Here is a 115,343-nt window from a genome sequence, read left to right as displayed (position 1 = left end):
ATACACCTACAAGGCCGCCAAGCGGATCGTCGATGAAAACTTGGCGGACCATATCGATATGAACTTCGGCTGCCCCGTCCCCAAGGTCACACGCCGTGGCGGTGGCGCAGCGCTTCCGTACAAGCGGGAGTTGTATCGCAACATCGTGGCAGCCGCCGTGAAGGCAACCGAAGGCACGGATATTCCGGTGAGCGTGAAGTTCCGCATCGGCATCGATGAAGACCACTTCACGCACTTGGATGCTGCACGCATCGCTGCCGAGGAAGGTGCCGCCGCCGTAACCTTGCATGCGCGGACCGCTGCACAGCGTTATTCGGGACACGCGCGCTGGGAGGAGATTGCGGCCGTCGTGAAGCATCTTGAGGGAACCGGCGTCAAGGTGTTTGGCAACGGTGACATCTTTGCTGCAGCGGACGCGACGGCGATGCTCGAGCAGACTGGCTGCGACGCCGTGGAAATCGGGCGTGGATGTTTGGGTCGGCCGTGGCTCTTTGCGGAAATTTCCGCCGAACTGTCCGACCGGGATCCGTTGCCGCCAATGACGCTGGGCAAGGTATGCGACATCATGGAACGCCACCTGGAACTGCTCATCGAACAGCACGGTGAACACCACGGCAGCCGTGACATGCGCAAACACATGGCGTGGTACCTGCGCGGTTTCCCCACCGGCGGGGAGACGCGCGCGTCGCTGGCACGCATCGAGTCCATGTCCGATCTCCAGCAGGTCTTGGAACCCTTCCGTAATTCCACAGCAACAGCCGACGACTCCGACGGCGCCCGCGGCCGCCAAGGCTCCCCCGCTGCGGTCAAGCTTCCCGACGGCTGGCTGGACGACCCATTCGACGCCACGGTCCCGGAAGGTGCCGATATCGAAAATAACGGTGGCTAAAACCACCTGCGCTACGTCAACACAGGTTGGCGCGCGGTTTTTGGGTCCAACACCTATAGTGGTCTACATGCGTACGGCTTATCGTGAACATTTAGATGCATTCGCACATGACCTTATTGTTCTGTGTGACCTCGACAAAGAGGTCCTAGAAAAGGCCACGCGTGCGCTCATCCACTGTTCACTCGAAGCCGCCGAGGACGCCTTGTCCATGGAAGATAAGACGCTGGAGATTGTGCAGCGCTGCGAAGCGCGCGCCGTGGAACTCCTCGCCCTCGAGGCCCCCGTTGCATCCGATCTGCGCCAGGTTGTTTCCTCCATTTATATCGTGGAGGATTTGCGTCGCATGGCAGCACTTGCCCGCAACATTGCATCTACGGCACGGCAACGCCATCCGCACCGCGCAATCCCGGATGACCTCGTGGGCTACTTCGAAGAAATGTCGCACCTCGGATCGGAGATGGTCATGGAAGTTCGTGACCTGCTCATCGACCCCGACCCCGACGCGGCAGCACGGCTCAGCGACGAAGACGACGCCGTCGATGACATCCACGACCACCTCAAACTGCTGCTCACTGCGCGCCCATGGTCTCATTCCACGCGGGAGGCGTACGACGTCGCCATGTGCGGCCGCTTCTTCGAGCGCTACGCTGACCACTGTGTGAACGTCGCAACGCGGATCATTTACCTGACCACAGGCAAGACTCGCGCCGAATACTTGGACAAGCGCAAGCGCGAGCGTGACGACGCCGAACTCTCCGAACGCCTCGCGCACTTGGAACGCCAGATCTCTGGGCGCAACGCCTAACCGGTAGCTGTCGGGGGTCTGTATTAAGCTTTCTGCTCGTGTCTGACAATCCTTTTCGTCTACGAAGCAGTATCGCTACCGCAACCATCGCCGCCTGCGCACTGGTTGCGGCTACCCCAGCTCACGCTATCCCCACGGATCCCGCGGCTTTAAGTTCGCAGTACCTGCCGGCAAATCCCCCGGACGATTTCTACACTGCGCCCGCCGAACTTGGGGCTCCGGGAAGCGTGCTCAAATCGCGCGGTGAGCGGCTCGTTGGCGATGGCACCCCGTTGGCGCTGGGCAGTCGTAGCACAATCATGTATACGTCCACCACCATGCACGGCCAGCCCGTGGCCGTCACCGGCACAATCATCGAACCACACGCGCGCTGGCAAGGCCCTGGCGCGCAACCGACCGTGGTGTTTGCTCCAGGGACCCGGGGCCAAGGAGATGTGTGCGCGCCGTCGAGAAGCACTGATTTTATCGGCCAAGTCCAAGCCTCTAGCGGCAGTGTGAACATCAACTACGAAGCTCCCGCGCAGCTCGAGGCACTGCGCAGCGGGATTCGGGTGGTGGTCACGGACTACATCGGGCTGGGGACCGCCGGACATCACACCTACGTGAACCATACAGAGGAAGGGCGCGCGGTTCTCGATGCTGCGCGCGCCGCCCTGAAGTTTGCGGGAGCGCCGGCGGATGCACCGGTGGGCCTGTACGGATATTCACAGGGCGGTGGAGCGGCGGCGTCTGCGGCTGAGCAGGCCGGGAACTATGCACCGGAACTGAATATCAAGGGCACGTACGCGGGTGCTCCGCCAGCGGACTTGCTCACCGTGATGGAGGCGGTGGATCGTTCGGCGATTGTCGGCGTGCTGGGCATGGCGCTCAACGGGTACATGGAGCGTTCCCCCGAGGTTCGCGCAGCCGTGTATCCCCAGCTCAACGACCGCGGCCGGGCCTTCCTGGCGGGCGTGTCCGAGGCGTGTATCCCGGATGCTGCCGTGAAATGGGGGTTCTGGGATACGCGGTGGCTGACTACGTCGGGTAAGTCTTTCGCCGAGGTGGTCCGTGATGTCCCCGCGGCGCACCGCATGTTGGAAGACCAGAAATTGGGTAAGGCCGCGCCGAACGCGCCGATTATGATCCACAATGCCACCCACGACGACCTCATCCCCTACCACCAGGCCCGGCAGCTAGCGCGCGATTATGCAGCCCGCGGGGCCACGGTCTACTTCACGTCCAACGAGGTTCCCACCCTCGCAGAGCGCACCGGCTTGAACCACGTGGAGGCCTTCTTTAGTGGTCACGTGCCGTCGATGGATTACCTCATCGCCCGCTTCTACGACCAGCCCGCGCCGCAGGGCGGGTATTAAAGAGTTGCTTATCGACGCCCCTCCGGCCGGCTTCACGGAAATGGGCAGCCCCTCGCACCTTCGGTGGTGCGAGGGGCTTTTCTGCCGCGGCTGCGGCTATCCGAAGCGGCCTGCGATGTAGTCTTCGGTTTCCTTCTTGTCCGGGTTCTCGAAGATCTTGCGCGTCGGGCCTACCTCCACGAGCTGGCCAGGCTTGCCGGTCGCTTCGAGGGAGTAGAACGCCGTCTGGTCAGAGACACGCGCTGCCTGCTGCATGTTGTGGGTCACGATGACGATCGTGAACTTTTCCTTCAGTTCGTGGATGAGGTCCTCCACGGCCAGGGTGGAAATCGGGTCCAGTGCGGAACAGGGCTCATCCATGAGGAGGACCTCCGGTTCGACCGCGATGGCGCGCGCAATGCACAGGCGCTGCTGCTGGCCACCAGACAGGCCGCCGCCTGGTTTATCTAGGCGGTCTTTTACTTCCTCCCAGAGGTTTGCACCACGCAGGGACTTTTCGGCGACTTCCTTGAGCTTCTTCTTGTTCTTCTCACCCGAGAGCTTCAGGCCGGCAACAACGTTGTCTTCGATGGACATGGTTGGGAAGGGGTTTGCCTTCTGGAAGACCATGCCGATGGTGTTGCGTACGGCTACTGGGTCAACCTTCGGGCCGTAGATATCTTGGCCGTCGAGGAGAATCTCGCCTTCGACGCGGGCGCCCGGGGTGACCTCGTGCATGCGGTTCAGGCTGCGTAGCACGGTGGACTTGCCGCAGCCGGAGGGGCCGATGAACGCGGTGACCGACTGCGCCGGGACCTGCAGGTTGACGTCCTGGACGGCGTGGAAATCTCCGTAGAAGATGTTGACGTTTTTCAGTTCGAGCTTGCTCATTGTGAACTCCTAGTAAAAATTGTGGCGACCGTTAGCTCTTGACCGAGAACTTGGCGGAAATCCACCGTGCAGCAATATTGAGGACAGCGATGATGAGAACCAGCGTCAAGGCGGCGCCCCACATCTTGTCCAGGACGGCGTCGGCGGTGCCTGCCTTGTACATGTCCAGCATCATCAGTGGCAGCGAAGACTGTGGGCCATTGAACACGTCCCAGTTGATCGCCTGGGTCGAACCGACGAGGATGAGCACCGGCGCGGATTCGCCCATGACGCGGGCGATAGCCAACATGACACCGGTGACGATGCCGGACAGGGCCGTCGGCAGTACGATGCGCGCAATGGTCTTCCACTTGGGAACGCCCAGCGCGTAGGACGCCTCGCGGAGGTCCTGCGGCACGACGCGCAACATCTCCTCCGTGTTGCGGATAATCACAGGCACCATGAGGATCACCAGGGACAGGGACACGGCCATGCCGGAGCGGTCGAAGCCGAAGAGGACAATCCACACGGAGTAGATGAACAGGGCCGCAACAATCGATGGCACACCGGTGAGGATATCCACCATGAAGGTGGTGACCTTACCCAAACGCCCTTGACCTGCGTATTCCACCAGGTAGATCGCGGTGAATACGCCGATCGGGATAGAGATAAGCGAACAGATCAGGGTCTGCATGAGCGTGCCGACGATCGCGTGCAGCGCACCACCACCGGGCAGGGAGTACATGACGCCCAGCTGAGACTGCGTCCACCAGCTTGCGTTAGTAATCGGGCCGATACCGCGGGAGATAACCACCCACAGGACCCACACCAGCGGAACCATCGCCAACACCATGCAGGCATAAATGACGAAGGTTGCAATGCTGTTCTTCGTCTTGCGGGACTGCGAAATGTCGGTGAACGTTGCGCCCTGGGTTACGGGCTGGGGTGTGGGCGAGGAAACTACGTTGTTAGTCATTTTTGTCGTGCCACCTTATTTCTTGTTCACCAGGGAACGCGCGATTGCGTTCACGATGAAGGTCAGGAGGAACAGGACCAGGCCTGCTGCGATGTATGAGCCGGCAGAGATGTTGTTGTTAAACTCTGGGGCCGCATTGGCGATGGCCGTTGCGAAGGTGGTGCCGCCGTCGAAAAGCGATCCACGGAACTGGGCTGCTGGGGAAACCACCATGTACAAAGCCATCGTCTCACCGAGCGCGCGGCCCAGGCCGAGCATCGCGCCGGAGACGTAACCGGACATACCGAATGGCAGTACGGTCAGGCGGACCACTTCCCAGCGGGTCGCGCCCAACGCGAGCGCGGCTTCGATGTGGCCCTTCGGAGTCTGGACGAAGACTTCACGTGCGGTCGCGGCGATGACCGGAAGGATCATCACTGCCAGCACGATGCCACCGGTAAACATGTTGCGGCCCGTCGCAAACGACGGCGAGTTCTGGTAGTGGGTAAACAGGAAGAAGCCGCCCGCCCAGCTTTCCAGCCAGGTGTAAAAGTCGGTGAGCGCTGGGCCGAGTACCTGCCAGCCCCACAGGCCGTACACGATCGACGGCACCGCGGCAAGCATGTCCACCAGGTAGCCCAGTGGCTTCACTGCCTTCTTTGGCGCGTAGTTGGACAAGAAGATGGCAATACCCAGGGCCACTGGCATAGCCAGGAGCAGGGCAAGGATCGACATCATCATGGTCGCCGCGAACAGGTTCGGGATGCCGAACTGCATGGCGTCCAAGTTTTGCGTTTCCCAGGGCCCGGTGTAGGTCAGGAAGCCGAGGATTCCGCCCTCGTTACGGGACAGTGCCGGAATTGCACGCCAAATCAGGAAGGCGCCAATTGCAGCAATGAACACTGTCATCAGTGTTGCAGATGCCGTGGATAGAAATTCGAAGATGCGGTCACCTGGACGCTTCACTGTAGAGCCCTGCCCGCCCGCGTTACTCGTGGTAGTCGTGGGGGTTTGGGTAGCACTCACCGTGGAGCCAGAGGCCTGCGCGTTCGCGGTGTCGCGTTCTTGCGCAAGTTCATGCTGGGATGCCATGGATTGCTTTCCTTGCCTCGCAGAAATAGTACGTAGCTTTGCCCCCGGGTGGTACATCGCCGCTTTGCGACGATCCTTCCGGGGGCAATCCGCCAACTCTCAAGGAGTTCGCGGGTTCTTACTTAATGGCCTCGACGGCTGCCTTCAGGCGGTCAGCGTGGGTGCCGGTGACCGGGATGTAACCCAGCTGCGCCAGGTTGTCATCCTGGGAGTTCAGTGCAACGGTCAGGAAGTCCTTGACCAGGTTGGCGGTGTTCTCTCCATCGCTGGTTCCGGAGTAGTCGGAGCAGACGATCTCGTAGGTGGTCAGGACCAGTGGGTATGCGCCATCGGTGGTCATGGAGAACAGGGCGTCGGAATCGACGACCATGTTGTGGCCCTCTTCCTTGAAGGTGAGGTTGTCCAGTGCGACGCCAACGGACTCTGGGTTGAGTTCGACTGGGCCCGAGCCGAAGTCCAGGTTTGCAATGCCCAGGCCGGACTGCTGTGCGAAGCCGGACTCCACATAGGTGATTGCGCCGTCAATGTTGGAGGTTTCGGTTGCGACACCGTTGGAGCCGTTTGCGCCTGCACCAACGTTTTGTGGGAACTGCTGGCCAGTGGTCTCCCACAGCTCTGGGTGGGAAGCGTTGAGGAACTTCTGGAAGTTGTCGGAGGTACCGGACTCGTCAGAGCGGTAGACGACGGAGATGTCAGTATCTGGCAGGTCGACGCCTTCGTTAGCTGCAGCTATCTCTGGGTCGTTCCACTTGGTGATCTCACCCTTGAAGATCTTTGCAACGGTGTCGGTACCCAGGTTCAGGCCCTCGACGCCCTCAAGGTTGTAGGCGATGGCAACTGGGCCGATGACGAATGGCAGGTGCCATGCTTCGGAGCCGCCACAACGGTCTGCTGCTGGCTGTACCTGGTCTTCCTTCAGCGGAGAGTCGGAACCAGCGAACATGACCTGGCCGCCGATGAAGTTCTGGCGGCCAGAGCCGGAACCGGAAGCGTTGTAGGCCAGGTTCGCGCCGTCGACGGCTGCAGTGTACTGAGTGCCGAAGTAGTCCATGGCGTTCTGCTGGGACGATGCGCCCTCAGCGACAAGCTGGCCGGTTGCACCAGACAGGCCCTCGACAGCTGCGGTGTCGTTGGAGCCGGACGCACCTGTGGAGCCATTGCTAGAACCCTCTTCCTGGCAAGCAACCAGGCCGACGGATGCGATGGCGATTGCGCCGACCAGGCTTGCGGAGCGCTTAACGTTGAAAGTCACTATGAACCCTTCCTGAAGGTTTAACCCTTAAAAACATGTCCAGAGTCCACGGCCGTTTGATGCACACAACGGGAAAGTGTGCTCGCGTGAGACTCACAAGATGTGAAGCTATAGGCACAAAGGGAACCCGCAACCAATGAATGGTGAATTTAAAGTGAACTTGAGCGGATATTTAGGTCAATCATTGTGGGATTGCGCCCATGATTTCCGGTGACCCATCTTGAGTCCCGTCAAGCCCCCGAAGTGGTTATTAGGGTAGCCTGACCTTTGTTATATAATTGCCCGGATATTTTCCGCACTTTGGATGTAAAGGATAGAAAGCATGTCCACACTGCACGGAAACCGCAGGAAGGCACGTCTTCTTGCAGGAATTCTGGCCACCTCTTTGACCCTGCAGGTACTCCCCGCCCACACGGCTCTTGCCGCCGAAAGCGCTAACACCGCTGTAACCTCTGCTGCACAGGCAGCGCCCGCTGGTGCGAAGCAGGTCAACCCGGCAGAACCCGCACCGTTGGAATGGGGCTTCAGCAAGCGCGCGCAACTGGCGTGGGAAGCTACCGCACAGGGCGAAGGTGCCTCGATCGTTCCAGAAGACGAGTACGAGCCGAGCCTGGGCACCATCAAACTGACCAAAGCCGCAGGTTGGTTCGACCCTGCCACGAAGAGCGCACACGTGGCCTGGACTGGGTCAATCACCTACACCATCAACGAAGCGCAGACGATTAAGCTCTCGAACTTCACGCTCGACGTAGCCGCCGATGGCTCCGGATCTCTTTCCGCAGAAGCCTCTTCGACCGACCCATACTCGCCGTCTGACAATTCTGGCGATCCCCGCCGGGTGCCCGTCGCCACCTTCAAGAACGCAACCGTCACGGCCGACGGCAATTCAGCGACCATTTCCATCACCCCCGAATTCGAAGGCCGGGCTTACCAGGGCCGCGAAGATTCGTGGCCAGCGGAGTTCATTGATGTTGTGGTGAAGTCTGTCCGATCCTGGTTCTACACAGCTGAAACCCCGTGGGAATCCCAGAAGAAGCCGGACCCTATCACCGTGACGCTGGCCCTACAGGAAGCCCCCGCACCGGCACCCGCTCCTGCACCGGAGCCAGCCCCCTCGGCAGGTCTGCAGGTCAAAGACTTTACTATCGACGCCACCACCGGCCACCTCATCGTCGAATTCACGGACGGCACCACCAAGGACTTGGGCAAGGTCACGGGTGAAAACGGCCAACCCGGCGCGCAGGGGCCGCAGGGCCCACAAGGTACGCCTGGCGAGCCAGGCGCCGCAGGAGCACCGGGAACCCCAGGCCAGGCGGGCCCTGCTGGCCCAGTGGGGCCAGCAGGCAAAAATGGACAGGACGGAAAGGATGGCCAAGCTGGTCGTGGTATCAGCGAGGTGAAGGCAACCGAAAACGGCGAACTTCGTATCACGTTTACTGACGGAACCTCGACTGTTGTGAAGGTACCGGGGGCGCAACCCGCACCTAACGACCTTCAGCCGGGCACAATCGCAGCCATCGTGCTCGGCGTGATCGCCACCATCTTGGGTGCGTTCGCCTCGCTTCACACGGTGGCGGCAGCGTTCTTGCACCTGCCGGGCTAAGGCACCCGTACGCTGAAGGCGGGCTAGTTCTGGTAAACTAGCCCGCCTTCTTTTTTTGGGATTAGGGGTGTACGAACTTATTGAGGGCAGCCTTGAAGACCGGGGAGTTCAGACCGATTCCTAGAATCACGGCGGCCAATGTCGATATGACAGACAGTACCGCTACAGCCCAGGTGGGCATGGATTCCTCAGACGCGTGCGGTGCAGAAGGCTCACTAGGTTCTGGAGTCTGTGGGCTCTCCGGCTTCACAATGGTCAGCGTGGCTTCACGCTCGTAGCCGGTGAGGTACGCGCTGACGGTAAGGCCTCCGGGCACGGCATCAGCTGGAACGGTAAATGGCATTGTTGCTCGACCGGTGGCGTCAGCGGTGACGGTGCCGAGCTTTTTAGCTGCAGCCCGACGGCCTAGGGCAAAGGTCACATCCTCGCCGGGGAGAAGATCTTCGGCAACCAGTTCAATGCGCTCGCCGGGGTGTACGGTCGCAGGCAGGCTCAATCGGCCGCGGTCGGCGTAGACGGCCTTCGCGTGGACGGGTGCGTCAGGCATGGGGAACGTCAGTGCCCCGGTGGCCGGGTCGGTCACCGCGTCAGTAACGCCTGGTACGTCCCAGCGTTCCAACTTCTTGCCGGGCGCACTATCCGGGGTGACCGTAACCTGTGTACCCGGCTTGACGTACTCGCCCGCGTCCGTAGTGCCACCGGTGACCTCTAGTTTCCGGCTGACGGGTGCTTGGACGTCACCGACGATGAAGCGTTCCGATTCTACCGCGTGGGAGGAGACAACGCTGCCGTCGATAGTCCTGCTTGCGGTGACAGACGCGACGTAGACGCCGGCGTCGGAGTCTGTGAACGTGTAGGAACGCCGGTCGGATTGGGCGAGGTCAATCGTGCGGGGCCTGGTGCTCACGCAGTTTTCTACGCACTGCATGGCCACTCGCCAGGACGTGCCGGGGACGGTCTCGGGATAGTTCCAGGTCACGTCGACGTCGATAAGCCCTTTGGGAGTTTTCGTGGCATTCCCGGCTACTGCAGTCGCGTCCGGGACACCGCTCGTGGCCGTTTCGGGCACCTTGATTGTGATGCCGCGGTCGAAGTAGCGCTCGGTGAGCGCCAAGCCGTGGGCTGCCATGATGCCCAAGGTGTACGTCTTGCCGGGGCTTAAAGAATCGGCCTTGATGGTGAAGTCGATGTCGAACTTTCCGCCCTGGCGGTTGAGCTGTGCTGGGGTGATCCACTGCGCTTGGAGGGAATCGCCGTCGCCGGTCATCGTGTTGCACATGCCCAGGCGCCACACCGAGGTCGGTGCGAGGACCAGGTAGAAACCGTTCGTGGCGCCTGGTGTTGTGCCTGGGTTGTAGCCTTCGCCCCGGAGCTTGTAGTGCAGGTCTTGGCCGGGGTTAATCTCGGATGGGCCGAGGACCTCGAATTTTACGTCAAGGTCCTGCTTCTTCGGATTCTCTACCGCCGTGCAGCCCGGGGCTTCCGTGGCGGCGATCTGTGGCGTGTTCGCGGTCAGGGTGCTATCAGCAGCGTGCGCCACCGGAAGACCAGCGCCCACGAGCGCTAGGGTTGCGGTGGTGGCAAGTGTCACCCGCCATGCGCCAAGCTTTGTCATACCTAGGTGTTCTCCTTGTAGAGGGGCGGGCATCCTGAAGTCCCGCCGAAACTGATTTAGGTATGGCTAAGCTTATTCTATTGGAGGCTAGGGAGAAAACCCTGGGCCTTATTCCTTATCAGCATCCTTAGCTGCATCGGAAACCTCGTAGACCACGTGATTCTCCGCAACCTCGAAGCCCAAACGCTTATACGCCTTCACGGCAGGCTCGTTGTCATCCTCAACGTACAAAATAATCTTGCGCGCACCACGCTGGTACAGGTGATGCAGGCCGGCGCGGAGCAAAGGGTCGCCCAGCTGCTTGCCCCGGAAATCACTCGCCAAACCAATGACGTAGACCTCGCCGTACCCCGTGCCCTCAGTCACGTCGGTGGTGTGCCACTTCGTCCAGTGGAAGCCCGCTAGGTGGGGTGCGCCGTCGCTATCAAAATGCCACAGGAAGAGCACATCGGTCGCGCGGAACCACGGGGCATGCAGCGCGCGCTCGAGGCGCTCGTGATCCCAACCCCCCTGCTCCGGGTGCCAGTCAAACGCCTCATTATTAGCGCCCAACCATTGGTCCAGGACCCAGGCCACGTCCCAACGCTGCTCCGCCTGGGTTAAATCAGTAAGGAAGTAATTCTCTGGAAGTTCCGCGACCTCGGTGACGTCGGCCAGATCGGGGTCCTTAATCTCCATGACCAGCAGAGTGCGGCCAGCGCTGCGCCCCGTCGCGCGCGCCAACTCTTGAGCCTCCGGAAGGTCACCGTGTGCCCACACTGGAGTATCGCCAAGCTCTTTGAGAAGTGCACTGCCAGCGCCTTCCCGGCGGAACTGGGGGTCCACGACCAACTCTGCAGTTTGCGGCTTCCCCGCATCCACTGCCGCCACACCAATAATGCGGCCAGCCTGCTGGGCTACCAGGTGGGAATGCTTCAGGGTGGCGTCGTCAAGCCCTACCAGGAACTGCTCCGACAGTGGAGCCACTCCATCTTCTTCCTGAGCCCTGCGGGCGATCTCTAGGATCTCTTCAACGTGGTTCGGTTCTAATTGTGTACGCGTTATTTCCATAGGCCCACCCTAGCGACTACGCGGACCGCGTGCGACCGCTAGACTGAGCACTCGTGCAGGAAAGAAACCGTAAACCCCGTCGCGGTCTCATCGTGACCGCCGGCGTCATAGCCGGTGTTGTAGCCGTCGGCGCAATGACGGACACCGCATTTGCCGTCCGCGCGGAACGCAATCTTTCCCATACCGTCGCCGAATACGGCAACCTGGAAGTCAACCCCGCCGTGTACTTCGGCGGAACCCCCTTTACACAGGCCCTGATTACTGGCGAAGTACCGTTCATCTCCGTGGATTCACGCGACGTTGACCTGCCCGAATTCGGCCTGGTCAACGCCCGCACCGAAGCAGTCGAGGTGCAACTTACCCCCGAGCAGGTACTCGCTGGCGCTATCGAGGATGCTCCCGCCACCCTGATTACCCGGCGCGTGAGCTTCGACGGCGTGGCCCTGGGCGCGCAGCTCGGGATGACGGACCTAGACATCGCGCACCCGAAGAACATTTCCCCCTCGGGAGGCACCTCCGCGGAGGCACTGCTGACCGGCACCCCGGAGGGTTTCGCAGAACCCGTCTCCGTTCTGGTTGAGCTGCGTCTGGAAGGTTCCCTGTTCCGCATGACCCCGACCACGCTCATCGACGTCCCTACCGGCAAAGAAGACGCCGCCCGCACAGCTTTCACCTGGAAGATCGATACGCACAAACTTCCGCTGGGAGGCCGGGCCCTGCGCGTTTCGCTGCAAGGCGGTTCCATTTACTTTGAGGCGCAGGCCCGCAACGTTGTCATCAATACGCACAATCTCACGCCGGTGGAAACAACCCGGTCGTCAGAGTTCGATTCCTCCGAATACCGCGAAAACTCAGCGAACTAGGACACGCTGCCGACTGCTGGCCTGGCCGGCCGCACTTAATTAGTCAGTGTGCGGCTTTCCCGCAGCACCAAATCTCGCGTTGCCATCGCAATGGACTGTGGCGCCTGCGCAGAGAGTACCCACCGATCCTGCGGTGCCACCACAGTCAGCGCGTCGGGTTTGTAGCCCAACCGCACTTGGCTCATCGTGCCGATAAATTCGCCGTCTACCTGGAACGACTCGGGTTTATCGCACGTCAGGGTGACGGATGCGAGGTCATCAAGTTCCACCGTGCGCCTGTGAATGAAGCGCTCGAACCAGCGGTTGCGTCCCACACCAATAAGGTGCAACAGCCCGGCCACACCCCCGACGCCACGCAGGCTACTCAGCCCGAAAGCGCTCAGCCCCTTGTCAAAGGAATTACCCGGGTTCGTCACCACCGGCAGCGGCCCGAGGAACGTCCACGGATTCGTGTTCGACACAAACAACAGCGGCAACTCGCCAAGAGTCACTGTCTGCGGCCCACTGTCAGCATAAGTTGCCAGGTGCGCTTCCATGCTTATCGACGATGGCCCGAACTGATTTTTCACCCACGCTTCCAAGGAAACCTTGAGGTAGCGCAGCGGTGTGGCCTTAAAACCACGCTCACGCACCCTGTCGACGCGGCGGATAACCTCGGCATCAATCCCCATGCCAGCGTTGCAGGAAAACCAGTGGTTATCCCATGTCCCCAGGCACAGCGTGCGGCGCACTCCCCCGCGCAAGAGACCAGCAACCTGCTGGGCCGCAATAATCGGGTCGAGCCGGAACCCAAGTGCCCGGGCGAACACGTTGGCCGAACCCGTCGGCAAAATCGCAAGGGCCGGCAGGGTGTCGCGATGCTGCGGCGTCCACGTGTCCACTGGCCCGAGCAGTCCGTTAATGACCTCGTTGACGGTGCCATCACCCCCGGCGACAAGCAGCACGTCATAGTCTTCGGTGGTCAGCCCCCGGACCAGTTCCGCGGCGTGGCCTGCGTGGTGGGTGAATACGCTGCGCAGGCGGATACCTTGTACGCGTTGCAGAATCGGGATCACGCGCCGGGCAAGCGCTGGATCGCTTGCCACGGAACCCGTTGAGTTCGGGTTTGACACCATAAGTACACGCACGCACCACACCTTACCGGGCATGTACCCTAAAAGACATGAGTGAAAACAAAGAATCTGACAATGTAGACAACTTCAGCCCATCGGCTGCCCCCAGCCCGGACACCCCCGGCGATGCTGCTGCCGCGGGCAAGCCTTCCTTGAGCGGCAACGAGGCAGTGAACTTAGCTGCCGAGCAGTCGAAGAGCACCTCCTCGCGGAATATCCCCCAGTTGGAGGACCTTCCTGTTACCGGCGATACCGCGAACCTGCGCCAGGGCCCGAACCTGCACGACGGGCTGCTCGCCCTCCTCCCGCTCGTTGGCGTATGGCGTGGCGAGGGCCAGGCCGATACCGCCGAGGACGGCCAGTACGCCTTCGGCCAGCAGATTACGTTTGCCCACGATGGCGAGAATTACCTCACCTACGAGTCCCGCATCTGGAAGTTAGATGATGAAGGCAAACCTGCCGGTCTGGATCAGCGCGAATCCGGCTTCTGGCGGATTGATCTGAAGGACAATATCGAGTTCATCTGCACCCACTCCACGGGCGTTGTGGAAATTTTCTACGGCAAGCCAATGAACGAGCGCGCATGGGAGCTCGAAGCAGCGTCGACCATGGTCACGGAGACCGGCCCCGCAACGTTGGGTCCGGGCAAGCGCCTTTACGGCCTCATGCCGAATAACCACCTCGGTTGGGTTGATGAGCGCGTCGTTGACGGCACCTCGCACCCACGCATGTCGGCCGAACTCACGCGTGTGGTTGGCTAAAACACCGCAACTTTTCTCGCTTCTCGACGCCCATCCGGATGGGCGTCGAGAAGCATTTTTTATGCCTGCAGCGCCTTCGTGATCAGCTCCTGGATTTCGGCGGCGTTGTCCGGTTCGGGCAAGACGGTGTCGTTGAGGCGGGTGACGCGCGCGCCCATGCGCACTGATGAGACCAACCACACGGACTCGGCGTTGTAGAGGTCGCTTAAGTAGATTGTCTTTTCTTTGACTTTCCACCCAGCTTCCTGAGCGGCTTCAAAGAGCGCAGCCTGCGTGGTTCCCTTCAGGACGTCCGCCCCTGTCGACGGGGTGCGCAGCCGCCCATTCTTCTTCGCGATGACCACGGTCGAGGTCGCTCCCTCCAGCACGCGGGGATTATCGGGGTTGGAATCGGTGAAAATGAAATCATCAAAACCTTGTGATTTGGCGTACCGCAGAGCTGCCATATTGGTGGCGTAGTTGAGGGTCTTTGCGCTGCTCATCGCCCATGGTACGGAAGCATCAGCCTGGGGGTCGATGCCACGGGGCCCCGTCATGACGGCGATCCCCGATTCGCGCTGCTCAAGGACTTCCGGGGCGATGGGGTTGATGGTGATCCACGCGGTGGGCAGCCCCGTGGCAGCGCGCCCGCGACTGTACGTCCACACGCACTTTGCCGGTGGGACGTCGCCTGGGCTCATGCCGGGGAATGTGGCCTGCCATGCTTCGACAGCCTCTGCGCTGGCTTTCTTCCACGACTCGAGCTGGGGCGCCGGCAACCCTAGGCGCTTGGCGGAGCTGGTGAAGCGCGCGAAGTGCCGGTCGAAGTTCGCAACATGGCCGCCGGCCACAAGCAGGGTTTCGAAGATCCCATCGCCGCGGGTAACGGCGGCGTCATCGCCAAAGATGAACGGCAGGTTGGGGTTGTGCTGCCGGGTCGAACCTCCAAACGGTTCAACAATAATGATGACAGGATCTGGGGTGCGCGAACCAAAAGAAGCCATACCCTGGATTATGCCCCTAAAACCGCGTATATATCGAAGCGTGACTGAAAACATGACTTTCCCTACCCCCGAAAACTATTCATCCCCCCTTCTACAACGCCGTGGCGCAGTCACCGCTCTAGCCGAAGCCCCGCAGCTAGCACCCTTAGATTGCCGCGGCGTGGCCTGGCATTATGGCGCCCCCTTAGAAGAGCAACGGGCCCTCGACCGCGGGCCGATCGTCGTGGATCGTTCCCACCGCGCGGTCATGGCAATCACCGGGGAGGACGCGCCCACGTTCCTTAATAATCTGCTCTCCCAAAAGTTAGACACGCTGCGCCCCGGCGACACCGCAGCCGCCCTCGACTTGGATATCCAGGGACATATCCTGCACCAGATGCGCATTTCGCTTATCGACGACACCTTCTACCTCGACACACCAGCAACCCAGGCAGCAACCCTGCTGGATTTCTTACGGAAGATGGTTTTCTGGTCGAAGGTCGACATCGACCCCACGGACTTGGGCACCCTCACGGTACTGGGATCCGCGGAAGAACTGACCGAACTCCCAGCCGGCTTTTCCCGCGCAGTCGAATGGAACGGGCCAGCCCGCCGGGATTACTTTGTCCCCCGCGACGAACTTGGCGCCGCGGTCCGCGCGCTGGAAGCCGCGGGGTGCTCCCTGGCCGGGCTCATGGCCTACACCGCGGAACGCGTCAAAGCTCTGGAACCAGAACTGGGCGCCGACCTTGACGGCAAGTCCATCCCCCATGAGGTCCCACACTTGATTGGCCGCGCGGATCGCGTCGGCGCGGTCCACCTGGAAAAGGGCTGTTACCGCGGCCAAGAGACAGTTGCCCGCGTGGAAAACCTAGGCCGCTCCCCACGCCTGCTGGTTCTCCTCCACCTGGACGGTTCGGCACCGGACGAGACCGTGCCGGGAAGCGACATCACCGCCGCGGGCGCAAAACGTGCTGTGGGGCGTATCGGAACAGTGGTTCACGACGTCGACTACGGCCCCATCGCCCTAGCCCTGATGAAGCGTTCCGCGTTGGACTCCGAAGGTTTGGCGGTGGGCAATGTTGCCGTGGCCGTCGATAAGGATTCGATCGCCGGCGACGAACAGTCGTTGGCCGGGCGTGAAGCGATCGCGAAGCTACGCGGGACCACCCCGCGCCCTTGACCGGAAATGGTGGGGGCGTTCCCACCATCGCCGTTCCCGCCCGCCGATTCACTCCGTCGACCTGCACAAATAGCTTTTTATGGGGGTCGGAGTAACAAAGTTTGGAAAAACAGGCTATGGTGTGTGGCAGGAATATACAAGAACGTACAGCCGATGGGATGTCTGAATGCCCTGGACATCCTCAAACCTCAAGGGGGTCATCGCCATGGGTCGCGGTCGCGCGAAGGCAAAACAGACCAAAGTTGCACGCCGTTTGAAGTACCACACTCCGGAAATGGATTTGGATTCTCTGCAGCGTGAGCTCGCCGGAAAGGCTCCGACCAGCCACTCCGACGACTATGACGAATACGATGACGATCCCTACGCACAGTACGCTCACTACAACGATGCGTACGACGACTGGGACGACGAAGGCGAGGCTAACGCCCGCCAGGCATAGTCTTTAATTACTTAAAAAGTCCACCTACTGTACGCAGTAGGTGGACTTTTTTAACCGTCCTAGTAGCCGGGGTGGAAGCCCTGCATAACAACCTTCGTGCTATCGCCCTCCGGTGCTTCTTCGACTGCGCCGATTTCCACGGCATCGATGTGGCGGGCAGCCAGCATCGCAAGCGCACGGTCACGGTCCTGATGCCCGACGACGGCCACCATGCCAATACCCATGTTGAAGGTCTTTTCCATCTCCTCCTGCGGGACGGATCCCACGGATTCGATGGTGCGGAAGATCTGGTGTGGCGTCCACGCGCCACGATTAACCGTGGCCTGCAGGCCGTTCGGGATCACGCGCGCCAAGTTGCCGGCCAAACCGCCACCGGTGACATGGCAGAAGGTGGAGATGTCGCATTCGGCAGCGAGTGCAAGGCAGTCCTTGGCGTAGATGCGGGTCGGCTCGAGGAGTTCCTCACCGAGGGTGCGTCCCAGTTCCTCCACGTGGCCGTCGAGAGGCAAACCAGCCTTCTCCAAAAGAACATAGCGAGCCAGCGAGTAGCCGTTGGAGTGTAGGCCCGAGGCGCGCATGCCGATGAGGACATCGCCGGGACGGACCTTGTCGGGGCCAAGTAGCTCGTCGGCCTCTACGACGCCGACCGCGGTAGCGGACACGTCATAGTCGCCTGGCTCCATGACACCCGGGTGCTCAGCGGTTTCCCCGCCAAGAAGCGCGGCACCTGCCTGCTTGCAGCCCTCAGCGATGCCGGACACGATCTGGGCGATGTGCTCGGGCACGACCTTACCCACTGCGATGTAGTCCTGGAGGAACAACGGTTCCGCGCCACACACGACGAGGTCGTCGACGCACATTGCGACCAGGTCGATACCGATCGTGTCGTGCTTGTCCATGGCCTGCGCGACGGCCAGCTTCGTACCCACGCCGTCGGAACCTGCGGCCAGCAGGGGTTCCTTGTACTTGCCCAAAGCAAAGAGGCCAGCAAAACCGCCTAGACCGCCACGGACCTCCGGGCGGGTGGCTGCGGCAGCCAGGGGCTTAATCAGGTCAACGGCTTGGTCACCGGCTTCGATATCAACACCGGCTGCAGCGTACGACGCAGTATTTTCGCTCATGGTTGTCTTGTTATTCCTTTACGTTACGGTTTGTACCGGAGACTAATTAGCTTGGAGGCGGGCAACAATCTCTGCGCTTGGACTATTGTCCGGCAGGCCCAGCGGGTAGTGGCCACTGAAGCAGGCCGTGCACAAGGATTCGGCAGGCTGCTCGGTGGATTCCACCATCGCCTCGTGTGAGACAAAGCCCAACGAATCCGCGCCAATGCCCGTACAAATGGCGGCTACTGCTTCTTCCTCAGTGAACGCATCGCCCACGTTCGCGATGAGTTCGCCCGGGGTGGCAAAGTCCACGCCGTAGAAGCACGGCCACTTCACTGGCGGGGAGGCGATGCGCACGTGGACCTCGGCCGCGCCGGCCTCGCGCAGCATACGGATCAGGGCACGCTGCGTGTTGCCACGCACGATGGAATCGTCCACGACCACCAGACGCTTGCCTTCAATCTGGTGGCGCAGCGGGTTCAACTTCAGGCGAATGCCCTGTTGACGCAGGCTCTGCGTCGGTTGGATGAAGGTTCGTCCCACGTACGTATTCTTCACAACGCCATGGCCAAACGGAATCCCGGATTCCTGGGCGTAACCAACAGCCGCCGGGTTTCCGGACTCGGGCACGGGCATGACCATGTCTGCTTCAGCGGGATGCTCGCGAGCCAAGGCACGCCCGATTGCGATGCGGGCAGCCTGCACAGAACGGCCATCGACCACGGAGTCCGGGCGGGCCAGGTAAACATGCTCGAAGACACAGGCGGCACGCTTTGGCTTGCCAAAGATTTCGGAGCGGACACCGGAGGCGTCGATAGTCACAATCTCGCCGGGCTCAATGTCGCGCACGTACGAAGCACCGACCAAGTCGAGCGCGCACGTCTCGGACGCGACAACCCAGCCCCGCTCCAGGCGGCCCAGGGCGAGCGGGCGCACGCCTGCGGTATCGCGGGCGGCGTACAGGGTGTTGCCGTCGGTCATAACCAGGCAAAAAGCCCCGCGGATTTCGGGAAGGACTTCCTTGGCGGCGTCGCCAAGTGTCTTCTCCCCCTCCATCCGGGAGGCTAGAAGATGCGTGAGAACCGTGGTGTCGGAGCCCTCTTCGGGGGCATCCACCAGGCTGCGCATGTGGTTCACGTTGACCAGGTTTCCGTTGTGGCCCACCGCAATATCGGTGCCGTTGACAGCCGTGGTGAAAATGGGCTGAATATTTCCCCAATCACCCGGGCCGGCGGTGGTGTAACGGGTATGGCCGACCGCGATGTCACCGTCGAAGGCGTTGAGGAGGGCCTCGTCAAAAACTTGGGAGACCAGCCCTTCATCCTTATACACAACAATCCGGTCACCGTTGCCCACGCCAATACCAGCGCCTTCTTGTCCACGATGCTGGAGGGCAAAAAGCCCAAAGTACGTTAATTTAGCGACGTCCTCCCCCGGGGCCCAGACCCCAAATACGCCACACTCTTCCCCTGGATCCCGCTCTTCAAGCGAAGCCTTCTCGATCACGTCTCGCAGTGTACTGCGAAAACCTATGTAAGAAAAGACATCACCCCCGCAGCAGACTTACGGCTCCAGCTTCACGACGGGCACCGCACGCGCCACTTCACCCGCCCGCGACCCCGATGCGTCCACCCTGCCGTCGGCCACAGCCGCATCGAAACCGACAATTCCACACGCAATCTGCAACCAGGTGCGCGGACTCATCTCCACCACGTTCGGTGGCGTACCGCGCGTATGCCGTGGCCCTTCGACACACTGCACCGCCACGAAGGGTGGGACCCGCAACTCAACGGTATGGCCCGGCGCCTCTGCTTCGACCGCGCGGGCGGTCCGCCGGACGGCGTCGGCAAGCAATGGGCGTGGTGGCTGCGGATGAGCTTCCGGGTCACGGATCCAATCCGCAATCTCCAGGACGGCAGCACGGGTGAGGACAGGATCGTTTTTAGCCATAGCGCTACGATAGCTGGTGTGACTCAACAAACCCAGGAGCAATTGAAATCACCCGAAGTTACCCTGCGCTTCATGGCGTCCCCGACGGACGTGATTATGCACGGCGCACAAGGCGTGAGCGGCGGGCGCGTACTGCAATGGATTGACAAGGCCGCCTACGCGTGTGCCACCCAATGGTCCGGTAAATACTGCGTGACCGCCTACGTGGGCCATATCCACTTCACCCGTCCTATCCCCTCCGGGCACATCGTCGAGGTGCGCTCGCGGATCGCGATGACCGGCCGGTCCTCCATGCACATCGTCAACGAGGTGCTCTCCGCTGACCCGCGCGAAGGCATCTTCACCCGCGCCTGCGACTGCCTGGTTATCTTCGTGGCCAAGGACACCGCCACAGGGCGCAGCACCCCAGTGCCCACTTTCACCCCGGAAACCCCCGAGGAACACCGCGTGTGGAAGGCCGCCGAAGGCCGCATCCAGCTACGCAAAGCCATCGAAGAAGAGATGGAAAAGCAGTCTTACGACGGCGAAACCTACGCACCGCGCATTATTACCCGCTTCCTGGCAAAACCGACCGACGCCAACTGGGGCGGCAAGGTCCACGGCGGTAACGCAATGGAATGGATCGACGAAGCCGGGCTGGCCTGCTCCATGGAGTGGGCCGGCGAACGCACCGTCGCCGTCTACGCCGGTGGCATCCGCTTCTACCAGCCGATCTCCATCGGTGACCTCATTGAAGTAGATGCCCGCATGATGCGTACCGACGCCCGCTCCATGCAGATGTCCATCCACGTCCGCGCCGGCGACGCTCACCGCGGACGGGCCGAACTAGAGACCGCCATCCACGCGACCGTCTCCTACATCGCGCTGGATCTAGACGGACACACGCTGCCTGCCCGCGAATTCGTCCCCGTCACCGAGGACGACATCAAGCTAGCCGAGCACGCCCAGGTACTGCGTAACCTGCGCGCAGAGTACAGCCCGGTCCCGCTGGTGCCACCAGCGCGTCCGAATCACATCGACTAGGTGGCAGCACTGTGGGCTTGGGCGATAAACCGCCCAGGCCCGCAGGCATTTAGGGGGCTAACGACGCCAACGGGACCACCCACACACCATCGGGGCGCTGGAATGCGGGGCCAGTGGGCACAACAACAATGAGCGCCGCCGCGGGTGGGACAATTTTCGCGGCGATGGACAGTAAATTCGCGGCAGCGGAGTCGACGGCTGTGTGGGACAGCTTCACTTCAACCCCGACCCAGCGCCCGTCGCGCAGCTCGACAATGGTGTCGATTTCCTCGCGGCCTTTCATATCACGTAAATGGTAGACGCCCCGAGCACGCAAATGCTGCGCGTAAATACGCAGATCGTGGACAACCAAAGACTCAAAGAATATTCCGAGCGTTTCCAGATCTTGAAGTAAATAATCCGGGCCGATGCCTAAAAGCGCCGCTGCCAGTGCTGGGTCCGCCAGGTGACGTTTTGGCAACTGCACGAGTGTGGTCTTCGATCGTACTTCCGGAGACCATGCAGGCTGATCCTCGACGAGGAATAGCCGGACCGCAAAATCGTGCAGAGCATTGACAGTTTCTGCCGCGGGGACCCCTAATGCTCCGCTGAGTTCTCCTATCCGTCGCCGGATAGCTGCAGCCGTGGCAGGCTGAGCAATAAGCCCTGCATATGCGGTCAGGAAATTGTGGAACCGTCGCGGATCCCGGCGGGGGCCGCCGATATCTGGATAGTCGTGCTCACTCATTTCTAAGAGGTACGATTCCAACGCTTCCTGCGCATCGATCGGATCAAACTTATAAAACTCTGGAAATCCACCTGCCACAATCAAATTGGCGTAATCCGGGACTGAAAGCTGAGTGCCAGCAGTAGCGCGCTGGGCACTATTGACTATTCCGGCTAACGAAACCTGGTCCGCATCAACGCCTCTTTCTGCCAGACTTAATGTTCGCATTACAACGCTACGAATCCGACCAGCCCCAGAATGACGATGAGCTACCTCATCAGGGGTAGCAGACCCCGTCAGGATGAATTGGCCCTTTTCACCCGCGTCGTCGACGGCGTGGCGAACCTCATTCCAGATTGAAAGCACAACCTGCCATTCATCAATGAGACGAGGCTTTTCCCCAATTAGCCCAAGAGATGGTTGCATACGCGCTGCTGCAGTTTCCGGGTTATCGCGATCAAGCTGGATCAGCGACCGGGCGAACTGCTTAGCCGTCCTCGTCTTCCCGCAAGCCCTGGGACCTTTCAAAATAAGTGCCCCAGAGGTGGACAGCCCTCGCTCAACCTCAGCATCGACCAAGCGTGAAATGTACTCTCCCATATGGTTCAGGCTAGTGAATGATGGACAAATTTGCTAGTGACTCTTGGATTTATCCACAACTGACTCTTGGATTTATCCACTAGTGACTCTGCAATTTATCCATAATCGAGGGGCCGGTCGAGCTGTCCCCTACCCCTGCCCCGCAACCGAAACCAGAGGAGGGCACCTTCAACGTGGGGCTTGCGCTCGGTATCGGCGTCCCGCTTATCGTCGCTCTGCCTCTGCTGATCGGTTTGCTCGCGAAAGTGCACGCAGCACCTGTGCGGGAGGTAAACCTGCAGGTCAGCAGTATCCATGCGCGCCATTCAGAAAGCGATTTCCGACGCACAGAACATGCTAAACGTTAAGTTCCGCTAGGTACTCGTCCACACCATAAAAGCGAGGGCCTTGGTCTCATAGACCAAGGCCCTCGGGCGTTTTCTTAGCCCCTAGGCCACGAAACCTTTACCTACTTCCCACCGTTTCTCCAGCGCCAACCCCACGGTGGCGTCCGGGTCTTCGACGTCCGAGACTCTGTAGAACTGCATGTCCACAGCAGTCGGAGTGATGACGGCTACGCCGTAGCCGTGGGCGTCGAAGTCAATGTGCTTGACCCACGGGTTGTTCGTGCGGATGATGTCCTCGACGGTTAGTGAAGTGGAGTTATCTTCCGGGCGATACGTTCCAAAAGCGGTGGTCATAATCTCATCCACGTTCGGCGCGGAAATAGAGGTACACACGAGTTCGCAGCCGATCTCCCCAAACGTGGAGGACACGGAGTTCGCCCATTCGGAGTGAATGTCGCCGGTGAGGAACAGTACTTGGGAGCCCAGTTCGTCGAGAACAGTGAGCAGGCGGTCGCGCTCCACGGCGTAACCGTCCCACTGGTCCGAATTCACAGCAATACCAGTCGAGCGCTCCTTGATGAACCCGATGGCGGTATTGATGTCGTCGCGTCCCGGCTGGGTGAACAACTTCATCGGGGAGATCATCACGGAATTGCCCAGCACGTCCCACGTCGTCTCAGAGGTGCGTAATTGGTCCACTAGCCAGGCGTACTGTTCCGAACCCAGCATCGTGCGCGATGCCTCCTGGAAGCGGTCGCTGCTGGTCTCTTGATCGCGGTAACTGCGCAGGTCCATGATGGTCAGTTGGGCTAACTTTCCGAATTGGAGGTTGCGGTAGATGCGGCGTTCGTCGGAAAGCGATTGGGAGCGCACCGGCAACCATTCGAAATAGGCCTGCATGGCGGCGTCGCGGCGGGAATTCCAGTCGCCTTCGACCCGGCCTTCGGTGTGGTTTTCAGCGCCGCCGCGCCAGGAATTGTTGGCTGTCTCGTGGTCATCCCACACCACGATCCAAGGGCACGCGGCGTGGGCTGCCTGCAGGTTGAGGTCGGTGCGGTAGCGGCCGTAGCGCACGCGGTAATCCTCGAGCGTGGTGATTTCCCATTCCGGGTGGTGCATGCGCGCGACCCCACTCTTGCCGGCGTATTCGCCGGTTGCGTACTCGTAGATGTAGTCGCCGAGGAAGACCACGTGGTCGATTTCCCCGGCGCGGGCGCGCTGCGCCATGTCGCGGTAGGCGGCGAAGTAACCGGATTCCCAGTTGGCGCACGAGGCGACGGCGAACCGTAATTCCTGGTTGTCTTCGTCGGGTGCGGGTGCGGTCAGGGTGCGTCCCACCGGGGAGATTGCACCCGAATGCTCGCCGGAGCGCACGATAAACCGGTAGTAGTAGACGGTGTTCGGGCGCAGCTGCTCGGGGTCAACGTGGACGGTGTGATCGGTGCTTGCCGACGCCCGCACCCGCCCCGTTCGCGGCGCTGCGAAGGATTCGTCCTCTGAGATTTGCCACTCCACCTCCACGGATTCGCCCAGACCAGAACCAGGCAGGGCGTCGCGGTCCGGGGTGATGCGAGTCCACAGGATGACCGAATCCGGCAGCGGGTCACCCGAAGCCACGCCGTGGAGGAACGGCAGACCCCAGTTGTCCGCGGTGGTTGGGTGCGCTGGGGTGGATTCGTGGCGGGTGCCGTCGATAGCCGTGGCTACCCCTACCCCCAGGCCGACGGTTGCCGCACCTGCTGCAGCTGCCTGGAGTGCGGTGCGGCGTGTTACTGGATTCTTCGAAGTGCTCATGATACTTAAACTTGGACCGCCCCGAAAGAGTCCGCAACGCGGGGAAGCAACTCTTTGAATAAAATTCATACGCCGTTAACCAGCACTTTCATGCGCTGTAAGGGGGCTCTGGTGGGATTCTGGACTATGACTATTGCATCACCTAAACCTCGTTTTCGTAGTGTGCGGCGGGCGGCGTTGGTTGCCGTTGTGGCGTCGTCGGTAGCTTTAACCCAGTCCACGGTGGCGGTTGCGCAATCGGCGCCCGTCAGCCGCATTGTGCTGGGAATCGGGGCGGACGAGACTGAGGCTAATGTGGCGTGGCAGTCGCGCACCTCGGGCCCACAGTACCTGGAGTACTGGCCCTCCGATAATCCAGGCTCGGTCACCACCGTTGCCGCAACGCAGGGCGCGTACAACGCTGCCGTGTTCTACCCGCAGGAAGCCACCATGACGGGGCTGTCCGCGAATACGTCCTACACGTACCGCATCACCGACGGCCAGGGGGCGACCTCGGGCGAGTTCACGTTTACCACCGGTGACTTTGATGATTCCTGGAACTTCCTGGCGCTTGCCGACGCCCAGATTGGCGTGGGCACGCGGGTAGCAGAACAAACCGCCAACTGGGACAAGGCCCTCGAAACTGCAACCGCTGAACACCCGGATGCTTCCTTCATCATGCATTTAGGCGACCAGGTCGAAGGGTGGGGCGACCCGCTGGCCCAGTACGAAGGTTTCCTCTCCCCCGACGAGGTCCGCTCGAAACGCCTGGGCGTGCTCAAAGGCAACCATGAGACGTACGGGGTGACCCCGCACAAGCACTTCGAGGATGCTTTCTTCCTGCCGAACGAACAAGACAATTCCGCGAACTACTACTTCGAATACAACAATGTCCTGTTCATCGGCCTGGACTCTAACCGCAACACCAGCGCAGATATCGCGCAGCACATCGAATACGTCAACGACGTCACCAGCCAACACGGCGCGAAAGCCGACTGGATCATTGTTGGTTTCCACCACGCCCTGTTTTCCCAGGGCACTCACTACACCGACGCAGAAGTTGTCCGCCTGCGCGATGAACTTGCCCCAGCGCTTTCGGCGGCCGGCGTTGACCTGGTCCTCAACGGGCACGACCACATTTACACCCGCACCCACCTCATGGAGGGCACCACACCCGTCACCTCGGCTGAACCCGCACAGGCCGGCGACGTCCTCCACCCCACTGACGGCCAGGTCCTGTACGTCACCTCCACGACTGCCGGCGGCGGGAAGTACTACGATTTCCAGGGCAACGACGGCCAGACCTACCCCCGCATCCGCGAGGAACGCGCCCGGGACCTCGCGCACCCCTCGACCGCGCGGTGGCGTCAGGATTACAACCCGGATTTCACGAACGTTGAGGTCACCGCGGACTCACTCACACTGACGACGTACAACGTGAACACCCCATACGTGGTGGATAAAGTCACGATCTCCAAGGGCAACACTAAGGTCGAGGAGCCTGGCAAGCAGGAGAAACCCGACACACCGAAGCCGCCGGTGCAGCCAGATGAGCAGCCAGACGACGCTGGCGAGGCCCCCGACGCCGAGCCTGGCAGCTCCGAAGGCGGCCTTGCTGCGGTGGCAGGTCTAGGCGTGGTGGGTGTGCTCCTGGCGCTCATCATCTGGGGCGTTCAGAATAACGGCCCTAACCTAGCCGCCTGGCTGCGGAATCACCTGCCGTTCTAACGTGGCAACACTAAGGGACCGCCACTGACAGGATCCTTGACCACGATGGCGTCCAAGCTGAACACTTCGCGAAGGAGTTCCTCGGTGAGGACGTCTTCTGGTTTTCCGCTTGCGGCCACAGAGCCCTCTGCATTGAGCAGGATGAGGCGGTCGGAGAACCGGCCCGCCAGGTTGAGATCATGTAATACCATGACTACAGAACGGCCCTGCGTATCGCAGAGTTCACGGACCAAACGTAGCACGTCCACTGAGGTCGCCAGGTCGAGGAAAGTGGTCGGTTCGTCGAGAAGCAATGCGGGAGTGTCTTGGGCGATTGCCATGGCGATCCATACCCGCTGGCGTTGCCCACCGGAAAGGTCTGCGAGCTGCCGACTAGCCAGGTGTCCCACACCCGTGATCTCCATAGCATGATTGACCACGTCACTATCCTGGTCAGACCATTGGGCTAACCAATTCTGATACGGGTGGCGGCCACGAGAAATCAGCTGAGCCACGGTTAATCCACCAGGTGCGACAGGTGACTGCGGGAGCAAGGTCAGTGCGCGAGCTCGTTCTTTGCGGCCCCACTGTTCAAGAGGACGGCCTAAGAATTCGAGGGTGCCGGTATGCCCAAGCAGAGCGCTCATCGCTTTGAGGAGGGTAGATTTCCCGCATCCGTTGGGCCCAATGAGTGTAGTAACTTCTCCGGTTGCGATACAGAGGTTAAGTCGGTCGATGATGGTGGTGTTGCCATACCCCACGCTTAAGTTCCGGGTATTGAACAGGGCGTCCACTAGATCGACTCCAATCGTCGAGTTCGAATAATCATGTACAACAAGAAGGGCGCCCCCACCACGGATGTGACTACGCCGACCGGCAACTCCCACGGTAGAACTACGCGTGCGACTTGATCGGCGATCAGAAGGACACACCCGCCGAGGACGGCCGAAAAAAGTAACGGCGGAGCCGGAGTGTTCGCCAGCATCCGCGCCAGGTGTGGGCAAACAAAAGCGATGAACCCAATCGGCCCTGTGGCAGCTACAGCCACTGCGGTGAGAACGACTGCGGTAAGCAGGTGCACTAGTTGCACCCGGCGGACTCGAAGTCCCAGAACTGTGGCGGTAGTTTCCCCAAGAGTAAGTGCCGCGAGTTGGAACGCAATCCAGCCTGCTGCTGCGACCGCGCACAGAACTACTGCCAGTGGGATCCATAGATGATTAAAGTCACGTCCGTTGAGAGAGCCAGTCAACCACATGCGGGCTGAGGCAGCCCTGTCAAGCTGGGCGTACGCCAGAATCCAGGTTGTTGCCGCTGAGAAGAAGATGGATGCCGCGACTCCGATGAGAACCACGTGGATCATGGAACTTTTCGGCGCCCCGGACACCAACCACACCACCAACGCGGTGATTACTGCGCCCAGAATTGCGGCACCGGGTACGCCAACCGTGGACATAAGCCCAGAGGCACTCGCTTCCACAATGCCCCCAGTTCCTGCTCCAGCAAAGATGATGGTGCTGGCCGCTGCCAAGGACGCACCCTGCGTGATACCTAGGATGTCCGGACTGGCCAAGGCGTTGCGGGCCACGTTCTGGGTCAGAGCACCGGCGTATCCCAGAGCTGCACCTACAACAATTGCTACCAATACTCGGCCCAGGCGCATCTCGAGGACCACGGTGCGCTGGATATGGGTTCCCGATCCGGTGAAGACCGCTGCGACCTGGCCCATGGTCAACGAGTAACTGCCCTGGGTCAGAGCCCACACGGCAACGAGGACTGTAATCACCAAGGTGATAAGGATCCCTACGACGAGGCGGACGTTGAAGGGAACCACACACGCACCTACACGGAGAATGCGCGGTGAATACTGGGCGGTGGTGCTCATATCAATCCTCCTACACGGCCCCGCCGAACGAGGACTACGAACACTGGCACGCCGCACAGCGCGAGGACAGCGCCCATGGGAAGCTCACTGGGCGCTACGAGTACCCGGCCCAGAATGTCGGCGGTGAGGGTAAAGAATCCGCCGACCAGCATGGACAGCGGGATAAGGGCGCGATAATCATGACCCGTTATAACTCGCGCCATGTGCGGTGCAGCCAGCCCGACAAAGCTGACGGGACCTGCTGCTACGACGGCTGCTGCAGAAAGGACCGCGATCACAATAACTCCGCAAATACGGTAGGCCTGAACCGGAGCCCCTAGGCTATGAGCAGTCTCTTCACCAAGTGCCAGGATATTCATTGCCGGCCCCAGCAGACAGGCGGCGATCCCTCCTACGATGCACAACGGAAGAGCAGCGCGCACAACGCTAAAATCTCGGCCTGCCACGGAGCCAGTGGCCCAGGTACGAAGCGCGTCCAGCACGCTGTCATCGGTAATGACAAGTGCGTTCACAATAGCCATGAGCAGTGCCGAAAGCGCCATACCCGACAAGATGAAGGCCAGAGGGCTAGAACCCGTGGGCCCTGCAGTCGCCAGGACGAACACTAGTGCTGTCACGGCCACCGCCCCGATGAGCGCAGGCACCACAAAATCGGTGGCAGTAGACACCGCCCCCAAGGAAATGCCTCCAGCGATGGCGACTGCGGCACCTGCAGCTATGCCCAAAATGCCCGGTTCCGCCAGCGGATTACGGGTAAAACCCTGGATGAGAGCACCGGCTGCCCCCAAAGCAACACCAGCGATGAGCGCAAGAAAGGTACGCGGAATGCGGTGTGTACCCAACAAGATGGTGATGTGATCGCCTTCAGCACCCGTGAGTTCAGCTGCGCCGGTGGCGTAGCGGAGGCCACCTATCAACCCAGGGAAGATTTCCCCTGGACTAGTGGCGCGAGCACCAACGACCATGCTCACTGCGCAAGCAAGAATAAGAAGGGAGGCAATGACCACAACGATTGCTAATCGACGTAGCCATCGCCCCCACATACATGAATGTGAAAGACTCACCGTTTAAAAAGTTTCTACCAAGTGATCCACCAGAGCCTGAGCGCTAATGGCATCAATACGGAAGAATTCGCCGTCTAGGCCGTAGACACGGTCGTTAGCCACAGCCGGCGCCTGAGCTAGGGCTGGGTTAGAGCGTACCTGCTGTTCAGCAGGTTCCTTACCGCCTAAGTTCAGAACGAATACGGATTGGCCTTCCAACGCCAGTGGAATGTTCTCAGGGTTCACGCCCTTGATATCACCGCGGTCGGTCCCCTGCGCGGTCTTGCCCACTAGCTCATCCTTAGGCAGTGCAAGTTCGACACCCAGGTCGGTAAAAATGCGACCCTGAGCAGACTCTTCGGTGAAGAAGTTCATGCCAGTATCTTTGCTTAGGGAAACGATGTTCACGGGCCCTTCGATGTTGAGCTTGCCCTTGGCATCAGCAACAGACTTTTCATAGTTTGCGATGATCTGGTCGGCCGCGTCGTCCAAACCAGTGGCGTGAGCGACTTCCTTTGTGGTCTCTTCCCACGACTGGTCGGAGTAGTCCACGACCTGGACAGGCACAAGCGCTGCAAGCTGATCATAGATGTCAGAACCCTTGTCTTGCCCCACGTTCGACATGATCACCAGATCTGGCTCCAGCGCTAAAACTGCCTCTGCGTCCAGGTTGCCTGCGGTGTGCGTGGAAGTGATGCCACGTTCCTTAGCGGTGTCAGCCCACCAGGTACCAAAGCCGGTTTCGTCATCGAACATCGGCGCCTTGGGGTTACCTCCGCCGGATCCGACCACGGGAGCGTCGAGAGCCACCAAAGCACCGGTCAAGGTGACAGAAACAGAAACGATGCGCTCCGGTTTCTTCTCGATCGTGATTTCTTTGGCGTTGCCCTGACCATCAAGTGTCTCGATGGTGCGCGGGAAAGCGGCTTCCTTCGCAGACTCCTTACCGGCCTCTGCCGACCCTGCTGTCGACTGCTCCACGCTTGCTTCATCAGAGGACGAACACGCAGCCACGCTGAGGGCAGTCGCTGCTGCCAACGCGCCAGCGAAAACCCGGGCAGAAATAGTGTGAGACATCAGTAGCTCCTTTAATACTAAAACCTGAAAAGCCTTGCCTTACTGTGGAAAGGCTTGCCTAATTCTAGAAAAGGTCTTAGCTTTACCCCCTAAAAGAGGTCAACCGTACTGTAAGAGCACAAGAAAAAGCTGGAGGGGATCGAAAAGATTCCCTCCAGCTTGCTACCAGGTTTACGTTTCTTTACTGGGTGTGCGTTACCCCGAAGAGGCCTGGCAGCGTGCCCTCCCATGCGGCGTGCAGCTCATCAAGGTCTAAGGTGACCTTCTGCTCACCGTGGTTGATGGCAATGTCGCGGCCTTCGGTGGTGGCACCGATGCGGGTCGCTGGGACTCCTGCCTTAGCGGCGGCAGCCAACAGCGCATCCACGTGGTCGGCGGTCACAGCAACGACCACACGCGATGCAGACTCGGAAGCCAGGGCGGTCCACAGATTCTCGTGGACTTCGCTGACATCGAGTTCGACACCACGGCCGGATCGGAACGCCATCTCCAGGACACCCTGGATCAGGCCCCCCTCGGAGAGGTCGTGAGCTGCGGTGACCTGGATGCCGGATGCGAAGAATGCACCAAGTGCTTCCTCATCTGCCAGATCCACCTGTGGTGGGAGGCCCTGCAACGGCGTGCCGGAAATCTCCTGCCAAATCGAACCGCCGAAGTCGGCGTCCGTCTTACCCAGGACGAAGAGGACCTCGGGTTCTTCGACACTACCCAGGTCGTGGCCGTGCGCCTTGGCGACGTCGTCCATGACGCCTAGAACACCGACGACTGGGGTTGGAAGAATCGCCTGGTCACCCGTCTGGTTGTAGAAGGAGACGTTGCCTCCGGACACGGGGATGGTCAGCTCGAGGGAGCCGTCGGCAAGCCCATGCACGGCCTCGCGGAACTGCCACATCACGTCCGGATCCTCTGGGGAGCCGAAGTTCAGGCAGTTGGTCACTGCAACCGGGCTGCCACCACTGACGACGACGTTGCGGTACGCCTCCGCCAGCGCCAAGCGTGCGCCCATGTTGGGATCCAGGTAGGTGTAGCGGCCCGACGCATCTGCGGACACGGCGACGCCGCGGCCGGTGGTTTCGTCGATACGCAGCACACCAGCGTCCGAGTTCTTCGCCTTGACCGTGTTGCCACGGACGTAGCGGTCGTACTGTTCGGTGATGTACGCACGCGAGCACAGTGCCGGGCTGGCGGTCAGGCGGGTGATAGCGTCTGCGATCTCAGCCGGTTCGGAAGGCAGTGGCACCCCACCTTCGCGGCCAGGTTCTTGCAGCTTGTCCTGCCAATCTGGGCGCGCCCACGGGCGGTCGTAGACGGGGGCGTCGTCGGCGATGGTGTTCGCCGGGGCGTCGAAGACGACTTCACCCTGGTGCTTGATCACCAGGTTTTCGCCCTCCACGACTTCGCCGATAACGGCGCAGGTGACGTCCCAGTGCGCGCAAATTTCCTTGAAACGATCCACATCCTCAGGGCGCACAACCGCACACATGCGCTCCTGGGATTCCGAAGCCAAGATCTCAGCCGCAGTCATGTTTTCCGCGCGCAGTGGCACGTTATCCAGGTTGACTTCCATGCCGCCGTCACCGGATGCCGCCAGCTCAGAGGTAGCACACGCCAAGCCAGCGCCACCCAAGTCCTGGATGCCCACGACCACACCAGCGTGGTAGAGGTCCAGGCAGCATTCAATAAGGACCTTCTCCGCGAAGGGGTCGCCCACCTGAACAGCCGGAAGCTTGCGTTCCGCGCCCTCAGCGAAAGTATCCGAAGCCAGAACGGAAACGCCACCAATGCCGTCGAGGCCGGTACGGGAACCGAACAGGATCACCTTGTTGCCGCGGCCAGAGGCGAATGCAAGTTTCAGGTCATCGGACTTCAAAGTACCCACACACAGCGCATTGACCAGCGGGTTACCTGCGTAAGATTCGTCGAAGACGGTCTCGCCGCCAATGTTCGGCAGGCCCAGGCAGTTGCCGTAGTGGGAAATGCCGTCGACGACGCCGGGCAGCACACGCTGGGTGTCCGGGGCGTCGGCGGGACCGAAACGCAGCTGGTCCATCACAGCAATCGGGCGCGCACCCATCGCCATGATGTCGCGGACAATGCCGCCCACGCCGGTCGCCGCACCCTGGTGAGGCTCAATGTACGACGGGTGGTTATGGGACTCCACGCGGAAAGTCACGGCGTTGCCGTCTCCCACGTCGACCACGCCCGCGTTCTCGCCGATACCGGCCAGAATCTTGGACGCCATTTCCTCCGTGGTGGTCTCACCGAAGTAGCGCAGGTGCACCTTCGACGACTTGTAGGAGCAGTGCTCCGACCACATGACGGAGTACACCGTCAGTTCAGCGTCGGTGGGGCGGCGGCCCAGGATTTCTTTGATGTGAGCATATTCTTCGTCGCGAAGCCCGAGCGCAGCGTACGGCTGCTCCTTGTCTGGGGTCTCCAGTGCCTCTGCGACGGTGTCGTTATGCACGTGTGTCACTTACGTTCTCCTCGTATGCACGGTGCTCACGGCGGGTAAAAATAAAAAGCCCACCGCGGCTAAACAATTAGGCGGTGGTGGACAGCAGGTGAAGGGCGGAAGCAAACAGCCCCAAACCATCCGTCGATGGGCCAGTCAAAGTGTCAATCGCGTGCTCTGGGTGCGGCATAAGCCCCACAACACGGCCATTCTCACTGGTCACGCCAGCGATACCGTTGATGGAACCGTTGAAGTTATCCGTGTAGCGGAAGACCACACGGCCTTCCTTTTCCAGCGCCTCAATGGTTTCGGCATCTGCCTGGAAGCGGCCCTCACCGTGCTTCGCCGGGATGAAGATCTTCTGGCCAGCTTCGAACTGGTTGGTCCACGCGGTTTCCGCGTTTTCTACCTCAAGGTACGTATCCACGCAGTGGAAGTTCAGACCCTGGTTACGGGTCAATGCGCCGGGCAGGAGGCGGGCTTCCGTCAAGATCTGGAAACCGTTGCAGATACCCAGGACGGGCATGCCCTTCTTGGCAGCGTCGATCACGGACTGCATGACGGGTGCCAGCGCGGAAATTGCGCCGGTACGCAGGTAGTCGCCGTAGGAGAATCCACCAGGTACGACCACTGCGTCGACGCCGCGGAGGTCTTCGTCAGCGTGCCACAGGGACACCACTTCTGCTCCGGCGCGGGCGGCTGCGCGGGAAGCGTCGACGTCGTCAAGCGTCCCGGGGAACGTGATTACCCCAATCTTTGCGGACACTAGGCGCCCTCGCCTTCAACGACGATGTCAAAATCTTCAATCACAGTATTAGCAAGCAGCTCGCGGCTGAGCTTTTCGACGTCTGCGTCACTGAGAGTTCCGTCATGGGTAATTTCAAAACGCTTCCCCTGGCGAACGTCAGTAACACCAGTGATTCCGATACGGCCAAGTGCACGCTGCACGGCCTGACCCTGCGGGTCCAGAATCTCTGGTTTCGGCATGACATGGACAACGATTCGGGCCATAAGACTTCCCATTCTTGTAAGGCTATTCGGACCAATATGATGCGGAACTCATCCTAGCGTCAAAGGTTCACCCCGACCTAGTTTTCACCCCCGACAGCTCCTAGATGCGACGATACCTTGTTGCCGGACCAGCACCCATACGCTTGATGGCACCGACTTCAATCAACGAATTTAGCGCACGAATCGTGGCATCACGGCTCAGGCCTGTGTAATTTTGTACATCGCTTCGGCTACTTTCGCCGTCTTCCAAAGCCCGCAAAACTGACAGCTCTTCCGCAGACACTTCGTTAGCTTCTGTTACCACGGGGAGCGTGACCGTGATTGATACATTGCCAATCTCAAAAACCGGCTGTTTTACTGAATTGCGGTAAGCATGTTTAATCCGGACAATCCCGGTGCCGAATTTTTCTATATATCCGAGGCGGAAAAAGAGGCCAGCTATGACCACATTCCTGGGCAACGACAAGTGGCCACGTAGATATTCTTCCTCCGTAATCCCCGGAGGAAGGCCACCGGGAGATGTTATTTCTATCCGGTCGGGGAACATCGCGATTCGAATATGGCTTGGCACATCCCACTGACGGTGCACAAGAGCATTAGCGACGGCCTCGCGGAAGGCTTCGGTCGGAATAGAAGCGACTATGCGGCGCTGTGTACCGTCGATAAGCTCATAGTGATAGGTCTGCTGCATGATCTCAACCGCAGCATGCAGCTGCAAAATTAACGACGTTCCAGCGAGATTGTGGCGTGCCCGGATCTCATTAATGCTTTTCCCAAATACAGCAATATCGATGCCAGGAAAATCATTATGGTCAGCCATGAGCGCAGCAGCGTTTGTGTATTCTCCCGTGGGTGTCATCAGTTCCAGAGTTTTGAGAACATCAGGATCGAAATCTTTAACACCGAGGACATGCTGCACTTTTTCGCCGAGCGCATCAAAAGTTAAAGAACTAACGTCTCCCCGATAAACAAGCCCGTCAAATGTCTGATTACTGCCCTGCAGAATGAGCCTACCTAAATCCAACCGATCTACTGCAACAGTCGACGAGTCAGCCCTACGGTACGCCTGACGACGGTACAAATATGGGGTAAACGGACCCCGTTCCACTGTTAATGTCACCGTTGCGTCCTCCCCGATATCGATACTGTACGGGGGAATCGGATCGAGGGTGGTGTTTATTTTGTTCTCGATAAGCAGAGCATCGGCTTGTGGATCCGCTAACCCGACGCGGACGCCGTCATCAGTTATGCCGAAGAGTACTTGTCCTCCACTACCGTTTGCGAAAGCACTCACAGTCTTAAGGAATGAATCTGAAACTTGTTGCTTAAATTCTAGGTTGCACGTTTCACGCCACATACGACGATTATAGCCAATCGTCGTAATCGTCGCGCGACGATTACGCGAATCGTCGCGATCGTCGCACGACGATTCCTGGCGATTCCCTTTTAGACCAACGCGGCACGCTGCGGGCCCCCCTGCGTGGGCGGACTGGTTGGAATTCTGTTCGCTATCGGCGGTCTGGCTGCCCTGTTGGCGCCAATCGTGAAGCAGCTCATGCCACAGATTGCGCGGCTGATACCCGGGCTGTAAAAAGCTATAAATCCCCAACCTGGGAGCGGGTTTACCCCGCTTCCAGGTTATTTTTATGCCCAATTGACCTTTTGACAATGAGCCTCTAATCTCAAGTACGTGATTGAAAGTAGGCAGAAGACAAGCGATGACATTCTCGGTTTCCGCCATCATCGTCGTATAGCAACGATATGGATGGTGGGCCTTTTCCTTGCCCTTATTGCGACGCTGACAATCAACATCGGCGTAGGTTCCGTCCCGGTGAGCGCTGGCGAAACGTGGAATATCATTTCCCACCACGTATTTGGCACGGAACTGACGGTGGAATCCCTGAAAGACACCATCGTATGGGACATCCGCGCCCCACGCGCGATCCTTGGCCTTTTCGTAGGTGCCGGCCTGTCGATCGCGGGCGCCATCCTGCAGACTTTGGTGCGCAACATGCTCGCCGACCCGTACATCATCGGCATTAACGGTGGCGCCTCCACCGGCGCGGCCCTGGCGATCCTCTTCGGAGCGGGCGCAGCCTTCGGTGATTACGCCCTGCAAGGTTCCGCTTTCCTCGGCGCACTAGCCGCGTCCTTCCTGCTCTACGCGGTAGCACGCTCGCAGGGCCGCCTCACCTCGATCCGCCTGCTCATGGCCGGCGTGGCCATCGGCTACGCCCTGTCCGCAGTCACCTCGTTCCTCATCTTCGCCTCCGACGACGCCGAAGGCTCCCGTTCCGTCATGTTCTGGCTGCTCGGCTCCCTCGGCTTAGCCAAGTGGGACGGCGCCCTGCTGGTGTGCGTCATCACGGTCCTCGTGTGCCTGGCCATCGCTATTGTGTGGGGCCGCAACCTAGACGCTTTAGGCATTGGCGACGAAACCGCCCTCACCGCAGGCATCAACCCGGAACGGTTCCGCGCCCTCATGCTCGTTCTCTCATGTTTGCTCGTCGGCGCGCTCGTCGCCATGGCGGGTTCCATCAGCTTCGTCGGCTTGGTCATCCCCCACCTGGCACGCCGCGCAGTCGGCGGCTCGCACCGCACCATGTTGCCCGTTGCTGCACTGCTCGGCGCGGTTCTCCTCATGTGGGCTGACGTCGGAGCGCGCACACTATTAGCGCCACGCGAGCTGTCGATCGGCATCATCACTGCCCTGGTTGGCGCCCCATTCCTGTTGATCTTGGTGCGCAAGATGCGCGCCACTGGATAATTTCATAGTTTCGCCCGAGTCCCACAAAGAAAGGACGCCCCATGTCCCTCCATCGCCGCGGCCTGGCGCTCATCGCCGCCGCTACCCTGTCCCTCTCGCTTGCAGCGTGCTCGGATTCTTCCGAGTCCACGAATGCGAGCTCCACGACGGCGTCGTCAAGCAGTGCAGCTGCTAGCGACGGCAAGCAAATCACCTTCCAGAACTGCGGCCATGACTACGCCCTGGACTCCGTTCCAGAGAAGGTTATGCTGGTTAACCGCGCGGGCGTTGTTCCGACCCTCAACGCAGTGGGCGGGCTGGACAACGTGCACATGCTTGCTGGCGCGTTCCCTGATGAGTACTTCACCGACGAGGTCAACGCGAAGCTTGCCGGCATCAAGAACCTGACCCAAAAGCTTGACGGTGGCGGCCACCTGCAGATCTCCAAGGAAGAGGTCGTGGGCACCGGTTCCGACTTCATCATCGGCTACGCCGGCAACGTGGACTACAACGCCATGGAAGGCACCGGCGTCCCCATCATCGAGGAGCCAGGCTTCTGTGGCGCGCTCAAGGGCGACGCTTCGTGGGATGCCGTCTGGGATCACATCAACTTCTACGGCAACCTCTTCCAGGCTGATGAGCAGGCCACGAAGTACATCGAGGAAACCAAGGAACGCCTGGCCAAGGCTGAAGAGAAGAAGCCGGGCGAAGGCCTCAAGGTTGCCGTGCTCTACCCATCGACCGACGGTTCCGTGAACTACGCGTACGGCACCGGCTCCATGTCCCACCCGATCGTTGAGTCCGCTGGCATGGAGAACGTCTTCGGCGACGTCAAGGACCGCGTCTTCGAGGTCACCGCTGAGGAAATCATCGCCCGCAACCCTGACGTGATCATTTCCCTCTACTCCGCCGGCGGCGAGGAGAACAAGCAGCAGGCTATCGACGGCGTCAAGGCCATCACCGGTATCAACGAAACCACCGCCGGCAAAGAGGGCGCAATCCTCCCAATGCTGCTGTACTTCGCTGAGCCACCATCAGGCCTGTCCATCGACGGTCTGGAAATGGTCAACGAATACCTGGAGAACCGCTAGTGATTGAAGGCACCGGCATCACATTCACGCGCGGTTCGCGCACCATCCTCGAAGACGTGAACATCACGATCAAGGATGGGCGCACCATGGGCCTCGTCGGGCCGAACGGCTCCGGCAAGACCACCCTTCTGCGCTGCCTCTTCGGTTCACTGCACCCCGATTCTGGTCAGGTGCTTATCGACGGCACCCCGCTGAAAGACCTGGACAAGAAAACACTGGCGCACAAGTTGTCCGTGGTGACCCAGGAACACGAATCGGACATGCCTGTCAGCATCGCCGAACTGGTCATGCTCGGCCGCCTTCCCTACCTGGGGTTGACGGGTCGGCCGACGGAAGAAGATGAGGAGATCGTTGATCAGTCGCTCCGCGATGTCGGTGCCATCCACCTGGCTACCCGGGACTTTTCCCAACTCTCCGGCGGCGAGAAGCAGCGTTCCCTGATTGCGCGTGGCCTGACCCAGCAGGCGCAACACATCCTGCTGGATGAGCCGACGAACCACCTGGACATCCGCTTCCAGTACGACATCATGGACCTCATCGCCCACCTTCCCGGCGCGGCGGTTGTGGTCTTGCACGACCTCAACCTGGCCGCCCGCTACTGCGACGACCTGATGGTCTTCCACGACGGCAAGGTGGTCATCGAGGGCCCGACCTCCGACGTGCTGGTCCCAGAAGTGCTCGAGCCGGTATACCGCCTCCCTGTGGAGCGCATTGATACTGGTGACGGCTTCATTTTGACGTTCCGGAAAGCTGATGAGGAGTTCCTGGCGAACCTTCCGGAGGTACGCTACCACCAACACTTATCGGTTTAATTGACCGTTTGAGAATTAGCCCCTATACTCACTCGAAAGATTGATTATCATTTTCGAATGTATAGGGGCTTTTCTATGTCGAAAACTCAAGCAGTCCTCGATGCCTACTGGTCGCAGCGCGCCAAGGCCTACCACGACCACCACGTCATCTCAGAGCGCGCAACCGCAGACCGTAAACTCTGGACCGAGATTTTCGCCCGCCTCATCCCCGGCCACGAGCTGGACATCCTCGACGTAGGAACAGGCCCCGGCTACGTAGCACACATCCTCGCGGACTTAGGCCACACGGTTATCGGCCTAGACGGCGCGCCCGGTATGATTCGCCAAGCCGAGGCGGAGGCCGCACATCGCGCCAGCCACGGCGCTCCGAAGGCCACATTCGCGCGCGCGGACGTCACGGAAATCTCAGCCGACTTAGGCACCTTCGATGTGGTAACTAGCCGTTACCTGCTATGGACGCTGCGGAATCCGGAGGTTGCCGCACGTGCCTGGAAGCAGGTGCTGCGCCCCGGCGGCCTGGTTGTTGCCGCGGACGCGAACTGGTACACCGACGGCATCCCGCAGGACATTGAGGTCGAGTGCGAAGAATCCCCGGATTCCTTTGTCAAGGCGTATGACGATTCGGTCATGGCCGACCTCCCGCTAGCTACTGCCTCCTCGCCCGAGGAGTACGCAGATGTCTTCCGCGCCGCTGGTTTCAGCGATGTGGAGATCCACTGGCTGCCGGAGGTCCAGGAATTGGACCGCGAGTTCGGCCTGGCACCGGGGCATGATTCGAAGCCGAACTTCGCGATTACTGCGGTGAACCGTTAAGCACCCGCCCCGCAAGCCCGCGCACCCCTGCGCGGGCTTTCTGCGTTTTAGCGGCGAGCCTTGCGCCCGTTCGTCGCAGTATCCAGGGTCCACGCGTATTCCAGCGCGGTTTGTTCCCACTTGGCGTAGCGGCCAGACACACCGCCGTGGCCGGCGGCCATCTCGGTCTTGAGCAGGACGTGGCCCTGGGCCGTGGCGCGCAGGCGCGCCACCCATTTGGCGGGTTCGACGTAGAGCACACGGGTGTCGTTAATCGAGGTAATCGCGAAGATGTCCGGGTATTCCTTGTCCTCCACATTCTCGTACGCGGAGTAGGAGGCCATGTATTCGTAGACGCGCGGGTCATGCAGCGGGTCGCCCCACTCTTCCCACTCCCCGATGGTCAGCGGCAATTCGGGCATGAGCATTGAGGTCAGGGAATCCACGAAGGGCACGACGGCCTGGATACCGGCGAACTTCTCAGGCGCCATATTCGCCACCGCGCCAACTAACATGCCGCCGGCCGAACCACCTTCGGCGACCATGTGCTCGTAGCTGGTCAAGCCTTGCTCCACGAGGTGGTCGGCGACGGCAATGAAGTCGGTGAATGTGTTCTTCTTTTCGAGCATCTTGCCGTGGTCGTACCAGCCACGGCCCATCTCACCGCCGCCACGGACGTGGGCGATCGCAAAGATCATGCCGCGGTCAAGGAGGGACAGGCGCGCGATGGAAAAGCCGGGGTCGACAGAGGACTCGTACGCTCCATACCCGTAGAGCAAAGTGGGGCTCGGGGTGGAGGTGTCCAGGTCTGCTCGGTGGATGACGGAGACCGGGATTTCGGTGCCGTCGTCGGCAGTGGCCCAGAGCCGGTACGCGGTGTACTCGGAGGCGTCGTACCCGCCGAGCACCTGCTGCTCCTTGAGTAAGGTGCGTTCACCGGTGGCTACGTTGTAGTCAAAAATCTGGGCGGGCTGGGTAAAGGAAACATAGCTCAAGCGCAGGGTTGGGGATTCCCATTCCGGGGTGCCGCCCAGCGACATGGAGTAGAGCTCCTCGTCGAAGGCGATCTCGGTGAAGCGGCCCCACCCGTCGCCCAAACGTATGACGGAATTACGCGGAATACCGCCAGCGCGGTAGTCCAAAACCATGAAGTTGCTGTAGGTGTCCACGCCCTCGATGCGCACCTGTTCGTCGTGAGTTACCAGTTCGGGCGCGTCAGTGAGCGCGGGCAGGTCCGCGCCGGTCACCGCCGGGGTATGCGCCACGGCGAAGTTCGGGCCGGTGGCGTTGTGCGTGACAATCCAGGTGTCTTCGCCTGCGACGATGGCGTGGTCGATGTCGTATTCCACGCCGGATTCGCGCTGCCAGAGCACGTCAAATTCACCGGTCGGGTCATCCGCGAGGAGGACGCGGACCTCGGAGGTAATCTTTGAACCCGACTCGATGAACAGGTACTTCTGGCTGCGGGACTTGCCCACCCCCACGGAGAACAGCGCGTCCTCTTCCCGGTAGACCAGCTGGTCCTCGGATTGTGCGGTGCCCACCTTGTGGCGCCAGATCGCGTCGGGGCGCCAGGCGTCATCGACGGTGGAGTAGAAGATGTAGTCATCCCCTGCCCAGGTTGCCCCGTAAAAGATGCCTTCCAGGCGGTCGTCGAGAAGCTCACCGGTGGCCAGGTCTTTGATGACCAGGTCGAAGCGTTCGTCGCCGGCGGTGTCCGTGGAGTAGGCGAGGTAGCGGTAGGAGCCGGACAGTGAGTTTGCGCCGAGCGAGAAGAATTCGTGGCCTGCGGCGAGCTCATTCAAATCCAGCAGAATCTCCTCGCCGGACATCGCACCCTCTTCGGGAACCTCGGGCGGAAGCCACGGGTTCGCGGCGGTTGGGTCGGCGGCAACGCGGCACGAGAGCGGATAATCTTGCCCTTCGACCGTGCGGGCGTAGTACCAATAATCGCCGATGCGCGACGGCACGGACATATCGGTCTGCTGAGTTCGGGACTTAATCTCCTGGTAAATCTGGCCTTTCAGCTCCCCAAGGTGCGCGGTTTCCTGTTCCATGTAGGCGTTTTCAGCCTCGAGGTAGGCGACGGTTTCCGGGGAGTCTTTCTGCCGTAGCCACTCGTAATCGTCCACGAAATCGTGGCCATGATGGCTGCGCACCACGGGGTGAATGGGCGCGACGGGCGGGGTCAGCGGAGTCTGTGAATTCATAACCCACGATGGTAGCCGGAACCCCAGACACCGACCCAAGCATTCGAAAATTGCACTTAGTGCAAAACGCGCGTACTTTTGAAGAACACTTGTGAAAGGACCATCCGTGAATTCTAAAACGATGTCACAAATGCGCTGGGTATCGCTGGTACTCATCGGATTAGCCGTGGCACTTATGTCCATCGGCCCGAAGGAAGCTGAGCAATCGGCCACCGCAATGCTTGCCGACGGCACCGACTCCGCCACCGTCGCGGAACTGAAAGCTCAGGCCGAAGCCCAAACCGGCGAGGACGCCGGCCAATCGGCCATCGTCTTCTTCTCCGGGGTATCGCCTGAAACCCTACCCGGGCTCGGGCGCATCGCCGAAGACCTTGGCGGTCCCCTGATCCCGAACGAGGACGCAACCTCAGCAATCGTGCCTGTCCAGATTGAGTCCGAGTCGCTGACCGGCAACCTGGACAAGGTCGAAGAACTGCGCGCCGACGTCTCCGACGCCGCCCCTGAAGGCGTCACTGCCCAGGTCACCGGACCGGCGGCCATCGAAGCCGACCTATCCGGCGTGTTCTCCGGGGCGAACTTCAAGCTGCTGGCGGTCACGGGCATCATCGTGGCAATCCTGCTTATCGCAACCTACCGCTCCCCCATCCTGTGGATTATCCCGCTGCTGGTCATCGGTATCGCTGACCGTTTGGTCGCCACGGTATTCACGTGGGTCCTCGAGCCTCTGGGCATGCATTGGAACGAGTCCACCGCTGGCATTCTTTCCGTGCTGGTGTTCGGCGCCGGCACCAACTACGCCTTGCTCCTGATTTCCCGCTACCGCGACGAACTCCATCTCACCGAGAATCGCTTCGAGGCCATGGCACGCGCGTGGAAACCCACGGTCACCACGATTCTGGCGTCCGCGGCCACCGTGGTCATCGGCGTGCTCTGCCTGTTGGCGTCACTTACGCCAACGACCCGCGCGCTTGGCGCAGCCGCCGCGATTGGCGTGACCATCGCGTTCCTCTTCGGTGCCTTCGTCTCGCCTGGCGTGCTAGTGATTTTTGGCCGCTGGGTATTCTGGCCCAAGCGCCCACAGGTTGGCGAAAAGACTGAACACAAGGTATTCGATGCGGTCGGCCGGACCGTCGAGAAGCATCCAAAGGCCATTACGGTCGGGGCGCTCGCTGCGCTGGGCGTGATGTGCTTGGGCGCGCTGCAGATTTCCACCGGGCTGACGCAGTCGGACCAGTTCATCGAGAAGCCCGAATCCATCACAGCAGCTCAGGAACTATCTGAGGCCTTCCCGAACATGTCCGCAACACCTGCGACCGTGACCGCGGAGCCCGGCGCGCGCGAGGCCCTCGAGGCCGGCGGGTATTCGGTCACCGAAGCCGACGGTTTCCTCACCGTCTCCGGCGGCACGACCGAGGAACTGCGCCAGACCCTAGAGGGCACGGGCGCGCTGGTCGGCGGCCCGGACGCGGAGTTGTACGACACGGAGCAGGCCGCAGAGCGCGACCGCGCGATTATCTTCCCGCTCGTCCTGATTCTGGTGTTTGTCGCCCTGATCGCGCTGCTGCGCAGCCTGGTTGCTCCGCTGATTATGGTGGCATCCGTGCTGCTCACCAACGTTGCTGCCCTGGGTGTGGGGTGGTGGGTCTCCCACTACCTGCTGGGCTTCGAACGCTTCGATTCCACCACCCCGCTCTATGCTTTCGTCTTCTTGGTGGCGTTGGGCATCGACTACACGATCTTCCTGGTCACCCGCACCCGCGAGGCCGCCACCACGGAGGGAACCCGCCAGGCGATCTTAACCAGCTTGTCGACGACCGGCTCCGTCATCACCTCCGCCGGCATCCTGCTCGCGGCAGTCTTCGCGGCGCTCGGTGTGCTGCCGCTCGTGGTGCTTGCGCAGATTGGCGTGATCATTTGCCTCGGCGTGCTGTTGGACACGTTGATTGTGCGCACGCTTGTGGTGCCGTCGGTGGTCCAGTTGCTCGGGGAGAAGTTCTGGTGGCCGGCTAAAGTTGATCCAGTGAGCCACGATCAACGTAGTGTGGCATAAGTTCCTGTAGTTCTGGGGTGTCGCGGCCGTCGAAAAGCGCAAGAAGCGTATCGACGGCCGCGCGCCCCATTTCTTTATGCGGGGGAAGCACAGCACTCATGCCGACCATGGAATACCACTCGGGGTCGTCGTAACCAACGACGCGAATATCGTCCGGCCAGTTGAGACCTTGCTCGCGCAGTTGCACCACGGCGCCAGCCATGAGGCGTGGCGAGCAGACGATGAGCAGGTCTGGCACGCCTTCGGCGCAGGCCTGCGCGGTGAGGTTGTAGCCGGATTCGGAGGAATACGTGCCGCTTAAGACGGTGAGTTCGGCGCCGGTGTCCGCGGCGGATTCGCGAAGCCCCTGGACACGGTTGCGCGTGGTGCTTAAACCGGGGTCGCCGACGATGGCGGTCACGCGCATGCCGGGGCGGAAGAAGCGCTTGCCTAGGGCGGCGAAGCCGGCGTGGTCGTTGCTGATGACGGCCGGGATTCCGGGCACCTGCGCGCGGTTGAGCTGGACCGCCGGCACCTGGGAGACGGGTTCCACCCCGGAGACTGGGACAGTAATAATGCCGGCCACCCGGTGGTCCAGCAGGGTCTGCACGGCCCGGTCCTGGGCGTGAGCGTCCGGGGCTGCGATGACCAGCATCTGATAGCCAGCCTCTGCCAGGCGGTCCTGGATGACCTGCGTGGCGTCGGAGTAGAACTCGTTGATCAGGTCGGGAAGAATCACGCCGACGAGGTTCGTGCGGTCCTCGCGCAGCGCCTTAGCCAGGTAATTCGGCCGGTAATTGAGCTTGTGGGCCGCGTCGAGGACCTTCTGTTTAGTCTCTGGAGACACGTACCCCTTCCCAGTGAGCGCGCGTGAAGCTGTGCCGTAGCCGACGCCAGCGGCTTCGGCGACGTCGCGAAGGGAAGGGGTTGTGGGAGCCATGCCGGTAAATCTTAGTTCAGGTGGTTTACCAGAAGCCGATGAGCTTCATCCACATGCCACCAATCACAATCCAGATGGTCAGGCTGACCATGCCGGCAATGGCTGCGGTGCGCCACCACTCGCCCACCGTGATGTACTTCATGCCGAACAGTGTCGGGGATGCACCACCGGCGTACTGCGTCAGCGAGGTGAAGATGTTCGAGGTGTACGCCAGGACCAGGGCCGCCATCAGTGGCGGTGCGCCCAGGGCGATTGCAGCACCCAGGAAGGCCACGTACATTGCGGAGATGTGCGCCGTCGCGGACGCGAACAGGTAATGGCTGAAGAAGTAGATGATCACCAGCAGCACCAGTGCTAAGACCCAGTTCATGCCGCCAAGGCCGTCAGCGATAGCCTGGGAGATCCAGCCGATGAAACCGTATTGGGACAACGCTGTTGCCATCATGTAGAGGACTGCGAACCACACCATGGTGTCCCACGCAGCTTTCTCGCTGATGACGTCTTCCCACGTCAGAACGTTGGTGACCAGCAGGATAATCACGCCAACGAAGGCGGTCGTCGTCGCAGAGATCCCCAGCACCAGGTCGCCGACCGTCCACAGGAGCAGCAGGACAACGAAGGTTGCGGCCAGCATCTTCTCCCCATAGGTCAGCGGACCGAGATCCTTGACCTGGCGGGCAGCCATCGCCTTAGCCTCCGGGGTCTCCTTCAACTCCGGCGGGTAAATCAGGTAGACCACGTACGGCACGATGATCAAGGCGCACAGCCCAGGAACAATCGCACCCAGGGCCCAGTTCGTCCAGGTAATCTCCACGTCGAACTGACCAGCCAACGAGGCAATGAGCGGGTTACCGGCCATCGCAGTGAGGAACATCGCGCAGGTAATCGCGTTGACCTGGCCCACGTTGAGCGCCAGGAAGGCGCCGGCACGACGCCGGGTTGGTCCGGGTTCAGAGTCGTAAGTCTGGGCAACCGACTTCATAATCGGCGCCATGATGCCACCGCCGCGGGCGGTCGCCGAAGGGATCGCAGGCGAGAGGACGAAGTCAGCCATCGCCAGGCCATACGAGACACCGAGCATCTTGCCACCGACCTTGGACACGAAGTACAAGGCAATACGCCGCCCGAGACCCGTCTTCACGAAGCCACGGGAGATGAGGAAGGCCATGACGATCAGCCAGATGGTGCCGTTACCAAAACCCATCAAGGCGTAGGCACTACCGGGGTCATCCTTCGGTGCGGTCAGCGGGATAATCCCGGTGAGTACACCGATGATCATGAAGATGATGGTGACCGCGCCCATCGGCATGGGCTTGAGAATAATTGCCAGAATCGTGGCAACGAACAGGCCAAACATCCGCCAGGCTTCGTCGGATAGCGCCTCGGGGTGAGGGCTAAACCACAGTGCAGCGAACAGCACGAGGGGGATTCCGAACCGCCAGGCGGATTCTTTCCAGAAGGAAGGCGCAGGCGCGTGCACCCCCTCGAAACGGTTGGTAGTGGGTGCAGCGCTTGACATAGTAATTTTCCTTCAGGTTGAGCGGGGGTGCAGGTTAGCGGGGCATGTCCTTGAAGCGGGCCACAGCTTCCTTGACCATGGCCTGTGCTTCGCCGACGTAGTCAGCAGGCTCGACGAACTTCTCTGGAAGCAGGTCTTCCTTACCGTGTTCCTTCGCGATGATCGGCAGTTCCTCCTGGAAGTGCGTCTTGGTCTCACGGGACTTGGTGGCTGCCTCGTAGACCAAGTCGTGTGCCTTCTCGCGGCCCATCGCAGGGGCCAGCTGAATCATCTGTGCCTCCGCCATGATCAGTCCGCCGTCCAGGTTGAGGTTTTCCTTCATGCGGTCGGTATCCACGCGCATGCCTTCGGCGACGACGATCGCCTCATCCAGCGCAGCACCCGCCAGATTGCCCATGGTTGGGATGAGCAGCCACTCGCCCTGCCACTCGCCAGCCGCCCGCTCGTGGCCAGACTCCTGGATGCGGGTCAAAGCACTGGTCAGGGCGCCCGCGATGGTGGAAATGCCAATCATCAGCTCCGAAGAAATCGGGTTGACCTTCTGCGGCATCGTCGACGATGCGCCGCGGTGCGAGTTGTACGGCTCGAAAACCTCGCCGACCTCAGTGCGGGAGAGATCCACGATGTTGCGGCCCAGCTTTGCGACGGTACCGCACACCGTTGCGCACACCCAGCCATATTCGGCGAGTACATCGCGCTCGACGTGCCAGGAAATCTGCGGATCCTTGAGACCCAGGGCCTCTGCCATGTCCTTGCGGACAGCCGGGGCGGTCTCACCCTGCGCCGCGTTGTTGCCGCCCGCACCGAATAGCGAGATCACGCGCACGCGCTCCAGGGCCTGAGCCAGGCGTTCGCGCTGGCGTCGCAACTGCTCAAGCAGGGTTGCCAGGGTTGCACCGAAGGTCGTGGGGATTGCCTGCTGGGCGTGGGTACGGCCGGGCATGACGGCGTCCTTGTACTCCTCGGCGCGCTGTGCCAGCGCATCCCCCAGGCGAACCATCTGCTTATCGACGGCCTCCAGCGAACGCGTCATCTGCAGAGCAAGGCCAGTGTCCATGATGTCCTGGGTGGTGGCACCGTAGTGAACGCGGCCGTTGGGGCCTTCCGGCAAGGCTTCAGAGATTTGGCGGACCAGGCCCAGGATCGGGTATCCGACGTTCTTGGCGTCCTTCCACAGGCGGTCGCGGTCGATATTGTCCAGGGTGCACGCTGCGGAGATAGCGTCCGCGTCTTCCTGGGTGATGACACCGTGTTTCGCCTGCGCCTGCGCAAGTGCGGATTCAGTGTCCAACCAAGCCTGGATAGATGCATCTGATGAGAAGATGTCCAGCTGGTCATCATTGCCGGCGAACTGCCAGAGCATGGAGAACGGTGCTTTATCGGTAGGGAACATTGCAACTCCTTGGAATGTGGATGGCGTGTGTGGAATCGTTTCCACCTTCACTATGGAATCGTATCCACAAATGGGGCAACGTGCAACTCTCTTCGCACGCAAGAGTCCAATTAGAAATAAAGTTAACCTAGGTTAATTTTATATGCTACACTTAAAGTCACTCACTTCACTCCCTATCTCAAAACCACACCATCAAAAAATGGATATAAGCCACAGGAGATAGAAAGTGCACAAATGTTGGCCACCCCTTGCAGTCCCCGCAATCCTTGCAATCTTAATTTGTACTTCATCGAACGCACATGCCACCGAAACCTCGGCCATGCTCTCGACAAATGCAGCGACAGAAGTTGAGCTTAAACCGGGCGAGAGTGTCCTGTTCCAAAAAGGCGATATAGCCTCCATTGAGCTCATCCAGGACAAACAGGAAAGTCACAAGCAATTGAGAACCACCAGATCAGCGACGGCTCCAAACTGCATTGTTGTGCAAGTGGAAAAAATGTTCATCCAGGTTTATAACAATTGTGGTGGAACAGAACCACAACGCATCAAAGTAGCACTAGCGTTCGCTCCAGACACAGAATGCAAATCTGTACAACCCGGCACTCGCACAAATGTCGGACCCGCGTTAGGACGCATCGATGGAGTCTACTTATGCTAAAGACGAACACAAGAAGAAGAATGATCTGGGCATACCAGCAAACTCTGCGAACAGCGATAGCCGCCATCATCTTTTTACTCTTTTTCACACCCTCAGCAAACGCATTGGGGAAAAGCGACCCACTGTATAGAGATAATATCGGGACCTACACTGTAAAATGCCAGGTACACAAGAATGCTCCCGGCAATCCAGTAGTCGGGATTGTAATCGGAAGTCACTCCTCCGATCCGCATGCAGCTGAGAGTGATGCTAATTTGTTCGTGTCAAAGTTCGGACCCCACCATTCAAAGCGCCATTGCAAAACCCAGCGAAAATACTTACCTAGGGGCGCTTACACAACAGCCATGAATCCGATCTAACGCGGCTTCAGAAAGGATTTAGCGTGAACGAGATCAATACTTGGTGTTTTTTAACCGTGTTTGTATGCCGTTACGACCAGCTTGATCAAGCAAAAGCACGTCACCAAAGGTGTGTCGACGTTCTTCGGGAGACGAACACCGTACATTTTTCTTCCGAGCAGGCTTATAACAACGGCCACAGTGAACCAATTTTTGGGCTTCTACTCTCCGAAATCATCCCGCCAGGGGAGAAAATCAACAGCGATGAGGAGCAAAAATATTCCGCATTCACCTTCATCACAATTGTTGATGTCCCCCACACCCCGGACACGGAGTATGACAGCGTTTATGTCGTGGGACAGAAACTGCAGATTGATTTTGAAGAAGGTATTCCGGCCCGATTCCCTAGTCGCACACGAGGCATTATAGTCAGTCGAACAGGCCATGAGATTGATGGGTGCATCTGTCAATAGCCCCAGCTTTTCACCGCATCCCGGAGCCCCATAACAACCAACTTATTACAAACTATTTCCCGGCCACTCCACATCAGGGAGTAACCGGGAACTAGCTCAGGAAGCCTTAGACGCAGTCGCCAACCCAGTCCGCGAAACGCAGACCGGAGATCTTCTCGTACGCTTCGACGTAACGCTCACGGGTCGCTTCCACCACCGAACCAGGAAGTGCTGGCGGGTGCTCCCCACTACCGCGATCCCAGCCGGACTTCGGGCCGGTCAGCCAGTCGCGCACATACTGCTTGTCAAAGCTAGCCTGAATCTGGCCGGGCTGGTATTCGTCGGCTGGCCAGAAGCGGGAGGAATCGGGGGTCAGGACTTCGTCGCCGAGCACCAGCTCACCGGACTCGTCGAGGCCGAACTCGAACTTGGTGTCCGCCACGATCACACCACGTTCCCGCGCATGGATTGCGGCGGCTTCGTAGGTGGACAACGTTGCAGCACGCAACTGCTCCGCACGATCCTTGCCCAGGTCTGCGACAACCCGATCGAAGGATACGTTTTCATCATGGTCACCCAACTCCGCCTTCGTGGCAGGAGTGAAAATGGGCTCGGGTAGCTGGTCAGATTCCGTGAGGCCGTCGATAAGCGGGATACCGCAGACCGTGCCATCCTGCTTGTACTCCGCTAATGCCGAGCCCGTGATGTAACCGCGGGCCACGCATTCGAACGGCAGCATGTTGAGGCGGCGCACAACCATCGCGCGGCCGAGCACCTTTTCGGGGATGCGGGGGTCGTCGGCGGGGCCGGCCAGGTGGTTCGGAATGTCCAGGTGGTCGAACCAGAAGAAGCTCATCGCCGTGAGGATGCGGCCCTTGTCTGGGATGGGGGTATCCAGGACATAGTCGTACGCCGAAATACGGTCCGTGGCAACCAGCAGCAGGTGCTCGTCGTCGATTGCATAAATTTCGCGGACTTTACCAGCAGAAATGTGTTCGTAGTCAGAAAGCTCTGGACGCATGAACAGGTATCTTACTCCGCCCAAACATTAATGTCTGTTCGCCCGTTGTGTTCCTGAATTAAAGAGAGTATGTTTTGGTGAGCCTACCCTAACCCTAAAAGGTGTAGGCGTTCCGCCCGGGCAAGGTACCCGGGCGCTGAGATACAGAAAGGCAAAGCCATGCGCCTTCGCGGCACTATGCGCATTATCGGGGCTTGTGCAGTCTCCTCCACCCTGGTTCTCACCGGGTGCTCTTCTTCCTCAGAGAATGAGGCAACACCGTCGAGCAGTAAAAGCGCTTCCGGTGCACTAGAAATTACCGACGTCGCCGGGCGCACCGTCACCCTCGACCACGCGCCAGAGCGCGTCATCCTGGGCGAATCACGCTCCATCTTTGCCACCTCCATCCTGGACAAAGACAACCCACTGGACAAGGTTGTCGGCATAGGCACGGACCTCCAGTCTTCCGTCGGGGATTACTGGGAGCGCTTCAAGCCACTCCAGCCCAAGGTGACCGAGATCCCAGAGATCGGCTCGATTAAAAAGGGCGACGTCACCGTAGAAAACCTCGTCGCCCAAAAGCCGGACGTAGTTATCATCTCCGGGGACCAGTACAAGGCAGCACAGTCCGGCGGCCTTACCGACAGCATGGACGCGGCAGGCATCAAATACGTGGTCACCGACTTCCGTGCCAAGCCACTGGAAAACACCACCGTCTCCATGGAGGTGTTCGGCAAGGTCTTCGGCAAGGAGGCCAAGGCCAAGGAATTCAACGACACGTGGACAAAGACCGTCAACGACATTCAAAAGCGCACGGCCAACGCATCCACAAAGCCCAAGACGTTTGTATGGCGTGCTGCCGGGCTCAAGGACTGCTGCAGCACCTGGAACGATTCCAACATCTCTGAGCTGGTCAACGCAGCCGGCGGCGAGAACGTAGGCGACATGTTCGTCCAGGGCGAATCTGGTGACCTCACCCCGGAGCAGGTCATTGAAGCCCAGCCTGACCAGATCATCGTGACTGGTGGCCAGTGGGGCAACAAGAAGGGCAAAGACGGCAAGACCCCCATGTTTGCCGCTATGGGCTACGGCGTAGACGCGGCTGCCTCCGAGGCATCGTTGGGTGAATTGGTCACCCACCAGCCCGGTTTTGAGTTGCTCAATGCTCCGAAGGATGGCAACCTCCACGCCATCTGGCACCAGTTCTACAATTCCCCGCTGAACTACATCGCGATGGCTCAGATCGCGCAGTGGCTGCACCCTGAGGAATTCGCTGACCTGGATGTTGAGGCCCTGTGGAAGGATGCCCACGATAAGTGGGTTCCTATCGAACCTGATGGCTCCTTCTTTGCCACGTACACCAAATAATGTCGGGTAACCAGCAGCAAGTAGCCGATCTTATTGCCGGCCACCGCACGGTAGTCCGCAAGCGGCTGCTCATCATTGCCGTGCTGATCGTCGCCGCTGTGCTGTCCTTCCTGGTCGCCGCTGCAGTCGGCGCGATCACCATTCCGCTTGGCGACGTCCTCATGGGTCTCATCCGCCCCAGCACACTTGATGCTGAAACGCGGGTCGTACTGTGGGATCTGCGCCTCCCGATGGCGGTGATGGCGGTTCTCATCGGCATGGGTTTGGCCCTTGCTGGCGCGCAGATGCAAACCATCCTGTCCAACCCGCTGGCGGAGCCTTTTACACTGGGCGTGTCCGCCGCGGCAGCATTCGGTAGTGCGGCATCGATTGTGGCCGGGTGGGACTTTCTGCCTAATCCGCAGGCGAACATCGCGTTGATGGCGTGGCTGTCCGCGATGATTGCCACCGCAGTTATCGTCGGCGCGTCAGTCTTCCGGGGCGCCAGTGCGGAGACCATGATCCTTTTGGGGATCGCGCTGGTCTTTCTGTTCCAGGCACTCCTTGCGCTCATGAAGTACCGGGCGTCCACCGAGGCGCTCAGCCAGATTGTGTTCTGGTCGATGGGCTCGCTGACCCGCGCGAACTGGATGGCGAACGCGATCCTGGCAGCGGTGATTGCCGCGTCGGTCCCCGTGTTCGTTGCCTTGTCCTGGCGCTTGACGGCTTTAAGGCTTGGCGACGCCCGCGCCGCCGCCTTGGGCGTCAACGTCAACCGGTTGCGCATCGTGGTTCTCATCGTGGTGTCGATCGTCGCGGCGACGACGGTCGCATTTTGCGGAATCATCGGTTTCGTTGGCCTGGTGGGTCCGCACGTGGCGCGCATGTTAGTGGGTGAGGATCAGCGGTTCTTCCTGCCCGCCTCGATGGCGGCCGGCGCGGTGATGGTGTGTTGTTCGCACGCTGTCAGCCTGATGATTCGCCCCGGGATCGCGATCCCCATCGGCATCGTCACGGCAATCGTGGGCGTGCCGTTCTTTATCGGCGTCATCCTGACTAAGAGGAGGGCGCTGTGGTAAGCGTTGAGCTCAACTTAGAGGGCCTGAGCACCGGTTATGGTTCCCGTACGATCGTCGAAAGCCTGACCGCTTCGGGCCTCTCCGGCTGCGTCGGGCTGCTGGGCCCGAACGGCTCCGGCAAGACCACGTTGCTCAAAACTCTGGCTGGCGTGTTGCCGGCAATCTCCGGGAGTTTCTCGGTGCTTGCCGACGGCCATCCGATCACCGCCCGCACCGACATTGGGTACGTGCCCCAGGAGTTGCCGGGCACGGCGTCGCTGACGGCGTTGGAAACGGTGCTGGTGTCAGCCCGCCGTGCCGTGGATGGCGACCCCCTGGAGGCCACCGCGCGCACGCTCACCGAGTTGGGCGTGGGGCACGTTGCCCAGCGTTATCTGGGCGAGTTGTCTGGTGGACAGCGCCAGATTATTGCTGTGGCGCAGATGCTGGTGGGCCGCCCGAAGCTCATGCTTCTCGACGAACCCACCTCGGCCCTGGACCTGCACCGGCAGTTGTTCATCCTGGAGAAAATCCGGGAGCGCGTCCACGCAGAGGGCTCCGTGGCTATGGTGTCGTTGCACGACATGAACTTGGCGGCCCGTTTTTGCGATTCGCTCATCGTGATGCATGGCGGGGCGGTCACGTGCTCAGGACATCCTCGCGATGTTCTTACCCCGGAGACCCTGCGAGAGGTCTACCAGGTGGAAAGCGAAGTACTGGAACACCGCGGTGTCCCAGTAATCGTGGCCCACTCCCCTTACAGGATTTCCTGACCCGTGTAGGCCGCGGCTTCGGAGCGTGCGTCGGCAAGTTCGCTGATGCGCGCCAGCACGCGGTCTACCTGGTCGCCGGCAGCGCCGATGAAGGCGTGACGGTCCGCGAGCGCCTCTTCCAGGGCAGCCTTATCTAGTGGCAGGCGGTCGTCGGCAGCCAGGCGCTCGACCAGGTTCTGCTCCGCGCCGTTTTCGCGCATATCCAGGGCCATGGCCACCGCGTTTTCCTTGATGACCTCGTGTGCGGTCTCGCGGCCCACCCCGGCGCGCACGGCCGCCATGAGGATGCGGGTGGTCGCCAGGAATGGCAGGTAGCGTTCCAGTTCGCGGTCCAGCATTGCGGGGAATGCGCCGAACTCCTTGAGTACAGTCAGCATGGTTTCCAGCATGCCGTCGATAGCAAAGAACGCATCCGGCAAGGCTACGCGCCGGACCACGGAACAGAAGACGTCGCCTTCGTTCCATTGCTGGCCGGACAGGTCAGCGGCCATGGTCAGGTAGCCACGCAGGATAACTTGGAAGCCGCCGACGCGCTCGCAGGAGCGCGCGTTCATCTTGTGCGGCATAGCCGAAGAACCAACCTGGCCCTCCTTGAAGCCTTCGGTGACGGTCTCGTTGCCGGCCATGAGCCGGATGGTCGTCGCTAAGGAAGAAGGCCCGGCGCCGAGCTGCACCAGCGCGGAGAGCGCGTCGAAGTCCAGGGAGCGTGGGTAGACCTGGCCGACGGAGTCGAAGATGCGGCCAAAGCCCAAGTATTCGGCGACGCGGTGCTCCAGGGACGCCAGTTTCTGGGGGTCGCCGCCGAGCAGGTCGAGCATGTCCTGGGAGGTTCCCATCGGGCCCTTGATGCCGCGTAGTGGGTAGCGTCCGAGCAGTTCGGTGGCGCGCTCGATGGCGACCAGCAGTTCGTCACCGGCCGAGGCGAAGCGCTTGCCCAGCGTGGTGGCCTGCGCGGCCACGTTGTGGGAGCGGCCCGCCATGACCTGGTTGCGGTACTGCTCAGCACGGCGGCCGATCTGGACGGCGACGGCGATTGCCTTGTCGCGCACGATTTCCAGGGAGCGGTAAATCTGCAGCTGCTCGACGTTTTCGGTGAGGTCGCGGCTGGTCATACCCTTGTGAATGTGTTCGTAGCCGGCTAGCGCATTGAATTCCTCGATGCGGGCCTTCACGTCGTGTCGGGTCACTGCTTCACGACGCGCAATCGACTCCAGGTCCACCTGGTCCACCACAGCTTCGTAGGCACTGATTGCCTCTGCGGGGATGTCCACGCCCAGGTCTTTCTGAGCCTGCATGACGGCGATCCAGAGCTGGCGTTCGGCGACGATCTTGTGCTGTGCGTCCCAAATGGTGGCGATCTCAGGTGATGCGTAGCGCGAGGCTAGGACGTTGGCGATCTGTGGCTTGTTCATAAAAGTACCTCTTTGAGCAATAGCGGGATGAAAACGTAAAGCGCACGCCAGGCGCGGTGCCAGGCGTGCATGTTCTTTTACTTCAGGCCCTGTGCACCGATGTCGGTGCGGTAGTGGGAGCCTTCCAGTTCAATCTGTTCGAGTAGTTCGTAGGCTTTCGCGCGGGCCTCGTGGAGGTCTGCCCCGACGCCGACCACGTTGAGCACGCGCCCGCCTGCGGAGACGAACGTGCCGTCAGGGTGCGCGCCGGTGCCTGCATGGAGGACGTACGCGTCCGCACCTTCGTGGTATTCCGGGATACCCGTGATCGGATCGCCCTGGTTGACGGTGCCCGGGTAGCCGGCGGCTGCCAGCACGACCGTGATTGCGGCCCCCTGCTTCCACTTCAGGGGCGGAAGCTCTGCCAGCGTGCCGTTGGCCACCGCGGCCAGCGTCTGGCCTAGCGGGGATTCCAGCAAAGCAAGCACGGCCTGGGTTTCCGGATCGCCAAAGCGGGCGTTGAACTCAATAACCGCAGGCCCGTCGGGGCCCCACGCCAGGCCGGCGTACATCAGACCGGAGTACGGGTTGCCGCGGCGTGCCATCTCTGTGGCGACGGGTTCGCAGACCTCGCGCACGATGCGGGCCACGGCGTCTGGGTCTAGTTCGTCCAGCCACGGCAGCGGCGCGTACGCGCCCATACCGCCGGTGTTCGGCCCGGAATCGCCGTCGCCCACGCGCTTATGATCTTGCGCGGGGATGAGGGGGACCACGGTTTCGCCGTCGACAAGAGCGAAGAGGGAGACCTCCGGTCCGGGCAGGAATTCCTCGAAGAGCACCGGATTCCCGGAGGCCAAGACTGCGCGCGCGTGCTCGAGGGCAGCGGCGCGGTCGGGGGTGACCACCACGCCCTTACCTGCGGCCAGGCCATCATCTTTCACGACCCAGGTGGGGCCGAAATCGTCGATAATCTCCTCGGGGTCCCCGCCCGGCTGCACCACCGAAGCGCGCGCCGTGCGCACCCCCGCAGCGGCCATGATGTCCTTGGCAAACTCCTTCGAGCCCTCCAACTGGGCTGCGCTTGCCGACGGCCCAAACACCGCAATACCGGCCTGACGAAGCTTGTCCGCAAGCCCCAAGACCAGGGGAATTTCAGGGCCGATGACCACAAGATCCGCGACCTCGCGGGCCAGGGCAACTTGGCCATCCAGGTCATCGACGGCAACCGGGTGCACGGTGGCGATGCCTGCCATGCCGGGGTTTCCGGGGGCCACGTGTAATTCCGTGACCGACGTATCGTGACTCAAAGCTAATAAAAGGGCATGTTCGCGCCCGCCGGCGCCGACCACCAGAATTCGCATAGCAATGATGATAGAACACGGGCTAAGGTAGACACCATGAGTAGCGTCTTTACCAAGATTATTCAGGGCGAATTGCCGGGCCGATTCGTGTACCGCGATGAGGACGTGGTGGCTTTCTTGTCCATCGAACCCGTCGCATACGGCCACGTTTTGGTGGTTCCCGTCGCAGAGGTAGATAAGTGGACGGAGCTGGACCCAGAGATTTGGGTGGCGCTCAACGAGGTCGCTCAGGCCGTGGGCCGCGCCGTGACCAGTGCTTTCGACGCCCCACGTGCCGGCTACCTCATCGCCGGTTTTGAGGTCCCCCACACCCACATTCACATCTTCCCCGCCCACGACATGTCGGGCTACAACCTGTCCACCGCCATGGCCGCGGATAGCACCGACCCGGAGAAGATGGATGAGGCCGCCCGCCTGATCCGCGAGGCCCTGGGAACCAACGAGGATGGCTACCCCCTCTGATACCCCCACGGCTTATTCCCCGGCTCGGCGCAGTCCCCGTACTGCCCGGGCCGGACGTGTCTCTGACCACGGGCGTGCGCCCCGTCGTCTTCCTCCACGGGGTGTGGGGCGATCCGGGCAATTTTTCCCGCACCCTTTCTGTGCTTGCCGACGCCCACGACCGCACCGTCTACGCCCCCGCCTACGGGAATCGGGGCACGAATCTCATCCCGGCTTCCTACACTGAGCTGCGCCCAACCCTCGAGGACGCGGTGGCGGACTCCCCGACCGGCGATATTGATATTGTGGCTCACTCTTTGGGCGGCCTGTTCGCCGTTCGCGCGGCCATGGACCTCCCGGTGGCGCACATCATCGGCCTGGGCGCGTGTTTTAAGGGCCGCTCCACGTTGCGCCGGTTACGACCGCTGATGGCACGGATGGTGGGCCCGGCCATGACGGGCATACTCGGCGACGAACCGTACGCTTTTGCCCCCGACGTCGACGTCCTCTCCGTAGTCAGTAGCGCCGACTTTATCGTGCCCGCCTGGTCCTCGGACTTACGCCCGGAGTTGGGCGACCGCTGCGAACTCATCCGGATTCGGGGTGTGCGTCACGAGCAACTCACCCTGCAAACCCGGTTGATTACCCGCTTACTCGCGGCAACGCGATCCTAAACGTGGACCCCTCCCCCGGCGCAGTGGCAACCTCGATGGTTCCTCCGTGCTGCTCAACCAGGGACTTCACGATGGCCAGACCCAAGCCCGAACCACCGGATTCACGCGAACGGGATGTATCGGCGCGGTAGAAGCGTTCAAAAATGTGAGAAGCATCCTGGGCGGACATACCGATTCCATCGTCAATAACCTCGATGATGACCTGGTCCGGCTTGTCATTATTCAAGCTAATCGACGGCTGGTAGAAGCTCAGCCGCAGCGTGACTTTAGCATCCGGGCCGGCGTGCCGGAACGCATTGGTTACTAAGTTCAGGAGTACTTGGTGCAACCGTGCCACGTCGCCTTTGACCATGGGCAGATCGTCCGTGTCGTTCTGCACTTCAATCTGGCGGTCCGCGAACGCGGCCTTCGCCGAGGCAACCACGGACAGCGTGGTTTCTAGCATGTCAACGTGCTTCCATTCCAACCGCTGGCCTTCAGCGCGCGTGAGCGCAAGCAGGTCTTCCACGAGCAGGTTCATGCGTTTAGATTCGGCGGTGATTTTCCCGAAGACCCATTCGGCGTCTTGGGTTGCCCCGGACCGATACAACTCGGTATAACCGCTAATGCTGGTCAGCGGGGTGCGCAGCTCGTGCGATGCGTCACCGACGAAGCGTCGCATCTGCTCCTCCTTGCGCTGCGACTCCTCGATGCTGCCCTGCAGGCGGGTAATCATGGAATTGACGGCATAGGCCAACTGCCCGACCTCAGTGTTGATGGGCCATTGCGGGACGCGCCGGTTGAGGTCACCTTTAGCGATAACGCCGGCGGTATGTTCCACCTCACGCAGGGGGCGCAGTGCCTGGTAGATAAAAAAGTATGCGCACAGGCCCAGCAGCACGAGCACAATGAGTGAGATCACCATCTGCATGGCGTGCAGCTGGTTGAGAATGCCGTCCTCCCGGGACAGGGACTTGGCCACGATTGTTGTGGTGCCTTCGTTCTGCACACCAATGGCTCGCCAGCGTTGTGTCGGATTTTCACTCTCCGGGTCGGAGGGGACAGTGTGAAGTTGGCCGTCCAGCCCAATCTCCTGGGCATCAGGCAGCCCCTCCCCACCGTTAAATACTGCGGCAGAACCGTCGGCAAACTCTTTAATGACCACATAGTCTTTGGGCGGGCGCGACCCCTGTGCGTTGTTGCGGAAGAGTTCCGAACTACTTGCCCAGCCGTCGAGGGAATTTTTCAGCTCGGTATCCACACGGCTGTACACCACTTCGCGCATCACGGAAGCAACCGCGACAGAGGAGACAACCAGACCCAGGCCGGACATAACCACCATGACAAAGACCAGCCACACGCGCAGTGGCACGCCCCTGACCCAGGTGGTTTGGGGTGCTAGCCCCCACGAATTGCCGTTATTCATAAGGCCGTTACTGGCGTGGCGTGCGCAGTACGTAACCCACACCACGAACAGTGTGGATAAGTGGCTGCTCGCCGGTGTCTACCTTGCGGCGCAGGTAAGAAATGTAGGACTCGACGACGTTTCCGTCGCCGCCGAAGTCGTAGTGCCACACGTTGTCCAGAATCTTCGCCTTCGAGAGCACCACCTCAGCGTTGAGCATGAGGTAACGCAGCAGGTTGAACTCCGTGGGAGAGAGGTCCACAATCTGGCCTGCTTTGGTGACCTCGTGGGTGTCGTCGTTAAGCGTCAGATCCGCGTACGTGATGGTGGGATCCGAAGGCTTCGAATCGTCGACGTGACCGCGGCGCAGGATAACGCGCAGGCGGGTAATGACTTCTTCGAGGGAGAACGGCTTGGTGACGTAATCGTCGGCGCCAATGGTCAGGCCGTGAATGCGGTTGTCCACCGCATCCTTGGCGGTGAGGTAGAGCACGGGGCCGGAGAGGCCCTCGGCACGCAACTTAGGCAGGAGTTCAAAGCCATCCATACCTGGCGTCATGACGTCGAGGATAAAAGCGTCGGGCTGAAATTCACGGGCAACCTCGAGGCCCTCTTCGCCGTTGGTGGCGGAGCGCACGTCGAAGCCCTGGAATTTCAGTCCGACGACCAGCAGTTCTACGATGTTAGGTTCGTCATCGACGACAAGAACCTTGATTGCGTTGCTGGATTCGTTCACGGTGTCCATTTCCTTTTCTCCTCGCCGGGTAGGCGCTAGCAGGCTACGTATATTTATTCCTACTGTGCCCGCCCGCTCTGGAGATTCACTCTACCTTTACTGAACGAATCCTGTGAGAGTGTCTAGAACTGCTTGGTGCTGGTCGGGATGTTGCGGAGGTTAGCCCGAGCCAGGTTGATCATGTTGCCGATGCCGCCGCCGAAGACGGTGCGCGTCGCGGCCTTCGAGAAGCCAATCAGCATCTCCCAGGTGATTTCTGGCGGGATGGACAGCGCGTTCGGGTCGGTGACGATGTCGACGAGCACGGGGCCGTCGTACGCCAAAGCCTCAGCGATGCCGCTCTTGACATCCTTCGGGTCCTCAATACGGATTGCCTTGATCCCGATAGCCTCCGCGATCGCGGCAAAGTTGACGTGCTCGTGATCGGTGCCAAATTCCGGCATACCCGCAACCAGCATCTCCAGCTTGACCATGCCCAGCGAAGAGTTGTTGAACACCATCATCTTGACCGGCAGCTGGTGCAGCTTCACGGTGAGTAACTCGCCCAGCAGCATGCCCAGCCCGCCGTCGCCGTTGAAGGAGATGACCTGGCGGTCCGGTGCGGCAGCCTGCGCGCCAATTGCGTGGGGCAGGGCGTTTGCCATGGTGCCGTGGCGGAAGGAACCAATTTCCTCACGCTTGCCGTTCGGAGTGATGTAGCGGGCTGCCCACACGTTGCACATGCCGGTGTCGACGGTGAAGATGGCGTCGTCGGCAGCCAGGTTGTCGATGACCGATGCCGCGTATTCCGGGTGAATCGGAGTCTTGTTTTCCACACCGGTGGTGTAGGACTCGACGACGTTTTCCAGCAGGTCAGCGTGGTCCTTCAGCTGCTTGTCCAGGAAGGAGCGATCCTTCTTCTCCTCCACCGCGGGGAGGATATTTTCAATCACCGCAGCCGCGTCGCCGATGACTGGGTAGTGGATCGTGGTGTGGTGGCCGATGCGCGAACCGTCAATATCGATCTGTGCGACGTTGCCAGACGGCAGGAAGTCCGTGTACGGGAAGTCCGTGCCGATGAGGATGAGTAGGTCCGCATCACGCATCGCGTTCGAGCACGCACCGTAACCCAGGAGCCCGGACATGCCGACGTCAAAGGGATTGTCGTACTGGATGTACATCTTGCCACCGAAGGCGTGGCCGATGGGCGACTTAATCTTCTCCGCTAATGCGAGCACCTGCTCGCGAGCATTCTTGACGCCCGCGCCGCAGAAGAGGGTGACGGTCTTGGCGTCGTTAATAGCCTGCGCCAAGCGTGCAGCCTCGGTTGGATCCGGGTAAACGACCGGCTTGCCAGCAGCGATGACGGAGTCGACGAACAGGTCGGAGCTGACTTCCTGCTGGGAAACGTCGCCTGGGATAACCAGGACAGATACGCCATGGCCGGAAAGCGTGGACTGCAGGGCGTGGTGCAAAATAGCCACGCCCTGGTCACCGGAGTTAGCCATTTCGCAGTAGCCGGAGCACTCCTGGAAAATCTTCTCCGGGTGGGTTTCCTGGAAGAAGTTGGAACCGATCTGGTTTGCCGGGATGTGGCTAGCAATCGCAAGCACCTTCGCGCCGTTGCGGTGCGAATCGTAGAGGCCCTGAATCAGGTGCGTGTTGCCCGGGCCACAGGATGCTGCACACACTGCCAGTTCACCGGTAATTAGGGATTCTGCGCCTGCTGCAAAAGCCGCGGCTTCTTCGTTGCGAACGTGGACCCACTCAATAGAGGAGTCACGCAGGGCGTCGGTAATGGGGTTCAGCGAGTCGCCAACTACGCCGTAAATGCGCTTGACGCCTTGCTTTTCGAGTTTCTTGATGAGGACTTCCGCAAATGTCTGCGCCATGTCTCCACCTTTCTGGTGCGTATCGTTAAAGGTCTTATCATCCACTTATACGCCCAAAACGGGACAACCATCCGATATTGCCGGTGAAATCACACTTTTGCCGTGCTGCAGCGCGCCCCATACTCGCCTTTCGTGGAGCAGGGACGAAACCGCCACGCGCCAAGACGTGTGTTTAAAATCCTTGATTTCCATGCTTCCCCGACTTTCCGCACCATCAACCAGGGATATCAGAGTGCCACACAAGACACGGTGCGTGCGATCGGTTTTTTACACCGCTACCCCGGAACCGTCACACCGTTTTTGGTCTACTTAGGCGACTGTTTTTGGCGACCCATTTGAGTTAAGCAAAGAAAAGCGCATCCGACCACAGTGGGATTTGTCTTGCGAACTGGCTTTTCCATGTGATCGTCACGCAGGCGCATCTCGGCTATATGTAGATTGCAGCGAGTGACACAAAAAAGACATTTTGCCAGTTAGCCTACCTTAAACCCCCAGGTGAATTTTTCCGGACGGCCACAGAATGTCTTTTTCATATCACTGCCAATCCCCTACGCCTTCCGAGGGTGCGCAGTGTACGATCACCGGCGCCAAGATGTGAATCGTTTTTAGCCGACTGGGAACTATAGACACCTATTTTGAGCTTGTAAGGCCGGGAAAACTAGGAGTGGAGGAACACTTTTTCTTTACTTAACCCTAACCCGTTGACTTTGGCCAAAATTTAACCCCAGGCGGTGGGGCTTTAACCTCACTACCTGGGGTTTTGGGGCTGGAGACGAGACTTGAACTCGCAACCTACGCATTACAAGTGCGTTGCGCTACCAATTGCGCCACTCCAGCAACGGGTTCTCATAGTACAGTACTCTTCTGCATTTTTACCAAAAGGGGGCTAAAGTAGCCCGGCGTGAAGTTCTCCCTCCTCGAGCGGTTTAGACAGTGGCGCACAAACCCAGAGCACATTGCCACAATTGACGCCGCGCAGGCAGCCCCGCCGCCGTCACCATTCGCGCCGGTGGATCTCACCGACCCTGCGCAGGTGTTGGGCGTGATGGATATTGCCGCTCGGATTGGAGACATCCTGCTCTCGTCGGGAACGTCGAATAGGGATACACGCACTCAGATCCATGCCGTGACCGCGGCCTATGGGTTGGTGTGGTGTCACGTGGATATTACTGTCAACAACATCACGCTGTTTGCGCACGTCGGAACGCAATCACGGCATCCGGTGACGGTCTTTCGTGTGGTGAACAGCATGACCACCGACTTCTCCCGACTCGCGCGCGTGGACCGGCTGATTCGTTCGATTCAGTCGGGTGAAACGTCGCCGGCAGAAGCCGAGCGGGAGCTGAATAAGCTGGAGATTTCCCCTCCCCTGTACCGGGCCCGCACCGCGATCTGGGGGTGGGGAATCATGGGCGGCGCGGTTGCCATCATGCTTGGTGGCACGTGGCTGATGGGAATTATTGCTTTCACGACGGCCATGATGATTATGGGCGTAAACATTTTCCTCTCCCGCAACGGGTTGCCCTACTTCTACCAGGCCGTGTTTGGCGGGATCATCGCGACAATCCCTGCCGCTCTGGCGTATCTGGGTGCCATGAATCTGTCAGTGGAGATCAGACCGAGCCAGATTGTGGCGTCGTGCATCGTCGTCCTGCTCGCAGGGTTGACGTTGGTCCAGTCATTGCAGGACGGAATCATGGGTGCGCCCGTGACGGCGAGTGCCCACTTCTTTGAGACCATCCTGTTTACCGGCGCGATCGTGGCCGGCGTAGGTATCGGCCTACAGATGTCTGAGCTCATGGGAATCACCATGCCACCGCTAGAAAGTGTGGCTGGCCCAAACAATGCAACGATTGCGATGCGTGTGCTCTTCGGTTCGATTGCCACGATGGGCTTCGCGTTTGCGTCGTACGCAGAACGTCCCGCGATCCTGCTCTCTGGCGTGGCAGCAACAGGTGGCGCGCTGGTGTACTACTGGACCGTCAATTCCCTGGGCATCGGCCCGGTGCTGGCGTCGACGCTGGCCGCCATCATGATTGGTATCACCGGCGGTCTGCTCTCCCGTCGCTTCAAGATCCCGCCGCTGATTACCGCGATTTCCGGCATTACCCCACTGCTACCTGGCCTGTCCGTATACCGCGGCATGTACGCCGCACTGTCAGAGCAGATGCTGCTGGGTTTTACCAACATCGCCACCGCGCTGGCCATTGCCTGTGGGCTCGCTGCGGGCGTGGTGCTTGGCGAATGGACCGCCCGGCGCCTGCGCAGACCACAACGTTTCAATCCGTACCGCACCTTCCGTTCTACGAACCGAGCAAGCTTCAGCTTCTTGCGCGCTAAGAGCCGCCGCAACCGGAAACCTGGTAGTGGCGTATAATATTTGGCCTGTACTGTCTTTTCATTTTAGGTTTACGTTCCAGGAGGATTTGTGCCGCCCAAGATCTCTGAATCCCGCCCAAGCCCGGAGACCATTCAACAGCTCGAGGCCGAAACCGCCCACGCTGCTCGCCGGATTGTGGCTACCTACGCAGAGGACCAGCTCGACGGCGCCATTCTGATGTCCATGCTGGGCGTGGAGCCGGAGGGCTTAGTCTTTAGCCGCGTTGCTGAAGAATTCGATGTGGAACCTGACGGCACACCAAAGAAGCCGGCGAAGAAGACCACAAAGAAGTCGACCAAGAAGTCAACCAAAAAGTCTACGAAGAAGACCACCAAGAAGGCTACGAAGAAGTCGACAAAGAAAGCCACCAAGAAGTCCACGAAGAAGTCAACAAAGAAAACCATCAAGAAATCTAGCTAGACTAGAGGCATGGTTTCCACATCGGCTGATCACACTCAAAACAATTTCATCGTGGTGGCCAACCGGCTTCCGGTTGATGTGCACACCGAACCTGATGGCAACATCACCATGGAACCCAGCCCGGGCGGTTTGGTTACCGCCCTTTCTCCCGTGTTGGAATCCCAGCAGGGTTGCTGGGTTGGCTGGCCGGGTATCGCCGATCAACCCCTTGATTCGTTCCGCACGGATGAGGGGGTTTTGTTGTACCCGATCGAGCTCACGGCGGCGGAATACGAGAACTTCTATGAAGGCTTTTCCAACGCCACCCTGTGGCCCCTCTACCACGACCTGATCGTCACGCCGACGTATCGCCGCGAGTGGTGGGCGATGTACCGCGAAGTGAACTTAAAGTTTGCGGAGACTGTCGCCCACGTGGCCGCCGAAGGCGCCACGGTGTGGGTGCAGGATTACCAGTTACAGCTGGTGCCCGGTATTTTGCGGCAACTGCGCCCGGACCTGACAATCGGCTTCTTCTTGCACATCCCGTTCCCATCGGGGGACCTCTACCGCCAGCTACCGTGGCGTGACGAACTGACCCGTGGCCTCTTGGGCGCCGACCTCATCGGCTTCCATTTGGAGCAGGACGCCACGAACTTCCTCGACGTCGCCGCCAGCCTGAAAGATACTGAGGTTGAGGGCGCGGTCAGTGTGCGTGAATCGTCGGCGAAGATTATTTGCCCGGACGGGCACGAGGTCGGGGTAGGCGCCTTCCCGATTTCTATCGACGTTGATTCCGTATCCCTGCCATCACCCGAGGACGTCAAGCACCTGCGCAAGAAGCTCGGCAACCCGGACACCCTCATTTTGGGCGTGGACCGCCTGGATTACACGAAGGGCATTTTGCAGCGCCTGCGCGCGTACGAGGAGCTGCTTGCCTCCGACGCCTTGCCGGGGCGCACTGTCCTCCTACAGGTGGCGACGCCTTCGCGGGAGCGCATTGACAATTACCGCGAGACTCGCGCTGAGGTGGAACAGGCTGTGGGCCGGATCAACGGTAAGTTCGCTGAGCTTGGCCGCCCGGTGGTGGAGTATTTCCACCGCTCCTTCCCCAAGAATGCGCTCGCCGTCATGTACAAGGCCGCCGACATCATGTTGGTCACACCACTGAAGGACGGCATGAATTTGGTGGCTAAGGAATATGTGGCGGCGCACCCGTCGGGAAGCGGTGCCCTGGTGCTTTCCGAATTCGCGGGCGCTGCCGTGGAACTTAACCAGGCTTACCTGTGCAACCCGTTCGACCTGGAGGGTTTGAAACGCAGTCTGCGACAGGCGGTCATGGACGTTCACCACAACCCTGAGGAGGCAAAGGAGCGCATGCTCACGATGCACAATCAGGTCCAGGAACATGATGTTAACCGGTGGGCCGACGCGTTCCTCACCGCGCTTCGGAAGGCTTAACGTGCGCCCACTATTTACACTCTGCGCTGCCGGCGCACTCCTCATTGCCGGATGCGCCACCCCCGAAACTACCCCCGTTTCGGGCCCTACCTGGCAAGTGGCAGGCATCTTCATGTCCGCTGATGAACCCGGCGCGCTCCCCCGCGACGCGGCGGGCCGGGCAGTGCTCGCATTCGGCGACGGCACCGTGTCAGGCGACTCGGGGTGCGGGCCAATCCAGGGCTCGGTGACATTTAGCCGGGATGGACAATCCGCCACCGCCAAGAACGCGGATAGTGTGACCTTTGAGCAGGTCACCATCACCGAAACGGAACCGTGCGAGGGCGGGCGTGCCTATGTGCACGGGCAGCTTTCCACGCTTCTCGACGGCCCCTACCGGATGCGACACGTCTCGGACACAGAACTCTCCCTGATCCGCGATGACGGGTCGGTTGATTCTCCAATAATTCGCTTGGTTTCCTAAACACGCAGGTCAAACAGTACGTTCATACTATCCCAAAGGTCGGCGAAGCGTTGTTTCCCCGTGCTACTGTTCCTCTATGACTTATACGAAACATGCACTGGAATTACACCAAAAGTTTGGTGGCAAGCTACGCACGGAGGTTCGTGACCCGGACTTGGGCGTCGAGAAGCTCACCTATTACTACTCGCCTGGTGTGGCCGCGGTGAGCAATGAGATTGCCGCCCACCCGGAGAAGATGCGCGATTACACCTGGGTCAACAACCTGGTCGGTGTGGTCAGCGATGGTTCGGCGGTGCTGGGCCTGGGCAACGTTGGCCCGCGTGCGGCGATGCCCGTCATGGAGGGCAAGGGGCTGCTGTTTAAGCACTTCGCGAACGTGGATGCCGTCCCCATCGTCCTAGATGTGCACACTGCCGACGAAATCGTGGACGCAGTGACCGCGATCGCGCCAAGTTTTGGGGCCATCAACTTAGAGGATATTGCTGCGCCACTGTGCTTTGAGGTGGAGGAACGCCTGAAGGAAAAGCTGGACATTCCCGTGTTCCACGATGACCAGCACGGGACCGCTGTTGTTGCGTTGGCGGGTCTGATTAATGCCGCGAAGCTGACCGGGCGCGATATGGGTAACATGCGCATCGTTTTGATTGGCGCGGGGGCGGCGGGTACGGCCATCGCGAAGCTGATCCACAAATACGCTGCGCCGGAAATCATCGTGGTGGACTCGCGTGGCGTGATCCACGAGGGTCGCGAGGGGCTGTCGCCGGTGAAGCAGGAGTTGGCCGGGCTCCACAACTCGGATGCGCGCACTCTGGAGGAGGCCCTCAATGGTGCCGACGCGGTGATCGGGATTTCGCGCCCTGGCCTGCTGACCCAGGACATGATTCGTTCGATGGCACAGGACCCGATCGTGTTTGCGCTGGCGAACCCGACCCCGGAGATCATGCCGGATGAGGCGCACGCGGCCGGGGCTGCCGTTGTTGCGACGGGACGCAGCGACTTCCCGAACCAGGTCAATAACGCGATCGTCTTCCCGGGTATTTTCCGTGGCGCCTTGGATAATCGGGTGCGCATGATTACGGATGCACATAAGATTGCTGCTGCAGAGGTCGTCGCGGCTGCGGTGACTACGCCTTCGGCGGAAGAGATCATCCCGTCGGTGTTCAATGAGGCGCTGGTCCCGGCTATCGCGGCGGTCATCACCGAAGACAAATAAGAGGAGCCGCATGCCCAGCCCGTTGACGCACGCCGATCTTGACGCACTCGCCCAGGTGGATAACCTGCTGGTGATTTCCGATTTCGACGGCACCCTCGCCGGTTTCAGCACCGAACCGATGAATGTGCCCGTCAACGAGGCCGGCGTGCAGGCCCTGGGCAGGCTGGCCACACTCCCGCGTACGACGGCCGGCATTCTCTCCGGCCGCTCACTGGAGCAGTTAGACGTGGTCTGCCCGCTGCGCTCCCCCGTATTGCGCGTGGGCTCGCACGGCGCTGAGCCCGAGGGTGCGCCCATCTTGCTTAACGACGCCCAACGCGCCGCCCTCGACGCCGCCGACGACGAGCTCACCAGGATTGCTGCCCGCGCGGAGGGTTCCTTCGTGGAGCGGAAACCGTTCCAGCGGGTGCTACACACGCGCGCGGTCGGCGACCGGGCACTCGCCGCAGATATGGCCAACGCCGCGCTGACTGCCGGCGCCCAGATTCCGGGTATCGGAGTCCACGAGGGCAAGGCCGTCATCGAACTGTCCGTGGCCACCGCCACTAAGGGATCGTGGTTGCGGGAGTTTATGGCCGCGACTACGCCCGATGCAACGCTTTTCCTCGGCGACGACACCACCGACGAAACCGCCTTCGCCGTACTTGCCGAACCGAATATTGGCGTCAAGGTAGGCCGCGCGGAAACGGCCGCGAACCGTACGGTGGCAGGAATTTCCGAGGTCGGCCACGCTTTGGAATACCTGGCCGAAGCGCGGTTTAACGCAACCCGCGTTTAGCGGAAGCGCTTGGGCACATCGGGGGTGCCCAGCGTCAGCATCAGGCGGTTGGCCCAGTTGAAGAACGCAGAAGAGTTGATCGCGTCAATAATGCCGAGCTCGCTGACTCCGGCACCCCGCAAGGCGTCCACGTGGTGGGCGCCAAATTCGAAGGGAGTGCTGGTCAGGGCGAGAGCGGCGTCGCGAAGCGCGTTCCAGAGCGGGGAGCCCAAATCCGCGGCCACGCCTTCCTCGAGGAGAGTGTCCACGATTGTGGCGTCGCCGCCTTCTTCCTTCGTGCGGGCCTGGTGCACGGAGGCGCAGTATTCGCACCCGTTGTACCGGGACACAACGGTGGCGGCGAGTTCGCGTTCCGCGCGGCCCAACCCGCCGTCGGTGTTGTAGAAAATATCCAGGTCGGTCAAGGTGCGCGCCTTCAGGGCGGCGGGGTCGCGCGCTAGGAGGCGGAAGTATTCGCTGCCGATGCGCTCTTCTTTGATGAGGGCGTCGCGGTGGACGTCGGTGAATTCCTCCTTCGGTAGGTCCGCGAGCCACGGCTTCCAACCCAGCGAGTGGTTCACAAACTTACCTGGGTGCACGACCTCCGGCTGCAGGGTACGCGGCCCCGGCTTCCAGCCCGGGTCGGCGGCGCCGCCCGCCCGCTGCGCTGCAGGCGTCTCTGGCGCGTGCCCTGCGAGGACCCGCAACCCGTGGACGACGCGCAGCTGGAAAGCCAGGAAGGAAATAAGTTGTGCGAGGCTGACGATGGCGTCGTCGCTAAGGCCAGATTCCTGGAGGTGGCCGATGGCAGCAGGGGTCGCGTCCTTGGGGTGGAAGGTCAGCAGGTGGGCAAAGTCGAGGGCTGCGATAAACGCATCCGCGAAGCCATGCTCGGCGCCCAGCTCGGCGAAGGTGACGAAGTCGCCGGAAGCGTACGGCCCGCGGGAGGCACCACGTGCGATGGCTGTTTTGACGCCGGCGATGAAGTCGTCGGAGGCTTCGTCGGAAAGCACATCTGCGTAAAACGCGGCTGCACGGTCCTGGTAGGAAATACCGGCGACGAACAGGGCGATGCCATAACGCCACGCGACGGGCAGGTCCTTGGGGTCCTCGGGTTCAAAGAGCGCGGCGAAGCTGCGTTCGGCGTTGGCCGTCGCGTCGGGGCGCTGGCGGCGGAGCTGGGCGAGGTCGTCTGGAGTTTCGGCGAGGAGGTCAATGATGTTTGTCTGCGTCATGGGCCCCGATGCTAGCACGCGCGGACCGGACGGTCTTGCGTGAATAGACTAGACGGTCTGCCCGGCGTGGAACGTGGTCGGCAGGAGGACGTGTCGGCTCTGCGGCTCTTCGCCCCGGAGCAGGCCAGCCAACATCTTGCCCACCACCGCTCCCTTGCGGCGGTTGGGCTGGATGATCGTGGTCAGCCCCGCAGCCAGTGCGGGGGCAGTGCCGTCGAAACCGGTTATCGCCAGGTCTTCGGGGACGCGTAAGCCGTGCTCGCGCGCGTACGTCAACACGCCGAAGGCCATGGAGTCGGTGGTGCACGCGACCGCGGTGAGGTCGGGGTGTGCTTCGAGGAGCTCGGCAGCGGCGGCGCGAGCGTTGGCGGGATCGTTGATACGGCGGGTCACGATCGGCACGTCTTGCACGCCCGCTTCCGCGAAGACGTCGAGGCAGCCTTGGATCCGGTCGCGCTGAATGTGCAGGGTCGCCGCCTCGAGGGAGGCGCGGTCAACGAAGCCCGAGGACATTCCAGTATCCACGCGGATGGCAAGGATCCCGATCTTCCGGTGGCCGGCGTCGATGAGCGCGCGAGCTGCGGGCTGGATCGCCTGGTAGTCATCGATGCCCACGAAAGGGAGGTCAGGAACATTTTTCGGCTGCCCACAAATGACCGTGGGCAGGTGGCGCTCACGTACGGAGACCAGGTTTGGGTCATCATCTGCCACGGAGTACACGATGTACCCGTCCACCGCGGCGCGCGCGATGAGCTCGGAGCGATTACGGCCAGGCATCTCAGGGCCGACCGGAATCATTGTCAGGGTCAGGTCCGTGCCCAGCGAGGATTCCGCGAGCCCGGCCATGAAATCCACGGATGCCACGTCTTCGAAGGCGTAGGAAAGATGCTCGGTCAGCACGACACCAACGGATTCCGTACGGCCCTGCCGCAGCGACCGTGCCATGGGGTCCGGCCCCGAGTAGCCCCGGCGCGCAGCCTCGGCGAGGATTTTTTTTCGCAGCGCCGGGCTCAGTTGGTCGGGGTGGTTGTAGGCGTTGGAGACCGTCGTGCGCGAAACGCCCAGGGCTTGGGCGAGGTCAGCGAGCGTGGTGCGCTGCGGGCGGGGCGTGGGCATGGGCCCAGCATAGCGTTTTCAACACCTTTTCATATTGACACGAGTTTTCATTAGTGCTTTGCTTGGCCTCATGAAAATCCGCACCACTCTAGCCACCCTCGCCGCCGCGTCCCTCACGCTGACCGCCTGCAGCTCCGCGTCGCAAGAAACTGCCAACGACGGCACACCCTCACTCGTCGCCTCCACCGCAACGTGGGCATTGCTTGCCGACGAAGTCGTGGACCCCGAAACCGTGGACACTGAAAGCATTATCGCGGACCGCTCAGTCGACCCGCACCATTTTGAACCGTCCGCAACCGACATTGCGAAAGCGCGGGCGGCGGACATCGTCCTCGCCAACGGCGGTGGCTACGACGCCTGGCTCTACGATTCACTCGAAGAAGGCGCTACCGTCATCCACCCGCTTCCCCTCACCGAACATGACCACGAGCACGAGCACGGCGGGGAACACGACCACGGGCACAGCCACGACCACGGGCACGGCGAGATCGTCAACGAGCACATCTGGTACGACCCAGACACCGCACAGGACATCGCCCGCCAGATCGAGTCCACGGTCACCGAGAAAGGTGGCGCGGCGGATGCGGCAGCGATCGTCGAGAAGCTTGAAAAGATCAAGGAGCGCCTGGCTGCACTGCCTGCGCTGCGGGTAGCGCAGACCCACACCATCGCGGATTACCTGGTCAGCGCCTCGTCTATGGTGGAATCCACACCAGATGCGTACCGTGAGCAGTCTCTCAAGGAGGCCGAGCCGACCGCCGCAAGCATCGCCGCATTTTTAGCAGCCATCGAGGCCGGCGAGATTGACGTGCTCATCGACAACTCGCAGACAGCAACCGATGTGACCAAGAAAATCGCTGACGCGGCCCGGGCCAAAGGCATCCCCGTTGTAGACATTACGGAAACCCCGCAGGAGGGAGTGTCCTACACCGAGTTCTTGGGACAAGCCGTCTCATCTTTTGAGGCCGTTGCAGCCCGCGACTAGAATTTATGCGTTCGTACTTATCTGACCTTTCCTAGATAGAGCGCATAGTGGATGCAATAATCAATCTCCTTGACGGGAACACCATCCTGGTGATGTTCCTCGTCATCACCATTGGCACCATCTTCGGTGCTATACCTTTTGGGCCTGTGAAGTTCGGTGCCGCCGGCGCCTTGTTCATGGGCCTCTTCGTCGGCGCCTTCGTGGAAGTCCCCGGCGACTACCTACCCCTCCTCCAGGACTTAGGCCTGGGTCTCTTCGTGTACATGGTCGGCCTCGAAGCCGGCGAGAACCTCATCAGAGACTTCAAGGAACAGTGGGACCTCATGCTCGGTTCCCTGGTTGCCATCGTCATGGGTGCAGTCGCCGCGATCGTTGTGGCTGTTCCCCTGGGATTGTCCCGCGAACTGGCAGTGGGCGCGTTCTCCGGTGCGCTGACCTCGACCCCATCACTGTCGCTGGCTGCTGAGCAGACCGGCTCTGATGTCCCTGCCGTCGGCTACTCCATCGGTTACCCCACCGGCGTGTTCGTGGCGATCCTGTTGGTCGCTTTCACCGTCGGCCGCAACTGGAAGGCAAAGCGCGACCAGGAGAACCCGGACGAGAAGATCATGCGCCTGGTCCGCCTGGCGGTGACCAAGGACGTCGACCTGGAGAAGCTTCTCGACGAACTCGACGACCAGTTCCGCGTCGCCACCATTCAGCGCGGCGAAGAGATCCGCATCGTCAACGATAATCCGAAGGTGAAAAAGGGTGACCGCATCATGGTCATCGCCACCAAGGCTGCCCTGCCGAAGCTGATCAAGAACGTGGGCCGCCGCTTGGGCCCCATGTCTGCGCGCACCTCGAACCACCTGACCGTCCAGGAATTCAGCGTCTCCAACCAGAGCATTGCGGGCCAGCGTCTGGGCAACCTGCCGCTGTACAAGAATCACCGCGCACAGGTACTGCGTATCCGCCGTGGTGACGACATGATCTTGGCTACCGACGACACCCACGTTGAGCTGGGCGATACCGTCCAGGTGATCGTCCCGTCTTCCCGCGCAGAAGACGTCAAGGCGTACTTCGGTGACTCCATCCAGTCTTTCTCCGAACTGGACTGGATTGCTACCGCAGGTGGCTTGGCTATCGGCTTCCTCATGGCCCTGGTCGAGATCCCACTTCCTGGCGGTTCTTCGTTCGCCCTGGGTTCGGCAGCCGGCCCACTGTTCACCGGCCTGATTCTGGGTTCCCTGCAGCGCACCGGTCGCGTCGCTTGGCAGCTGCCACGTACTGCGAACTACACGATGCGCCAGTTCGGCCTCATGATCTTCCTTGCTGCCGTCGGTGTGGCTTCCGGCCCGGCATTCGTCGAGACGGCCTTCACCATGGGTGGTCTGAAGACTATTGTGCTGTCCGCAGCAACGGCGCTGGCCGGGTGTGGTGGCTTCCTGCTCATCGCCTACCTCATCGGCCAGTCCGCGCCACGTGCAAACGGTGGTATGGCAGGTATCCTGCTCCAGCCAGCTGTGTTGCAGTATGCGATGGAAAACTCATCGGACTCGCGCATCATGAGTGGCTACAACGCCACGACAGCGTTGGCGTTGATCTTCAAGATCATCATCATCCCGTTCATGTTGGTGGTCTAAGTGCCGCCTGTGTTGCGGCTCGAGCGCGCCGCCATCGACCCCCTGTTCCGAGACCTCAACGTCACGGTGGAACCGGGCGAGTTCGTGGCGGTGCTCGGGCCCAACGGGGTGGGCAAATCCACCCTCCTGCGCGCGATTATGGGCGTGCAGGATTTCACCTCCGGTGCAGCTGAAGTCAGTGGCCGCATCGGTTTTATCCCACAGCAACGCATGTTCCCCCGCGACCTTCCGGTCCGCGCCTACGATGTGGTGGCCCTGGCTGTCGAGCCACGCCCCCTGCACCGCGCTCCGCAAGAGCGGGTCGAGCAGTTGCTTTCCGACGTAGGCGCCCTCCACCTGGCGCACCGCCGCGTCGGCACGTTATCCGGGGGCCAGCAGCAGTTAGTTCGGCAGGCCCAAGCTTTGGCCCATAACCCGAACCTCATCCTTGCGGACGAACCCCTGCTCTCCCTCGACCCGGCCGTGGCCGCACAGACGGTGGCCCGCTTGGATGAGCTCCGGCGCCGGCCAGGCGTGGCCGTGCTCTGCGTAACGCACTCCATCAACCCAGTCCTCCAGGCCACGGACAAGGTCTTGTACTTGGGTCCGAACGGCCACCGTTTCGGCCCAGTGTCCGAAGTAATGACCAGCGAAGTGTTAACCGCTCTGTACGGCACCCCAGTGACCGTCGCGGACGTCGACGGCCGGAAGGTGGTGCTCTAAATGACGACGTGGGAACTGCTCAGCGTGGACTTCGTCCAACAAGCCGTCATCGCTTCTGCGCTGCTGGGCTTGTTGTCCGGCTTCATTGCACCGCTTGTGGTGTTGCGCTCTATGTCCTTTAGCGTGCACGCAACCTCTGAGCTTGCGCTCATGGGTGCGTCGGCGGCGCTGCTGCTAGGGGTATCCGTGAGCGTGGGCGCCGTCGTGGGGGCGGTCGCGGCGGCCGTCCTGTTGGCGGTCCTGGGCCTCAAACAGCGCACCCAGGACGCCACGATTGGCGTGGTCATGAGCTTCGGGCTCGGACTCTCCGTGCTCTTTATCTACCTGTATCCCGGCAACTCTAAGGCCGCGTTCTCCCTGCTGACCGGGCAGATCGTGGGCGTGAGTTCCGCTTCGATTTGGTCGCTGATTATCGTGTGCGCGATTGTGGTCGGCGTAATTGCGCTCTTCTGGCGCCCGCTGCTTTTCGCCAGCGTGGACCCCGTCATGGCCGCCGCCAGTGGTGTTCCGATCAAGGCGATCGCGATCGGCTTTTCCATGCTCCTCGGCCTCGCGGCAGCGCAGTCGGTGCAGATCGTGGGAGCGCTGTTGGTCATGGCGCTGCTCATTACCCCCGGCGCGGCAGCATTGCACGTGACTGCGAACCCCAAACTGGCGGTCGTCCTGGCTGTGGTTTTCGCTGAAATAGCGGCCGTCGGTGGCCTGGTTGCATCGCTTGCTCCGGGGCTGCCGGTGTCGGTGTTTGTGACGTCGATAAGCTTCCTTATCTACCTGCTCTGCCGGGCCTACGCCTGGGCACGCGACCGCCGCATTAGGCTCTAAGACATGTTTGCCACCATCGCGGGGCGGCGCGTGCTCGTCGCCGGGGAAGAATCCGACACCCTGATCATCGTGCTGCACGGCTCGAAGCAGTCGGGCCCGTCGATGCGGGTGTTCACCGGCCGTCACTTCGAATACCCGGGTGTGCGCACCGTCTACCCCGACGGAGTGGAGAACCATTGGAATGATTGCCGCGCCACCCTCCCCGAGGCCACGCGCGCGGCCGAGACCGACGATGTGGGGTTTCTCCAAGGGCTCGCCACCCACTTTGGCGCGCGCCGCGTCTTCTTGGTCGGCTTCTCTAACGGCGGGCACATGGTCTGGAGGGTGCTTCGCGACGCCCCCGGCTTCGCCACCGCCGCCGCCGTCCTCTCCGCGCCCCTTGCGACCGCGGACAACCTCCTGCCCGGCGCGGGCTGGGAACCGACCCCGGTGCTGATTATGCACGGTGACGCCGACCCCATCGTCCCCTACTCCGGCGGACGGGCACACACCCGGGGCACGGTCCTTTCGGTTGGCGAGACCGCCGCAACCGTCGCCGCATGGAATAATGCGAAAGCCCCCGTCACCGTCTACACGATGGCAGGGGCCGGGCACGTCATCGGCGGTACGCGCCCCAGCTTATCGACGCTAGGCGCCCACGCCCCAGACGTGGATGCCGGAGCTATTGTTGGGCAGTTTTTTGCGCACGCCGCTGGCGCGCAAACTCACTGAGCACCACGCCCGCCGCAACCGACGCGTTGAGGGATTCCACCCACGATTCCATGGGGATGCTCATGAGAACGTCGCAGTTCTCCCGCACTAGGCGCGAAATGCCCTTGCCCTCAGACCCGACGACGATGCACACGTTATCCGTGCCGCCATCATAAGAATCCAGGGTGTGCTGGCCGCCGGCCTCGAGGCCCACGACCTGGTAGCCAGCCTTCTGGAAGTCTTGGACCGCACGGGTCACGTTCGTGGCACGCGCCACCGGCAGGCGTGCCGCCGTGCCCGCCGAGGTACGCCACGCCACACCTGTCACGGATGCAGAGCGACGCTCCGGAATCACCACGCCGTGGCCACCGAAAGCAGCCACCGAACGAATCACGGCACCCAGGTTTCGTGGGTCGGTGATGTTATCCAAGATCACGACCATGCCCGGCTCGCCAGAATCCTTGGCGCGCTGAATCAGTTCGTGGTGGTCGATGTACTTGTACGGCGGAATCTGCAGGCCAATGCCCTGGTGCATGCCGTTGCCGGTCATCTTGTCCAACTCGGCGCGCGGCACCTCAATGACCGGAATCCCGCGAGTATTCGCCATTGCGACGGCCTCAGACAGGCGGTCGTCGTGGCCCGTCCCGTACGCCACGACAAGCTGCGCTGCCGGCACCTTCGCATGCAGGCACTCGATGATCGGATTACGGCCGACGACCATGTCCGGCAGTTCCTTCACGTGGCGCCCCTGTTCGCGACGTTGACGCTCCAGCTTGCGCTTATGCGCGGAATGGTACGTGCGATCCTCGGCCTTCGGGGTCGGCCCCTTACCCGCCAGGCTGCGACGGCCCTTACCGCCAGAGCCCTTGGTTGGCCCCTTCTTCGACGTCTTGCGCACACCGCCGTGGCGCTTATCGTTACCTGCCATACTTATTTCCCTACTTTGCTAACTTCCAGGTCGCACCCGTAGCCGAATCCGCGACCTCAATACCTGCCGCAGCCAGACGATCACGCACCGCATCCGCAGTAGCCCAATCCTTCTCCGCGCGGGCCTGCGCCCGACGCTCCAACTCGGCCTCGACCAAAACTTCCAACGCATGCGCCTGCGAATCGGAACCCGACGCTGCTGAATCGGTCCAATCATACGGGTCCACACCCAAAACACTCATCATCGCACGCACCTCAGACGCAATGGCCTGGGCTTTCTCCTGCTCCCCGGCCGCCAGAGCCGAGTTGCCTGCACGCACATGATCGTGAATGACGGCAAGGGCCTTAGGGACCGAGAGGTCGTCGTTAAGCGCCTCATCGAACGCCGGGAGCCGCTCGCCGAGATCGACCTCACCGACCCGCTTCAGGAAAGCCTCGATGCGCTGATAACCGGCGGCTGCCTCCAAGAGAGCTTGCTCCGAATACTCCAGCACGCTGCGGTAATGCGCAGACCCAAGATAGTAGCGCAGCTCCACCGGGCGCACCAACGTCAAAATGTGCGGGACGGACAGCACATTGCCCAGAGACTTCGACATCTTCTCCCCCGCCATGGTTACCCAATGGTTGTGCATCCAATACCGGGCAAAACCGTCACCGGCAGCATGCGACTGCGCATTCTCATTCTCGTGGTGCGGGAACTGCAAGTCGAGGCCACCGCAGTGGATATCGAAGGTCTCCCCCAAATAGAACGTCGCCATCGCCGAGCATTCCAGATGCCAGCCCGGGCGGCCATCACCCCACGGCGTAGGCCACGACGGCTCCCCCGGCTTCGCTGCCTTCCACAACGCGAAGTCCAGCGCAGAACGCTTCCCTCGCGACTCGGGCTCGCCCTGCTCCATGTCATCGACGCGGTTGCCAGAAATCCGACCGTAATCCGAACCTTCCGCAGCGTTCCAGGCAGCCACGTCAAAATAGACGGAGCCGTCGGCAGCGTAGGCGAAACCGGCGTCGATAAGCCGCTGCATGTACTCCACCATCTGGGTCACATGCCCGGTCGCGCGCGGCTCCACAGAAGGGGGCAGCACGTGCAAGGTGTCATACGCCTTGGTGAACTCGCGCTCATAAGTGGAAACCCACTCCCACCAGGGGCGACCGTTTTCTTGTGCCTTGTTCAGGATCTTGTCGTCGATGTCCGTAACATTGCGCACAAACGCCACGTCATAGCCCTGCGCCAGGAGCCAGCGACGCAAAATATCGAAAGCCACGCCACTGCGCACATGCCCGATATGCGGCTGCGACTGTGGAGTCGCGCCACACAGGTAAATCGACGCATGCCCCTGCCGGACGGGCTCGAAATCTCGCAACTGCTTGGACGCTGTGTCATAAATACGGAAAGTCACAGCACTTAGCCTACCGTTCCCGCCTAGGCGCTGGTGAACGGGCGCGGGGCCTGGGGCGCGGGTGGCGCCGGGCGGTGCGGGTGGCGCGGGGCGCGAAACATAAGCGCCAGCGCATACTTACGAGCCAGAATTAACATCCCAGGTGGCGGCGGAGGCGTCAGGCACGCGCGACCAGGCATATTAAGCCCAGCCAATAATTATTCACGCGCCGACGCCGACGCCTGCCGCGCGAACGCCACGCAACCCGCGCCAGCGCGCTACCTACCGGTACTGATCTTTGTAGCGGTAGTACTCGGAATGCACCAGGCGGGTGGAGGCGGCTTCGTCGATGACCACCGTGACGTTGTTGTGTAGCTGCAGCACGGAACCCGGGCATTGTGCGCTCAGCGGCCCTTCTGCCAGGGCAGCAACAGCTTCAGCCTTACCGAAGCCTGTCGCGATGAGCAGGATGTTCTTTGCCTCGCTGATAGTCCCCAGGCCTTGGGTGAGGACCACACGCGGGACCTCGTCCTCTGATTCGAAGAAGCGGGCATTGTCTTCGACGGTCTGCGGGTGCAGGATTTCGCGGCGGGTTCGGGAACGCAGCGGGGACCCTGGTTCGTTGAAGCCAATGTGGCCGTTTGTGCCGATGCCCAGGAGTTGGATGTCCACGCCGCCGGCGTCGGCAATTGCTTTTTCGTACGCGGCGGCGGTGCCGGCGGGGTCGTTGGTCATGCCGTCCAGGGAGTGGACGTCGGCGTCGTTGATGTCGATGTCGGAGGTGAAGACGCGCCGGATTGTGGCGTAGTAGCTTTGGGGGTCGTCCTTGGGGACGGACATGTATTCGTCGAGGAGGAACGCCTTCATCCCTGCGAAGCTGAGTTCGCCGGCGCGGTGCCTGCGGATGAGCTCCTGGTAGGTGGCCTCGGGGGTGGATCCGGTTGCAAGGCCTAGGACTCCGCCGGGACGGACGAATTGGGCGATGTGGTCAGCGGCGACGGTGGCGACTTCTGCAGGCGTTTCTCGAATGATAATGTCCATGCTCACCGAGTTTAGCGCCCCATACTAGGGACGCTTATACACAAGTGCAGTTGCGACGGCCGCCCGGCCTTCCTCACGGCCGGTGAAACCCATGCGGTCTGTGGTCGTCGCGGTGACGCTCACGGGTGCGCCAACGGCTTCGCTCAAGGCCTGCTGCGCTTCTTCACGCCGGGCCGCAAACCGGGGGGTTTGGGCGATGAGCTGGGCAGAAGCATTGCCAACAGCGTAACCGTGCTCATCCAACAGGGCGACAGCTTCACGCAACAATTGGGCACCGGTGACTCCCGCGTATTCGGGGCGGTCCACGCCAACCAGGGATCCTAAGTCCCCGAGCTGGGCGGCGGAAAGGATGGCGTCGACGAGAGCGTGCGCTACGACATCTCCGTCGGAGTGGCCTTCGCAGCCGGAGGCGTCGTTAAACAGCAAGCCAGCCAGCCAGCATGGTTTTCCTTCTTCGATTTGGTGAGCGTCGGTGGCGATGCCGACCTGCGGGATGATCATAGTGCTCCTAGCTGCGGGAATCGGGGACTTCGAAGATGGTGGGCTCGGCTTCGTCCGTGATTGCGGTGGCCAGCGTCATGTCGATGGGGGTGGTCACTTTAAATGCCATTGGGTCGCCCTGCACGGTGCGCACTGGGGTGCCGAACCATTCCATGAGGGAGGCGTCGTCGGTGGCTACGAAATCGGGTTTCTGCTCGTAGTAGGCCTTATTTGCGGCGATGAGGGTGGCCAGGTCGAAGCCCTGCGGGGTCTGAACCGCGCGCAAGTGAGAACGATCCGGGGTGGCCACGACTTCCTCGTACGCCTGCTCGCCGGTGCCGGCGGGGCGCACGGTCTTAATGGTGTCCGCGACCGGGACAACCGGGATTGCTGCGGGCGCGCCCGCGAGCACGGTGTGGGCCACGCGCGCAATCATCCCCGGGGGTGTGAGAGCGCGGGCGCAGTCATGGATGAGGACAACGGCGTTGTCCTCATCCACGTCAGGGCACGTATCACCGGTGATAGCTTGCAGGCCGGCCCACACGGAATCAGCGCGCTCCCCGCCCCCGTGCACTAGGTGGACCTGGTCGCGGAGACCTGCGCGGGCCAGGATGCGATCGGCGTAGTCTTCCATGTCCGGGGAGATGAGGACGATGATGTGGTCCACAACTTCCGCATTAATCATGGCGGTGACGGACCGCTCAAGTAGGGTGCGTCCACGGAGCTGCACGTACGCCTTGGGCACCTCGGCGCCGAGGCGGGTTCCTGAACCCGCGGCGGCGACGAGTGCGACGACGCGCCTACCAGAAGACTGCGGGCGGTCTTTAGAAGTCATCCTCATCATCGAAGCTCAGGTCATCGAGGTCCACGTCGACGTCGCCAGGCTTGACCTCTGCGTCGGTGGTGATGTCGCCAGCAGCGCGCGCCTGGCGCTCAATCATTTCTTCCATGTCCTTGAGGAAGGCGTCGGTCTTGGCCTTGTCTTCAGTGTCCGCGAGGGCGATTTCGCCGACGATGATTTGGCGCGCCTTGGTGAGCATGCGCTTCTCACCTGCCGAAAGACCCTTACCTTGGTCGCGGCGCCACAGGTCGCGGACTACCTCGGCGACCTTGGTGACATCGCCCGAAGCGAGACGCTCCTGGTTAGCCTTGTAGCGGCGGGACCAGTTGCCTGCTTCTTCGACGTCGGTCATGCGCAGCATGCCGAAGATGGTCTTCAGGCCTTCATCACCTACGACGTCGCGGACGCCGACCATTTCCGCATTCTTGATGGGAACACGAACCACGAGGTCAGACTGGTTAATGGCAAGAACGAGGTACTCCAGCTTTTCCCCGCCAATTTCACGGGTTTCAATATCCTTGATGTGCGCTGCGCCGTGGTGTGGGTACACCACAACATCCCCGACCTTAAAATCCATTCCCACTCCTTGTCCCTGCCCTGGTGTTGCACAGTGGCATAAAAGTCACACGTAGACCGCCGATTCTACCACGGCCAGAAATTTGGCGCCCTTTCAGCCAGTGCTTCTCGACGCCCCTCCGGACCACCCAGGCTGGTCAATCGAAAGGATAACCCCGAACAGTCTCAAAGAACCTGGCAAAATACCGTCAACCTCACCTGGGCACTAAGGTTGTCGGCAGAATTGACTTTTTACACCCTACTTATTGGAGGCCATACGTGAAGCCGCTGAAGTCTGCCGCCCTGATCGCGGTCGCCGCTGTTTCTGCTCTCGGCCTGTCCGCATGCTCGGCAGGCCAGGTATCCCAGACGGCAACCCAGGTCGCAGCCGTCGATGGTGCTGAAAAAGACTCCGAATCCGGTTCCATCGCACTGCGTGATGTGACCGTACTGGTGAACCCCGATGGCACTTCCGCACTGAAGTTCGTTGCCATCAACCAGGAGAAGGGCCAGGACGCGAAAACCCACCGTCTGCAGTCGATCAGCGTTGACGGCAAGCCAGTCACGTTTGATGCTGTTCCTCCGCTGAAGCCAACCTGCACCTTGGTTGCCGATTCCGACGAGGGCATCGAGCGCCACCCGCAGGATGAGGGCGCTGCGTGCACGGAATACACCGCGACCTCGCTGACCAACGATGACTTCGCAATTGGTGGCAACGCTGACGTTGTCTTCACCTTCGATTCCGGCACCGTCGAGGTCACCGCAACGATCGCTGCACCGACCCCAGTGTCCGGCGAATTCCACCGCGAGTTCGACGATCGCGCAGCCCACTAATCAGGCTTTCTTTACACGCCGGTTACCGCCACGGTGGCCGGCGTTTTCGCATATCAGGGGGTGTTCGAACACGAGTTGGCGAGGCGTGTCTGGGGTGCTGGCTACACTAACGCACCATGGCTAAGAAACAACGTCCACAACACGTGTGCTCCGAGTGTGGTTACAGCTCCCCCAAATGGTTGGGCCGCTGTCCCGAATGCGGATCGTGGGGGTCTATGACCGAGCAGGCGCCAGTCGCCGCCGCTGCGTCGCCTGGCGGAGCGAAGGGCACGGTGCAGGCACTCACGCCGACGACGGCCGCAACCCCGATCACACGCATCGACGCCAATGCTGCCGAAACCCAAACCACCGGCATTGGTGAGCTCGACCGTGTGCTGGGAAGCGGCATCGTCCCGGGTTCTGTTGTACTCATGGCCGGCGAACCGGGCGTGGGTAAATCCACGCTCCTGCTCGAGGTCGCGGCGCGCTGGGCGGGCCAGGGGCGTAAGGCCTTATACGTGACGGCTGAAGAGTCTGCAGGCCAGGTGCGCCTGCGCGCGGAACGCACCGGTGCGGTCAAGGACACCTTGTACTTGGCCGCAGAATCCCAGTTAGATGTGGTCTTTGGACATGTGCAGCAGGTCTCCCCTTCCCTGTTGATTGTGGACTCCGTGCAGACCATGCAGGCCTCGGGCGTGGAGGGCGTGGCCGGTGGCGTGGCCCAATCGCGCGCAGTCACTGCGGCGCTGACTTCGCTGGCGAAAACCACGGGGATCCCGATCCTCCTGGTGGGCCACGTGACAAAGGATGGAAACGTAGCCGGGCCGCGCGTCCTGGAGCACCTCGTGGACGTCGTCCTGAATTTTGAGGGGGACCGCCATTCCTCCTTGCGCATGCTGCGCGGAATCAAGAACCGCTTCGGCGCTACCGATGAGGTCGGTTGCTTCGAGCAAACATCCGACGGCATCCGCGAAGTCCCCGACCCCTCCGGGTTATTCCTCTCACACCGAGACTCCACCCCCGACGGCTCTGCCGTCACCGTGGCCATGGATGGCGTGCGCCCCATGCTTGCCGAAGTCCAAGCCCTGGCCGTCCAGACCGGTGCGAAGAACCCGCGCCGCGTAGTCACCGGCTTGGACTCGAACCGCGTCCCGATGGTCCTTGCCGTGCTGGCCGCCCGCGCTGGCCTACCCACCCAAGACAAAGACGTGTACGTGGCAACCGTCGGTGGCGTGCGCATCAGCGAACCAGCAACCGACCTCGCATGTGCCCTGGCCACAGTGTCCACCTTGCGCGAAACCCCACTTCCCGCCGGGACCGTAGTCATCGGGGAAGTGGGGTTAGCCGGAGAAGTGCGTCGCGTGCCGAACGTGGTTCGCCGCCTCCAAGAAGCGTCGCGCCTGGGATTCAGTCACGCCATCGTGCCGAAGGGGACGGTAGAAAAACCCGTCAAAGGAATTAGTGTGCGTGAAGTCGCCACGGTCAAAGAGGCAATCGGGGTGACTTTTAAGAGCGGACGTTAAAAGTCTCCGCGGGCGAGGCATTATTGCCGATGACCCCGTGGAGGAAGTATCCACCAGCAGGGACGGGTTGACGCGCCTCGCACGCGCCAGGTGCGCTCGTGGTGCGGGACCACACCGCGTTGAAGTGGCGGGTCTCCCCAGCCTTGAAGGTTTCCTCGCCCGTCAGCATCGCACGGTTGCAGTCAATATCCGACCACAGGCGCTGATTCGTGTTCAGGTCATAGACCTCAAAACGCAACGGCTCCTCCGACGTATCAATCACGCAATCGGCCTTCGTCGGATTCTTCACGTCCACGAAAAACTCCGGCTGCTGGTTACCCGTCACAGTGGTCGGAGTGACGCGCACGGCAAGCTCTAAGTCGCCAAGTTCGCACGTGGTTTTCGCAGCCGCAGCCTGCGTCGATTCGGTCGGTTTCTCCTCAGACGAGGTGACAGCCGTCGACGTTTCGGTCGTCGTCGCGGTGGTTGTCTCAGCCGGGGTGGAAGAAGTCGTCTCCGACGTCGTGGTCACGGCGGCCGAATCCGGGTTCTCCGAATCGTCGCCCCCGAGCAGGACGCTGCCCAGCCACGCCAAAAAGACAAGGAGGACAACGAGCACAGCTGCCGCCGCAACACGACGGCGCACGTAAATCTCTTGCGGTAAACGCTGCGGTTCTTGGGAGGTCACACCCCTAACCATAAGCGCTTTTGGGCGCCTGTGGTGTTATTTCACGCCGTGGGTGTCGAGGACCTCCACGTGGCCGTCGTCAAGCAAATAGCGCAAGCCCACCAGCCCGCAACGTCCATCCTCAATCTTGCTGCGCAAGGACGGAAGGCGCTGGTAAAGCTGGTCGATGGTTTCCTCAACGTGAGTGCGCTCAGCCGAAGCCGTGTCCGCGGATCCGTTGCGCCGCGACACCAACACCGAAGGCGCGACCTTCTCCACGAGGGTGCGCTGCAGGCCATCGGGGATGTCCCCGCCGTCGAGGGCCGCGACCGTCGCAGCGACAGCACCGCAGGACTCGTGGCCCATGACCACGACCAGGTCCACGCCGAGGCCGTCGATAGCAAACTCGAGGGAACCCAAAACTGCCATATCCAAAATGTGGCCGGCGGTACGCACTACGAAGATGTCCCCGAGGCCGACGTCAAAGACCAGCTCAACGGGAACACGCGAATCCGAGCACGACAAAACGACGGCGCGTGGCGCCTGGCCGGAGCTCAACTGCACGCGGCGCGCAATGTCGGAATGCGGGTGCTCAGCGCGTTCCTGCGCGAAACGAGCGTTGCCAGCCTTGAGGACGTCCCACACGCCCTGCGGATTCTGAGGAGTTACTGAGGAAAATGCCATAGGTCACATTCTGGCACTTTTCCGGCCAACGTTTAGACTGGTCCCCTATGTCTACCCCCACCGCGCGCCGCATCATCGACTGGTTCAAAGCCAACGCCCGGCCCCTCCCCTGGCGGGAACCGGGCACAACGCCGTGGGCAATCTTGCTCAGCGAAGTCATGAGCCAGCAGACCCCGGTCGCGCGCGTGGAACCTATCTGGCGGCAGTGGATGGACCGCTGGCCTACCCCCGCCGACCTTGCCGCCGCCCCCACCGCGGACGTGCTGCGCGCCTGGTCCACCCTGGGGTATCCGCGGCGTGCGCTGCGTCTCCAGGAGTGTGCCCGCCGCATCGTGGAAGTCCACGGCGGAAAGGTGCCGGACACCGTCCCGGAGCTGCTGGCTCTCCCCGGGATTGGGGATTACACGGCGCGCGCGGTCGCATGCTTCGCCTTCGGCCACAATGTGCCGGTCGTAGACATCAACGTCCGCCGCGTCATCGCCCGCGCCCACGACGGCCACTACCTCACCCCGCCCGCGTCAAAGAAAGAACTGGCGCACGCCGCTGCCCTGCTTCCCGACGACGAAGGCCCCACCTACTCCGCCGGAATCATGGAATTGGGCGCCCTCATCTGCACCGCGCGTGTCGCGTACTGCGAGCGCTGCCCCATCGAAGACCTTTGCACCTGGGTGGCGCTCGGCCAACCCAGCCCCACCGAGGAAGAACTGGCAAAAGCAAAGGGTCGGGTACAAAAATTTGCCGGCACCGACCGTCAGGTGCGCGGCAAAATTATGGCCCTACTGCGCTCGGCGGAGGAACCGGTGTCCGAGGAGCAGATTTTTGCGGTGTGGCCCGATGGTGCGCAGGTTTCCCGATGCCTGCATTCGCTTCTCGACGACGGCCTCGCCGACCACAACGCAGCCGGTTTCAGCCTGCCGTAGTTTTTACTTCCAGCGGCCCCGGAAGTTCAGGCCGCCGGGGAGATTAACCCAGAACCCGCCACGTGAGTTGACGGTGACTGGCCCAATTTTCGTGGAGGCTGAGGCCCCGGATTTGGAGAGGTTGAGCCAGGAGTTTTTGCCGGTCTTAACCTTGTCGCGAAAGTAAATACCCATGGCACAAGATTGTAGCCTCCCGCCCGGTGAGGGGCGGGAGGCTACTGGTTTAGACGGTTTTATTCAGATTCCGGGACGTCGCCGGAGGCTGCCTTTGCCACGTCTTCCTGTGCTTCTTCAACCGCAGCGTCTTCCAGGTGGAAGTTCTCCGGCAGTGGGCGCGGGCGTGGGGTGAAGGTGAACTCGGCGTCCTTGTAGTCCTCGGACTGACCATCCCAACCTTCGACGTCCACGGTGATGATTTCGCCGGCACCGATTTCGCCGAAGAGGATCTTCTCGCTGAGTGCGTCTTCGATTTCGCGCTGGATAGTGCGACGCAGCGGACGTGCACCCAAGACGGGGTCGAAGCCACGCTTGGCCAGCAGGTTCTTGGCCTTCTCGGTGAGTTCGATGCCCATGTCCTTGTCGTCGAGGGCACGTTCCACGCGGCCAATGAGCAGGTCGACCATCTGCACAATCTGCTCTTGGTTGAGCTGGTGGAAGACCACGATGTCGTCGATACGGTTCAAGAACTCAGGGCGGAAGTGCTTCTTCAGCTCGTCGTGCACCTTGTTCTTCATCCGCTTGAACTGGGCTTCCTCATCCGAGGCGGTGGAGCCGGAGAATCCGATGCCCACAGCCTTGGAAATATCTTGGGTACCCAGGTTGGAGGTGAAGATCAAGATGGTGTTCTTGAAGTCCACGACGCGGCCCTGACCATCGGTGAGGTGGCCTTCTTCCAGGACCTGCAGCAAGGTGTTGTAGATCTCCTTGTGTGCCTTCTCGATTTCGTCGAAAAGCACCACGGAGAACGGCTTGCGGCGTACCTTCTCGGTGAGCTGGCCGCCCTCTTCGTAGCCGACGTATCCCGGAGGGGCACCGAACAGGCGCGAGGCGGTGTAGCGGTCGTGGAACTCACTCATGTCAATCTGGATGAGCGAGTCTTCGTCCCCGAAGAGGAACTCGGCCAAAGCCTTGGACAGTTCCGTCTTACCCACACCGGAGGGGCCGGCGAAGATGAAGGAACCGGATGGACGCTTCGGGTCCTTCAGGCCGGCACGGGTGCGTCGGATAGCGCGCGACACGGTCTTGACCGCATCGTCCTGTCCGATGATGCGCTTGTGCAGCTCCTCTTCCATCTTGAGGAGACGGGTGGATTCTTCCTCGGAGAGCTTGAACACGGGGATGCCGGTCCAGTTGGCCAGGACTTCTGCGATCTGGTCTTCGCCGACCTCAGCGATGTCCTGCAGCTCGCCGTTCTGCCACTGCTTTTCGCGTTCCTTGCGCTCCTCGTTGAGGGTGCGCTCCTTTTCCCGCAGGGAGGACGCCTTCTCGAAGTCCTGCGCGTCGATCGCGGCTTCCTTTTCCTTGCGGACTTCCTGGATCTGGTCGTCGATCTTGCGCAGGCCCTCTGGTGCGGTCATGCGCTTGATGCGCATGCGGGCGCCGGCCTCGTCGATGAGGTCGACGGCCTTGTCTGGCAAGAAGCGGTCGTTGATGTAGCGGTCGGACAGGCGGGCCGCGGCAGCCAGTGCGCCGTCGGTGATGGACACGCGGTGGTGTGCCTCGTAGCGGTCGCGCAGGCCCTTCAGGATCTGGATGGTGTCCTCGACGGATGGCTCGTCGACCTGGACGGGCTGGAAGCGACGCTCCAGGGCGGCGTCCTTTTCGATGTGCTTGCGGTACTCATCAAGCGTGGTGGCGCCGATGGTCTGCAGCTCGCCACGGGCCAGCTTCGGCTTGAGCAGCGAGGCAGCGTCGATAGCACCTTCGGCGGCACCTGCGCCGACGAGGGTGTGGATCTCATCGATGAACAAGATGATGTCGCCGCGCTGGTTAATCTCCTTGAGCACCTTCTTCAGGCGCTCTTCGAAGTCACCACGGTAACGCGAACCTGCGACCAGGGAGCCCAGGTCAAGCGAGTACACCTGCTTATCGCGCAGGGTCTCCGGAACCTTGCCGTTGACGATGTCCAACGCCAGGCCCTCAACCACAGCGGTCTTACCCACGCCGGGCTCGCCGATCAGGACTGGGTTGTTCTTGGTACGGCGCGAAAGCACCTGCATGATCCGCTCAATTTCCTTCGAGCGGCCGACCACGGGGTCAAGCTTGCCGTCCTTCGCAGCCTGGGTCAAGTTCCGGCCAAACTGGTCTAGGACCAGGGAGTTGGAACGCTCACCCTGACGGCCCCCGCCGCCACCAGGACCGGACGCGGCACCCGCGCCAACCGGGCCGGCTGCTGGGCCCTCCGGGTTGTTCTGCGGGTTGCCTTCGTAACCGCTAAGCAGCTGGATAACCTGCTGACGCACGCGCGGCAGGTCCGCGCCGAGCTTGGTCAGGACCTGTGCCGCAACGCCGTCGCCTTCGCGGATGAGGCCCAGCAGCAGGAATTCGGTGCCAATGTACTTGTGGCCCATCTGCAGGCCCTCACGGAGCGCGAGCTCCAGGACCTTCTTAGCCTTCGGGGTAAATGGGATGTGGCCGGAGTGCGGCTGGGTGCCCTGGCCGATAATTTCTTCTACTTCGCGGCGCACGTCCTCCAGGGAAATCCCCATGGATTCGAGTGCCTTGGCTGCAACGCCTTCGCCTTCACTAATCAGGCCCAGCAGGATGTGCTCGGTGCCGATGTAGTTGTGGTTGAGCATGCGTGCTTCTTCTTGAGCAAGCACGATGACGCGCCGTGCGCGGTCAGTAAACCGTTCAAACATGGTGCAACCCCTTTTAGTTTCTTAGTAAATCAGTGTCACCTACTCTAACCCGCGCGATAGGTGAAAAAATGCGCCCGCGCGCGTAAAGAAGCGCTTCGGACGCAGAATTTTAAAGAAACCGCAGCTTACAGCGCTTATCGACGCCTGTACGCTGGTAGCGAACACCCCGAAATGAGCAGTTAAAGTTCGGTTGGGGTGCCGGCCATGCGGGCGATGTGCAGGGTGAGGTAAGACACTTCTGAGGGGGTCAGTTCAGTGTTGAAACGCAGTTCAATCATGAACGCTAGGCGCCCTGCCAGGCTGGCTTCGCGGGCGTAGGCCTCGTTGATCGCAGCGGCGATTTGTGGGGCCTCGTCTGCCAGCTGTTGCTCCTGAGAGATGCGGACGAATAAGTAGCGCAGGTGCGTGATGAACCTGGCGACGGAGACGTTGACGGTGTCGAGTTCAACGCCGTATTCGGAGCTAATGACGTCGATAATCTGCTCAATAAGCCCCGTCATCTTGTACGTAAACGAAAGGTCGCCTGTGGTGAAGCTGGTAGACACAAAGTGCAGGGCCAGCGCGATGGCCTCCGAATCGGGCAGGGCGACCATTGCTTCTTGCCGGTCGTTGAACGCGGCGACGAATTGGCGGGCTCTTTCCAGTTCCTCCGGGTAGAGGTGACGTACTTCGGCCTCGAGGGGATAGGAGATGTGTTCGCCCCGGATGGTGCGCCTTAACGCCTGGTCGATGTGGTCGGCGACGGCTACCACGAACGTAATGGAATTGCGCGCGGAATCTGGTGCGCCGACATCCTCTAGGACCGAGTTGACCAGGCTGATCGTCGAGCCCGGCAGTTGGGCCAGCATGATGGCCAGGTGGTCGGGGTCGCGGCCGTCGCTAGGCACAAAGACTTTTTGTACTTTCTGCGGGTCGAGCTCGTCGCCCGATTTCGCCTGAAAACCCAGGCCGCGCCCGGTGACGATGACTTCCTCATCGCCCCGGCGCGCAAGGACAACATTGTTGTTGAAGACCCGCAGAATGTGCATGCCCTACAACCTAGCGGGTGACGGCGAAGAGCGCTTCACCCACGGCGACGGTACCGGCGCCCACGGCTTCTACTTCTTGGCATTGCTTCGCGTTGACCACGGATACCACGACCGTGGGATCCAGGCCTGCGGCCGTGATGTCGGCGCGGCTAAACGTTGCCAGCAGGTCGCCGGCTTCCACGCGGTCACGCTTTGCGACGTTCGCCGTAAACGACCCTTCCGGCATCTTCACAGTGTCGATACCGATGTGGACCAAGACCTCTACCCCATCGTCGGTCTTGATGCCGTACGCGTGGCCAGTCTTAGCCACGGAGATCACCGTGCCGGAGAGTGGGGCGAGCACCTCGTCAGCCTCCGGGACTACGCCGACTGCGCGGCCGAGAGCACCGGCGGCAAACGCAGCGTCCGCGATGGACTCCTGGGCGACAACCTGCCCAGCAACCGGTGCCAGCACCTGCGCGGTAGCTGCCGGAGCGTGTGCTGCGGGTGCAGGTGTGGGGGCGGGGGCGTCGTCGTTAAGCGATTCTTCGGCGCGGGCGGCTTCAGCGCGGGCGAGTGCCTCTGCCTTCTCCTCCGGGGTGCGGTAGTCGGTGAAGATGATCAGGAACATTGCGGTGAAGAAAGACACCGCAATCGCGATGAGGTACGGCACGATTGGGCTGAACACGACGGTGGTCAGCAGCGAGGTGAAGACGAACGCGTTGGTCTGCACACCCCCGGAGCCCGCGGACAGGATCGCGATAACTACACCACCGAGGAAGCAACCGACCAGCATGCGCGGGTAAATGCGCTTGTACCGCAGGTGGATGCCGTAGAGCGACGGCTCGGAGATACCGCCAAAGAGGCCTGCTGCCAGGGCGGATGCAGACGTCTGGCGCATGGCCGGGTCCTTGTCACGCATGGACAGGACGAGCACACCGGCGGTAGCGCCGAAGCACGCAAAGTTCCATACGCCCATCGGGCCCTGGATGAAGTCGTAGCCCAGCGTGTTGATGTTCACCAGCATCAGCGCGTTCAGCGGCCAGTGCAGGCCAAGCGGAACCAGGAAGGGGTACAGCATCGGGATCAAGATCGCGAAGACAAACGGCGCATTACTGTTCAGCCACGCCAAGCCCACGCCGATGATGTTGCCCAGCCAAATGCCGAACGGCCCGATGAGGAATGCCGTGACCGGAATCATGACGGCCAAGGTAAGGAACGGCACGAAGACCATGTGCACTGAGGAAGGGATAACCTTCTGCAGCCCCTTGTACACCAGGGCCGCCACAGGTGCCATGATCAGCGGGACGAAGACGTTCCCGCCGTAATCGTTGAGCAGCATCGACAGTCCGAAGACGGTCACGGAGTGCGTCTCCGTACCCAGCAGCTCGTTGACTTCGGTGGTCACGGCCGGATTGTCCATGAGGCCCATGAATTCGGGCGTCATGAGCGCGAAGATCACGGTGGCTGGAACCCAGGGGTCAATGTCGAGCTTCTTGCCGGCGTTATACGCCACGAAGACGGGCAGGAAGTAGAAGACGGAACGCCACATCGCGTCGATGAACTGCCACGTTGGAGTCTTGACCTCAGCGCGGAAGTCAGCGACGCCAAACGCATCCATGACCGCGGCGAAAGCGATGATCAGCGAAGCGCCAAGGAGCACGCCCAGAAGCGGGCGGAAGGAGTCGGAAAGGTATTCGAAGAACGCGTCCAAGCGGGCATTCTTTCCGCGCGCCTTGCTGCGCGCCTGCGCCTTCACGTCGGCATCGGATGCGCCGCTGCGGGCCTGCATTTCCGGCAGGCGGTTCATGGCGTTGTACACGGTTGCCACGTCGCCACCGATGATGACCTGGTAGTTGTGTGCGCCCTGCGGGACAGCGCCCATCACCTTGGGGTTTGCCTCCAAAGCTTCCTTGTCCGCTTTGGAGGAATCGTGGAGCTCGAAGCGTAAGCGCGTTGCACAGTGCGTGAACGACGCAATATTGTCCGCCCCGCCGATATTGCGCAAAATATCCGCGGCGACGGTATCGAGGCCGGTCTGAGCCATTGCCTTCACCTTTCTTCTCTGGTCACGCCGGGGTTGAAAAGCAAAAAGACCTGGGAACAGTACGCCAAGTACCATTCCCAGGTCTTGCCTTCCCAGCTGAGGGGAAGTAACAACCCTGGTTGTTCAGTAATGCTTTTACCCTAACACATACTTATGGGGTTTCTTCAACCACGCGGGTGACCTTCGGGGGTGTGCCGATGAAGAAGGAAGCCACCACAGCGATTATCCCCAGGATGCCGCCGGCGACGAACGCCTGGCCGGTGCCGTGCGCCGTCGCAGCTTCCGCGGCCGCGCCACCCTGCATGGCGTGGGTGGTGCCGATGGTCATCGCCGCGATAAGCACCGCGGTACCGGCGGCGCCACCAAGCTGCTGTAGCGTATTCATCGCCGCAGAACCGTGGGGGTAGAGGTGGCCCGGCAGCGAGGCGAGAGAGATCGTCATCAGCGGGGTCATGACAAGGGCCATGCCCACGTTGAAGAGTACGTGCGCGCAGATCAGGACGGTGACGCTGGTCTCCGGGGTGATGATGAAATGCAGCCACCACTGCGCAATCAACATGAGCAACGCACCCGGGATAGCGATGGGGCGAGCGCCCACCGAATCGTAGAGGCGACCAATGAAAGGCGAAATAATGCCCTGAATCAGGCCACCCGGCAAGACGATGAGGCCCGTAGCCAACGCGGTCACACCCAGGGAGGACTGCAGGTAAATCGGCAGGACGTTAACGGTTCCGAGCATCATGGCCATCGCCATGACCACAACCACTGCGGAGACCACGAAGTTACGCACCGTAAACGGGGTGAGGTCAAGCAGGGCGCGGCCCGTGCGGCCGAGGTACCGCTGACGGTACGCGAAGAACGCCACACCAACGAAGCCGATGAGCAGCGCCACGATCGGCCAGGAGGAGCCGCCCTGGATGAGCTGGCCTACCGTCGATAAGCCATAGACGAGCGCGCCGAACGCGATGATCGACAGGATCACCGAGAACACGTCGAGCGGCACCTTGCGGGTCACACCCACGTTCTTGAGGACGAAGATGCCCGCGATGAGCACGACGATACCAATCGGGACCATGACCCAGAACAGGTGATGCCACGTCTGGGCGTTAATGATGAAGCCCGCCAGAGTTGGCCCCACGGCCGGTGCCACGGAGATGACCACAGAGTTCAAGCCCATCATGACGCCACGGCGCTCGGGGGCGACGATAGTCAGGGTGACCGTCATGAGCATGGGCAGCAGCATCGCCGTACCGCACGCCTGCACGACGCGGGCCAGCAACAAAACCCAGAACGCCGGCGCCAGTGCACCCAACACGGAACCGATAACAAAAAGCGTCAGGGAGGTGATGAACAGCGCCCGCGTGGTGAAGCGCTGCAACAGCCACCCGGTTGTCGGTATGACCACAGCCATGGTGAGCAGGAAGCCGGTGACCAGCCACTGCACCACGTCGGCCCCTACCCCAAAGTCCGCCATAATCGACGGCAGCGCCACCGACAGGGTGGTCTCATTCATAATCATGATCATCGCGGAAAGCACTAGCACCGTGATGATCGGCCCTACCCGGTACTGCGGGGTGGGCTGTTCGGTGTGCTCAGACGGCGCACCTGCCATAAGAATCAATCCTTACTACCACTACATGAAATAACTGACCGCGCCCACGTCCCGTCAGGGGTGCGTGTAGCGCGGCGAGCTCAACAGTGTAGAGGTTTCAGGAGCGCCGCATAAGCCAGAATCGGGTGTTCATAACCCGTTTTCACCCCCTCCTGTGACCAACCTGCGCCCTATGCGGCGGCGGTCACAGGAGGTGGCGTTTAGCGTGCTAGCAGCGCTTCCAGGCCAATGCTTAACGACGTCTCCGCGTCCATCCCCAGCGCCATCTGCACAAGTGCACCCTGGAGTAGCCCCAGCGCTGGACGCTTGAGTTCTGCTGCGCGGATTTCTGCCTCTTCGCGCGAAGCAGCGGTCTCGGCAAACCATGCGGTGAAGTATTCCCCGAGAGCAGCTTCGACGGCTTCTACCTTCTTGATAGCGGAAACGCGCACCGAGTTTTCGATATTGGCGTGCCCCCAAATCTGCACGACAGCCCCAGGCGGGACGTCGTCGAGCCACTGCTGGGTGACCATCGGGACGAGCACTTCCGACGGGGTTGGCACCGGGGAGCACAACGCCGCCTTGCTGATGTGTTCCTCATCAATACCGAGAAGCTTGTCGGCCGCGGCCTGGACAATATCTTCCTTACCATCGAAGTAACCGTAAATGGCCCCGGCGGACAGGCCGGATTCGTGGATAATGTCAGAAACAGAGAGACTGGCAAGGCCGTTTTTCACAATGGCGCGCACGGTACCGTCGACGATGCGGTTGCGCTGCATTTCCTTGCGCTCTGGCTTAATGGCTGGCATGACAGGTATCTTAATTTTCTTTCAGGTTTTTTCAAAAGACCTTAAGGTATTGGGGCATAAAAATAGCCCGATACACATAAAAGAATGTTCAGATTCTGAACTTTGCCTGAATTTACTCCCGCAGGACACCCTGCGCAAGAAAAACGCGCCCCTAAAAAAGGGACGCGCTTTACAGTGCCTGGAAAGTACTTAGTTTTCCGGCTTCACCAACGGGAACAGAACAGTCTCACGAATACCCAAACCAGTCAGGGCCATGAGCAGGCGGTCAACGCCCATGCCCGTGCCCGAGGTCGGTGGCATGCCCTGCTCCATGGCGGCCAGGAAGTCCTCGTCGAGAACCATTGCCTCGTCGTCGCCACCGGCGGCTAGGCGGGCCTGATCCTCGAAACGTTCACGCTGGATAACTGGGTCCACCAACTCGGAGTAGCCGGTCGCGAGCTCGAAGCCACGAACGTAGAGGTCCCACTTCTCCACGACGCCTTCCTTCTCACGGTGCCCACGCACCAGCGGAGAGGTCTCGACCGGGAAGTTCGTCACAAAGATCGGGCCGTCCAGCTGGTCCTCGCACAGGTACTCCCAGATTTCCTCAACGAACTTGCCGTGACCCCAGCCGCCGGTCTTCGGCCATTCCATGCCGATGTTGTCGGCGAGAGCGCGCAGCTCCTCAACGGTGGAGTGGATGGTCACCTCAGGCTGGCCCGGGTACTTGCGCGCCAATGCCTCATTCAGGGACGGGTACATCTCGATGACTTTCCACTCACCGGAGAAGTCGTACTCGGTGCCGTCGGCAAGCGTGACCACCTGAGTGCCGTACACCTCTTGGGCGACGGACTGGATGAGGTCCTGGATCAGGCGGGCACCGGTGCGGTAATCGCCGAAGGCCTCGTAGGTTTCCATCATCGCGAACTCTGGCGAGTGGGAGGAGTCGATGCCCTCATTGCGGAAGTTGCGGTTAATCTCGAAGACCTTCTCCAAACCGCCGACAACGCAACGCTTCAGGAACAGCTCCGGAGCGATGCGCAGGTAAAGGTCAATGTCCAACGCGTTGGAATGCGTGATGAACGGACGCGCCGCAGCGCCACCGTGCAGGGTCTGCAGCATCGGGGTCTCCACCTCAAGGAAGCCACGCTTTTCCATGAAATGACGCACGGCAGCCAACACCTTGATACGGGTCAGCGCATTCTTGCGGGCCTGCTCGCGCATAATCAGGTCGGTGTAACGGTGACGCACACGGGAGTCCTCATTCATCTCCGCGAAAGACACCGGCAGCGGGCGCAAAGCCTTCGAGACCATCTCCCAAGAGGCAGCCATGATGGAGAGCTCGCCACGCTTCGAAGCAACAACCTTGCCGCGCACAGAGACGAAGTCACCCAGGTCAACGTCGCGCTTCCACAGGTCCAAAGCTTCCTTGCCGACGACCGCCTGCGACAACATAGCCTGAATCTGGGTACCGTCACCCTCCTGCAGGGTAGCGAAAGCCAGCTTGCCGGTGTTGCGCATAAACATCAGGCGCCCAACCAGGGAGACCTCCACCTCGGTCTCTTCACCCGGCTGCAGAGCAGTAACACCTTCGGGGATTTCGGCCGGGGTTTCCTGATCCTCGGTAACCACCGTAAACATGGCCCGCACCTCTGCGATGGAGTGCGTGCGATCAACTTCTACCGGGTACGCCTCCACGCCCTCTTCCAGGAGGCGGGAACGCTTCTCGCGGCGAATTTTCTGCTGCTCAGAAAGCTGCGCGCCCGACGTGGTGGCGGCGGTGTTCGTAGTGTTATCGGTGCTGTTTGCGGGGTTTGAATCAGATTGAGTAGTCACGAACACCTAGGGTAGTCGAACCCCGGCCCAATTGGTCTGCAGGGGTGGCTAGCCCTGATTATCCAGGTTCTTAAAACCAATCCCTAAGGGCAGGCCCACGCTATCGAGCAGGCGCACGGTACCACCGTCGACGGCCGGCAACTCCACCGCGCACAGCAGGCGGGCGTCGCCCTCTGCAGGCGCTGGTCCCATATCGGGGCTGCGCACCTCCAGGTAATCCGGGGCAAGCCCAGCGGCAGCGAGGACGTCGCGCGCCGTTTCTATAACCTTCGCCGCCCCATACTCGGCGGCGTACGCGCCTGCGGTCAGCGCTGCAGAAATCGCAATCGCCTTATCGCGCACGGTCGGAGCGATGCGTTCGTTACGCACAGACAGTGCCAGGCCATCGGGCATGCGCACGGTAGGCACCGAACGGATCTTTAAGCCCAGCTGCAGGTCGGTGACCGCGCGTTGGAAAGCGGCCAACAGTTCGGCGTCCTTCTCCCCCAAAATCATGGCCTGCGGGCGCAACACCCCGGCCACCCGCACCAGGTACGTCAGGTCGTGGGCCAAGCGACCTGGATCCTCCAACCCGTAATCAGCAGGCACGACGAGCGTGTCCGTGGCTTCCCGCGGGAGGAGGACCGTAAAGTCCACGCCTTCGGCCTTCAGGAGTTCGGCGTCGTCCGTGTTCTGTACAACCGCGAACACCACCGCGCCCGGCAGGCGGCGCGCTGCCCGCAGCAGGGCTTGGTGGCCACCATGGATGACTCGGCCGACGGGAACCGCAACGACGGGCTTCCCGGTCTTCCGCAGGGCAGAAGCTGTCATCGTTGCCCGCTGTGGGTCCGAGATCAGCGCTGCCGTACCCAACTCAAGAGCCATTGTTTCTCCTTCGTAGTCGTCACGGGCGTAGTGCCTGGAAGTCTACTCGGGCAGGTTGTGGGCCCGGCCACTGCCCTCTACAGGTCAGAAGTCGCGCCCCAGCGCCCACAGTTCGGCGTCCGCATCCCCATTCCATGCCGCGACCATCCCGATCAGTGTGGTCAGGTCTTTGACTAGGTGGTCTCCCTCGGGAAAGGAGTTAACGTACACATCCAGGTCCCCCACCCACGGCAGGGCCGGCACGTGTACGGACGGGTCAGCGCGGCGTGCCACTGCCCGGCTCAGCCCGTGCCACACTCGCCGCGACACTGCTATCCGACGTTCTGCCGGCTCGAGCTCCACGAAATTGCACTTCAACTCCCCTACCAGGAGTTCCAGAATGGTGGTGATGAGTTCGTTGGCTCCGTCGATCGCCCACGTGTCATCACCGATAGGCGCGAGGCTTCCGACGAGCGCGCCGGCTACCTCGGCGTCGTCAAGCACCTGAAAACTGTGCCACAAGCTGGTGTGGGCGACGATGAGCCCAGGGCGGGCGAGGTCGCTGATGTGCGCGGCGACGTCCGGGAGTTCGGCGTCAGCAGTAACAAGGATGAGCGCCTGGGTGTGGCGGAGGTCTTCTGCATGCTGCAGTTCCTGGACCGGGATCGTGTGGACGTCGTGGCCGGCGTGCCCCAGCAGGTCGGCGAGAGTTTCGGCGAGGCTACCATCCGCGTGCTCGGAGGTAGCCACGGCGATATTCATGCGAGGTGGTGTCATGGGCGCTTTCTAGGAGGAGCGCTTCTTCATACGCGCCATGAGTTCAGCGACGGAAATGCCGCCGTCTTCGACGCGGCGGGCACCGCGGCCTTCGTCTTCATCGTCTTCGGGCTCAGGTTCCGGTTCCGGCTCCGGCTCCGCTGTGACTTCGTCGACGTAGACGGCATCCGTATCAGCGTCGTCTTCCGGCTCAGCGGCAGCTTCGTGGCGGCCGGCTGCTTCCTCCGGCTCAGGCTGCTGTTCTTGCTCTTCGAGTAGTTGCGCCAACTCTGGTGAAATGCGCCCGTGCTGATCCGTAGAACCGAGGGTGCCCGCGACGGCGTCCCACGAGGGCGCGCCAGCAATGTCGCCGGGTTTCTCGGGGTGCGTGTATTGGCCGGCGACGCCGTCGGCACGGTTTTCTAGTTCTTCCATCCGCCACGCGTGCGCCCGCAGCGCCTCGGGTTCGGTGCCGAAGGCGTATCCGGAGAGTTCTTCTAGTTGCGTGCGCAGGTCCGCAAGTGAGGTACGGATGTCTGCGAGGACCTGCATGTCTTCGTCGCGAAGCTTGAATTCGGGGAGCGCCTGCTGATTCTGCGCCGGCGCGGTGGCCTGGGCGTTTGCCTTCGCGTGCTCCAGCTCGACGGTGTGCATTTCCAGCTCGTGGCGTTGCTGTGCACGGGCTTCCTCGGCCTGCTTGCGGTAGCGGTACACCAGGAAGAATCCGATGACCGCGGCCCACAGTGCGGCGATGAGGGCTATCTTTAGTGCTGCTTCGGAGTCCGTGACCAACATGATGATGCTTGCGATAAGCGCAAGCACAACCAGCACGACGACAAAAACGGACCAGCGGTCCGAGGTGCCTGCGCGTTCTGAAGGTTCACGTGGGGTACTCATGGCCTCTAATCTACCCAATTGTTTCGGGTTCGTTGGGAGGTAAGACTTCACACGAACGCTCGAGCCAGATTCCGGCCCCCATGAGGGCAAGGCCACCCACCGCGCTGGCCGCCGCACCGCCCAAGCTATCGGCGGCCGCGACGAGTTCCCCGGAGCGGGCCCACAGGTAGAGGGCTACGCCGGTGTAGGCGCCGCCGATGATCGCGCCCGTCCATTCCGAGGCCTTCCCGATCACCAGGAAATTCGCCGCCATGACCGGGCTGAGCTGCGAGCGATCCTGCCCAATCCGGCCGGCCTCTGTGCGTTGCCGCATGATAAGCGCCAAAACGCAGCAGATTGCGGCCATGACCCACAACGTGACGGACACGGTCACGGGGATCGCGGCCATGACGCTGAAGAAACGCCATGTCAAGATCGCGGCGGCGGCAGCCATGAAGATGGCCGTGCCCACCAACGCGCTTATCGACGTCTTCTTCACCCTGCCCCTCCTCTAGTTCGTATCAGTGCCGGTGGCTGGGCGCTGCGCGGGCACGATCTGGGAGACCTCATCTGTGGGAAGCCCTGCGATGAGTTCTGTGATCGGGGTGCCGCCTAGCGTTGCCTCGGGCTCGATTTCTGCCCAGGGTACAAGGACGAAGGCGCGCTCGTGGGCGCGCGGGTGCGGGACGGTCAGTTCTTCGGTGCTGCTGGTGATGAGGCCGGAGGCGCCGGAAAGCGCGATGATGTCCACGTCTAGTGTGCGTGGCCCCCACCTGCGGATACGGACGCGTTCGGCGGCGTTTTCTAGAGCCTGGCCCGCGTGGAGGAGTTCCAGGGGTTCTAGTGTGGTCTCCACGATGAGGGTCTGGTTGAGGAATTCGTCCTGGTCCGTCACGCCCCACGGCGGGGTGGAATAGATCCGGGAGGCCGCGATGATCTCAGTGGTGGGGTCGGCCTCGAAGTGTGCGGTGACGGTGTCGAGGAGGGCGAACCTGTCGTCCATGTTGGAGCCGATGGACAGCACTGCGCGCATGTTTTACTCCTCTACGTTGTCTCTCGCGGTGTCTCTTGTGGTGTCACGGCGACGCGTGATGGTCACGGCAACGTTGTCGAAGACCAGCGGGATCGGCGCAGCCGGCTTGTGTACGGTCACAGCGATGTCTGCGATTGCCGGGAACTGGGCCATGCACTGGTCGGCGATGCCACCGGCTAAGGCCTCGATGAGTTGCTTGGGTTCGCCGGTGATGGCGTCGTAAGCAATCTGGGCAAGTTCGGCGTAGTTGATGGTGTGCGCCAGGTCGTCGCTGCGGCTTGCGCGGGTGAGATCGACGTGGGCGGTGATGTCCACGCTAAACTCCTGGCCCATGCGGGTTTCTTCGGGAAGGACTCCGTGGAAACCGCGGGCGCGCACACCGGTGAGCGTGATCGTGTCCGTTTTAGCCACGGTCCTGCTCCCCCGTCGGGTAGGACGGAGCGTAGCTGGGCTCATCGGCCCATTCGCGACCACCACGCCAGGCTGCAGCCACGTCGACCGCGTCGCGGGATACCAAGACCTCGTGGACGCGCACGCCCCACGCACCAAGTTGTGCGGACAACGCCGTCACGGCCGCAGTTGCCGGGTCCGCATCCAAAGCGGTGTGCGGTAGGCCCCGCTTCTTCCGGATTCCGGTGAGGAAGCGTTTGCGTGAAGCACCCACCAGGACGGGGAAAGACCCCTCGAGGAATTCGGGCAGTGCCTTGAGAAGTGCCCAGTTATCGGCTTCCGACTTGGCAAAACCAAGGCCCGGGTCGAGCACGATCTGGTCTTCTTTCACGCCGGCAGCAAGCGCACGCTCAACCAGCCGGTCGAGGGTCTCATGCACGTCAGCGACCACGCCGCCGACGTGTTCTGCACGCCCGGCCGCACTCCCGAATTGGACGGTCTTCCAGTGCATGAGGCATACCGGTAGGTCTGTCTCTGCCATGACGGTGAACATGTCTTCGTCGGCGAGGCCGCCGGAGACGTCGTTAATCATGTCCACTCCGGCTTCGGCTGCGGCGCGGGCGGTGGAGGCGCGCATCGTATCCACCGAGGTGCGGATACCTTCCTTGTGCAGCGCCTCGATCACGGGCGCAACGCGTTGTGCTTCCAGCTCGGCGGGCACGCGGGTTGCACCAGGCCGAGTGGATTCCCCGCCGACGTCGATCATGTCCGCGCCTTGTGCGACGAGTTCGTGCGCGTGCTCGAGGGCAGCGTCGATATCGATGTACTTCCCGCCGTCGGAGAAGGAATCCTCGGTGACGTTGAGGATTCCCATGACGAGACAGCGGTCGGGGACGGTGAGATCAGATACGCGGGTCATTGCTTAGCCTCGGATCAGGGTGAGTGCCTCCGCACGGGAGGCCGCATTGGTTTGGAATCCGCCGCGCACAGCGGAGGTGGTGGTCACGGCTCCAGGTTTGCGGATACCACGCATTGCCATGCACAGGTGCTCGCATTCGATCACCACGATCACGGCTTGCGGGTCAAGCTTCTCGACGAGCGCATCCGCCACCTGCTTGGTCAACCGTTCCTGCACCTGTGGCCGCTTGGCGTACAGGTCCACGAGGCGGGCAAGTTTGGAAAGTCCCGTGACCCGCCCATCGGCGTTGGGGATGTACCCGATGTGTGCGTGCCCAAAGAAGGGAACCAAGTGGTGTTCACACGTGGAGTAGATGGGGATGTCCCGGACGAGGACCAGTTCCTGGTGGCCTTCGTCGAACGTCTTGTTCAGTACTTCTTTGGGGTCCTCGTGGAGGCCGGCGAATACTTCGCGGTAGGCCTTGGCCACGCGTGTTGGGGTTTCGAGGAGCCCTTCGCGGTCGGGGTCTTCGCCCACGGCGAGAAGCAACTCGCGGACGGCTGCTTCGGCGCGCTGCTGATCAAATTCAGCCATTTACTTGCGTCCTTCTGGAGTGTCCGCCCCGGCGTCGGTGCCGGGGTCGGAGGGAAGTGGATCGTCACCGGCATCGACTACTTTCGGTGCTTCTTCGATGACGTTGCCGGAGGTGTCGGTGTCATCGAGGTCGTCCCAACTGTGGTCGGGGCGTTCCCGTTCGGGTAGGCGGAAGCCAATGAGTTCGGTGGGCTGTTCGTCCGGCGCGGCGTGCTTGCCGGGCTCAGGCTCCGGTGCCTGTGGTGCTTGTGGCGCGGGGTTGACGGGATACTGTGCGACACCCGGGTGTTCCGCCGGTTGCTGCGTAGTCTGGGTGCCCGGCCATCCGGGAACCTTCCAGTCCGCTGGCGGCTGCGGGCCACCGTACTGCGGGATGCTTCCCGACGCCGGCGCGGTACCTCCCGCCTGTGGCCCACCATTCTTCGCGCGTTCTTCCTGACGCTTCTTCCGTGCAGCGCGGGACGCTTCGAGAAGGGAGAAGCGCTTTGGTGGTTCCTCTCCCCTCTCCAGTGCCAGCTCCGTCGGAGTCTTGACGGGTTCGCGGCCTTCTTGACGTGGGAATTCGTCGTCGTGGTGCGGGAAGATGTCGCCTGCAGGCTGTGGCTCCAGGTCCCCGAAGAGTGCCTCGAGGTCTGGGCGGCGCAGCGTTTCCTTTTCCAGGAGTTTTTCTGCCAGGCGGTCCAGGTAGTCGCGGTGCTGGGACAGGATGTCGTAGGCGCGGCGGTGTGCCAGGTCGATCAGGTGCGAAACGTGCTTGTCAATTTCTGCCGCTACTTCTGGGGAGTAGGACAAGCTGCCGCCGCCACCGGAGTAGGCGAACGGGTCGCCTTGCTCCTCGCCGTATTTCACGGTGCCCAGCGGGGACATGCCGTACTCGGTGACCATGGCGCGGGCAATCTTGGTGGCCTGCTCGATGTCGGCAGAAGCGCCGGTTGTCGGGGTGCCGAACACGACTTCTTCGGCTGCGCGGCCGCCCATCGCGAAGACCAAGCGGGCGTAGAGCTCGTCGAGGGTGTACATGCCCTTGTCGTCTTCGGCGGCGGTCATAGCGTGGCCGCCGGTACGCCCGCGGGCCAAAATCGTGACCTTGTAGACGCGCTCAATATCTTTCAGCGCCCACGCTGCCAGGGTGTGTCCGCCCTCGTGGTAGGCGGTAATCTTCTTTTCCTTCTCGCTGATGACCATGGAGGAGCGTCGTGGGCCACCGATGACGCGGTCGGAGGCTTCTTCCAAAGCGTCAGCGGTGATTACGTTGCCGCCGACGCGGGCAGTGAGCAGCGCGGCTTCGTTGAGCACGTTCGCCAGGTCAGCACCGGACATGCCGGCGGTGCGCTTGGCCAGGGCGTTCAAGTCTGCGTCGGGTGCTAGTGGCTTGCCTTCGGCATGGACCTTGAGGATCATCTCGCGACCCTTGAGGTCCGGGTTCGAGACCGGGATCTGGCGGTCGAAACGGCCTGGGCGCAGCAGGGCGGGGTCGAGGATGTCGGGACGGTTGGTGGCTGCCATGAGGATCACGCCCTCGCGGTCGCCGAAGCCGTCCATCTCGACGAGCAGCTGGTTGAGGGTCTGCTCACGCTCGTCGTGGCCACCGCCCATGCCGGAACCGCGCTGGCGGCCGACGGCGTCAATCTCGTCGATGAAGATGATGCAGGGGCTGTTCTCACGCGCCTGCTTGAACAGGTCGCGCACGCGGGAGGCACCCACGCCGACGAACATTTCCACGAAGTCCGAACCCGAGATGGAATAGAACGGCACTCCTGCCTCACCGGCGACGGCGCGTGCCAGCAGCGTTTTACCCGTTCCGGGAGGCCCGTACAACAGCACGCCGCGTGGGATTTTGGCGCCCAAGGCATGGTAGACGCTGGGGTCTTCGAGGAAGTCCTTGATTTCCTGAAGTTCTTCGACGGCGTCGTCGGCGCCCGCAACATCCGCGAAGGTGTTGGTGGGCATGTCCTTGGTGAGTTCCTTGGCCTTATTACCCCCGAACCCGAACATGCCACCGCTTTGCATGCGGGTGAGGAAGAACATGAGCAGTCCGAAGAGAAGCAGCATCGGCAGCAGGAGGCCGATCATGCTCATGAGGAAGGAGTCCTTGGTGACGTTCGTGTCGAACTCTTCGGTCTCTGACGCGGTCACGGCGGAGAAGATCTCCGGGGAGGTACGTGCCGGGTACTGGGTGATGAGCTCTTCGACGCCTTCGCGCTCTTCGACGGTGATGGGTTCCTTCAGCGTGAGCCGAAGGCGTTGTTCACGGTCGTCCATTTGCGCGGTCTTGACGTTATTGTCCTCCAGTTGCTGCAGGGCAATGGAGGTGTCTACTTTCTGGTAACCGCGTGTTTCGTCGGTGAGGAAAGACGTCAGGAATAAGACGATGAGGACTACTGCAGCGATGCCGCCGTATTGCAGAATGCGCTTATTGTTCATAGGCAAGGTATTCGGGAGGGTCCCGACGTGGGGCCTTTCTTATACGTCAAGGAAGGGCGAGTTGCGTGCGCCTATTTTTCGTAGACGGACGGCTTGAGGCTAGCCACGAATGGCAGTTCGCGGTAGCGTTCTGCATAGTCTAGCCCGTATCCGATGGCGAACTCGTTAGGAATATCAAAGCCTACATCGAGTAGGTCGAGCTCGACGGCCACAGCTTCCGGCTTGCGGAGCAACGTAACAACTTCCAGGGACTTCGGCTGGCGGGACTTCAGGTTCTTGAGCAGCCACGATAGGGTGAGGCCGGAGTCGATGATGTCCTCTACAACCAGGACGTTGCGGCCCGAAATATCAGAGTCCAGGTCCTTCAAAATACGGACGATGCCGGACGAGGTGGTCGAGTTCCCGTAGGAGGAGACGGCCATGAATTCGAATGCGCACGGGATTGAGAGTGCGCGGGCAAAGTCCGCCATGAAGAAGACGGCGCCTTTGAGTACGCCGATGAGCAGGAGTGGTTCTTCTTCATCCTTGTACTTCTCGGAGACCATGTCTGCGAGTTCTTGGACGCGGGCTTTAATCTCTTCTTCGGAGATCAGAATTGCTTCAATATCGTCGCCGTATGCGTTTTCGGGGACGGAAAAGTTCTTGGTGGCGTGCATGTTCCTAAATTGTGCCACTTTGGTTGGACTTTCCCAACCTCCACCCCCGGCGCGCAATCGAAATTCCGCCGCCGACCTGCACTTCTCCTTGGCCCTTCCAGTCAGTCACCAGTGCTTCAACCATGCTTATCGACGTCCCCGTGGGCGCCCCTCCACAATCCCGGATGAAGGCAGTGATCGCTTCCCTGCGTACCGCTTCCGGAACCTCGGCGAGGGCATGAACGTCGGTGGGGTCGATGCGCCCGGCCCACGTGGCGACTGCCTCGCGATCCGCGGCCGCGCGTCTTGCTGCGTGGGCGAGCGCTGGGGTGGCCGGATGGTCGTCGATAAGCTCGCGGATGCGCACGCGCAGGAAGCGGTCTTGGGTGTTGTGTGGGTCGTGCCAGGGGTCGAGCCCGAGTTCTGCGCAGGCGGCGTGGGTGTCGGCCCTGCGGATTTCTAAGAGGGGGCGGTGTATTCCGGCGCGGACGGGCAGCATTCCGCCGGGGTTGCCGCGGGCGGCGGCGACGAGGAAGGTTTCGGCTTGGTCGTCGAGGGTGTGCGCGGTCGCGATTGTCTGGCCGTGGGCGCGCAGTGCCTGGTAGCGGGCTTTCCGCGCCGCTGCTTCCCCGTTGCCGGGGACGGTGATGGTTTCCACTGTTGCATCAAGCCCCATCGCTCGGACGTGGGCGGCGGCGGTGCGCGCGACCTCAGCGGAGCCGTCTTGGAGTTGATGGTCCACGATGACCGCACGGACACCTGGCGCCTCCACCGAACAGGCGGCTGCGAGTGCCAAGGAATCTGCCCCACCGGAAACGCCTACGACCTCGAAGGTGCCGTGATGTTTCAGGTGGTGGCGCAGCGCGACCCGGATCCGCCCGAAGGCTTCGGGGTCGCGGGGAATGTGAAATGCCATTTAGGCGTCCCGCAGCGCGGAGGCTAAGGCGTCGAGGACGCTGCGGGAGGCGGCGACGTCGGCGTCGTTAGCAAGGAACGCGAACGTGTAGGTCACACCTGATTTACCCGTCACGATGCCCGCCAACGCGGAGGTGTGATCGAGCGTTCCGGTCTTGGCGCGTACCCAACCTTTGCCGGTGGCGTCGGCGAAACGGTGTTCCAGGGTGCCGGACCCGGCGGCGACGGGGAGCGTGGTCAGTAGCGTGCGCAGGGGTGCGTCGGTGGCCGCATGGAAGAGGATCTCTTCGAGCAGTTCCGGTGTGATGCGGTTGTGCACGGACAATCCCGAGTTGTCGGCCAGGGTGATGCCGGTGGTGTCGAAACCGTGCTCGCGCAGGGTGTCCAGGGTGGCTTGGGTGGAGCCGCCGACGTCGCCAGGCAGCCCGCGGTGCAGGGCCACTTCCCTGCCGATGGCTTCGGCCATGACGTTGTCAGAATGCACCATCATCTCATTCAGGCGCTCGATCAGGGTTGGGGATTCCACGCTGGCAACTTCGCCAGTTGCCGCTGCCTTGCCGACGGCCACGTTTCCCGCCCCAATACGCATGGCCAAATTGTGCGCCACATCGTATGCCGGCGTGTGCGAACGCGGGACGTCGCCCTCGGTAGCCCCGATGCGCGCGCCGTTGATCATCACGGGTTCCAGGGGTGCTACGTAGCCGGCATCGATGTCTACTGGATCCCAGCCGTCAAGGATGGTGGGCCCGGACCAGGCAGACGTGTCCACGAGCAAGGTGGAAGCCCCCGGCGCGTTTGCCACGATCTGGTCTGCAAGCTCCGCGAGTTTCTCTTCAGTAAGCCACACGTCACCGGTTGCTTTCAGCACCAACGTGCCGGGTTGATCGGTGGCGTACACCGACGTTGTGATCCGGTCCTGCGGGCCCAACTCCAGGATGGCGGCCGCGGCAGTCAGGATCTTCGTCGACGACGCCGGCGTCAACGCCTTTGTTGGGCTCTGTGCAAAGACTTCCGTGCCATCCGTGGCACGCACGTACGCGCCGAACGTGCCCAGGGAAGGGCTACTGGCAATCTCTGCGAGCTGCGTGTTCAGGCCGGAGGCGTCGAGAAGCGGCTGTGGCTCCACGGGGGTGACCACGGCGGTCGGCTCCTCCAGCTGGAAGGGCTGACCGTGGTCAAGGTTTCCGTAGGCCCGCTGATATGCCACGCCCGTGCCCGCCGCACCGACGACGACAACCGTGGTGGCAACGGCGGCAGCAATCCATCCTTTAGTACTCATCGGGGCATAAGTGTAGTGCGAGCACAACCTTCGTGGCGGGACCGTCTACCATAGGGGGCGTTATATGACCCTGACCGACTACGTAAAAGGAGTGCGCAATGGCTGTAGAAGTAACCATTGAGATCCCAAAGGGTTCCCGCAACAAGTACGAAATCGACCACGAGACCGGCAACATCTACCTGGACCGCTACCTATTCACCCCAATGGCGTACCCAGCTGACTACGGCTTCATTGCCGGTACCCTCGGCGAAGACGGCGACCCATTAGACGCACTGGTCATGCTCCCTGAGCCACTGTTCCCAGGCGTCATCGTAAAGGCACGCCCAGTCGGCGTCTTCAAGATGACCGACGAAGCCGGCGGCGATGACAAGCTGCTCTGCGTCCTCGACGACCCACGCTTCGACCAGTACCAGGACATCGACGACGTCAACTCCTTCTTCAAGGATGAGATCGAGCACTTCTTCACCCGCTACAAGGACCTGGAGCCAGGCAAGGAAGTACACGGCTCCGGCTGGGATAACGCTGCCGCCGCAGAAAAGATCCTGGAGGAGGCCATCAAGCGCGCCGACGCCGAGAACGCTGAGCCACACGGCCGCGACGTCGAAGACGCTGGCGAATCCGAGGCCCTCTAAGCCCTACCTCCCCCACTGCAACGCTGCACTTGTGTGCGGCGTTGTTTTTATGGTTGGGTACACCCCATCATGGGGGTGACGCAGATGTGCCGGTATTGTGGTGTGCATGTCGAAGGATGCCAAGAAGGGCAAGCACACGATCCATGCCCTCCCCGCCGCATTGTTGGAGTCCCCCTCATTTCAGCTGGAACGAATCCGCCGCCGCACCCGCGACGAAGTGGAGGCCGTCCTAGCCAAGCATCACACCAGCTTGCGCGAATATTGGGTACTCACCTGCTTGGCGGATTCGCAGGCGTCCTCCCAGTCCGCGTTGGGTGACCTTCTGGTCATTGATGCGTCTGACATGGTCCGGCTTATCGACGGCCTCCAGGCCCACGGCTGGGTCCAGCGTGACCGCGACCCGAAAGATCGGCGCCGCCAGATTGTCACGTGCACCAAGAAGGGTGAGAAGGCACAGAAGGAATTGGCTGCCCTGGTGCAAAAGGGTGAGGACCGCGCCCTCGACGAATCCACCTCGAAGCAATTGAAGCACTTGCGCCGCCTGGCGAAGGCGATTATCGCCGACGAGACCGACGACTAGCCACCGCGTGGTGCGGTAGGCGCACCGCACATATGACAGCCACTTTTACCCAAAACCACCTGAATAAAATTAAAACGGCTGTCAAATGTTCAATTTGAAGCTCGCGGAATAGCATGAAACCCCCAGGGAGCACTCCTGGGGGTTTCACATTGTGCGGATTAGTCGCCGATCTGGTCGCGGCCACGCATCACGATGTTGGGGTCGGGTTCGCCGACGAGTTCGTAATCCTTGTCGGTGTAGTCGAACTTGCTCAACACGTAGCGCATGGCGTTGATGCGGGCGCGCTTCTTGTCGTTGGACTTGATGGTGATCCACGGGGATTCATCGGTGTCCGTGTAGCGGAACTGTTCTTCCTTAGCGCGGGTGTAGTCATCCCACTTGTCCAGCGAAGCCAGGTCCATTGGGGAAAGCTTCCACTGACGGACCGGGTCCACCTGGCGGATTGCGAAGCGGGTGCGCTGCTCCTTCTGGGTCACGGAGAACCAGAACTTGGTCAGCGAAATGCCGGAGCCCAGGATCATGTTTTCGAGCATCGGCACTTCGCGCAGGAATTCAGCGTGCTGAGATTCAGTACAGAAGCCCATGACGCGTTCGACGCCGGAGCGGTTGTACCAAGAGCGGTCGAAGAACACGATTTCGCCACCGGACGGGAAGTGCTCAATGTAACGCTGGAAGTACCAAGAGGTGGACTCGCGTGGAGATGGCTTCTCCAGAGCGACGGTACGGGCACCACGGGGGTTGAGGTGCTCGTTAAAACGCTTGATGGTGCCACCCTTGCCGGCTGCGTCGCGACCTTCGAAGAGAATGATGTGGCGCTGGCCGGTTTCCTTGGTCCAGTTCTGCCATTTCAGCAGCTCAATCTGGAGTTGGCGCTTGATGTGATCGTACTCTTCGCGCGACATGCGCTCTTCATAAGGGTAGTTTTCACGCCAGGTTTCGACGGGGCGTCCGTCGGGGCGGATTAGCGTGGGATCGTCCTCATCGGAGTCATCTACTACGTAACCTTCGGTCTTTGCGAGGTCGATGATTGGGAGATCGTCGTCATTGTGCTCTGCCATACTTTTACCTTACCTTGTAGGGGGTACTTCACGCTGTACACGGGGGCAAAAGGGTGGATGCGCCAGAAGTTTTGGGAATGCAGAAAGCCCGCTCCCAGATGGGGGCGGGCGTGGAAGCCTTGAAGGCTAGGTCTTACTTGACCAGCTTAGCAAGGTTGCCCAGGTTACCTGCGAGGGAGCCGAGGAGCTTCAGCAGGTTCAGCAGGTGACCGGTGACACCGGTGGAGGACAGTGCGTCCCACTTCTCGACACCCTTGTTGTAATCACCAACGGTTAGCTTGTTGTTTGCAGCCATGTTTTTCTCCTTGAAGAATTGAAATGAATCGGGTTGAGATGCAGAATTAAGCGTTCTTCTTAGGGAAGAGACCCTTGGTCTCGTTTGCAAGCTCGGTCCAGTTAGCTGCTGGAACCTTATCAGTTGCAACGCGACCGGTCAGACCTGCGAAGAAGTCTGGGATGCCCTGGAAAAGCTCAACCAGGTTCTTTGCGAAGGTGCTGAAGTCTGCGAGTGCAGTCTGTACGAAACCGAGATCCATAAAGATTCTCCTTAAGTGGGGCCAGCGGGGCTGGCGTATTTCCAGTATGCCGACACCCAGGAGGGCGTCACGGACTCTTATTTTGCCACTTTTTCCGGGGCCGTCAAGTTCTATCCAGGAAAAACTTTTCGCCATTAGACATACTTAAGTTGCATCTTAAGTAATTTACCAATAATTCACCCTGGCTATAACCGCCGATAACCTGCACATTTCCGCGAACCGGCAGTGAGCTGCGGAAATTTTTTATTGCATAACGTAACGCTAATTCATTGCGGTTCGATACTGAGCAATCTTAGGTAGGTTGATTCGTTCTCAGGAAGGAAACTTACCCCCTTTAGGGGGTACTCTGCGAATGCAAGAAAAAGGGCCCCAGCTGTGGAGCTGAGGCCCTTGGGGCGCTGCGTGCGTCGTTAAGCGAGCACAGGGGGCTTAGAAGCCACCCATTCCGCCACCCATGTCAGGAGCTGGTGCTGCTGCTGGCTCTGGCTTGTCAGCGACGACAGCCTCGGTGGTCAGGAACAGTGCTGCGATGGACGCTGCGTTCTGCAGAGCGGAGCGGGTCACCTTGACCGGGTCAGAGATGCCAGCCTCCATGAGGTCGATGTACTCGCCGGTTGCGGCGTTGAGGCCCTCGCCTGCTGGCAGGGATTCAACCTTCGCTGCGACGACGCCAGCCTCGAGGCCCGCGTTGGACGCAATCTGCTTCAGCGGTGCAGACAGGGACTCGCGGACGATCTTGACGCCGGTTGCTTCGTCGCCGGTGAGGTCAAGGTCGTTCTCGAGGACGTGTGCAGCCTGCAGGAGGGCGACGCCACCGCCGGCGACGATGCCCTCTTCGACGGCTGCCTTTGCGTTGCGGACAGCGTCCTCGATGCGGTGCTTACGCTCCTTGAGCTCAACCTCGGTTGCGGCACCAACCTTGAGGACTGCGACGCCACCGGCAAGCTTTGCCAGGCGCTCTTGCAGCTTCTCGCGGTCGTAGTCGGAGTCGGAATTTTCGATCTCTGCACGGATCTGCTTGACGCGGCCTTCAATCTGCTCCTGGGAGCCTGCACCCTGGACGATGGTGGTCTCATCCTTGGTCACGACAACCTTGCGTGCCTGGCCCAGGAGTGGGAGGTCTGCGGTCTCGAGGGACAGGCCAACCTCTTCGGAGATGACCTGGCCGCCGGTCAGGATGGCCATATCCTGCAGCTGAGCCTTGCGACGGTCGCCGAAGCCTGGCGCCTTCACAGCAACAGACTTGAAGGTGCCACGAATCTTGTTCACGACCAGGGTGGACAGTGCCTCGCCCTCAACGTCTTCGGCGATGATCAGCAGTGGCTTGCCGGACTGCATGACCTTCTCCAGGACTGGGACCAGGTCCTTCACGTTGGAGATCTTGCCGGAGACGAAGAGGATGTATGGGTCCTCCAGGACAGCTTCCTGGCGCTCCATATCGGTTGCGAAGTATGCGGAGATGTAGCCCTTGTCAAAGCGCAGGCCCTCGGTGATTTCCAGGTCGACGCCGAAGGTGTTGGACTCTTCGACGGTGATCACGGAGTCCTTGTTCACGGAACCGTTGCCCACCGCGTACATTGCGCGAGCGATCTGCTTACCGATCTCTGGGTCAGCAGCGGAGATACCTGCGGTAGCAGCGATCTGCTCCTCGGTCTCTACTTCCTTAGCCTGCTCGAAGAGCTTCTTGGTGACGGCTTCAACGGCCTGCTCGATACCGCGCTTGATACCCATTGGGTTGGAGCCTGCAGCCACGTTGCGCAGACCTTCCTTGACCAGTGCCTGCGCCAAGACGGTTGCGGTGGTGGTGCCGTCACCTGCGACGTCGTCAGTCTTCTTAGCTACTTCCTTGACCAGTTCTGCACCGATCTTCTCGTAAGGATCCTCGAGCTCAATGTCGCGGGCGATGGAAACGCCGTCGTTGGTAATGGTAGGAGCACCCCAGGACTTCTCCAGGACCACGTTGCGGCCCTTGGGGCCAAGGGTGACCTTGACGGCGTCAGCCAGGGTGTTCAGGCCTGCTTCGAGGCCGCGGCGTGCTTCCTCATCAAAGGCAATCATCTTTGCCATGTCTGTTCTCCTTGTAATTTTTGTTGCTGTATTAATAGGGAAGACTTCCGGGGCTTGCGAACACCAGATTTCTGGCACTCGCACCGCGAAAGTGCTAACCCCCGTTCTAGCACTTGAGCCTTGCAAGTGCAAGGTTGGCGCCGACGCGTACCCTAGAAGGCTATGAGCACACAGCGTGAACTAATTTTCCAGCAACTCAAGGAAATCGTCTCCTTTAACTCCGTCCACGGCGATCCAGCCCTCACTGAAGCATGCGCCGGTGCGGCTGTGTGGACCGAGAATGCCCTGCGTGAACTGCCGATCGCTTTCGACGTCACCGCAATCCCCACCGTCGACGGCTCTACCGCAGTCCTCGCCCACCGCGATGCCGACGAAGGCCAGCCCACCGTCCTTTTGTACTGCCACCACGACGTTGTCCACGCCGGCGATCCCGCAGCGTGGGAATCGGACCCCTTTACGCTTACTGAACGCAACGGCCGCTGGTACGGCCGCGGGGCCGCTGACTGCAAGGGCAACCTGGTCATGCACCTGGCCGCCCTGCGTGACTTCGCCGAGACAGAAGACCCGGCCGCACCCAAGATTGGCCTGACCGTCCTGGTTGAAGGCTCGGAAGAGCAGGGCGGCGAGGGTTTGGATACGCTCATCGAGACGCGCCCCGAGCTGTTTGCCGCTGAAGCCATCCTCATCGCCGATACGGGTAACGCGGCCGTCGGCACGCCTACTTTGACCACCAGCCTGCGTGGTGGCGCCCAGCTCGGCGTCACCGTGCGCACCCTCGAGGGCGCGGTCCACTCCGGCATGTTCGGCGGTGCCGCCCCAGATGCTGTCGCAGCGCTGGTCCGCACGTTGGATTCGCTTCGCGACGAGCACGGCCGCACCGTCATCGATGGGGTCGACACCACCGCCACCTGGGACGGCGCACCCTACGACGCCGAAACCTTCCGCACCGACGCCGGCGTCCTCGAGGACGTGGACGTCATGGGCGACGGCGAAAACCCCTCCGACCTGGTGTGGGCGCGCCCGGCCGTGACCGTGACCGGATTCACCTCCACCCCAGTCGCTGAAGCCGTCAACGCTGTCCCCGCAATTGCCCAGGCGCAGCTCAACCTTCGCGTACCCGCCGGCATGGATGCCGCTACCACCGCCGAGGCACTGAAGAAGCACCTGGAAAACCACGTCCCGTGGGGCGCGCACATTGAGGTCACGATTGAAGACATCAACGACGGCTTCGCCACCGACGTGACCAAGCCGGCCCTCAAACTCTTGGGGCAGGCACTGTCGGAGGCGTACGACGGCAAGGACATCGTGACCGTCGGCAGTGGCGGATCCATCCCGCTGACTCTCAAGCTGCAGAACGAATACCCGGACGCAGAAATCGCGCTCTTTGGCGTGGAGGAGCCGCAGACCGTGATCCACTCCGCCAACGAGTCCGTTGACCCTACCGAGATTGAGCGCATCGCGGCCGCAGAAACCCAATTCCTGCTCAACTACGGAAAATAAACACATAGTGTGAGCACGGACACAACAAAATGTTGTACGTGTCCGCAAAACCATATGTATGCTGCGAAAGCCCCCGACTCACCGATAGTCGGGGGCTTTCGTGATGGGACCATATATAACAGTATCTTCAAATTTGGTTCACCCGGCGCGCTTCCAACCGCTATGCTGGCTGATATTGGCCGCGCCCTGTCCTAGTTAGCCGTCAGTGTCGGGGACGTGGTTAGCATTTGTCCGCCGATGCCAATGGGGAGCGTTCCACACGTGTTATTACTTCTGTGTGCCCTAACTATTGCAGCGGCGATTGCACCTTTGCTCTTGCGCACCATCGGCAGGGCAGGCTTTGGCCTCCTTGCGCTGGTGCCGGCAGCCGGATTCGTGTTCGTTGTCCACAATTTCTTGCGCGGCAGTTTTGCCGAGGGCAAGGCGTTGACAAGGAATATCGAATGGTTGCCGATGCTCAACCTTGACCTCGAGTTCAGAATGGATGCCCTCTCCGGGTTCTTCGCTCTGATCGTGTTGGGTGTAGGTGCACTCGTCCTCCTGTATTGCTGGGGTTACTTCGATTCCAACCCGATCCGCCTATCTATTTTCGCCAGCCAGATGACGGCGTTCGCGATGGTGATGTACGGGTTGATTATTTCCGACAGCCTGCTGTTGATGTACATCTTCTGGGAAATCACGTCCGTGCTTTCCTTCCTGCTCGTCGGCTATTACGCCGAGAGGGCGTCGTCACGCAGGGCTGCGGGCCAGGCGCTTCTTGTGACCACGCTCGGTGGTTTGGCGATGCTGGTCGGCATTATCCTGCTGGGCCGTCAGACAGGCGTGTGGAGCTTCTCCGAGCTCGCCCGGTTCGCTGCTGAGAATGATCTCACCCAGATTCCGCATCTGACCATCGCCGCTGTGCTCATGCTCGCTGGCGCGCTGACCAAGTCCGCTATTGCGCCGGCCCACTTCTGGCTCCCTGGCGCAATGGCCGCGCCGACCCCGGTGTCCGCATACCTACACTCCGCCGCGATGGTGAAGGCCGGTATTTACCTGGTCGCGCGCCTGGCCGCGGAATTCCACGTGCTGTCCGCCTGGTACCTGGTGGTCATCCCGCTGGGGCTCTTGACCATGCTCATGGGCGGTTGGATGGCGCTGCGACAGGTGGATCTCAAGCTGGTGCTCGCGTACGGCACCGTCTCCCAGCTGGGCTTTATCATCTCTGTGATGTCTGTGGGCTCCCCGGCCGCAATCCAGGCCGGCCTGGCCCTGACCATGGCGCACTCCCTGTTCAAGGCCACCTTGTTCATGATTGTGGGTGCCATCGACCATACTGCTGGCACCCGCGACGTGCGCCATATCTCTGGTCTGGGCAAGAAGCAGCCGTTCATCATGATTCTGGCGATTATTGCCGCTGCATCCATGGCGGGTATCCCGCCGCTGTACGGATTTGTGGCGAAGGAGACCGCGCTGCAAGCGATTCTCGACGAGCCACTCCTGCAGGGCATGCCAGGCAACCTCATGATGACCGGCCTGGTCCTCGGCTCGATTCTGACGATGGCGTACTCCTGCTACTTCCTGTACGGCGCGTTTGCCACGAAGGGCGCGGAGCACCCATCTGGCGGTGGCGTCTCCAAGGCAGTCGCCGAGATGCATGCGATCGGCCCGAAGCTGTGGCTCGCACCGCTGACCCTGACCGTGGGCACCATCGCGCTCGGGCCGTGGCCGAAGCCGATCGATTCGGTGATTAGCCAGCACCTTTTCACGCTCGTCAGCGACCCGGACCAGCTTCCCGGCCACCTTGCACTGTGGCATGGATTCACGGTGGCCCTGGGGCTTTCGGCAATCATCATCATGGCAGGTTATCTGCTGTACCACTACCGCGATGTTGCGCTGCGCTTCCAGCTGGAAGAACCCGCCCTGGGCGATGCCGACGAGGCGTACGACAAGGTCCTGCACTTCTTCCGCACCCTGTCGCTGCGGATCACGGCAAGCACCCAGCGTGGTTCCTTGGTGATCAACCTGGGCGTCATTTTCGCGGTGCTCACCGTCATGCCAATGATTGCGCTCATCCTGGGCGACCGCCCAGAGGTCCACATGGTGGTTGCAGAAACCCCGTGGCAGGCCGTGGCTGCGGCGATCATCATCGTGATGGCTATCGCCGCGACCCGCACCAGCAACCGCCTCTCCGGCGTGATCATGGTTGGTGTGACCGGCTACAGCATCGCCATGATCTTCGCACTGCAGGGCGCACCGGACTTGGCGCTCACCCAGGTCCTCGTGGAGACGATCTCCATGGTGGTCTTCATGCTCGTACTGCGTAAACTGCCGACGACCACCGAGTGGCGGGGCACGCCGAAGGGCAACCGCTACCGCGCCTGGCTGGCCGCCGCAACGGGCCTATCGGTCACGGTCATTGCACTCTTCGCGATGAACTCCCGCACGCAGGAACCGATTTCCCAGTACATCCCAGACTTGGCCTACGAGATTGGGCACGGCGCGAACGCCGTCAACGTGCTCCTCGTCGACCTTCGTGCATGGGACACCATGGGTGAAATCTCCGTCCTGGTGCTGGCCGCAACCGGCGTTGCTTCCCTGATTTACGGCACCCGTTCGTTTACCCGCCCGTCGCGTCGCCCGACACTGCGGGCTACCGGCCGCCGGTGGTTGGCCGCGGACGTCGATAGTGAAAAGGCACAGAACCGTTCGCTTATGGTGGACGTGGTCACCCGCATCGCGTTCCCGTCGATGATTCTGCTGTCCCTGTACTTCTTCTTCGCTGGCCACAACGCACCCGGTGGCGGCTTCGCCGGCGGCTTGGTTGCGGCACTTGCGTTTAGCTTGCGGTACATCGCAGGCGGGCGCCAAGAATTGGAAGAAGCGCTCCCGGTTGATGCAGGCAAGATCTTAGGTTTTGGTCTGCTGCTTTCTACCGCGGCAGCGGTGTGGCCGATGTTTGTGGGCCGCCCGCCGCTGACCACCGAGGTCTGGGACTTCACTCTGCCGCTCATCGGCGAGTTCCACGTCCCGTCAGCGCTGCTCTTCGACGCTGGCGTGTACCTCATCGTGATCGGTTTGATCATGCACATTCTCACCTCACTCGGTGGCCGCATTGATAGCGATGAGGAAATTCGTCGCCAGCGCACCCGCGAGCGCGCGGCGTCGCTGACGAAGGCGGCGCAGGAACGTCGTAAAGCAATCAAGGCGAAGGCAGCCGCCCAGGCCGCCTCCGCAGGAAAGGAGGACCGCGATGACCGCTAACCTATTCCTCCTCGCCGCAGCAGGCGCACTGATTGCTGCCGGCGTGTACCTCATGCTCGACCGCGCCATGACCAAAATGATGCTGGGCATCATGATGATCGGTAACGGCGGAAACCTCCTGCTCCTGCAGGCCGGCGGCTCCGCCGGTTCCCCGCCGATCAAGGGGCGCGAGTCCATACTCTTCGGCGAGACCATCGCCGACCCCCTGTCGCAGGCCATGATCCTGACCGCGATCGTGATCTCCATGGCGATGACCGCGTTCATCCTGTCCTTGGCCTACCGCCAGTACCGTTACCGCACCGCGGACGTCATTGAGGACGATACTGAGGACGCAGCAATCGCAGCACGCCCGACAGCCCCTGCGGCGGCGCCTGACCACGACGCCTCCGATGACCCGGAGACCGGCCAGGTCACCTCGCAGGGCGATAACTTCGGCCCGGCCTCGTTCGAATCGCCACTGAAGGGAGAAGAAGATGACTGATTTTGTATCCGCCGTCCTCCCGGCGATGCCGTATCTGATTCCGCTACCGATCCTGCTTCCCGCAATCGCCGCAGCTTTGTCCCTGATGTTTGCACGCAAGACGTGGGCGCAGCACCTCATCGCATTCCTCGCGCTGCTTGCCGTGATCATTGTCTCCGGGGTGATGCTGTACGTCATCGACTCCGAGGGCATTCAGACCGTCCAGCTTGGCGGGTGGGACGCCCCGATCGGAATCACCCTGGTAGCTGACCGCTTATCGACGATCATGTTGACCGTCGCCGGCCTCGTCATCTTAGCCGTCATGTGGTACGCGATCAGCCAGGGTATTCGCGACGGCTCCGACCGTGAGCCGGTAGCCGTGT

Annotated in this window: 105 protein-coding genes and 1 tRNA gene (2 of these 106 cut by a window edge); 41 read left to right on the top strand and 65 right to left on the bottom strand. The window is 61.2% G+C overall.

What is annotated here, in order from left to right; all coding sequences use genetic code 11:
• The 3 genes from dusB to ATK06_RS05660 all read left to right on the top strand — a co-directional run.
• Positions 1–889, top strand: partial view of a tRNA dihydrouridine synthase DusB gene (dusB, locus tag ATK06_RS05670; protein WP_098388992.1) — the 3' portion only. Its footprint begins 284 nt before the window's first position; only the last 889 of its 1,173 coding nucleotides appear in the window; its start codon lies beyond the left edge, outside the window; its stop codon occupies positions 887–889.
• Positions 890–956: 67 nt separating this feature from the next.
• The gene (gene phoU / locus ATK06_RS05665) at positions 957–1,694 is read left to right on the top strand and encodes a phosphate signaling complex protein PhoU (protein ID WP_098388991.1); all 738 of its coding nucleotides are present in this window, start codon (positions 957–959) and stop codon (positions 1,692–1,694) included.
• 38 nt (positions 1,695–1,732) lie between these two features.
• A complete protein-coding gene (locus ATK06_RS05660; RefSeq protein ID WP_053072825.1) occupies positions 1,733–3,049 on the top strand; it encodes a lipase family protein in 1,317 nt (438 codons plus the stop codon).
• Between the two features lie 96 nt (positions 3,050–3,145).
• Here ATK06_RS05660 and pstB read toward each other — a convergent pair whose 3' ends face one another.
• The 4 genes from pstB to pstS form a co-directional block, all read right to left on the bottom strand.
• On the bottom strand, positions 3,146–3,919 hold the full coding sequence (gene pstB, locus ATK06_RS05655; RefSeq protein WP_048380722.1) for a phosphate ABC transporter ATP-binding protein PstB: 774 nt from the start codon (positions 3,917–3,919) through the stop codon (positions 3,146–3,148).
• A 31-nt stretch (positions 3,920–3,950) separates the two neighbouring features.
• Positions 3,951–4,874: a phosphate ABC transporter permease PstA gene (gene pstA, locus ATK06_RS05650; protein ID WP_048380724.1), complete on the bottom strand. Its 924-nt coding sequence runs from the start codon at positions 4,872–4,874 to the stop codon at positions 3,951–3,953.
• A 15-nt stretch (positions 4,875–4,889) separates the two neighbouring features.
• The gene (gene pstC / locus ATK06_RS05645) at positions 4,890–5,945 is read right to left on the bottom strand and encodes a phosphate ABC transporter permease subunit PstC (protein WP_098388989.1); all 1,056 of its coding nucleotides are present in this window, start codon (positions 5,943–5,945) and stop codon (positions 4,890–4,892) included.
• 118 nt (positions 5,946–6,063) lie between these two features.
• Positions 6,064–7,197 carry a phosphate ABC transporter substrate-binding protein PstS gene (gene pstS / locus ATK06_RS05640; protein ID WP_048380726.1) on the bottom strand — a complete coding sequence of 378 codons (1,134 nt, stop codon included), beginning with the start codon at positions 7,195–7,197 and terminating at the stop codon, positions 6,064–6,066.
• 322 nt (positions 7,198–7,519) lie between these two features.
• Between pstS and ATK06_RS11440 the strand changes: the two genes are divergently transcribed.
• Positions 7,520–8,800: an HtaA domain-containing protein gene (locus tag ATK06_RS11440; RefSeq protein ID WP_098388988.1), complete on the top strand. Its 1,281-nt coding sequence runs from the start codon at positions 7,520–7,522 to the stop codon at positions 8,798–8,800.
• Positions 8,801–8,861: 61 nt separating this feature from the next.
• Here the strand turns inward: ATK06_RS11440 and ATK06_RS05630 are convergent, their stop codons facing one another.
• Positions 8,862–10,415 carry an InlB B-repeat-containing protein gene (locus ATK06_RS05630; RefSeq protein ID WP_048380734.1) on the bottom strand — a complete coding sequence of 518 codons (1,554 nt, stop codon included), beginning with the start codon at positions 10,413–10,415 and terminating at the stop codon, positions 8,862–8,864.
• Positions 10,416–10,523: 108 nt separating this feature from the next.
• Positions 10,524–11,465, bottom strand: coding sequence for a mycothiol synthase (gene mshD, locus ATK06_RS05625; protein ID WP_098388987.1), 942 nt, complete (start codon positions 11,463–11,465; stop codon positions 10,524–10,526).
• Positions 11,466–11,518: 53 nt separating this feature from the next.
• Between mshD and ATK06_RS05620 the strand changes: the two genes are divergently transcribed.
• Positions 11,519–12,328: an LmeA family phospholipid-binding protein gene (locus ATK06_RS05620; RefSeq protein ID WP_231913542.1), complete on the top strand. Its 810-nt coding sequence runs from the start codon at positions 11,519–11,521 to the stop codon at positions 12,326–12,328.
• 35 nt (positions 12,329–12,363) lie between these two features.
• Here the strand turns inward: ATK06_RS05620 and ATK06_RS05615 are convergent, their stop codons facing one another.
• Positions 12,364–13,455, bottom strand: a complete 1,092-nt coding sequence (locus ATK06_RS05615; RefSeq protein ID WP_048380736.1) for a diacylglycerol/lipid kinase family protein — start codon at positions 13,453–13,455, stop codon at positions 12,364–12,366.
• Positions 13,456–13,490: 35 nt separating this feature from the next.
• Here ATK06_RS05615 and ATK06_RS05610 point away from each other — a divergent pair, with 35 nt between their 5' ends.
• Positions 13,491–14,201, top strand: a complete 711-nt coding sequence (locus tag ATK06_RS05610) for a heme-binding beta-barrel domain-containing protein (protein WP_048380738.1) — start codon at positions 13,491–13,493, stop codon at positions 14,199–14,201.
• A gap of 59 nt (positions 14,202–14,260) precedes the next feature.
• On the opposite strand, the gene ATK06_RS05605 is transcribed toward ATK06_RS05610, so the two are convergent.
• A complete protein-coding gene (locus tag ATK06_RS05605; RefSeq protein ID WP_048380741.1) occupies positions 14,261–15,184 on the bottom strand; it encodes an aminodeoxychorismate lyase in 924 nt (307 codons plus the stop codon).
• A gap of 52 nt (positions 15,185–15,236) precedes the next feature.
• Here ATK06_RS05605 and ygfZ point away from each other — a divergent pair, with 52 nt between their 5' ends.
• Positions 15,237–16,346 (top strand): CAF17-like 4Fe-4S cluster assembly/insertion protein YgfZ, encoded by a 1,110-nt coding sequence (gene ygfZ, locus ATK06_RS05600; protein WP_098389404.1) that lies wholly within the window; start codon positions 15,237–15,239, stop codon positions 16,344–16,346.
• A 205-nt stretch (positions 16,347–16,551) separates the two neighbouring features.
• On the top strand, positions 16,552–16,785 hold the full coding sequence (locus ATK06_RS05595; RefSeq protein WP_048381061.1) for a DUF3073 domain-containing protein: 234 nt from the start codon (positions 16,552–16,554) through the stop codon (positions 16,783–16,785).
• Positions 16,786–16,844: 59 nt separating this feature from the next.
• On the opposite strand, the gene purM is transcribed toward ATK06_RS05595, so the two are convergent.
• Genes purM through ATK06_RS05580 form a run of 3 tightly spaced genes read right to left on the bottom strand, consistent with a single transcriptional unit; the run spans position 16,845 to position 19,838 of the window.
• Positions 16,845–17,906 (bottom strand): phosphoribosylformylglycinamidine cyclo-ligase, encoded by a 1,062-nt coding sequence (gene purM, locus ATK06_RS05590; protein WP_048380743.1) that lies wholly within the window; start codon positions 17,904–17,906, stop codon positions 16,845–16,847.
• A 42-nt stretch (positions 17,907–17,948) separates the two neighbouring features.
• A complete protein-coding gene (gene purF, locus ATK06_RS05585) occupies positions 17,949–19,394 on the bottom strand; it encodes an amidophosphoribosyltransferase (protein WP_231913544.1) in 1,446 nt (481 codons plus the stop codon).
• 57 nt (positions 19,395–19,451) lie between these two features.
• Complete coding sequence (locus tag ATK06_RS05580; RefSeq protein ID WP_048380745.1) at positions 19,452–19,838, bottom strand: sterol carrier family protein; 387 nt, start codon at positions 19,836–19,838, stop codon at positions 19,452–19,454.
• A 72-nt stretch (positions 19,839–19,910) separates the two neighbouring features.
• Between ATK06_RS05580 and ATK06_RS05575 the strand changes: the two genes are divergently transcribed.
• Positions 19,911–20,861: an acyl-CoA thioesterase gene (locus ATK06_RS05575; protein ID WP_172607466.1), complete on the top strand. Its 951-nt coding sequence runs from the start codon at positions 19,911–19,913 to the stop codon at positions 20,859–20,861.
• A gap of 49 nt (positions 20,862–20,910) precedes the next feature.
• Here ATK06_RS05575 and ATK06_RS05570 read toward each other — a convergent pair whose 3' ends face one another.
• Entirely contained in the window at positions 20,911–22,167 is a 1,257-nt protein-coding gene (locus ATK06_RS05570; protein ID WP_098388984.1) for an ATP-binding protein, read from the bottom strand.
• Positions 22,168–22,595: 428 nt separating this feature from the next.
• Positions 22,596–24,287, bottom strand: a complete 1,692-nt coding sequence (locus ATK06_RS05560; RefSeq protein WP_098388982.1) for an alkaline phosphatase D family protein — start codon at positions 24,285–24,287, stop codon at positions 22,596–22,598.
• 126 nt (positions 24,288–24,413) lie between these two features.
• Here ATK06_RS05560 and ATK06_RS05555 point away from each other — a divergent pair, with 126 nt between their 5' ends.
• The gene (locus ATK06_RS05555; RefSeq protein WP_169916252.1) at positions 24,414–25,994 is read left to right on the top strand and encodes a purple acid phosphatase family protein; all 1,581 of its coding nucleotides are present in this window, start codon (positions 24,414–24,416) and stop codon (positions 25,992–25,994) included.
• On the opposite strand, the gene ATK06_RS05550 is transcribed toward ATK06_RS05555, so the two are convergent.
• From ATK06_RS05550 to ATK06_RS05515, 8 genes are all read right to left on the bottom strand, one after another.
• Positions 25,991–26,767 (bottom strand): ABC transporter ATP-binding protein, encoded by a 777-nt coding sequence (locus tag ATK06_RS05550; protein ID WP_231913545.1) that lies wholly within the window; start codon positions 26,765–26,767, stop codon positions 25,991–25,993. The genes ATK06_RS05555 and ATK06_RS05550 overlap by 4 nt on opposite strands.
• On the bottom strand, positions 26,767–27,855 hold the full coding sequence (locus ATK06_RS05545; protein WP_048380752.1) for a FecCD family ABC transporter permease: 1,089 nt from the start codon (positions 27,853–27,855) through the stop codon (positions 26,767–26,769). Before ATK06_RS05545 ends, ATK06_RS05550 begins: the two co-directional genes overlap by 1 nt.
• Entirely contained in the window at positions 27,852–28,898 is a 1,047-nt protein-coding gene (locus ATK06_RS05540) for a FecCD family ABC transporter permease (protein WP_048380755.1), read from the bottom strand. The genes ATK06_RS05545 and ATK06_RS05540 overlap by 4 nt, the downstream gene beginning before the upstream one ends.
• 24 nt (positions 28,899–28,922) lie before the next feature.
• Positions 28,923–29,975: a Fe2+-enterobactin ABC transporter substrate-binding protein gene (gene fepB / locus ATK06_RS05535; RefSeq protein WP_098388980.1), complete on the bottom strand. Its 1,053-nt coding sequence runs from the start codon at positions 29,973–29,975 to the stop codon at positions 28,923–28,925.
• 181 nt (positions 29,976–30,156) lie between these two features.
• Positions 30,157–32,451 (bottom strand): phosphoribosylformylglycinamidine synthase subunit PurL, encoded by a 2,295-nt coding sequence (gene purL / locus ATK06_RS05530; protein WP_098388979.1) that lies wholly within the window; start codon positions 32,449–32,451, stop codon positions 30,157–30,159.
• Between the two features lie 67 nt (positions 32,452–32,518).
• Complete coding sequence (purQ, locus tag ATK06_RS05525; protein ID WP_048380759.1) at positions 32,519–33,196, bottom strand: phosphoribosylformylglycinamidine synthase subunit PurQ; 678 nt, start codon at positions 33,194–33,196, stop codon at positions 32,519–32,521.
• The gene (gene purS / locus ATK06_RS05520) at positions 33,196–33,441 is read right to left on the bottom strand and encodes a phosphoribosylformylglycinamidine synthase subunit PurS (protein WP_048380761.1); all 246 of its coding nucleotides are present in this window, start codon (positions 33,439–33,441) and stop codon (positions 33,196–33,198) included. The genes purQ and purS overlap by 1 nt, the downstream gene beginning before the upstream one ends.
• 100 nt (positions 33,442–33,541) lie before the next feature.
• Complete coding sequence (locus ATK06_RS05515; RefSeq protein ID WP_048381068.1) at positions 33,542–34,798, bottom strand: ATP-binding protein; 1,257 nt, start codon at positions 34,796–34,798, stop codon at positions 33,542–33,544.
• Positions 34,799–35,206: 408 nt separating this feature from the next.
• Here ATK06_RS05515 and ATK06_RS05510 point away from each other — a divergent pair, with 408 nt between their 5' ends.
• The 4 genes from ATK06_RS05510 to ATK06_RS05495 all read left to right on the top strand — a co-directional run bounded on the left by ATK06_RS05510 (position 35,207) and on the right by ATK06_RS05495 (position 38,903).
• On the top strand, positions 35,207–36,208 hold the full coding sequence (locus ATK06_RS05510; RefSeq protein ID WP_098388978.1) for a FecCD family ABC transporter permease: 1,002 nt from the start codon (positions 35,207–35,209) through the stop codon (positions 36,206–36,208).
• 41 nt (positions 36,209–36,249) lie between these two features.
• Complete coding sequence (locus tag ATK06_RS05505; protein WP_048380763.1) at positions 36,250–37,278, top strand: ABC transporter substrate-binding protein; 1,029 nt, start codon at positions 36,250–36,252, stop codon at positions 37,276–37,278.
• Positions 37,278–38,090, top strand: a complete 813-nt coding sequence (locus ATK06_RS05500) for an ABC transporter ATP-binding protein (RefSeq protein WP_098388977.1) — start codon at positions 37,278–37,280, stop codon at positions 38,088–38,090. The genes ATK06_RS05505 and ATK06_RS05500 overlap by 1 nt, the downstream gene beginning before the upstream one ends.
• A gap of 75 nt (positions 38,091–38,165) precedes the next feature.
• Positions 38,166–38,903: a class I SAM-dependent methyltransferase gene (locus ATK06_RS05495; protein WP_053072831.1), complete on the top strand. Its 738-nt coding sequence runs from the start codon at positions 38,166–38,168 to the stop codon at positions 38,901–38,903.
• Positions 38,904–38,950: 47 nt separating this feature from the next.
• Here ATK06_RS05495 and ATK06_RS05490 read toward each other — a convergent pair whose 3' ends face one another.
• On the bottom strand, positions 38,951–41,092 hold the full coding sequence (locus tag ATK06_RS05490) for a S9 family peptidase (protein WP_048380770.1): 2,142 nt from the start codon (positions 41,090–41,092) through the stop codon (positions 38,951–38,953).
• A 106-nt stretch (positions 41,093–41,198) separates the two neighbouring features.
• On the opposite strand from ATK06_RS05490, the gene ATK06_RS05485 reads away from it, so the two are divergent.
• Positions 41,199–43,142: an MMPL family transporter gene (locus ATK06_RS05485; protein WP_231913547.1), complete on the top strand. Its 1,944-nt coding sequence runs from the start codon at positions 41,199–41,201 to the stop codon at positions 43,140–43,142.
• Here ATK06_RS05485 and ATK06_RS05480 read toward each other — a convergent pair.
• Genes ATK06_RS05480 through ATK06_RS05470 form a run of 3 tightly spaced genes read right to left on the bottom strand, consistent with a single transcriptional unit; the run spans position 43,099 to position 46,973 of the window.
• Positions 43,099–44,061 carry a LacI family DNA-binding transcriptional regulator gene (locus tag ATK06_RS05480; RefSeq protein WP_048380772.1) on the bottom strand — a complete coding sequence of 321 codons (963 nt, stop codon included), beginning with the start codon at positions 44,059–44,061 and terminating at the stop codon, positions 43,099–43,101. The two genes, ATK06_RS05485 and ATK06_RS05480, sit on opposite strands and share 44 nt — an antisense overlap.
• Positions 44,062–44,086: 25 nt before the next feature.
• A complete protein-coding gene (locus ATK06_RS05475) occupies positions 44,087–45,580 on the bottom strand; it encodes a DASS family sodium-coupled anion symporter (RefSeq protein WP_098388975.1) in 1,494 nt (497 codons plus the stop codon).
• 34 nt (positions 45,581–45,614) lie between these two features.
• Positions 45,615–46,973, bottom strand: coding sequence for a class-II fumarase/aspartase family protein (locus ATK06_RS05470; RefSeq protein ID WP_083986097.1), 1,359 nt, complete (start codon positions 46,971–46,973; stop codon positions 45,615–45,617).
• A gap of 1,040 nt (positions 46,974–48,013) precedes the next feature.
• On the opposite strand from ATK06_RS05470, the gene ATK06_RS05465 reads away from it, so the two are divergent.
• Entirely contained in the window at positions 48,014–48,442 is a 429-nt protein-coding gene (locus ATK06_RS05465; protein ID WP_098388974.1) for a hypothetical protein, read from the top strand.
• A 106-nt stretch (positions 48,443–48,548) separates the two neighbouring features.
• On the opposite strand, the gene ATK06_RS05460 is transcribed toward ATK06_RS05465, so the two are convergent.
• Positions 48,549–49,442, bottom strand: coding sequence for a phosphoribosylaminoimidazolesuccinocarboxamide synthase (locus ATK06_RS05460; protein ID WP_048380776.1), 894 nt, complete (start codon positions 49,440–49,442; stop codon positions 48,549–48,551).
• Between the two features lie 159 nt (positions 49,443–49,601).
• Between ATK06_RS05460 and ATK06_RS05455 the strand changes: the two genes are divergently transcribed.
• From ATK06_RS05455 to ATK06_RS05445, 3 genes are read left to right on the top strand one after another with little or no spacing between them, the layout of a single operon-like run.
• On the top strand, positions 49,602–50,789 hold the full coding sequence (locus ATK06_RS05455) for an ABC transporter substrate-binding protein (protein ID WP_098388973.1): 1,188 nt from the start codon (positions 49,602–49,604) through the stop codon (positions 50,787–50,789).
• Entirely contained in the window at positions 50,789–51,847 is a 1,059-nt protein-coding gene (locus ATK06_RS05450; RefSeq protein ID WP_048380780.1) for a FecCD family ABC transporter permease, read from the top strand. Before ATK06_RS05455 ends, ATK06_RS05450 begins: the two co-directional genes overlap by 1 nt.
• Positions 51,841–52,599 (top strand): ABC transporter ATP-binding protein, encoded by a 759-nt coding sequence (locus ATK06_RS05445; RefSeq protein ID WP_048380782.1) that lies wholly within the window; start codon positions 51,841–51,843, stop codon positions 52,597–52,599. Before ATK06_RS05450 ends, ATK06_RS05445 begins: the two co-directional genes overlap by 7 nt.
• Here the strand turns inward: ATK06_RS05445 and purB are convergent.
• Entirely contained in the window at positions 52,584–54,011 is a 1,428-nt protein-coding gene (purB, locus tag ATK06_RS05440; protein ID WP_098388972.1) for an adenylosuccinate lyase, read from the bottom strand. The genes ATK06_RS05445 and purB overlap by 16 nt on opposite strands.
• Positions 54,012–54,088: 77 nt before the next feature.
• Complete coding sequence (purD, locus tag ATK06_RS05435; RefSeq protein ID WP_172607439.1) at positions 54,089–55,351, bottom strand: phosphoribosylamine--glycine ligase; 1,263 nt, start codon at positions 55,349–55,351, stop codon at positions 54,089–54,091.
• Between the two features lie 36 nt (positions 55,352–55,387).
• Here purD and ATK06_RS05430 point away from each other — a divergent pair, with 36 nt between their 5' ends.
• Both ATK06_RS05430 and ATK06_RS05425 read left to right on the top strand, forming a co-directional pair.
• On the top strand, positions 55,388–55,813 hold the full coding sequence (locus ATK06_RS05430; RefSeq protein ID WP_048380784.1) for an HIT family protein: 426 nt from the start codon (positions 55,388–55,390) through the stop codon (positions 55,811–55,813).
• A 56-nt stretch (positions 55,814–55,869) separates the two neighbouring features.
• On the top strand, positions 55,870–56,466 hold the full coding sequence (locus ATK06_RS05425; protein WP_048380786.1) for an esterase/lipase family protein: 597 nt from the start codon (positions 55,870–55,872) through the stop codon (positions 56,464–56,466).
• Here ATK06_RS05425 and ATK06_RS05420 read toward each other — a convergent pair.
• The 4 genes from ATK06_RS05420 to ATK06_RS05405 form a co-directional block, all read right to left on the bottom strand.
• Positions 56,435–57,871, bottom strand: a complete 1,437-nt coding sequence (locus tag ATK06_RS05420) for a sensor histidine kinase (RefSeq protein WP_098389402.1) — start codon at positions 57,869–57,871, stop codon at positions 56,435–56,437. The two genes, ATK06_RS05425 and ATK06_RS05420, sit on opposite strands and share 32 nt — an antisense overlap.
• A gap of 7 nt (positions 57,872–57,878) precedes the next feature.
• The gene (locus ATK06_RS05415; RefSeq protein ID WP_098388971.1) at positions 57,879–58,595 is read right to left on the bottom strand and encodes a response regulator transcription factor; all 717 of its coding nucleotides are present in this window, start codon (positions 58,593–58,595) and stop codon (positions 57,879–57,881) included.
• A gap of 113 nt (positions 58,596–58,708) precedes the next feature.
• Complete coding sequence (locus tag ATK06_RS05410; RefSeq protein ID WP_048380791.1) at positions 58,709–60,457, bottom strand: pyruvate dehydrogenase; 1,749 nt, start codon at positions 60,455–60,457, stop codon at positions 58,709–58,711.
• Positions 60,458–61,218: 761 nt separating this feature from the next.
• Positions 61,219–61,294, bottom strand: a tRNA-Thr gene (locus ATK06_RS05405).
• A 64-nt stretch (positions 61,295–61,358) separates the two neighbouring features.
• Between ATK06_RS05405 and thrE the strand changes: the two genes are divergently transcribed.
• The 6 genes from thrE (at position 61,359) to otsB (ending at position 67,148) form a co-directional block, all read left to right on the top strand.
• On the top strand, positions 61,359–62,834 hold the full coding sequence (gene thrE, locus ATK06_RS05400; protein WP_098388970.1) for a threonine/serine exporter ThrE: 1,476 nt from the start codon (positions 61,359–61,361) through the stop codon (positions 62,832–62,834).
• Between the two features lie 51 nt (positions 62,835–62,885).
• Positions 62,886–63,257: a hypothetical protein gene (locus tag ATK06_RS05395; RefSeq protein ID WP_098388969.1), complete on the top strand. Its 372-nt coding sequence runs from the start codon at positions 62,886–62,888 to the stop codon at positions 63,255–63,257.
• A 9-nt stretch (positions 63,258–63,266) separates the two neighbouring features.
• On the top strand, positions 63,267–64,694 hold the full coding sequence (locus tag ATK06_RS05390) for an alpha,alpha-trehalose-phosphate synthase (UDP-forming) (protein ID WP_098388968.1): 1,428 nt from the start codon (positions 63,267–63,269) through the stop codon (positions 64,692–64,694).
• A 1-nt stretch (position 64,695) separates the two neighbouring features.
• Positions 64,696–65,157, top strand: a complete 462-nt coding sequence (locus tag ATK06_RS05385; protein ID WP_053072832.1) for an META domain-containing protein — start codon at positions 64,696–64,698, stop codon at positions 65,155–65,157.
• A gap of 76 nt (positions 65,158–65,233) precedes the next feature.
• Entirely contained in the window at positions 65,234–66,370 is a 1,137-nt protein-coding gene (locus ATK06_RS05380; RefSeq protein ID WP_048380793.1) for an NAD(P)-dependent malic enzyme, read from the top strand.
• A gap of 10 nt (positions 66,371–66,380) precedes the next feature.
• The gene (gene otsB / locus ATK06_RS05375) at positions 66,381–67,148 is read left to right on the top strand and encodes a trehalose-phosphatase (RefSeq protein ID WP_048380795.1); all 768 of its coding nucleotides are present in this window, start codon (positions 66,381–66,383) and stop codon (positions 67,146–67,148) included.
• Here the strand turns inward: otsB and ATK06_RS05370 are convergent.
• Positions 67,145–68,362 carry an alkylhydroperoxidase domain protein gene (locus tag ATK06_RS05370; RefSeq protein WP_098388967.1) on the bottom strand — a complete coding sequence of 406 codons (1,218 nt, stop codon included), beginning with the start codon at positions 68,360–68,362 and terminating at the stop codon, positions 67,145–67,147. The two genes, otsB and ATK06_RS05370, sit on opposite strands and share 4 nt — an antisense overlap.
• A 48-nt stretch (positions 68,363–68,410) precedes the next feature.
• On the bottom strand, positions 68,411–69,478 hold the full coding sequence (locus ATK06_RS05365) for a LacI family DNA-binding transcriptional regulator (RefSeq protein WP_048380798.1): 1,068 nt from the start codon (positions 69,476–69,478) through the stop codon (positions 68,411–68,413).
• A 70-nt stretch (positions 69,479–69,548) separates the two neighbouring features.
• Between ATK06_RS05365 and ATK06_RS05360 the strand changes: the two genes are divergently transcribed.
• Genes ATK06_RS05360 through ATK06_RS05340 form a run of 5 tightly spaced genes read left to right on the top strand, consistent with a single transcriptional unit; the run spans position 69,549 to position 74,323 of the window.
• The gene (locus ATK06_RS05360) at positions 69,549–70,463 is read left to right on the top strand and encodes a metal ABC transporter solute-binding protein, Zn/Mn family (RefSeq protein ID WP_098388966.1); all 915 of its coding nucleotides are present in this window, start codon (positions 69,549–69,551) and stop codon (positions 70,461–70,463) included.
• A gap of 47 nt (positions 70,464–70,510) precedes the next feature.
• Positions 70,511–72,088, top strand: coding sequence for an aspartate-alanine antiporter-like transporter (locus tag ATK06_RS05355; RefSeq protein WP_309543691.1), 1,578 nt, complete (start codon positions 70,511–70,513; stop codon positions 72,086–72,088).
• A complete protein-coding gene (locus ATK06_RS05350; protein WP_231913548.1) occupies positions 72,089–72,790 on the top strand; it encodes a metal ABC transporter ATP-binding protein in 702 nt (233 codons plus the stop codon).
• Positions 72,791–73,612, top strand: coding sequence for a metal ABC transporter permease (locus ATK06_RS05345; protein WP_098388965.1), 822 nt, complete (start codon positions 72,791–72,793; stop codon positions 73,610–73,612). It abuts the gene before it with no gap.
• A gap of 3 nt (positions 73,613–73,615) precedes the next feature.
• Positions 73,616–74,323: a CE1 family esterase gene (locus ATK06_RS05340; protein ID WP_053072833.1), complete on the top strand. Its 708-nt coding sequence runs from the start codon at positions 73,616–73,618 to the stop codon at positions 74,321–74,323.
• On the opposite strand, the gene rlmB is transcribed toward ATK06_RS05340, so the two are convergent.
• From rlmB to ATK06_RS05310, 6 genes are all read right to left on the bottom strand, one after another.
• Positions 74,274–75,230 (bottom strand): 23S rRNA (guanosine(2251)-2'-O)-methyltransferase RlmB, encoded by a 957-nt coding sequence (gene rlmB, locus ATK06_RS05335; RefSeq protein WP_098388964.1) that lies wholly within the window; start codon positions 75,228–75,230, stop codon positions 74,274–74,276. The two genes, ATK06_RS05340 and rlmB, sit on opposite strands and share 50 nt — an antisense overlap.
• A 10-nt stretch (positions 75,231–75,240) precedes the next feature.
• Positions 75,241–76,629, bottom strand: a complete 1,389-nt coding sequence (cysS, locus tag ATK06_RS05330) for a cysteine--tRNA ligase (protein WP_048380806.1) — start codon at positions 76,627–76,629, stop codon at positions 75,241–75,243.
• A 261-nt stretch (positions 76,630–76,890) separates the two neighbouring features.
• Entirely contained in the window at positions 76,891–77,649 is a 759-nt protein-coding gene (nagB, locus tag ATK06_RS05325; protein WP_048380808.1) for a glucosamine-6-phosphate deaminase, read from the bottom strand.
• A 24-nt stretch (positions 77,650–77,673) separates the two neighbouring features.
• Positions 77,674–78,150, bottom strand: a complete 477-nt coding sequence (ispF, locus tag ATK06_RS05320) for a 2-C-methyl-D-erythritol 2,4-cyclodiphosphate synthase (RefSeq protein WP_048380810.1) — start codon at positions 78,148–78,150, stop codon at positions 77,674–77,676.
• Between the two features lie 7 nt (positions 78,151–78,157).
• Positions 78,158–78,970 (bottom strand): 2-C-methyl-D-erythritol 4-phosphate cytidylyltransferase, encoded by an 813-nt coding sequence (gene ispD, locus ATK06_RS05315; RefSeq protein ID WP_098388963.1) that lies wholly within the window; start codon positions 78,968–78,970, stop codon positions 78,158–78,160.
• Positions 78,954–79,547, bottom strand: a complete 594-nt coding sequence (locus ATK06_RS05310; RefSeq protein WP_048380812.1) for a CarD family transcriptional regulator — start codon at positions 79,545–79,547, stop codon at positions 78,954–78,956. Before ATK06_RS05310 ends, ispD begins: the two co-directional genes overlap by 17 nt.
• Positions 79,548–79,804: 257 nt before the next feature.
• Between ATK06_RS05310 and ATK06_RS05305 the strand changes: the two genes are divergently transcribed.
• Positions 79,805–80,359 carry a hypothetical protein gene (locus ATK06_RS05305; RefSeq protein ID WP_048380814.1) on the top strand — a complete coding sequence of 185 codons (555 nt, stop codon included), beginning with the start codon at positions 79,805–79,807 and terminating at the stop codon, positions 80,357–80,359.
• 116 nt (positions 80,360–80,475) lie between these two features.
• Positions 80,476–81,861, top strand: a complete 1,386-nt coding sequence (radA, locus tag ATK06_RS05300) for a DNA repair protein RadA (RefSeq protein WP_048380816.1) — start codon at positions 80,476–80,478, stop codon at positions 81,859–81,861.
• Here radA and ATK06_RS05295 read toward each other — a convergent pair.
• A complete protein-coding gene (locus ATK06_RS05295) occupies positions 81,845–82,528 on the bottom strand; it encodes a hypothetical protein (RefSeq protein ID WP_231913549.1) in 684 nt (227 codons plus the stop codon). The genes radA and ATK06_RS05295 overlap by 17 nt on opposite strands.
• Before the next feature lie 36 nt (positions 82,529–82,564).
• Positions 82,565–83,191 carry a carbonic anhydrase gene (locus ATK06_RS05290; protein ID WP_048380818.1) on the bottom strand — a complete coding sequence of 209 codons (627 nt, stop codon included), beginning with the start codon at positions 83,189–83,191 and terminating at the stop codon, positions 82,565–82,567.
• Between the two features lie 47 nt (positions 83,192–83,238).
• On the opposite strand from ATK06_RS05290, the gene ATK06_RS05285 reads away from it, so the two are divergent.
• Entirely contained in the window at positions 83,239–84,111 is an 873-nt protein-coding gene (locus tag ATK06_RS05285; protein ID WP_048380821.1) for an HhH-GPD family protein, read from the top strand.
• Between the two features lie 3 nt (positions 84,112–84,114).
• On the opposite strand, the gene ATK06_RS05280 is transcribed toward ATK06_RS05285, so the two are convergent.
• The 19 genes from ATK06_RS05280 to dacB all read right to left on the bottom strand — a co-directional run bounded on the left by ATK06_RS05280 (position 84,115) and on the right by dacB (position 104,884).
• The gene (locus ATK06_RS05280) at positions 84,115–84,285 is read right to left on the bottom strand and encodes a DUF4236 domain-containing protein (protein ID WP_083986105.1); all 171 of its coding nucleotides are present in this window, start codon (positions 84,283–84,285) and stop codon (positions 84,115–84,117) included.
• Positions 84,286–84,344: 59 nt separating this feature from the next.
• The gene (locus tag ATK06_RS05275) at positions 84,345–86,972 is read right to left on the bottom strand and encodes an ATP-dependent Clp protease ATP-binding subunit (RefSeq protein WP_098388961.1); all 2,628 of its coding nucleotides are present in this window, start codon (positions 86,970–86,972) and stop codon (positions 84,345–84,347) included.
• A gap of 179 nt (positions 86,973–87,151) precedes the next feature.
• Positions 87,152–88,000 (bottom strand): PRD domain-containing protein, encoded by an 849-nt coding sequence (locus tag ATK06_RS05270; RefSeq protein WP_048380823.1) that lies wholly within the window; start codon positions 87,998–88,000, stop codon positions 87,152–87,154.
• 10 nt (positions 88,001–88,010) lie between these two features.
• Positions 88,011–90,026, bottom strand: coding sequence for a glucose PTS transporter subunit IIA (locus ATK06_RS05265; protein WP_098388960.1), 2,016 nt, complete (start codon positions 90,024–90,026; stop codon positions 88,011–88,013).
• Positions 90,027–90,177: 151 nt separating this feature from the next.
• Entirely contained in the window at positions 90,178–91,638 is a 1,461-nt protein-coding gene (locus ATK06_RS05260; protein ID WP_048380827.1) for an MDR family MFS transporter, read from the bottom strand.
• Positions 91,639–91,838: 200 nt separating this feature from the next.
• Positions 91,839–92,426: a TetR/AcrR family transcriptional regulator gene (locus tag ATK06_RS05255; RefSeq protein WP_053072834.1), complete on the bottom strand. Its 588-nt coding sequence runs from the start codon at positions 92,424–92,426 to the stop codon at positions 91,839–91,841.
• A 189-nt stretch (positions 92,427–92,615) separates the two neighbouring features.
• Positions 92,616–94,142: a lysine--tRNA ligase gene (lysS, locus tag ATK06_RS05250; protein ID WP_231913589.1), complete on the bottom strand. Its 1,527-nt coding sequence runs from the start codon at positions 94,140–94,142 to the stop codon at positions 92,616–92,618.
• A gap of 147 nt (positions 94,143–94,289) precedes the next feature.
• Complete coding sequence (locus ATK06_RS05245) at positions 94,290–95,105, bottom strand: pantoate--beta-alanine ligase (protein WP_048380831.1); 816 nt, start codon at positions 95,103–95,105, stop codon at positions 94,290–94,292.
• Positions 95,106–95,189: 84 nt separating this feature from the next.
• A complete protein-coding gene (locus tag ATK06_RS05240) occupies positions 95,190–95,861 on the bottom strand; it encodes a Rossmann-fold NAD(P)-binding domain-containing protein (protein ID WP_098388959.1) in 672 nt (223 codons plus the stop codon).
• 9 nt (positions 95,862–95,870) lie between these two features.
• Entirely contained in the window at positions 95,871–96,737 is an 867-nt protein-coding gene (locus ATK06_RS05235; protein ID WP_053072835.1) for a DUF6779 domain-containing protein, read from the bottom strand.
• Positions 96,738–96,747: 10 nt separating this feature from the next.
• A complete protein-coding gene (locus ATK06_RS05230; protein WP_231913590.1) occupies positions 96,748–97,170 on the bottom strand; it encodes a DUF3180 domain-containing protein in 423 nt (140 codons plus the stop codon).
• 57 nt (positions 97,171–97,227) lie between these two features.
• A complete protein-coding gene (gene folK / locus ATK06_RS05225; RefSeq protein WP_048380839.1) occupies positions 97,228–97,749 on the bottom strand; it encodes a 2-amino-4-hydroxy-6-hydroxymethyldihydropteridine diphosphokinase in 522 nt (173 codons plus the stop codon).
• Between the two features lie 3 nt (positions 97,750–97,752).
• On the bottom strand, positions 97,753–98,160 hold the full coding sequence (gene folB, locus ATK06_RS05220) for a dihydroneopterin aldolase (RefSeq protein WP_231913550.1): 408 nt from the start codon (positions 98,158–98,160) through the stop codon (positions 97,753–97,755).
• Positions 98,153–99,058, bottom strand: a complete 906-nt coding sequence (folP, locus tag ATK06_RS05215) for a dihydropteroate synthase (RefSeq protein ID WP_048380844.1) — start codon at positions 99,056–99,058, stop codon at positions 98,153–98,155. The genes folB and folP overlap by 8 nt, the downstream gene beginning before the upstream one ends.
• Positions 99,059–99,061: 3 nt before the next feature.
• The gene (folE, locus tag ATK06_RS05210; protein ID WP_048380846.1) at positions 99,062–99,631 is read right to left on the bottom strand and encodes a GTP cyclohydrolase I FolE; all 570 of its coding nucleotides are present in this window, start codon (positions 99,629–99,631) and stop codon (positions 99,062–99,064) included.
• Entirely contained in the window at positions 99,632–102,055 is a 2,424-nt protein-coding gene (ftsH, locus tag ATK06_RS05205) for an ATP-dependent zinc metalloprotease FtsH (protein ID WP_048380848.1), read from the bottom strand.
• Between the two features lie 71 nt (positions 102,056–102,126).
• Positions 102,127–102,711: a hypoxanthine phosphoribosyltransferase gene (gene hpt / locus ATK06_RS05200; RefSeq protein ID WP_098388958.1), complete on the bottom strand. Its 585-nt coding sequence runs from the start codon at positions 102,709–102,711 to the stop codon at positions 102,127–102,129.
• 4 nt (positions 102,712–102,715) lie between these two features.
• Complete coding sequence (tilS, locus tag ATK06_RS05195; protein ID WP_053072836.1) at positions 102,716–103,606, bottom strand: tRNA lysidine(34) synthetase TilS; 891 nt, start codon at positions 103,604–103,606, stop codon at positions 102,716–102,718.
• Complete coding sequence (gene dacB / locus ATK06_RS05190) at positions 103,607–104,884, bottom strand: D-alanyl-D-alanine carboxypeptidase/D-alanyl-D-alanine endopeptidase (RefSeq protein WP_098388957.1); 1,278 nt, start codon at positions 104,882–104,884, stop codon at positions 103,607–103,609.
• A 98-nt stretch (positions 104,885–104,982) separates the two neighbouring features.
• Here dacB and ATK06_RS05185 point away from each other — a divergent pair, with 98 nt between their 5' ends.
• Positions 104,983–105,516 (top strand): inorganic diphosphatase, encoded by a 534-nt coding sequence (locus ATK06_RS05185; RefSeq protein ID WP_098388956.1) that lies wholly within the window; start codon positions 104,983–104,985, stop codon positions 105,514–105,516.
• Between the two features lie 106 nt (positions 105,517–105,622).
• The gene (locus ATK06_RS05180; RefSeq protein WP_048380852.1) at positions 105,623–106,096 is read left to right on the top strand and encodes a MarR family winged helix-turn-helix transcriptional regulator; all 474 of its coding nucleotides are present in this window, start codon (positions 105,623–105,625) and stop codon (positions 106,094–106,096) included.
• A 158-nt stretch (positions 106,097–106,254) separates the two neighbouring features.
• On the opposite strand, the gene ppk2 is transcribed toward ATK06_RS05180, so the two are convergent.
• From ppk2 to groL, 4 genes are all read right to left on the bottom strand, one after another.
• On the bottom strand, positions 106,255–107,154 hold the full coding sequence (gene ppk2 / locus ATK06_RS05175) for a polyphosphate kinase 2 (protein WP_048380854.1): 900 nt from the start codon (positions 107,152–107,154) through the stop codon (positions 106,255–106,257).
• 133 nt (positions 107,155–107,287) lie between these two features.
• A complete protein-coding gene (locus ATK06_RS11235) occupies positions 107,288–107,449 on the bottom strand; it encodes a hypothetical protein (protein ID WP_161796001.1) in 162 nt (53 codons plus the stop codon).
• Between the two features lie 46 nt (positions 107,450–107,495).
• Positions 107,496–107,690: a PorH family porin gene (locus ATK06_RS05170; RefSeq protein WP_048380856.1), complete on the bottom strand. Its 195-nt coding sequence runs from the start codon at positions 107,688–107,690 to the stop codon at positions 107,496–107,498.
• Positions 107,691–108,119: 429 nt separating this feature from the next.
• Positions 108,120–109,757 (bottom strand): chaperonin GroEL, encoded by a 1,638-nt coding sequence (groL, locus tag ATK06_RS05165; RefSeq protein WP_048380857.1) that lies wholly within the window; start codon positions 109,755–109,757, stop codon positions 108,120–108,122.
• 162 nt (positions 109,758–109,919) lie between these two features.
• Here groL and ATK06_RS05160 point away from each other — a divergent pair, with 162 nt between their 5' ends.
• From ATK06_RS05160 to ATK06_RS05145, 4 genes are all read left to right on the top strand, one after another.
• Positions 109,920–111,257, top strand: a complete 1,338-nt coding sequence (locus tag ATK06_RS05160; protein ID WP_098388955.1) for a dipeptidase — start codon at positions 109,920–109,922, stop codon at positions 111,255–111,257.
• A gap of 261 nt (positions 111,258–111,518) precedes the next feature.
• Positions 111,519–114,500 (top strand): Na+/H+ antiporter subunit A, encoded by a 2,982-nt coding sequence (locus ATK06_RS05155; RefSeq protein ID WP_048380859.1) that lies wholly within the window; start codon positions 111,519–111,521, stop codon positions 114,498–114,500.
• Positions 114,490–114,981, top strand: a complete 492-nt coding sequence (locus ATK06_RS05150) for a Na(+)/H(+) antiporter subunit C (protein ID WP_048380862.1) — start codon at positions 114,490–114,492, stop codon at positions 114,979–114,981. Before ATK06_RS05155 ends, ATK06_RS05150 begins: the two co-directional genes overlap by 11 nt.
• Positions 114,974–115,343: the beginning of a Na+/H+ antiporter subunit D gene (locus ATK06_RS05145; protein WP_098388954.1), read on the top strand. 1,361 nt of this gene lie beyond the right edge of the window; 370 of the gene's 1,731 nt are visible here — the first part of the coding sequence; the start codon lies at positions 114,974–114,976; the stop codon falls past the right edge of the window. The genes ATK06_RS05150 and ATK06_RS05145 overlap by 8 nt, the downstream gene beginning before the upstream one ends.

The sequence above is a fragment of the Corynebacterium renale genome, from assembly GCF_002563965.1.
Classification (GTDB): domain Bacteria; phylum Actinomycetota; class Actinomycetes; order Mycobacteriales; family Mycobacteriaceae; genus Corynebacterium; species Corynebacterium renale.
The sequence above is the reverse complement of the archived record's forward strand: the minus strand, read 5'-3'. Positions and strand labels throughout refer to the sequence as shown.

Bases quoted from the DNA above. Each gene is read 5' to 3' on its own strand.
- folK (WP_048380839.1), bottom strand. From the start codon at position 97,749: ATGCGCGCAGTGCTGTCCATCGGCTCCAACATGGACGACAGGTTCGCC.
- ATK06_RS05560 (WP_098388982.1), bottom strand. From the start codon at position 24,287: ATGAGCACTTCGAAGAATCCAGTAACACGCCGCACCGCACTCCAGGCA.
- ATK06_RS05290 (WP_048380818.1), bottom strand. From the start codon at position 83,191: ATGGCATTTTCCTCAGTAACTCCTCAGAATCCGCAGGGCGTGTGGGAC.
- nagB (WP_048380808.1), bottom strand. From the start codon at position 77,649: ATGGACATTATCATTCGAGAAACGCCTGCAGAAGTCGCCACCGTCGCC.
- ATK06_RS05285 (WP_048380821.1), top strand. From the start codon at position 83,239: ATGTCTACCCCCACCGCGCGCCGCATCATCGACTGGTTCAAAGCCAAC.
- ATK06_RS05495 (WP_053072831.1), top strand. From the start codon at position 38,166: ATGTCGAAAACTCAAGCAGTCCTCGATGCCTACTGGTCGCAGCGCGCC.
- ATK06_RS05310 (WP_048380812.1), bottom strand. From the start codon at position 79,547: ATGGATTTTAAGGTCGGGGATGTTGTGGTGTACCCACACCACGGCGCA.
- ATK06_RS05420 (WP_098389402.1), bottom strand. From the start codon at position 57,871: ATGAATAACGGCAATTCGTGGGGGCTAGCACCCCAAACCACCTGGGTC.
- ATK06_RS05150 (WP_048380862.1), top strand. From the start codon at position 114,490: ATGACCGCTAACCTATTCCTCCTCGCCGCAGCAGGCGCACTGATTGCT.
- ATK06_RS05280 (WP_083986105.1), bottom strand. From the start codon at position 84,285: ATGGGTATTTACTTTCGCGACAAGGTTAAGACCGGCAAAAACTCCTGG.
- rlmB (WP_098388964.1), bottom strand. From the start codon at position 75,230: ATGGCAGGTAACGATAAGCGCCACGGCGGTGTGCGCAAGACGTCGAAG.
- pstC (WP_098388989.1), bottom strand. From the start codon at position 5,945: ATGGCATCCCAGCATGAACTTGCGCAAGAACGCGACACCGCGAACGCG.
- ATK06_RS05410 (WP_048380791.1), bottom strand. From the start codon at position 60,457: ATGGCGCAGACATTTGCGGAAGTCCTCATCAAGAAACTCGAAAAGCAA.
- ATK06_RS05260 (WP_048380827.1), bottom strand. From the start codon at position 91,638: ATGGCAGGTGCGCCGTCTGAGCACACCGAACAGCCCACCCCGCAGTAC.
- ATK06_RS05415 (WP_098388971.1), bottom strand. From the start codon at position 58,595: ATGGACACCGTGAACGAATCCAGCAACGCAATCAAGGTTCTTGTCGTC.
- ATK06_RS05380 (WP_048380793.1), top strand. From the start codon at position 65,234: ATGACTTATACGAAACATGCACTGGAATTACACCAAAAGTTTGGTGGC.
- dacB (WP_098388957.1), bottom strand. From the start codon at position 104,884: ATGAGTACTAAAGGATGGATTGCTGCCGCCGTTGCCACCACGGTTGTC.
- ATK06_RS05510 (WP_098388978.1), top strand. From the start codon at position 35,207: ATGGTGGGCCTTTTCCTTGCCCTTATTGCGACGCTGACAATCAACATC.
- fepB (WP_098388980.1), bottom strand. From the start codon at position 29,975: ATGTCTCACACTATTTCTGCCCGGGTTTTCGCTGGCGCGTTGGCAGCA.
- ATK06_RS05235 (WP_053072835.1), bottom strand. From the start codon at position 96,737: ATGAGTACCCCACGTGAACCTTCAGAACGCGCAGGCACCTCGGACCGC.
- ATK06_RS05255 (WP_053072834.1), bottom strand. From the start codon at position 92,426: ATGCCAGCCATTAAGCCAGAGCGCAAGGAAATGCAGCGCAACCGCATC.
- pstA (WP_048380724.1), bottom strand. From the start codon at position 4,874: ATGACTAACAACGTAGTTTCCTCGCCCACACCCCAGCCCGTAACCCAG.
- otsB (WP_048380795.1), top strand. From the start codon at position 66,381: ATGCCCAGCCCGTTGACGCACGCCGATCTTGACGCACTCGCCCAGGTG.
- ATK06_RS11235 (WP_161796001.1), bottom strand. From the start codon at position 107,449: ATGGCTGCAAACAACAAGCTAACCGTTGGTGATTACAACAAGGGTGTC.
- ATK06_RS05180 (WP_048380852.1), top strand. From the start codon at position 105,623: ATGTCGAAGGATGCCAAGAAGGGCAAGCACACGATCCATGCCCTCCCC.
- ATK06_RS05270 (WP_048380823.1), bottom strand. From the start codon at position 88,000: ATGCACATTCTGCGGGTCTTCAACAACAATGTTGTCCTTGCGCGCCGG.
- radA (WP_048380816.1), top strand. From the start codon at position 80,476: ATGGCTAAGAAACAACGTCCACAACACGTGTGCTCCGAGTGTGGTTAC.
- pstB (WP_048380722.1), bottom strand. From the start codon at position 3,919: ATGAGCAAGCTCGAACTGAAAAACGTCAACATCTTCTACGGAGATTTC.
- groL (WP_048380857.1), bottom strand. From the start codon at position 109,757: ATGGCAAAGATGATTGCCTTTGATGAGGAAGCACGCCGCGGCCTCGAA.
- ATK06_RS05515 (WP_048381068.1), bottom strand. From the start codon at position 34,798: ATGTGGCGTGAAACGTGCAACCTAGAATTTAAGCAACAAGTTTCAGAT.
- ATK06_RS05370 (WP_098388967.1), bottom strand. From the start codon at position 68,362: ATGACGCAGACAAACATCATTGACCTCCTCGCCGAAACTCCAGACGAC.
- folP (WP_048380844.1), bottom strand. From the start codon at position 99,058: ATGACCCGCGTATCTGATCTCACCGTCCCCGACCGCTGTCTCGTCATG.
- purM (WP_048380743.1), bottom strand. From the start codon at position 17,906: ATGAGCGAAAATACTGCGTCGTACGCTGCAGCCGGTGTTGATATCGAA.
- ATK06_RS05160 (WP_098388955.1), top strand. From the start codon at position 109,920: ATGAGCACACAGCGTGAACTAATTTTCCAGCAACTCAAGGAAATCGTC.
- ispD (WP_098388963.1), bottom strand. From the start codon at position 78,970: ATGAGGATGACTTCTAAAGACCGCCCGCAGTCTTCTGGTAGGCGCGTC.
- ATK06_RS05540 (WP_048380755.1), bottom strand. From the start codon at position 28,898: ATGTGGGGGCGATGGCTACGTCGATTAGCAATCGTTGTGGTCATTGCC.
- ATK06_RS05455 (WP_098388973.1), top strand. From the start codon at position 49,602: ATGCGCCTTCGCGGCACTATGCGCATTATCGGGGCTTGTGCAGTCTCC.
- ispF (WP_048380810.1), bottom strand. From the start codon at position 78,150: ATGATCATCCCGCAGGTCGGCATCGCCACCGACGCTCACCAAATCGAA.
- ATK06_RS05470 (WP_083986097.1), bottom strand. From the start codon at position 46,973: ATGTTCCCTACCGATAAAGCACCGTTCTCCATGCTCTGGCAGTTCGCC.
- ATK06_RS05610 (WP_048380738.1), top strand. From the start codon at position 13,491: ATGAGTGAAAACAAAGAATCTGACAATGTAGACAACTTCAGCCCATCG.
- tilS (WP_053072836.1), bottom strand. From the start codon at position 103,606: ATGGCATTTCACATTCCCCGCGACCCCGAAGCCTTCGGGCGGATCCGG.
- ATK06_RS05555 (WP_169916252.1), top strand. From the start codon at position 24,414: ATGACTATTGCATCACCTAAACCTCGTTTTCGTAGTGTGCGGCGGGCG.
- ATK06_RS05340 (WP_053072833.1), top strand. From the start codon at position 73,616: ATGTTTGCCACCATCGCGGGGCGGCGCGTGCTCGTCGCCGGGGAAGAA.
- ATK06_RS05570 (WP_098388984.1), bottom strand. From the start codon at position 22,167: ATGGGAGAGTACATTTCACGCTTGGTCGATGCTGAGGTTGAGCGAGGG.
- purS (WP_048380761.1), bottom strand. From the start codon at position 33,441: ATGGCCCGAATCGTTGTCCATGTCATGCCGAAACCAGAGATTCTGGAC.
- ATK06_RS05575 (WP_172607466.1), top strand. From the start codon at position 19,911: ATGGCGTCCCCGACGGACGTGATTATGCACGGCGCACAAGGCGTGAGC.
- purD (WP_172607439.1), bottom strand. From the start codon at position 55,351: ATGCGAATTCTGGTGGTCGGCGCCGGCGGGCGCGAACATGCCCTTTTA.
- ATK06_RS05360 (WP_098388966.1), top strand. From the start codon at position 69,549: ATGAAAATCCGCACCACTCTAGCCACCCTCGCCGCCGCGTCCCTCACG.
- ATK06_RS05430 (WP_048380784.1), top strand. From the start codon at position 55,388: ATGAGTAGCGTCTTTACCAAGATTATTCAGGGCGAATTGCCGGGCCGA.
- ATK06_RS05390 (WP_098388968.1), top strand. From the start codon at position 63,267: ATGGTTTCCACATCGGCTGATCACACTCAAAACAATTTCATCGTGGTG.
- ATK06_RS05245 (WP_048380831.1), bottom strand. From the start codon at position 95,105: ATGGCTCTTGAGTTGGGTACGGCAGCGCTGATCTCGGACCCACAGCGG.
- ATK06_RS05275 (WP_098388961.1), bottom strand. From the start codon at position 86,972: ATGTTTGAACGGTTTACTGACCGCGCACGGCGCGTCATCGTGCTTGCT.
- ATK06_RS05450 (WP_048380780.1), top strand. From the start codon at position 50,789: ATGTCGGGTAACCAGCAGCAAGTAGCCGATCTTATTGCCGGCCACCGC.
- ATK06_RS05480 (WP_048380772.1), bottom strand. From the start codon at position 44,061: ATGGCTCCCACAACCCCTTCCCTTCGCGACGTCGCCGAAGCCGCTGGC.
- ATK06_RS05630 (WP_048380734.1), bottom strand. From the start codon at position 10,415: ATGACAAAGCTTGGCGCATGGCGGGTGACACTTGCCACCACCGCAACC.
- hpt (WP_098388958.1), bottom strand. From the start codon at position 102,711: ATGCACGCCACCAAGAACTTTTCCGTCCCCGAAAACGCATACGGCGAC.
- ATK06_RS05265 (WP_098388960.1), bottom strand. From the start codon at position 90,026: ATGGCTCAGACCGGCCTCGATACCGTCGCCGCGGATATTTTGCGCAAT.
- ATK06_RS05605 (WP_048380741.1), bottom strand. From the start codon at position 15,184: ATGGCTTCTTTTGGTTCGCGCACCCCAGATCCTGTCATCATTATTGTT.
- ATK06_RS05505 (WP_048380763.1), top strand. From the start codon at position 36,250: ATGTCCCTCCATCGCCGCGGCCTGGCGCTCATCGCCGCCGCTACCCTG.
- ATK06_RS05595 (WP_048381061.1), top strand. From the start codon at position 16,552: ATGGGTCGCGGTCGCGCGAAGGCAAAACAGACCAAAGTTGCACGCCGT.
- ATK06_RS05490 (WP_048380770.1), bottom strand. From the start codon at position 41,092: ATGAATTCACAGACTCCGCTGACCCCGCCCGTCGCGCCCATTCACCCC.
- ppk2 (WP_048380854.1), bottom strand. From the start codon at position 107,154: ATGGCAGAGCACAATGACGACGATCTCCCAATCATCGACCTCGCAAAG.
- ATK06_RS05545 (WP_048380752.1), bottom strand. From the start codon at position 27,855: ATGAGCACCACCGCCCAGTATTCACCGCGCATTCTCCGTGTAGGTGCG.
- ATK06_RS05365 (WP_048380798.1), bottom strand. From the start codon at position 69,478: ATGCCCACGCCCCGCCCGCAGCGCACCACGCTCGCTGACCTCGCCCAA.
- purB (WP_098388972.1), bottom strand. From the start codon at position 54,011: ATGAACAAGCCACAGATCGCCAACGTCCTAGCCTCGCGCTACGCATCA.
- ygfZ (WP_098389404.1), top strand. From the start codon at position 15,237: ATGACTTTCCCTACCCCCGAAAACTATTCATCCCCCCTTCTACAACGC.
- ATK06_RS05230 (WP_231913590.1), bottom strand. From the start codon at position 97,170: ATGGCTGCCGCCGCCGCGATCTTGACATGGCGTTTCTTCAGCGTCATG.
- ATK06_RS05460 (WP_048380776.1), bottom strand. From the start codon at position 49,442: ATGCGTCCAGAGCTTTCTGACTACGAACACATTTCTGCTGGTAAAGTC.
- ATK06_RS05170 (WP_048380856.1), bottom strand. From the start codon at position 107,690: ATGGATCTCGGTTTCGTACAGACTGCACTCGCAGACTTCAGCACCTTC.
- phoU (WP_098388991.1), top strand. From the start codon at position 957: ATGCGTACGGCTTATCGTGAACATTTAGATGCATTCGCACATGACCTT.
- ATK06_RS05475 (WP_098388975.1), bottom strand. From the start codon at position 45,580: ATGTCAAGCGCTGCACCCACTACCAACCGTTTCGAGGGGGTGCACGCG.
- mshD (WP_098388987.1), bottom strand. From the start codon at position 11,465: ATGGAAATAACGCGTACACAATTAGAACCGAACCACGTTGAAGAGATC.
- ftsH (WP_048380848.1), bottom strand. From the start codon at position 102,055: ATGAACAATAAGCGCATTCTGCAATACGGCGGCATCGCTGCAGTAGTC.
- ATK06_RS11440 (WP_098388988.1), top strand. From the start codon at position 7,520: ATGTCCACACTGCACGGAAACCGCAGGAAGGCACGTCTTCTTGCAGGA.
- ATK06_RS05345 (WP_098388965.1), top strand. From the start codon at position 72,791: ATGACGACGTGGGAACTGCTCAGCGTGGACTTCGTCCAACAAGCCGTC.
- folE (WP_048380846.1), bottom strand. From the start codon at position 99,631: ATGGCTGAATTTGATCAGCAGCGCGCCGAAGCAGCCGTCCGCGAGTTG.
- ATK06_RS05240 (WP_098388959.1), bottom strand. From the start codon at position 95,861: ATGACACCACCTCGCATGAATATCGCCGTGGCTACCTCCGAGCACGCG.
- ATK06_RS05185 (WP_098388956.1), top strand. From the start codon at position 104,983: ATGGCTGTAGAAGTAACCATTGAGATCCCAAAGGGTTCCCGCAACAAG.
- ATK06_RS05580 (WP_048380745.1), bottom strand. From the start codon at position 19,838: ATGGCTAAAAACGATCCTGTCCTCACCCGTGCTGCCGTCCTGGAGATT.